Below are 115,073 nucleotides of genomic sequence, written 5' to 3' on the forward strand. Positions count from 1 at the left end.
TCGTCCTGAGCCAGAATCAAACTCTCCGTTGAAGACTCTCGAAACAACCCTCCCGAGGGAGAGCGAATCAAAATTATCTAACTAGAGTCCGAAAACCTAGCAAATCCGAACACCAGCAAAAAAGATTTCGCTGTTGTTCAATGTCCAACCTCCCACGACCGGGGGGTACATGAAAGATTGGAACCAATATAAATATTGGCACTGACATTCATCGACACACTATTGAGTTCTCAAAGAACACACGCACAAACGGAATAACCGGATCTTTCCGGATCTTCCGAAGGGCAACTGTTCCAGCCTAACCTCACGTCCAGGCTATGTCAATCGTAAGCCTGGTCACAAGATCTTCAGCCCCGTCAGGCGCTTCCCCGTACTACCGCGTTTTCCCTTGGCCCGCCAGCCTCTCGGGCTAGCGTCTCGGCTCCGGGTTGGTGTCCGTGTCGCTCTGACTTCCAATAAGTTACGCGCCGGATAACGCCGCGTCAAATCGCCTGGACAACACCGGATCTCCGCAGGTCACGGCAGTGCGCTCAGCCGATGCGCCGGCCTGAATCACACGCATGTGACTCAGGCCTCCGCAACGACGTCAGGCTATCCGATGCACGCCCGCCATGTTCTTCTTTCCGCGCCGCAGCACCAGCCACTCACCGTGCAGGTAGTCGGTATCGGACGGAGTCCATTCGACGTCGCCGACCCGCTGGTTGTTCACCGACGCGCCGCCTTCGTTGACCACCCGGCGGGCCGCGCCCTTGCTCTCGCACAGGCCCGACGCGACGAGCAGATCGACGATCGTGTTCGGTTCACCGGGCACGACCTCAGCAACCTTGCCGTCCACCGCGGTTTCGCGCAGCGCCGCACCGAGCGTGGACAGCGGAAGTTCACCCAGCTCACCGCGACCGAACAGCGCCCCGCTGGCCAGTTCCACCGCGCGGGTCTCGTCCGCGCCGTGCACCAACGTGGTCATCTCCGCGGCCAGACGCTTCTGTGCCTCGCGGGCGAACGGACGTTCCACCGTCGCCTGCTCGAGTTCGTCGAGTTCTTCGCGGCTCAGGAAGGTGAACCAGCGCAGGTAGCGCACGACGTCGGCGTCGGCGGTGTTCACGAAGTACTGGTACCAGGCGTAGGGGCTGGTCAGTTCTGGGTCGAGCCACAGGCTGCCGCCACCGGTGGACTTGCCGAACTTCTTGCCGTCGGCCGAGGTCACCAGCGGCACGGTGAGAGCGTGCACATGCGCGCCGTCGACTCGCCGGTTCAGCTCGACGCCGGCGATGATGTTGCCCCACTGATCGGAGCCACCGACCTGCAACGTGCAGCCGTGCTCGCGCCGCAACTGCAGGTAGTCGTTGGCCTGCAGCAGCATGTAGCTGAACTCGGTGTAGGAGATGCCGTCGCCTTCGAGCCGCCGCTTGACGGTGTCGCGGGCGAGCATGACGTTCACCGAGAAGTGTTTGCCGATGTCGCGCAGGAAGTCGACGGTCGACAGCGGGCCGGTCCAGTCCATGTTGTTGACGATGACCGCCCCGGTCGGCGATTCGTCGAGGTCGACGAATCGCTCGAGCTGGCCCCTGATCCGCTGTGCCCACTCGGCCACGGTGTCGGTCGAGTTCATGGTGCGTTCGCCCACGTCACGCGGGTCGCCGATCATTCCGGTCGCACCGCCGGCGAGCACGATCGGCCGATGCCCGGCCAGCTGGAAGCGCTTGAGCGCGAGCAGCGGGACGAGGTGGCCGGCGTGCAGGCTGGCGGCGGTCGGGTCGAAGCCGGCATAGAGCGTCAAGGGCGCGGTGGCCGCGGCAGCGCGCAGCTCGTCCAGGTCGGTGGACTGCGCGATCAGGCCGCGCCAGGTCAGTTCGTCGAAGATGTCGCCGGTCACGCTGACCCATCTTTCCGCATGCGGTTCGTCAGTCGCGTGCGCGGGTGATCCAGGCGAGCAGATCCGCTTCGACCTCGTCGCGGTTGGTTTCGTTGAGGACTTCGTGGCGGGCGTCCGGGTAGACCTGGTAGGTGAGGTCGTTCAGGCCCGCGTCGCGGTAACGCTGCACGAGCAGGTCGGACAGGCGCAGCTTGTTGTTGAGCGGGTCTTTCTCGCCCACCATCACATAGATCGGCAGGTCGGTGCGTACCGTGCTCGGGTTCGAGAGTCGAGTCTGGGCGTTGGCGGCGAGCAGACCCATATTGGTGTCGTCGATGGCGAAACCGCACCAGGGGTCGGCGTTGTAGGCGTCGACCTGGTCTTTGTCGCGACTGATCCAGTCGGCCTCGGTGCGGGTGGGCTGGAATTCGGCGTTGAAGAAGCCGATCAGGTCACCGCCGGCGGCCGCGATCTCGCCGAACAGCCCGTCGACGGCGGTCGTGCCGCTCAGGACGACCTCGTCGACGAGGTCGGAGTGGTCGAGGAGGTACTGCTGCACGGCGAACGAGCCGAGGCTGTGGCCGATCAGGGTGACAGGCAGGCCGGGGTGACGTTCGCGCAGGATCTCGGTGAGCGCGACTTCGTCGGCGACGAGTAGGTTCCAGCCGTCGGGGCCGAGGTCACCGGGGATCGGGCCCATGCTGAGACCGTGGCCGCGGTGATCGTCGGCGTAGACGGCGAATCCCAGGCCGGCGAGTCGTTCGGCGAGATGGCCGTAACGCTCGGAGTGCTCGCCCATGCCGTGCGCGATCTGCACGACACCGCGCGGCTCGACATCAGTGGGGAGCCAGCTCCGCACATGGATGGCGGTGCCGTCGCTGCTGGGGAAAGTGAACACGGGCGCTCCTGCTCGTACGGTCTTTCGACGTGGTCTTCGATCGTCGCATTCCGGTCCGATTCGCCCAATTGGATTCGCCGACGAGATCGGCGGCGTGATCTTGGCTCCGCGGCCGAACTGCCCGTCGGCCGAAACTCCTCGGCACGCCGATAATCGCCGGAACCCCCAGGGCTCCGGCGATCGTCAGCGCGTCGAGTCGCAGATCAGCGCACCAGCGCGGTGATGGTGGCGCGGCGTTCGTAGGCGATCCAGGCGAAGATCGCGGCAAGCACGAGCGGGAAGATTCCCATTGCGGGCTTGTCGGCGATGAAGGCCTGCGTCGCGGCGGCGAGCACGGTGAGCACGGACAGACCTGCGGCGGCCAGGCCGCTGACTCGCGGCACCATCAGGCCGATACCGCCCGCTACCTCGACGATTCCGATGAAGATCAGCAGCCCGAAGGGGATGGTCAGATTCTCGGGGGCGTTGTCCATCAAAGTGTTCGGAATGACGAGCTTCGGACCGCCCGAAGCGATGATGAAGAACAGGCCGAGCACTACCTGCAAGGTCCACAGGACGCGGTTGCGGATCTTGCCGGGGCGGTAGGCGGCGGCGTCGGAGAAGTTCGCGGAGGGGGTTGCGGTGGTCATTTCGTGTCCTTCGGGTCGGTCGCGCTCGGTGGGTAGCGCGTTCACCAGATAAGACGGACCATCGCCCGCGAACTCATCGCTGTCGGCAAAGGATTTTCAGAAGGCTGCTACGCCTTCGGTTCGGGAGCGCGTGGGCTGCGCCGATAGACCGAGACGGCGGGCGAGGCCGGAAGCCAGAATCGCCATGGCACCTCGGCCGCGACACTGACCCCGACGCGTGGGCCGGACGAGATATCTTCTTGTGGCACAGGTGGTTTCAGTTCGAGGCGCAAGGCGGAGAAGGGGTCGAACAGCTCGGTTCCATAGTCGGACATGCTGACGCCGAGTGCGCTACCGACATTGCCCGGCCCCCTGGCCAGATCGGTGTCCTTGCGGGCAGCGGGCCTGCGCTCGCGTGCGAGATCGATCCCGTCGACCACTTCCGCCGCTCGAACGAGCACCGCACCGGCCGCACCGTCGTAGCCACCGGTCACGTTCACACACAGGTGGATTCCGTACGAGCGATAGACGTAGAGCCGGCCGGCCGGGCCGAACATCACCGCGTTGCGCGCCGTGGGGCCCGGCCAGGAGTGCGCGGCCGGATCGGGCCACGGACCGTCGGGGTCGCTGCCGTAGGCCTCGACTTCCACGATGCGCAGCGCCACCGGACCCGACGTCAGGATGGCGCCGAGCAACCGGTGCGCGGCGGCGGGCGGATCGACGGCCAGTTCCTGGGCGGACACGATCTTTATTCTCGCTCGCACCTCGGTGCCCCCTGGCGGCCGGGTCAGGCAACGGCGAACCGGCGAAGGATTTGTCAGCCGAGCAGGTCGGTGCCGCGATACAGACCTGCCAGTTTGCCGGGATTGACCTGGAAACGCAGGTTCTGGATGTGGCCGTCGACCAGGTCGAAAGTGAAGGCGGCGCCGGGGTTTCCGGCGAATGACGCCAAGGCCCCGAGCTCGCCGTTGATCTCGGCCGCGGTGAGTTCGAAGCCCGTGGACGACGGTTTGGCGAGGACGCCGAGGATCCAGCGTGCGACATGGTCGGGACCGTGCAGCGGGCGGCGCGCGGCGGTGACCACGCCGCCGCCGTCGGACCAACAGGTGACATCGGGGGCGAGCAGGTCCATCAGGGCGTTGAGGTCACCACCGGCGCAGGCGGCCATGAATTGTGCGGTGACCTGGGCGCGAGCGGATTTGTCGGTATCGAATCGTGGGCGGCGCGACTGGACGTGGCTTTTCGCGCGATGCGCGATCTGGCGCACACTCGCCTCGGGACGGTCAAGGGCTTCGGCGATTTCGGCATGCGAGTAGCCGAACACTTCGCGCAGCAGGAACACCGCGCGTTCGACGGGGGTGAGAGTTTCCAGCACGACGAGCATGGCGGTGGAGACGGTATCGGCCAATTCGGTGTCCTCGGCGATATCGGGCGATGTCAGCACCGGCTCGGGCAGCCAAGGGCCGACATAGCTTTCGCGGGTCGCGCGGGCGGAGGTGAGCCGGTTGAGCGAGAGATTGGTGACCGTGCGGACCAGGTAGGCCCTGGGGTGGGCGACCGCGGCGTGGTCGGTGTCGTTCCACTTGAGCCAGGTGTCCTGCAGGACGTCCTCGGCGTCGGTGACGGTGCCGAGCATGCGATAGGCGGTCGCGAACAACAGGCGGCGGTGTTCGAGGAACGGATCCTGGTCGGGCACGGCGTCAACCTACTTCACGCGGCGGCGCGGGTTGCGCTACCGCCCTTGGATAATTGCACGTTCATGGTCATCTTCTTGCTGGCTTTGAATGTCGGGACGGGGCTGCTGCTGACCATCTCCTTATAGGTGCGCGCGGCCCAGCCGGTCAGGTAGAGGCGGCGCGGGCTGTCGTCGGCTTTGGTGAACTGGATGACCGCGTCGCGGCGGCCCAGGCTGACCGGCTGGTGGAAGTAGCCGAAACGGAACGGACGAATCTTCTTGCCACGCAGTTCGGCGGCGATCGCGTCGGCGGTATAAGCGGCGGTGGGCAGCCCGCTCTGGCAGGTGCCGTGTACCTGCCCCCACGCCTGACGGACGGCGGCGGCGTCGCCGATCGCGTGAACCATGGGGTGCGACACCGACTTCAGTGTGGGATCGACGACGATCAGTCCACGCGCGTCGGTCTCGATCCCCGCCTCGGTGGCCAGCGGCGAGACCCGCACGCCGGTGGTCCAGAGGGTGAGGTCGGCGCCGATCAGCGTGCCGTCGGCGAGCTCGACCGCGTCAGGCTGCACTTCGGCGACCCGCACGCCGATCTCGCGGATAACGCCGAGCCGATCCAGCGTCTTGTTCAGATGCGTGCGGGCCCTGTCGCCCATCATCGCGCCCGGCTCGCCCGAGCTGATCAGCGTGACGTGCAGGCCGGGGTGGCTTTCCGCGATCTCGGCGGCGGCTTCGATGCCGGTGAGACCGCCACCGCAGACGGCGACGGAACCGCCCTCGGCAGCGAGAGTGGCCAGCTCGCCTGCGAATTCGTGGGCGCGGCGCGGGTCGTCGAGGGTCATGGCGTGCTCGGCGACACCGGGTACGAGGGTCTTCTCGGCGGTGCTGCCGAGGGCGTAGACCAGTTCGTCGTAGGCGAGTCCGCCGGCGCCGTCGATCCGGACGCGCTGGGCGGCGGGGTCGATCGCGGTCACCCAGCCCTGGACGAATTCGATGCCGGTGCCGTCGAGAATTTCCGGGATGTCGTGGTGCGCGAGTTCCTGACCTGCGGCGATCTGGTGCATCCGCAGCCGCTCGGTGAAGCGGGCCGACGGGTTGACCAGCGTGATCGCCACATCCAGCTTCCTGGTGCGCCGCGCCAGGCGGATCGCGGCCAGCATGCCGGTGTAGCCGGCGCCGAGAACAACGATGCGGTGCGTGGTGGTGGTCATTGCGGTGCTCCTTGTCGGTGGGATGTTCATAGGACAAGTGAGCAGCGGCCGACGTGACCATCTTGGATGTGACCTGCGTCACGTCATACTGTTACGACAGCGCGAGCGCCCTTCGCACCAGAATCAGCCACCGTCGCTGCTCCGCCTCCGACATCGGCTCGACCGGTGCGGCGCTCAGCAGCAGTACGACATCGTCGGCGGTGACGTCGGGATACAACGCGCCATCACCATGCGCCGCGGCAACCAACCGCTCGACTGCCGCCCGGCCGCGCTGCTGGATCGCACGCAACGACTCCTCGGCGACTCCCGTGACGGCGAGCCGGAACAGCCGCTCCTGGCGCAGGTCGATCACTACGCGTCGAAATAGCGCGACGATTTCGTCGAGGGCCGAACTCGTGCCGTTCTCGACAGCTTCGAGCACGGCGTCCAGTGACTCGCCGACACCGTCGGCCAGATCTGCCGCGATCGCCTCGATCAGGTCTTTCTTGGCCGGGAAGTGCCGATACAGGGTGCCGACCGCGACATCCGCCGCCGCGGCGATCTGATCCATGCCGACCTCGGGCCCGCGCGCGGCGACGAGTTCGCGTGCTGCGGTGAGGATCGCCTGACGATTGCGCAGCGCGTCCGCACGAAGGGGTTGACCGTTCATCTCGCCGCCATCCTCGCAGATCCGGTCTTGCGAATAACATGAACCGCTGATTCACTTTAACCTGAACCAGTAATTCACCTTGAGGAGTGAGTCGATTGAACAGCTGGACCGAAGCAGACATCCCTGATCTGACCGGCCGAGTCGCCGTCGTCACCGGCGCCAATACCGGCCTCGGCTTCGAAACGGCTCGCGCCCTTGCCGAGCACGGCGCCCGCGTCGTCCTGGCGTGCCGCGACCGCGACCGGGCCGAGAACGCGGCCCGGCGAATTATCGAGCGGTCACCCGACGCCTCGATCGATATTGTCGAGCTCGACCTGGCCGCCCTGTCCTCGGTTCGCGTCGCGGCCGCGACGATCCGCAGCGAATTCGACCGCATCGATCTGCTGATCAACAACGCGGGCGTCACGGGGTTGACCGGTCGTACCGAGGACGGATTCGAGATCCAGTTCGGCATCAATCATCTGGGCCACTTCGCCCTCACCGGGCTGCTCATCGACCGCATCATGGCGGCTCCCTCGGCGCGAGTCGTCACTGTCAGCAGCATCGGTCACCGCTTCGGTCGGATCGACGCCGCCGACCCGACCGCGACAATCGGAAATTCCTATGCCAAGTCGAAACTGGCGAACCTGATGTTCACCTACGAACTCGACCGCAGGCTCGCGGGCACCCCGGCCGCCGCGCTCGCCGCCCATCCCGGTGGCGCCAGCACCGAGGTCTTCCGCTACTCGCCCGCCGCGTTCCGGCTACCGAATCTGGCGATCGCTCGCCTGTTCGGCCGTACGCCCGCCATGGGCGCGCTGCCGACGCTGCGCGCCGCCACCGATCCTGCCGCGTCGGGCGGCCACTACTACGGCCCGTCAGGGCTTTTCGAGATCGGCGGATTCCCAGGACGAGCCCGGGCCGCCGAGCGTGCGCACCAGCGCGACAGCCAGGCTCGGTTGTGGGCGGTGTCCGAAGAGTTGACCGGCGTCGCATTCGAAGCCTGAACCGGCGTCGGTCACTCGGGGGTGGTTCCAGGGTGAAGATGGGGGCGCTTCCCGATGCGCGGCGAGGGTCCGAATTCCTACCGTTGGAGCATGTCTTCTCGTGCTCGCCCGCGACGCATTCTGCTCGGTGTCGCCGTTGTCGCCCTCGCCCTGATCACCGCGATCGCGGGCGCGGTGAGCTGGACATGGGCCTCCGCCGATGTCTCCACCGTGGGGACGACAGAATTCACTCGGCAACTGGTCATTCCACCGCTGGCCGAGTCGGCCGTCGACGCCGACGGCACCCGGACGTTCTCGCTCGATATGCAGTCCGGGACAACCATCTTCGAGCCCGGCCGCGCCACCGAGACCTGGGGTTTCAACGGCAGCTATCTCGGCCCGACACTGCGCGCGGCCCGCGGCGAGCGCGTGCGGGTCCAGGTGCGCAACCAGTTGCCCGAGGCATCGACGGTGCACTGGCACGGCATGCACCTACCCGCGGTCATGGACGGCGGGCCACACCAGATGGTCGATCCCGGTGGGTCATGGACGCCGGAATGGACTGTCGCCCAACCTGCTTCGACCCTCTGGTATCACCCACATCCGCACGGTGCGACCGAGGACCACGTGCGCCGGGGCCTGGCGGGGATGTTCCTGATCGACGACGTGCCGAGCGCGGAACTCCCGCTGCCGAGCACCTACGGCGTCGACGATATCCCGGTGATCGTGCAGGACATGCGCCTGCACGGCCGCCGCCTCGACGGCGCGCACGCGATCTTCCGCGATACCGGGTTCCTCGGCGATCGCACCATGGTCAACGGCACCCTGTCTCCCTATCAGGAGGTCGGCGACGAATCAGTGCGACTGCGCCTGCTCAATGCCTCGACCGCGCGGATCTACACCTTCGCCTTCGACGAAGCCCGCCCATTCGGGATGATCGGTTCCGACGGCGGCCTGCTCGAACGGCCCGCCACGCTGGATCGCATCCGCCTCTCCCCCGGCGAACGCGCGGAGATCGTGGTGCGGATGCAGCCCGGCGAACGCACCGTGTTGCGTAGCGAGAAGCTCGAGGCGGGCCTCGGCTTCTGGTCGAACCGGTTCTCCGGTGGCGACGACACCTTCGATGTCCTCGAACTGCGTGCCGCCGCCACCTTGCGGCCCTCCCCCTTGCTGCCGGATGCCCTTGTGCCGCCGTCGATTCCCGACGGCGCGGACTCGGTCGTGCAACGTCGCTTCGACCTGACCCTTGGCGGCATCAACGGCGAGCGCATGGACATGAGCCGCATCGATACCACCGTCACCCGGGGCACCACCGAGACCTGGGTCGTGCACAACATCGACGGCATGGCACACAACTTTCACGTCCACGACGTGCAGTTCCGGGTGCTCAACTACGACGGCGCTCCGCCCCCGCCCGAGCTGACCGGCGCCAAGGACACGATCTTCCTGCCACCGAATACGGCCGCGACCCTGGCTTTGCGCTTCGACGGACCGGCCGATCCGACGACGCCGTACATGTACCACTGCCACCTCCTGTGGCACGAAGATGTCGGCATGATGGGCCAGTTCACCGTCGTCGAACCTGGTCAACAGGCCGAAACACCCCCGAGACACGCCCACTGACCTTGCCACATCGACACCATCGCGCTAAATTCATCGCGTAGTGAATTCAACACTCGATGAATTGAGGCGACCATGTCGCACACCGCACCGCCACCGATCGCCGTCCAGGTCGCGGGCCTGACCGTCAAGCGTGGAAAACGCCCCGTCCTACACGGGCTGACCCTGGACATTCCGCGCGGCTCGATCACCGGTCTGCTCGGCCCTTCCGGCTGTGGGAAGACCACCCTGCTGCGCAGCATCGTGGGAACCCAGCTGGTGGAGTCGGGCACTGTCACCGTGCTCGGAGAGCCCGCGGGGAGCGCCGGGTTACGCCGTCGGGTCGGCTATGTCACCCAGGCGCCGAGCATCTACGCCGACATCAGCGTCCGCGACAACGTGGCCTACTACGCCGCGCTCTACGGACGCGACCGGGCGGACACCGAATCCGCGCTCGGCGCAGTCGGTTTGGCCGATCACGCCGATCAGCTCGGCGATCAGCTCTCGGGTGGGCAGAAGACCAGGGCGTCGCTGGCGTGCGCGCTCGTCGGCAAGCCCGAGCTGCTCGTACTCGACGAACCGACGGTTGGCCTCGATCCGGTGTTGCGGGTGGAGTTGTGGAAGCAGTTCCGCGAATTGGCCGCGGCGGGAACGACTTTGCTGGTGTCGAGTCATGTGATGGACGAGGCCGAACACTGCGACAAGCTGCTGCTGATGCGCGACGGCGAACTGCTCGCCCAGCTCAGCCCCGACGAACTGCGCGAGCGCACCGACGAACAGAACCTCGAGGCCGCTTTCCTGACCTTGATCACGATGGGAGAGCACCGATGACCACCCTGCGCCCCTACACCGCGACCACCGGCCGGATTCTGCGACAACTGCGCAACGATCACCGCACCGTGGCGATGATCCTGGTCGTTCCCGCCCTGCTCATGACCCTGCTGTACTTCATCTATCAGGACGCACCGCGCGCGCCGCACTCCCCGCTCACGATGTTCGACCGGGTGGGCATCACAATGCTGGGGATCCTGCCGTTCATCGTGATGTTCCTGATCACCGCGATCGCGATGCAGCGCGAACGCACATCGGGCACCCTCGAACGGCTGCTCACCACTCCACTGAGCAAGCTCGATCTGCTCGCCGGGTACGGCAGCGCGTTCTCCCTGGCCGCGGGCGCACAGGCCGCGGTGGCCTGCGTGGTCGCGTTCTGGCTGCTCGGGCTCGATGCCGCGGGCAGCCCCGGTTGGGTCATGCTGATCGCGATGGTCGACGCGGTCTGCGGGGTCGGGCTCGGACTGCTGGCGAGCGCCTTCGCGCGCACCGAGTTCCAGGCCGTGCAGTTCATGCCGGTGATCGTCGCGCCGCAGATCTTCCTGTGCGGGCTGCTGGTTCCGCGCGACCGGCTACCCGAATGGCTGGAGGCGATCAGCAATCTGATGCCGTTGAGTTACGCGGTGGACGCGCTGCAGCAGGTGTCGGTGCATGCCGAGCCGACGGGCGCGATGTGGCGCGATATCGCCGTCGTCGCCGGGTTCGCGGTGGTGGCGCTCGGCCTCGCCGCGGCTACTCTGCGTCGACGCACCCCCTAGCGAACAAGGCCAGGCAACGACGAGAGGATCACCCATGAGTGACGGCGAATCCGATTCCGGCACAGTGAAATCCGGTCGCACGGGGCGCAGGCCGGGCAATGCCGACACCAGGCTGGCGATTCTCGACGCGGCGCGGGTACGGTTCGCGGGCACCGGGTTCGACAAGACATCGATCCGCGCGATCGCGGCCGATGCCGATGTCGACCCGGCGCTGGTGCATCACTATTTCGGCAACAAGCAGCAACTGTTCGCCGCCGCGGTGGACTTCCCGGTCGACCCGGACACGACGCTGCTCGCGGTCGACGCCGCACCGCTCGACGAGCTCGGGCAGACCATCGTGCGCGCGGTCGTCACGGTGTGGGATTCTCCCGCCGGACCCGGCATCGTGGCCATGGTGCGCAGTATTTTCGCGGGCGGGGATCAGAATCTCGCGCGATCTTTCCTGCTGCAAGTGGTGCTGGAACGGGTTCGCGCGCGTATCGCGACTCCGGATGACGACGGACGCGCCAGGGTCTCGCTGGCCGCGGCCCAGATGGTGGGGGTGTTGACCGCCCGCAAGATCATCGCGCTGGAACCGCTGGCCTCGATGCCGATCGATCTCGTGGTCGATGCTGTCGGCCCGGTTGTCCAGCGCTATCTGACGGGCGATATCGACACCGGCAGTTGGTGATTCGGCGCGAGCTCACCCGCACGACGGCCGGTGGCACGTCAGGTAGGAAAGCCAGGTTGGCGCCGGTCAGGATTCGGCGACGAAGAATTCGTGTTCGGCGGCGGTGACGTCGCGGGCCTCGTCGATCAGCAGCACCGGGATGCCGTTGTCGATCGGGTAGGCCCGACGCAGCCGGGGGTTGTAGAGCACACTCACATCGGCTTCGGTACGCACCAGCTGCAGCGGGCCCTTGTCCTGGGGGCAGGCCAGCAGGCCGAGCAGGGTTGCGTCGATGGTGGATTCGTGCGCCATAACCGACAACCTACCCCGCCGTCGCCGACGCCGGAGAATCCGTGCCACGGCGGAACGAGATGTGGCGGTGTCCGAAGTAGCTGCCGACCGCGACCAGGCCGAGCACGACGACCGCCGACGGCATCCGCGGCAGACCGAACACGGAGACCGCGAGCGAGAGCAGCGCCATATTCAGCACGAGTCCGCCCGAGTTCACGACAACGAACCCGAGGAAGTCGCGCAGCACATGACCGCGCACCCGGAACACCAGCGTCCGGTGCAGCACGAAGGCGCTGACGACGCCGATGCTGTAGGCCAGCGCCACCGCGACCGCGGGCGGCACGGAGTCTCCGAGGATGGCCATCCATGCCACGGTGAGCACGATGCCGAGGACAGTGTTGAAGCCGCCGATCAGCGCGAACGCGAGTTCCTGGCGACGCACGACACGCAACAGCAGGCCGGTCGGCGCATCGGCCACGTGTGGCGAGTCGGCTGTCACGAGCGCACATCCACCATTTCGGGTTCGGCGGGTTCGACGCTCGGTTCGGGGGTATCGGTCTCGACACCGCGACGACGTCCACGCACGTAAACCCACTGTGCGGCACCGAGTCCGGCCAGCCCGGCGAGCGCGGCCGCGATGCCGATCTTCCAGCCCGGCGGACGCCAGGTGACATCGAGTTCGGCCTTGTCGGTGCCCGCCGGAATGTCCACCGCGACGATCGACTTCGCGATCTGCGTCATCGGGATCGGGGCGCCGTTCAGGGTGGCCCGGTAGCCGGGCCACGCCAGGCGCGCGAGCACGATCCGACCGCCGGTCGGCGAACTGACCTGCATCCGGCTGCTGGTGTAGCTCTCCGACAGCGACGTCGCGGTGACGCCGGCGGCATCGGTGATCCGACCGTTCTTGCTCGAGATCGGCCCGTCGACCCGCTCGAGCACACCGATGTAGGTCTCATGGCCCGGGTAGTCGACCCACTTCCACCCGGCGGGCGGTTCCTGGTTGACCACGTCGGGGAACAATGCCTTCTGCACGACGACCCGGTCCAGGTTCATCAGATCGGCCAACGGCCGCCCGGTGGTCGCCTCCGGCGCGAACATCCGCCGGTAGGCGTCGGGGCAGACGCTGCTGTCCCAGCGCATGCAGAGCAGTTCACCGAAATAGAAGTGCCCGGTCGGGGTATAGCCGTTCACGTAGTTCAGGCCGAGACCTTTGGCCGAGTTGCCGAAGACGAGCGACCCGTACGCCCCGTCGACGCTCTTGTCTTTCGGCTGGAGCAGCCCACGGTCACCGAGCTGGATGGTGTTGCCGGTGAAATCCGGGAACTTCGCCGCGGCCTCGGACCGCGAGGCAGGCAGGTTCCACGACATCGGCGTCGGCTGCGCGTCCCGCACCTGCAAGTAGACGATCGGGAACATCGCGGTGATGGCGAGCAGACACGCGACGGCGACGCCACGGGTCTTGTCCAGCCAGATCAGGCCGGCGCCGAGCGCACCGATCGCGGCCGCCGACAGCAGGTGCCAGTACCAGTCATCGGGCGCGGCCGAGAACGACCGAACCCACAGCAACAGGATCAGCACACCGGCGGCGATACCACGATTCTTCAGGTCCTTGGTCGTGCCGTAGCGACCGAGCAGCACGCAGACCAGCACGAGCAGACCGATCGCGAGCATCGGCAGCACCCGCACCGGCCAACGCAGCGGCCCGACTGTGCCGGGCCCGGCCGTCCACATCAGCATCATGATCGCGAAGATCCCGACCGCGCTGAGTTCACGCCAGCAGTCCTTCGCCCTGCGCCAGTCGATGAAGGCGAGCGCCGGCACCAGGAACCAGGCGATATAGGTGACCGGCATCGGCTGGATGTAGCCCCACCACGACGTGAACGCGGGCAACGTGCTCGGCAGGCTCGCGTTCAGCGACTCCGACCACGGCACGGTGAGGAACTGGTCGTTGATGATCTGCGCGGTCCCACGCCAAGTCACTTTCGCCGAGAGCATGCTCGGCAGGTAGGTCAGCAGACCGGCGAGTCCGGCACACAGCGAAACAAGCGCCAACCGCAGCACCGGCCGCCACGCGCGCTGGTAGATGATCTCGCCGACGGCGACAGCGAACAGCATCAACGCCGCTTCGACGGCCGGGAAGATGTATTGCACCGAGATCGTCAGATACAAGAAGACGAAAACCGGGATCGGACCGCCGGTCCCCCGCGCGTAGCGCACCGACGACGCCCACGCGTGCACCATCCACGCGGTGCCGGTGAGCGCGGTCATCCAGCTCGCTGTATCGAAGAACAGGAAGAAGCCGGAGAGCGGGAACGCGACGCCCGCCACCGCCGACCATGCCGGTCGACCGCCATAGGCCAGGCAGATCCGGTACACACCGAGGCCCGCGATGATCGAGAAGATCAACTTCACCACGGTCGCGTAGAGCGCGATGTTGTCCACCGACGGCGCGATCAGGTCGATCAGCAGCTGCGGCGGGTTGAACAGCCCGGCATCGTCCATCGTGTTGTTGCCCGACATCCACTGCTCGGGAACCATCGTCGGGAACCGGCCGGCGCGCAGCTCGCGACCCAGCGTCACCCACAGCGAGGTGTACTGCGACTCTGTGTCGTCGGTGAAGAAATGGCGTGCGTTGGCCAACAGCACGGCGACGTACCCGAGGATCACCCCGATCGTCGTGACGAGCCCCCATCGCACGACATCGCGTCGCGAATCGGGGTCTCTACGCGCATCGAGTACAGCACTGTCGGTCACGAGTCCCAGACCCTACATCGACCGGCCGTTCACAGTGCAGTGGGTCGGGCGAGATTCCCTCGGCGCAGCGCCGAGAACGCCACGCTGTACCGTGTTAAAGTTCACCGGCTCGGACTCTGCTGTCACGCCAGGGAGTACCGGCACGCACCGTCTTCGAAAGTCGATCCAGCTGATGCCGATTCCCACCCCGCCGACCTACCGCTCCGCTCCTCCGACGCCGAACGGTCATAGCGACGCGTCCAACGGCCCTCGCCCGCATCGGGTTTCGGTCGTCGTGCCGATCTACCGCGGCGAGGACACCATCAGCGCCCTGGTCGGTGAACTGCACAAGCTGAACCAACCGACCGAAACGCCGGGTGGCGTCACGTTCGTCGTCGACGAGGTCGTCCTCGTCCACGATCACGGCCCCGACCACTCCGATGTGGTGCTCCAGGAACTGGAACACATCTTCGACGAGGTTCGCACCGTGTGGTTGAGCCGCAACTTCGGCCAGGACGCGGCGACCATCGCGGGCATGTCGGCGGCGAGCGGTGACTGGATCATCACCATGGATGAAGACGGTCAGCATGATCCCGCCTTCATCGGCCAGTTCCTCGACGCGGCGCTCACCGAGCGGGCCGACCTCGTGTACTCGAAGCCGGTGAACACCCGCCCGCACGGTTTCCTGCGCAACATCACCTCGCGCGGCGCGAAGATCGTCTTGGCGACGCTGTTCGCCTTCCCCGACTCCAGCCGATTCGAGAGCTACCGACTCATCCGCGGTGATATCGGTCGCCAGCTCGCCGGGGTCGCGTCCAACGGTGTGTACCTCGACGTCGCACTCACCTGGGTGGTCGGCACGGTCGCGCAGGTGCCGGTCGAGCTGCGGGCCGAGGGTCGAGACGAGTCCGGGTACAACTACCGTCGACTGTTCTCGCTGTTCTGGAAGATGGTGTTGTGCAGCGGCACCCGTGGGCTGCGGCTGGTCAGCATGCTCGGCGTGACGCTCGCGCTCGGTGGGCTCGTGTTCGCCGCGGTGATCGTCGGCCAGCATCTCACCGGGGACGGTGCGCCCGAAGGGTGGGCGTCGATCATCGTCGTGCTGCTGCTGTGCTCGGGTGCGACCTTGTTCTCGCTCGGGTTGATCGCCGAATACCTCGGCGTCGCGCTGCATGTCCTTGTGGGTAAACCGTTGTACCTCACCGTCGATTCACCGACTCCGCGTCCCGGTCAGCGGGAAGCGACCACCGCGAAGAGAGAGACCGACCGGGTTGAGCAGTGACCGCATCATCTTCAGTCGACCGTTTCGGGCGCGCCAGGAACTGGCCAACCTCGAGGCGGTGCTGAACTCTGATCACAGTCACGGCGACGGCGCGTTCACCGCGTCGGCCACTGCGAAGATCAAGGCCATCACCGAGGCCCCCCACGCGCTGCTGACCACCTCGTGCACCTCCGCGCTCGAAATGGCGGGCCTGCTGCTCGAATTGGGCCCCGACGACGAAGTGATCGTGCCGAGCTTCGCTTTCACCTCGACCGCCACGTCGATGGCATTGCGCGGAGTGACCTGCGTTTTCGCCGATATCGATCTCTCGACCGGCAATCTCGATCCGGCCTCGGTCGCCGCCGCGCTCACGCCGCGCACCAAAGCCGTCGTCGTCATCCACTACGGCGGTGTCGCCGCGGACATGGCCGAGTTGCTCGCGCTCGCGAACACGCACGGCTTCGCGATCATCGAGGACAATGCGCACGGCCTCGGCGGTCGCTGGCGTGGGCAGTCCCTGGGCACCATCGGCACGCTCGGCACGCTGAGCTTCCACGACACCAAGAACGTGCATTGCGGTGAAGGTGGCGCGCTGCTGCTCACCGACGAGATCTTGATGGCACGCGCCGAGATCATCCGGGAGAAGGGCACCGACCGGGCCCGTTTCCTGCGCGGCGCGGTCGATAAATATTCCTGGCAGGACATCGGTTCCAGCTATCTGCCGAGCGAACTCAACGCGGCCGTACTCGACGCGCAGCTCGCGGAGTTCGATGTCATCCAGGCCGGCCGCCATCGGGTGTGGAACGGCTACGCGAGCGCGCTGCCGGACTGGGCCGCGCGCAACGATATACGTCTGATGACGGTCCCCGACGACCGCGAGCACACCGCGCACCTGTACTACCTGCGCACCCCGACCGAGGCCCGACGCGACGACCTGATCAGTCACCTCGGCTCACTCGGGATCTCCGCGCCGTTCCACTACGTACCGCTCGATTCGAGCCCGGCCGGCTTCAAACTCGGCCGGACCCCGAATCCGTGCGTGCGCAGTGCCGAGTTCTCCGGCACGGTCGTTCGGCTCCCGCTGTGGCCCGATCTGAGCGACGCGCAGGTCGCTCGGGTCGTCGACGCGGTCACCGCGTTCACTGTCTGACTCAGACGTCGAGCACGTAGAGCTTCTCCCGACCGCCCGCGATCAACGCGCGGTAGGACACCCGTGACCCGTACCGGCGGAAGAAAGCATCCAGGCTCGGCTCGGTGAACCGGGCTTCCTGAGCGCCGTCGCCCGCGTTGGTGAACCGTCTACCGATCGTGGCGAGCACTCGATTGTCACTGGTCGCGAGGTTGCGCACCGGCTCGGTGATGATCACCTGGGTGCGGGCCGCCGCGAGCATGCGATCGATGACCGGTTCCGGGTCGGGCAGGAAGTGGTAGAGGCTGGCCTGCATGATCAGGTAGTCGGCGGGCGGCAGCGGGTCGTCGGCGTGCACGTTCCAGACATCGCCACGTCCGCCCGCTCTGGCCAGTTCGGCGACGAATCCCTCATTGAGATCGAGCCCGCGATAGTCGACGGATTTTTCCTGCAAATGTTTGGTGAACAGGGTCGCCGGACCGCAACAGACGTCGACGACGCTGGCCCCCACTGGAATCAGGGCGGAAATCGGTTGAAAACGCCCGTCGTAGTGACGTCCGTACAACCCCCGCATCAGGACTTCGTATACGGTTCCGCTGCGATAGATCAGGCTGGTGCTCACGAAAAGATCCTTTGGAACATCGGTGAAACGACTAGCCCACGCGATGTTACGGAAGATTCGGTGTCCCCGCCGACCGAGAGATGGTCGGCGGGGACTCGCTCAGCCCAGCAACCGCGCCGCGTCCGATGCGGTGAGCACCTCGTAGGTCTCGGTTTCCCGGTTGTAGATCCAGGTGCCCGGGCCCGCCTCGGGCAGACCCGCGGCCTGGACCGCCGACGCCGAGGGGCGGAAGCTGGCGCTACGCGGGATCTCGTCGACGACGTAGACCAGGTCGGGACGCTGGGAATCCTCCAGCCCGCGCATTGCCTCGGTGATATCACCCGGTTCGATCCGGAATCCGTGACGCACGCTCAGCGCGGCCGCGGCGATGACCCCGACCGCGGTCTTCAGTCCGAACGCGACCTCCATGTCGACCGGGGTGATGTCGTTGAGCATGTCGACGATCGGCTGGGTGAACACCGGGCCGCGCGCGGTGCGGATCACGGTGTCGCGGCGGTCGACCAGCCAGTAGTCACCGTCACTGTCGCGCCGGAACAGATTCTCCGTCGGCCACCAGGCGTCACCGGCCCGGAATACGCCGCGCAGCCCGCCGTCGGAGATGTCGCCACCGTCGACGGCCTTGCCGAGCAGCAGGCCGGGTTCGTTATCGGCGCAGCGGCGCGCGAATCCGTCGTCGCCGACGAGGATCTGTTCGCTGATCGGGTCGTAGGCGACCAGTTCCACGCGCGCGGTGCCGGGCACGGGCCTGCCTTTGGAGCCGATCTTGGCGCCGGTGACATTCGCCAGCACCACATCACCGTCGATCGAGGCGTAGAACTCGAGCACCCTGGCCGGGACGAACTGTTCGACCGTGCGCCGCCAGAGTCCAGCGGGCATACCGGAGCCGATGAACAAGCGGATCGGGTGGTTGTGGCCCGCGGGGAAGACCTTGGCGTCGAGCAGATCGCGCAGCATGGTCCAGGTGTAGGTGACGACCGTGACGCCGTAGCGATGCACCTCTTCGGCGAAGCGGTTCGGGTCCATGTCCACCGGCCTGGCCAGCGCGATCCGGCTGCCACCGGCGATCGCCCCACCGAGGCTCACCAACAGTCCCGACGAATGATGCAGTGGCGCAAGGCAGTACACGGTGTCGCGGCGGTCGAGATCGGCCGCGCTCGCGGTGCCGAACGCCGACAGCGCCCAGCGATGGTTGGTGATGTACTTCGCCTCGAGGCGGTCGCCGGAGCCGAGCACCAGTACGAACGCGAGTTCGCGCGCCAGACCCGGGTTCGGCCGGTACCACGCGGGCACCCTGACCTTCGCCGGGTCGATCTGCTCCAGGTCGACCACCCGGTCACTGGTGGCCACCGCGAGCGAACGACTGTCGCCGCCGCCGAGCACGAGCACCCTGGCAGCGGTCGCGGCGGCAGAGCGCAGGTTCTCCGGGTCGGTGATCAGCGTCTGCACGCCGGTCAGTTCGATGGCGCGGTCGAGTTCGGCGCCGGGTGCGAGCAGCACCGCGACAGCGCCGATCCGCGACAGCGCGGCCACCGAGGCCAGCGCACTCGGTCGCGTCTCCATCATCACGCCGACCCGCATCGCGGGCCGGATACCGACGGAGATCAGGCCGCGCACCACATTGTCGACGCGCTTCTCGACCGCGGCATTGGTGTGCACCCGGTCGTCGAAAAGCACCAGGTCCTTCTGCGGCGCGCGGGAGGCGTGCTCGCTGAGCAGTTTGCCGAGCGAGATACGGGTGTGCGGCTGGATCATCCCGAGCCGCGTCAGCCGAGGCAGCGCACGCGCGGCCTCGCCCGCCATCTCGATCGATCCTCGAATCGTGTTGCCCGCGATGCCTTCCAGCGCCTTACTGACGCCCGCGCCCGCCTCGGCCAACCCGGCGGCCGTGTGCACCATCCGGGTGGCGGCGGTGCGCGGTGCGTTGCTCGCGACGTGTTCCTGCATGGGCACGATCTGCTCGGGCAACGTGCCGTTGCCGTCCATCCACGTGATCCAGTCGCGCACCGTCGGCCACGTGTGATTGGTGGCCGTCGAACCGGCGACGAGCCCGAAATGGCCTGCCAACAAGCTGGCTTCGTACACCTCGGCATTGGGCGCGGCCCGCACGATGCCACGCACCGCGGCGGGCTGACCGATGTCGTCGACCTCGCCGACGAACGCGAGGATCGGGCACTTCAGCTCGGCGAGCGACACCGGATGGTCGCGAATCACGAAGCCGCCGAGCATCATCCGGTTATGGGCGACGAACTGCTTGAGCAGATCGGCCACCGCCGGGCCCGCATACCCCACCCAGCCGTCGCTGTTGAGGAAGCGGCGCTGACGTTCCTTGGGCAGCAACGCTTCCCGATCGTGCAGTTGCAGCAGGAAGTCGATGCGCGACTTGGCGGTCTTCACCGGGTCGAGCATCTGGAAGCCGATACGCACCATCGACTCGGTGATCGGCAGCCGGTGCATCACATGGTCGGCCAGGAAGTCGGCGACCTCGGAGACCACACCGTAGGGCAACCCGAACGGCATACCGGCGACGATGTCGACGGGACTACCGAAGGTGACGATGGAGGCCACGCCCTTGCCGTAGCGGTAAGCGGTGGTCTGATAGGCGAACATGCCGCCCTGGGAGTACCCCATCAAGTGCACCTGCGCGCCGGTGGCCTCACAGACGGAGTCGATGGCGGAGTTCACCGCGAGTACGTGGTCGGCCAGGTCGCGTTCCCAGCCGCCTTCCTCGGTCGCGGGTGAACCGAAATCGATGACCCAGCAGTCGATTCCGCTGGCGTGCAGGATGCCGACCGCGCCGCCTTCGGCGTTGACGTCCCAGATGTCGGCGTTCACCATCAACGGCGGCACCAGCAGCGCCACCGGACGGCCCGGCGTCGAATCGTCGGGGAAGTAGTGCCGCAGCCGATACATGCGGCGACGCTCGACGACCTCGAAGGGCGAGGACTCGACATCGTGTGACAATCCGCCGAAGCGGATCACCTCCAGCCCGTTCTGCGCGGTAGCCAGCAATCGCTGCACCGAACCGACCACACCTTTTGGACTGATATCCACCGTTCCCACCTGGCCTTACCTGCTTAAAGTGACACACCTCACACACCCCGATGTGCTCATATGAGCTAACCACACCGGACCTCCATTATGTGTCGGCTGTGACAGGCCGCATGTTCCGGCGATTCTGATCACATCCCCCGCTCAACGGCCGATCACGCTGCGGTCACAACTCTCGAACGGTTCGCCGTCACGCCCGAGATCGCCTCGGAACGGATGACCCAGGCACGACAAGGGCCGACTCGCCACGTCGATCAGCCGGCCACCACCGTGTCCGCAATCGCCTCCCACACAACGGATCTCCCGGTCATCACTATGTTTTACCGAATACCCGACGTGCGGCCACTTCGAGCACCTACCATCGTTGACGTCCGGAACGTACTGACACGCATCAGATTTCGTGTAACACCGTTTCAGCAGCCCGGTTATCCGCGCAGGACCATTCGCTTCGAACTGTTACCCACCCTTCAGCCTGTCGCGCATCCCTCGCGAACAGGTCGATCGGCCGTGCCGCTCCCCAGGTGAGGACCAATGCCATGACCGTTGAGCAGCCCTTTCTCACCGCGTACCGGGAGGGCAGCTTCCAGTACCTGATGATCGTCGCCGATAAGGTGGCCAGGTGACCGAACAGCTCGCCGACCCGTCGACCGACCGTGAAGCAATGCCTGTGGAGTTGGTCGACGACGCAGGTGTAGCGATCGGAGCGTGCTCGGTGGCCGATGCTCATCGGCCACCCGGCACGCTCCACCGCGCCTTCTCCGTCCTGCTGTTCGACCGGAACGGGCACGTCCTGCTCCAGCAGCGCGCGGCGGTGAAAACCAGGTTCCCGCTGCAGTGGGCCAACACCTGCTGTGGGCATCCGGCGCCGGGTCAGGTGGTGACGGAGGCGGCGGCGATCCGGTTGCGCGAGGAGTTCGGGATGGCGGCCGAGCTCACCGAGGTCGGTGCGTTCACCTACCGTGCCGGAGACGAGACGACCGGCCGCGTCGAATACGAATACGACCACGTCCTGATCGGTGTCGTCGACGATCCGGCGCCGCGGCCGGACCCGGCCGAGATCGCGCACTGGGCGTGGATCGCTCCGCAGGCCGTGCGTGCCGATCTGGCGGAGAACCCCGGCAAGTTCACGCCATGGCTGGCACAGGTGCTCGAGATCGCCGGACAGGCCCACCGCCCCTGACCGGGCCCGTCCGTGCGATCTCTTTTCGTTCTGCTCCCTATAGCGGCACACCGGTTAGATGCGCATATCTATATCAGTCTATGTTTCTGATTCCTTGGCTAACTCACAGGCTCACCACAGTCCGTGAACAGGCCGCCCGACCAAGCTGGACATCGAACGGTCCACACGACGGCGAGTGAGGTAACGATGGTCGAGGTCGAGATCAACGACGACACGGTGACGGTCAATGTGCTCGGTGGGCATCGCCTACTCGCCCTGCGCCAGCAGGTCGTGATCGACCGCGCCGCGATCACCGAGATCGTCAGCGCCGAGGTGGATCTGCGGCCCCCGTGGGTTCGGGCCCCCGGCACCTTCATTCCCGGCGTAATCGCCGCGGGCGTCTATCGCGGCAAGGGCCGCAAAGAGTTCTGGGACACCACCTTCGGCGGCAGCGCGGTTCGCATCGACCTGGACGGGCCCGATTTCACCCGCCTGGTGGTCGACGTCGACGATCTCGATGCGGTCCTGAACGCACTGGCCACCGAGACCGCCGGCGTCTGAAACGGCCTTCACGAACCGAAGGATTCCAGCACACCCACATAGGTCTTAGCGGGCGGTGTCGCGAACTCTCCCCTACCCGACTTGCGCAGCCCCATCGTCACCAGCGACTGCACGGTCAACGTCGCCGCCGCGACACCGTCGATCACCGGCACCCCGATCTCGTCGCGAATGTGCGCGCACAGATCGGCCATACCCGCGCACCCGAGCACCACAGCGTCGGACCCGTCCTGCGCGACGGCCACCCGACACGCCTCGGTGACTATCTTGCGCGCGTCCGGGTCGGTATCGAGTGCGAGTACCGGTATCTCACACGCGTGGATCCCCCGGCAGAACCTTTGCATCCCATAGTGTTCCGCCAGATCCGCCGCCCGCCCGATGGTGCGGCCCAGCGTCGTGACGACACTGAATCCGCGACCGAGGTGACTCGCGGTGTGCATAGCCGCCTCGGCGATCCCGATCACCGGCCCCGCGGCCAGTTCCCGTGCCGCGTCCAATCCCGGATCGCCGAAGCAGGCGATGACATACCCGTCCACGCCGTCGGCCTCGCCCTGCCGGATCGCGGCGAGCAGGCCGGGCACGCTCATCGCTTCGTCGTAGTGGCTCTCGATCGAGGTGGGCCCGATCTCGGAGGTGACCGCGTCGAGCAGTGTGCCCCGGCCCGCGACGGCCAGCGCACACTGCTCGATCGTGTCGGTCATCGCCCGCGTGGTGTTCGGGTTGACGACCCTGATGCGCATCAGACACCGACCTCCTCGGCAGCGGCCGCGCGCCTGGCGCCGGTCAGCAGGTAGTAGACGACGAAGCCGACGCCGCAGCCGATGAACCAGCTGTACTGGGCGGCGGTGTGCATGCCGGGCAGGCTGTTGGCCAGCACCGGGAACACCGCGACAGCGGCGGCGACGGCGGTGGCGATGACCGCGGCCGGGTGGTAACCCTTCGTGTAGTAGTAGGCCCCGGCCTCCGACATCGTGAACAGATCGTCGACGATCACCTTCTGCTTGCGCACCAGGTAGTAATCGCAGATCAGTACCCCGAACAGCGGTCCGATGAAGGCGCCGAGCACCTCGAGGGTGTAGTGGATGACGTCAGGGTTGTTGTACAGATTCCAGGGCGTGATCAGCACCGAACCGACCGCCGCGATCATGCCGCCCGCCCGCCAGCTGATCCGCTGCGGACTCACATTCGAGAAATCGAAAGCCGGTGAGATGAAATTGGCGACGATATTGATCCCGATAGTGGCGATGGTGAAGGTGAGTGCGCCGAGCACGATCGCGAAGGTGGAATCGATCTCGGCGACGGTGGCGACGGGATCGGTGATGAGTTCGCCGTACACCGGCAATGTCAGGGAGGCGGTGACCACGACCAGCACCGAGAAGACCAGGAAATTCACCGGAAGCCCGAGGAAGTTGCCTTTCTTCACCGCGGCGAAACTCTTGCCGTACCGGGAGAAGTCGCCGAAGTTGAGCATCGGACCCGAGAAATACGACACGACGAGAGCGATCGCGCCGAGCATCACCGGCACCGAGGCCCAGCCGGTGTATTTCACATCGCCGAGGTTCAGGTCGATGGCACTCCAGCCCGCCTTCGCGATGAGGTAGCCGCAGAGCAGGAACATCACGACATACACAGCGGGACCGCAGAAGTCGATGAACTTGCGGATCGATTCCATGCCGCGCCAGAACACGCACGCCTGCACCACCCACAGCAGCAGGAAGCTGCCCCAGCCCAGGGCCGACAGGCCGAGGAACCCGTAGTCGGCGGTGACGGCGTAGGGCGCCAATCCTGGAAACAGTTTCACCAGAACGACATCCAAGGCCGCCGACGCGAGGAACGTCTGAATGCCGTACCAGGCCACCGCGATCAACCCGCGGATGATCGCGGGGATGTTCGCGCCGAGCACGCCGAACGCGCTGCGGCAGATCACCGGATAGGGCACACCGGTCATCTGACTCGGTTTCGCCACCAGATTGCAGAAGAAGTACACGATGGTGATGCCGAGGAGCAGCGCGACGAGCACCTGCCAACTGGCCAGACCGAGCGCGAAAAGGCTTCCCGCCGTGACATATCCGCCGACGCTGTGCACGTCCGACATCCAGAACGCGAAGATGTTGTAAGTGCCCCAACTCTGCTTGCGCAGCGGCGCGAGATCATCGTTGGTCAGCCGCGGATCATAGGTGGGAGGTTCGCCGGCGGGAACCGCCGAGGACGTAAGAGTGTCGGTCATGGTCGTTCCCGTCCGAAAGGGTATATCTGCTGAACTGACGGTAAGTATCAGCAGTTGCCCTGCGGTTTCCCGGGAATTTCGCGCCTATTGCACCGAAGATATATCTTCGGGCGCGAGCAGTCCGGTATCGGTCGGCAGGGTCGCGACCACCGTTTCCAGCCTCCGGTGGTGCTCCTCGGCGGCCGCGAGCAGGCGGTCGATATCGCGCGCGAGGAACGCGTCGAGCATGGCGATATGGTCGATGTGCAGGCGCTCGCGGTCGAGCCGGTCGATATGGACCATCGACTGCACCGGCTCGGTGACATTCCACGCCGCTTCGAGCATGTGCAGCAGCCGGAACATCCGCGACGGCCGCGTCAGCGCCACGTGGAAGCTGCGGGACTGCCGCTGGTACGCCTCGGGATCGTCGTCGAGGATGGCGCGTTCGAGTAGGTCGTTCACCGCGAGCAGGTGCGCGCGTTCGGGCTCGTCGGCGTGCATCGCGGCCGCGGCGAGCGACGCCGTCTCCAACGTGTCACGCACGATGTACATTTCGCGCAGTTCACGGGCGGTGAGCTGGGCCACCTGGTAACCGCGCTGCGGGCGGTGGGTGACCAGCCCCTCCCCGATCAGCGTCTTGAGCGCCTCACGGACCGGGATATGACTCACCCCGAACAGCTCGGCGACTTCACGCAGCGGGATCACGGTGCACGGCGGTACGGCGCCGTCGAGGATCACCCGGCGCAGTTCGCCGAGGATCACCCGCGGTCGGCCTGGCTCATCGACCACAAGCCTTGCGAGCAGCGCCGATCGTCGTCTCGAGGACATGCGAACATGCTATGGCCGGTGTATTGCGCGCGGACTGCCCGATGTGACAGTTGGGAAACGATCACCGTACCGACCGGTCCCTAGTGCGAAATGGCATGCTCGGGTGATGGGAGTTACCACAACACAGTCGGTGGATCGCCGTTTCGTCCGCTTGGTCGCCGTCTTCGACCATCTGTTCCGCAAACCCTCACACGGTGGTGGCGCGCTGTGTGTCTATCTGCACGGCGAGCCGGTGGTGGATGTGTGGGCGGGCTATGCGAGCCCGGGTGTGCCGTGGACGGCGGAGTCGGTGGCGTTGGGTTTCTCCACCGGAAAAGGCGTGGCCTCCACGGTGATCCACCAGTTGGCCGATCGCGGACAGCTCGACTACGACAGTCCCGTCGCCGAGTACTGGCCGGAGTTCGCCGCCGCGGGCAAGGCCGACATCACCGTGCGTGATGTGCTCACCCACCGCGCCGGCCTGCACCGTCTGCGCGGACTGCTGCCCGGCCCGATCGAGAGTTTCCTCGATGACGAAGCCGTCACCGCCGCCCTGGCCGCGGCCGCTCCCGACCCTCGGCACCGGATCACCAGCGGCTATCACGGAATCAGCTACGGGCATTTGGCCGCCGAGATCGTCCAGCGGGTCACGGGCCGCGATTTCGTCGATGTGGTGCGCACCGAGCTCGCCGAACCCCTCGACGCCGAAGAACTCTGGTTTCGGGTGCCGCACGACCAGCGCCACCGGATCGCCACCACCTTCCCGCGCCTGCGCGCCGCTGGCATGGACTGGGACACCGGCTCCGACCTGCTCACCCGCACCCGCTTCAGCGCCGCCGCCGAAACCACCCCGCGCGGTTTCGCCGACCTGATCGTCGATGCGCGCGTGCATGATTCGGTGATGCCCGGGGTGAACGGCGTCTTCTCCGCACGCGCCCTTGCCCGCCTCTACGCCGCCCTCGCCAACGGCGGCGAGCTCGAGGGCACCCGCATCCTGTCCCCCGACTCGATTCCGCGCTTCGCCACCCGACAGGTCTTCACCCCCGACTACGTCCTGGCGTTTCGTATCCCGTGGGCCCTCGGCTTCCACGGCGTCCCCATGAAACCCTCCAAGGCCGACCCCATCTCCGCCTTCGGCCATTTCGGCCTCGGCGGCTCCGGCGCCTTCGCCGACCCCGAGACCGGTCTGTCTCTCGCCTTCGTCACCAACCGTCTCGGCGGCAGACTCACCCCGTTGGGCGATGCCCGCCTCACCCGCCTCGGCACCATCGCTCACAACATCGCCAAGACCGAACTACACACCTGACACTGCCCGGTTCCGAGCCGGGCCCGGAACCTACGCCTCGCACCGGCCGGGCCTGGCACTATGTGGCGGATGGAGACCGTTGGGCTGGAGCGGATCGAGGAAGCTGCGCGACTGTTGGAGCCGGTGATCCGGCGGACGCCGACCGTGGGATCGCGGGTGTTGTCGGAGCGGGCGGGCACGCAGGTGCTGCTCAAATGCGAGAACTTGCAGCGGACCGGGTCGTTCAAGCCGCGCGGGGCCTACAACCGGATCGCCAATCTTCCCGCGGCGGATCGGGCGCGGGGTGTGGTGGCGGCCAGCGCGGGCAACCACGCGCAAGGCGTGGCGTGGGCGGCGAGCGAGCTCGGGATCGCCTCGACGGTGTTCATGCCGGTCGGGGCCTCGCTGCCGAAGCTGGTCGCTACGCGCGCCTACGGCGCCGACGTGCATCTGGTGGGTGACACGATCGATGAATCCTTGGTCGCCGCACAGGAATTCGCCGATCGGACCGGCGCTACCCTGATCCATCCCTTCGACCATCCCGACATCGTCGCCGGTCAGGCGACGGTCGCGCTGGAAATTCTCGAACAGGTTCCCGAGGTGGGCACGGTCGTCGTGCCGACCGGTGGTGGTGGGCTGCTCGCGGGTGTCGCGGTGGCATTGCACGCGTTGGCGCCGGATGTCCGGGTGATCGGCGTGCAGGCGGCCGAGGCGGCGGCGTGGCCGGATTCGCTGGCGGCGGGCCGACCGGTTCGCGTGCCGCGGATGTCGACGATGGCCGACGGTATCGCGGTCGGGCTACCCGGCGCGGTGCCTTTCGTCCATGTCGCCGAGCTGGTGTCCGAGATCGTCACCGTCGACGAGGACGCCCTGTCGAGAGCCCTGCTGCTCTGCCTCGAACGGGCCAAACTCGTTGTCGAACCCGCGGGTGCGGCGGGCGTCGCCGCCTTGCTCACCTCCGCGCTCGAGGATCTGACCGGCCCGGTGGTGACCATCGTGTCGGGCGGAAACATCGACCCGCTGTTGCTCACTCGCGTGATCGGCCACGGTCTCAGCGCCGCGGGCCGCTACATGGCCATGCACGTCACGATCGACGACCGTCCGGGTGCCCTGTCGGCGTTGCTCGCCGTGGTCGGGCGCGCGGGCGCGAGCGTGGTCGACGTCGTGCACTCACGGACGGGTCCGTGGCTGGCCGTCGACGAGGTCGAAGTGTCACTCACCGTGGAAACCCGCGGTGCCACACACCGCGACGACGTCCTGGACGCGCTGCGTGCCGCAGGTTTCCGCGTCCACGCGGAGCTCTAGGAACCCGGCGCGCCCCACCGCGTTTCCGGCAACCACAAGCGCACGCTAGCCGCAGCCCTCGGGCGCCCGGTCCGGAGGCCAGCGGTCGGTGATCAATTCGGTCATCTGGTCCACCCAGGTGTCGTCGAGGGCGGCGTCGTGGCGGATGAGGATGCGGAAGATCGCGGTACCCGCTACGACTTCGGCGAGCATGGGGAGTTGATCATCGGCACGGCGTTCGTGGCCGAAGCGGGATTCGAAGGCGGCGAGGTCGCCGGCCAGTCGGTCGATCATCATTTTGTGCACTTCGGGGGCGGCGACGGTGTCCGCGATCAATCCCGGTAGCGCCGAGCGCACCTCGGGGCTGTCGAACATCGTGCGGACCGTCTCGACCAGTGCCCGGATGTCCGCGCGGATATCGCCGCCCGAAACATCCGGTGGTGCAATGACTTCGGCGGACAGCACGGCCTCGTGGACGAGCTGCGCCTTGTTCGACCATCGCCGGTAGATGGCGGCCGTGGTCGTCCCGGCGCGCGCGGCGATCGCCGACAGCGACAGCGCGGGGTAACCCGTGTCGAGAATCAGCTCTCTGGTGGCCGCGATGATCGCGGCATCGATCCGGCTGTCGCGCGGACGCCCCGGGGCGGATGGCGCAGACCTCTTGCCTTCGCTGACGCCTTCTGTTGTCATGATCACAGCATAATTCCAATACGGCATGCATCATATTTGAGGGAGACCTGTGAATCTGAGCCCGCTCGACGAGTACCCGCTGCATCAGGTGCCCGCGCCCCTCACCTGGCCGGCCGCCTCCGATCGGAACTTCTACGATCGGTCCTACTTCAACGTGCTCGACCGAGACGGACGCTTCATGGCGCTCACCGGGATCGGCTATTACCCGCGCCTCGGGGTCAAGGACGCCTACTTCGTCGTCCGCCGGGGTGACACCCAGACCGCGGTGCGGCTGAGCGACGCCATCGACGACGACCGCCTGCACCAACACGTCAACGGCTACCGGATCGATGTCGTCGAACCCTTGCAGGAGCTACACCTGACCTTGGCCGAGACCGAGGGCATCGCCGCGGATCTGACCTGGCGCGGGTTGTTCCCCGCCGCTCTGGAGCGGCCGCACGAGATGCTGACCGAGCGGCGAGTGACGTTGCAGGCGTGCCGCTTCGCCCAGGTCGGTACGTGGGAGGGCTGGATCGAGGTCGACGGCGAACGGTTGACGGTCGAGCACGACACCAGTGTGGCGAGCCGTGATCGCTCGTGGGGCATCCGCCCGATCGGCGCGCCCGAACCCGCCGGTCGCCCGGATGCCGCGTTCCGCGGCATGTGGTGGCTCTATCTGCCGCTCGCGTTCGACGACTACCAGCTGTTCCTGATCCTGCAAGAGGATCCCGATGGTCACCGCAGCCTCTACGACTGCACCCGCCGCTGGCGCGACGGTCGTGTCGAGCAGCTCGACGGTGTGCGCGCGACCATCCGCTACCAGCCCGGAACGCGGATCCCGACGGGCGCGCACGTCGAGTTCATGAACCGGGCGGGTGATCGGATCCAACTCGACGTCGAATCGAAGTTGTTCGCGCCCATCGCGTTCGGCTCGGGTTACGGCGGCGACTCCTCGTGGGCACACGGCACCTGGAAGGACGGACCGTTCGCGGAACGCGTCAGCTACGACATGACGGATCCGGAGGTCATGGCCAGAGCGCCGTTCAGTCTCATCGACCACGTGGGCCGGGCGGTGTGCACGGAAGCCGACGGGCAGACGCGCGAGGGCGCGGGCCTGTTCGAGCACGGCGTGATCGGACCGCACCATCCGTCGGGTTTCTCCGACTGGACCGACGTGGCGAAATAGGCACGGTGCCATGAAGATCATGACAGCGCTCTACGGGCCGACGGATGCGGTCGAACGCGCGACCGTGCTCCGGGAGGCAGGCGCATCCGGGGTATTCACCTTCGAAGGACCGTTCGACGTGTTCACGCCGCTGGTGCTCGCATCGGCGGTCAAGGGGCTCGACGTGATGTCCAACGTCGCGATCGCGCTGCCCCGCAATCCGATTCAGCTGGCACACCAGGCCAACGATCTGCAACTGCTCACCGAGGGGCGGTTCATCCTGGGCCTGGGCACGCAGGTGCGCGCGCAGATCGAGAAGCGCTACGGGGCCGAGTTCGACCGCCCGGTCGCGCGGATGAAGGAAATGGTGGGGGCGTTGCGCGCGATCTTCGCCACCTGGAACGACGGTGCGCGACTGGACTTTCGAGGTGAGTACTACCGACACACCCTGATGACGCCGACCTTCGTCCCGGGGCCGAACCCGTACGGTCCGCCACCGATCTACCTCGGTGCGCTCGGGCCGCGGTTGACCGCAGCCACCGCGGAGGTGGCCGACGGTCTGCTGGTGATGCCGTTCGGGACGAAACGGTTCCTGCACGAGACGACGTTGCCTGCCGTGCGGGCCGGTCTGTCGGCCGCCGGACGCTCCGAGGACGACTTCGAGGTCGTGCCGGAGATCATCGTCTCGGTCGGTGACGACCACGCCTCGACCCGGATGCTGTTGGCGTTCTACGGTTCCACCCCCGCCTACCGGCCGGTGCTCGACGCCCACGGCTGGGGTGATCTGCAGCCGGAACTCAACGCGATGTCCAAGCAGGGACGGTGGCGGGAGATGGCCGCCCTGATCGACGACGACATCCTCCACACCATCGCCGCGTGCGGCACTCCGGCCGAGGTGGCCGCGCATATTCGCGATCGGGTCGACGGTGTGTCGGACCGGCTCTGCCTCTATCAGCCGGGGCCCATCGCCGTCGACGCGCTCGCCGAGATCGTGGACGCGCTGAAAGGATCTACATGTCACTGACAACGATCGAATTCGACCAGGTCGTCGACGACAGCTACGGCGGCAAGGCGGCCGGGCTGGCCGAGCTGCGCCGTCTCGGACTCGCTGTGCCGGTCGGATTCGTCATCGCCGACGCTTCCGCACAGGGCGGCATCGACGCTGTGACGGAGCGGTTCTCGGAGCTGGCCGCCGGCGCGACTTCCGTGGCCGTCCGTTCCTCCGCGGTCGGGGAGGACGGGGACGACCAGTCCTTCGCCGGCCAGTACGACACTGTGCTCGGTGTCGACTCCGTCGATGCCTTCGCCGCAGCCGTGCGCGAGTGCGTCGCGTCCGTGCATTCCCGGCGAGTCGCGTCCTATAGCGAAAAAGCTCCCGCCACTATGCATCTGGTGGTGCAGCAGATGGTCGACGCGCGTGCCGCGGGCGTGGTGTTCACCGCGGATCCGGCAACCGGCCGACGCGACCTCATGGTGATCGACGCCGTCGCGGGGCTCGGCGAAGCGCTCGTCGACGGTACGGCATCGTCGGACCACCTCGTCCTCGATTCCCACGGCGACACCGCCGTGTGCGAGGTCGGCGCGGCTCCCGTCTTGTCGCCGACGGAGATCGCGGAGATTCGGTCCGATGCGCTGCGCGCCGCGCGGCACTGGGGCAGGCCGATGGACCTCGAGTGGGCGATCGACCGCTCCGGCACACTGTGGTGGCTGCAGGCCCGACCGATCACCACCCTGCCCGGCGACCTCAACGAGATGGATTCGCCGCTCGCGGGGGCCGACCACGTGTACACACGCTGCAACATCGGTGAAATGATGCCGGGGGCCTTCTGCCCGTTGACCGCCTCGGTGTCGGGCTATGCCATCGACTACGCGATGCAGATGACGCAGGTGGTGGCGCGGGCGCAGCCGAGGTACGAGCGGCCGTGGCTGCAGGTCGGCTACTTCTACGGGCACATGTTCCTGAACCTGACCGAGGGCACGGCGCTGAGCTCGGGCCTGCTCGGCAACTCGCTGGAGCAGTTCTCCACGTCGATCTGCGGGCGGGTGGTCGAGGAGCTGAAGGCCGCACCGCCGAAACCGTTCGCCCGCAGACTCGTCAATACGATCCGGCTGAGCACGTACGCGTTGTCCGCCGGGCCTGCGATCCGCCGCCTGGACGACAAGATCGCCGGATTTCGGATTCCGACCGGCGACGACCCGCGAGAAATACTGCGCCAGTTGGAGTTCGGTGTCGAAGAGTATTGCGACATCACGCTGACTCATGTGCGGTCCTCGTCCCGCGCGGCTGTTGCGGCCAACATCCTCGAGAGCGTGCTGACCAGACAGGCGGTCGAGAACGGACTCGACGCGGACGAGGGTCGTGCCGAGGCGACCCGGCTGATGGCCGGCGCGTCCGATGTCGAAAGCGCGCTCATGGTGGAGGAGCTCGACGCGGTGGTACGAACCATCGCCGCCGATCACGCGGCCGCCGAGAGGTTCCTCGCGGCGGAGCCGGCCGACGCGGTGATCGAGCTGCGGACGGCGAGCAACCCCGGCGGCGAGGCGTTGCGACAGTTCTCGGCTCGGCACGGTCACCGCGGGTACCGCGAGCTGTGCATGCGTGATCCGTCCTGGGCCGAAGACCCCGGCGGCCTGGGAGCGATGATGCAGGTCATGCTGCGCTCCGCACTGGATCCGGCCCACCGCGCACCGCTGCTCGCGCCCGAGGCGACGCCCGGATCGGCGACCATCAGGTTTCTCGCCCGGCTGGCGCAGGGCGGCGCCCGCGGACGCGAGAAGACGAAATCGAAGATGGCGCTGATGGCGCATGCGCTGAAGCTGGGCTACCGCCACCTGGGAGCGGTGCTGGCCGAGTCGGGGCGACTGCCCGATGCCGACCTCATCTTCTTCTTCGACCGTGCCGAGTTGGCTCGCGTCGCCGGCGCGGATGACATCGCCGACCTCGTGCAGCGCGCGCTGCAGCGCCGAGAAGCACTGACGTACCAGAACTCCCTCGAGTTCGACGACGTGTCGGTGGGCAGGCCGGCCCCACTACTCGCCCCGCCGCCGCACGCGATCACCGACGACCAGATCGTGGGCAGGCCTGCAAGCCGGGGCAGCGTCGAAGGTGTTGTGCGCGTGGCGAAGTCGATCGTCGACGCGCGAGAAGTGCGGCCCGGCGAGATCCTGGTCGCCCCGGTCACCGACGTGGGGTGGACGCCGTACTTCACCGTTATCGGCGCGCTGGTCACCGACATCGGCAGCTCGGTATCGCACGGCGCCGTGGTGGCGCGCGAATACGGTCTCCCGTGCGTGGTCAACACCTTGGTGGCCACGAAGGTGCTGCGCACCGGAGACCGGGTTCGGGTAGACGGGGACCGAGGTCTGGTCACCCGGCTCGGACCGCCCTGACGCCAGGCCTGCGACCTGCCGATCAGCTCAACCAGGCGCGGGCGTCGTCGGCGGTCTTGCGGACCTCGTCGAGCTGTTCGGCCACGCGCACACCGGCGGTGCCACCACGCGCGTTACGCGAAGCGATCGAGCCCTGAACCGTGAGTACCTCGCGCACACCGGCGGTGAGCGCGGGGTCGACGGCGGCGAACTCTTCGTCGGTCAGCTCGTCGAGACCGACACCGCGCGCCTCGGCGACGCGCACACACGCACCGGCTGCCTCGTGGGCGACACGGAACGGAACACCTTGGCGCACCATCCATTCCGCGATATCGGTGGCGAGGGTGAACCCGGCGGGTGCGAGTTCGGCCATGCGGTCGGTGTGGAAGGTCAGGGTGCCGACCAGACCCGCGATGGCGGGCAGGAGCAGTTCGAGCTGGGCGACCGAGTCGAAGACCGGCTCTTTGTCTTCCTGCAGGTCCCGGTTGTACGCCAGCGGTTGGGCTTTCAAGGTGGCGAGCAGGCCGGTCAGGTTGCCGATCAGGCGGCCCGCCTTGCCGCGGGTGAGCTCCGAGACATCCGGGTTCTTCTTCTGCGGCATGATCGATGAACCGGTGGACCAGGCGTCGGCCAGGGTCGCGTAACCGAATTCCGGTGTGCTCCAGATGATGACCTCTTCGGCCATCCGGCTCAGATCGACACCGATCATGGCCAGCACGAACGCCGCCTCGGCGGCGAAGTCACGCGAGGAGGTGGCGTCGATCGAATTGGCCGCGGAGGCAGTGAAATCCAGCTCTGCGGCGATCTGCTCGGGATCGAGGCCGAGCGAGGAACCGGCCAGCGCGCCCGAACCGTAGGGGGAGATGGCGGCGCGCTTGTCGAAATCACGCAGACGTTCCAGATCACGCAGCAGCGGATGCGCGTGGGCGAGCAGGTGATGCGCGAGGAGCACCGGCTGGGCAGCCTGCAGGTGGGTCTTGCCCGGCATCACGGCGTCGGGATGAGCGGCGGCCTGGGCGACGAGCGCGTCGACCACGTCGAGCACACCGGCCGCGACGCGACGCACACCGTCGCGCAGCCACATCCGGAACAGGGTCGCCACCTGGTCGTTGCGCGAACGACCGGCCCGCAGCCGACCACCGAGTTCGGTGCCGACCCGCTCGATCAACCCGCGCTCGAGCGCGCCGTGCACGTCCTCGTCGGAGTCGGCGGGGCCGTAGGCGCCCGAGGCGACGTCGGCGGCGAGCGCGTCCAGACCGGCCAGCATGGCGGGCAGGTCGTCGTCGGCGAGCAGCCCGGCCTTGTGCAGCACACGGGCATGCGCCTTGGAGGCGCGGATGTCATAGGGAGCCAGCACCCAGTCGAAGTGGGTCGACTTACTCAACGCCGCCATCGCCTCGGCCGGACCGGAAGCGAATCGCCCACCCCAGAGCGCACCTTCGTTGGTTCCAACGTGGGTCATCGTGCGCCTCCTGTGTGTCGACAGCAATCGGGCAACCACAATCGAGCCTAGGGTGCCAACTGATCTAGCAAGAACATGGGTAACTCACCGGGCACGCCCAAAACGGCACCACCGCTCGGGTAAGCCCGGCAACCGACTCAGCCCCCTCCCCACGACCGGCAAAAGTCGCGGGGAGGCGGGCGAGCTTACTTCTGGTTCAGATCGCGGCGGGCGGCGACCTTCGAGGACAGGCCGTGGATCTGGACGAAGCCCTTGGCCAGGGACTGGTCGAAGGTGTCGCCCTCGTCGTAGGTGGCCAGGTTGAAGTCGTAGAGCGACTGCTCGGAGCGACGGCCGTTGACCACCGCGGACCCACCGTGCAGCACCATCCGGATCTCGCCGGTGACGGTCTGCTGGGTGTCGGAGATGAAGGCGTCGAGCGCGCGCTTGAGCGGGGAGTACCACAGGCCGTCATAGGCCAGCTCGCCCCAGCGCTGCTCGACCTGCCGCTTGTAGCGGGCCAGCTCACGCTCGACGGTGACGGCTTCGAGGGCCTGGTGCGCGGTGATCAGCGCGATGGCGCCCGGCGCCTCGTAGATCTCGCGGCTCTTGATGCCGACGAGCCGGTCCTCGACCATGTCGAGACGGCCCACACCCTGACGGCCCGCACGGGTGTTCATCTCCTCGATGGCCTGCAGCACGGAGACCGGGCGGCCGTCGATGGCGACCGGCACACCCTTCTCGAAGGTGACGATGACCTCGTCGGGCGCCTCGAAGTTCACCGTCGGGTCGGCGGTGTAGTCGTAGACGTCCTTGGTCGGCGCGTTCCACAGGTCCTCGAGGAACCCGGTCTCGACCGCGCGGCCCCACACGTTCTGGTCGATGGAGAACGGCGACTTCTTGGTGACGTTGATCGGGAGCTTGTTCTCTTCGGCGAAGGCGATGGCCTTCTCGCGGGTCCAGGCGTAGTCGCGGACCGGGGCGATGACCTCGAGGTCGGGCGCGAGCGCGCCGATGCCCACCTCGAAGCGGACCTGGTCGTTGCCCTTGCCGGTGCAGCCGTGCGAGACGGTGGTGGCGTTGTGGAACTTCGCGGCCTCGACCAGGTGCTTGACGATCAGCGGGCGGCTGATGGCCGAGACGAGCGGGTACTCGCCCATGTACATGGCGTTGGCCTGGATGGTGGGCAGGCAGTACTCGTCGGCGAACTCGTCGCGCGCGTCGACCACGATGGCCTCCACGGCGCCGCAGTCCAGTGCGCGCTGTCGGATCGCGTTCATGTCCTCGCCGCCCTGGCCCAGGTCGATGGCCACGGCCACGACCTCGGAACCGGTCTCCTTCGCGATCCAGCTGATGGCGACGGAGGTGTCAAGCCCACCGGAGTAGGCGAGTACGACGCGATCGGACATGTCTGTTGTGCTCCTCGAAGTCTGGTATGTAAAGGGCTGCCCTGAGCAGTATGGATGCTCCGGCCGCCGGTCGGCTCACGCCGTTGCTACAAATGATTATGCATGATGATGCAATCTCATTCATAACCGGGGGGTACGGCCTCGGGCCGACGACGGCGAAATAGCCGATCACCTGCGACGACGCCATCGCAGCCCTTGGCGAGTACTCTCAGCTATGAGACGCTGGTCACAGCAGATAGCCATTGGGTCGGGACCGAAGGAGAGCCATCATGCAGTCGCTACGTGATTTCGCCGAGGCCAACTACGACCTGATCGGAACGGTGGTCATCGGACTCGGAAACCTCGGCCTGACGGTCGCCAAAGTCGTCATCGACCTCGGCACTCCCCTGCTCCAGGGATTCTTCGCCTGACCCACCGACATCGAATCCAGGGAGCACATCATGGATGAAGTCCTGCAGTTCCTCTCCGACAATTACGAGGCAGGCGCCGCCCTCGGCCTCTATGTCGGCCGCGCCGTCTTCGAGATCACCGCCCCACTGACCCTGCTGATCCTGAACTTCCTCAACTCCTGACACCTCACCTGTGGCACGCTGGCAGAGCACTATTCGGCTCGCCACACGTGAGGACGAACAAGATGCTCCAATACATCGCGCAGGAATTCTCGACCCTCGGCAACGGTGTTCTCGATGTCGGCAGAGCCGTCGTCGAGCTGGTCCAGGACATCATCGACATCGCTGTTCCGAACAATCGCGGTGGCGGTGGGCAGTACCCGTTCAACTGACGGCGCATCCCCGATTTCGGCGTGAGTTACCGCTGACGGCAGCGCCGCGCGGCTAGTGTGCGAATCATGACCGACGATGTTCGGCTCGACGCAGGCTCCGCAGGTCTCACGATCGCCCCTGGCGACGGCGGCGCGATCCACAGCCTCACCGTCGACGGCACCGAACTGCTCCGGCAGGACCCGGGCACCGGCTGTTTCGTCATGGCGCCGTGGGCCGGTCGGCTCGGCGACGGCGAACTGACCGTCGGCGACCACACGTATCAGATGCCGATCAACAACCCGCCGCACAGCATTCACGGCACCGCCCGCGACGGAGCGTGGGAGGTGGTCGCGGCCTCGCCGACCGAGGCGACGATCAGTCATCGTCTCGGTGATCCGTGGCCGTTCGCGGGCACGGTCACCCAGACGTTCACCCTCACCGACACCGGCCTCACCCTGGCGATGCGCATCGCCACCGACCACGACGCCTTCCCCGCCCAGGGCGGCTGGCATCCCTGGTTCCTGCGCGAAGTCCCGCCTGCGACCGGGCCGGTGCGGCTCGATTTCGACCCGGCATGGCAGTGCGAACGCGGCGAGGACTACCTGCCCACCGGCCGCAAGATCGCGCCGACGCCGCCACCGTGGGACGACTGCTTCGGCATGCCCAACGGCGTTCTGGCCCGCCTCACCTGGCCCGGATTCCTGGAGTTCACCATCACCAGCCCGGTCAACGACGTGGTCGTCTGGACGCTGCCGGAACAATCCCTGTCGGTAGAGGCCCAGTCCGGCCCACCCAACGGCCTGAACACCGAACCCCGGATGGTCACACCCGACTCACCACTCGACGTGTGCGTCGACTGGACATGGCAGCGCCTGTCGCAGGACCGAACGGCTTCGAAGCCCGAGTAGCCCGGCACCACAGCCGATTACGGTGAATCCGTGCCGATCACGTTCGCCCATCCTGTTGCGGTACTGCCCTTCGCTCGATATCTCCCCCTTACCGCACTCGTCGCGGGATCCATCGCCCCCGATGTCGTCTACTACCTGCCCGGTCCCCTCTCCGGCACCACAACCCACTCGGTTGTCGGCGTCCTGTGCTGGGACCTGCTGATCGGCCTCGTACTGCTTGTCGCCTTCCGGCTTTCCGCCGGCCCGGCCTCGGCGCTTCTCCGCCTGTCGCCCTCCTCTTCCCCTGATCCCAGATCAGCGGGGCTCGAGGTGGTTTCGACGGTCACCGGCATCGTGCTCGGTGCCGCGACACACGCGGCCTGGGATTCCTTCACTCAGACAACAGGTTTCGCGGTCCAGCACCTGGCGCTGTTACGGACGACGGTCATCGAGCCGCACAAGACCTACAACGTCCTCGGCTATCTCTCCTCTCTCGCCGGAACAGCGGCCCTCACCTACCTTGTGGTGCGCCGTACCCGGCGCACCGTTCGCACTCCGACGTGGACGCACCGAGCCGTCGTCGCCGTGCTGCTCGCGGCGCCCGTCATCGGTGCGGCGCTCGCCGTCGACGACCCGGTCACCCGGGTCAGTTCCTACGACCTGATCCGACACACGATCGTCGGTGCGGCGCAGGCGGCGGTTGTCGCCTGGGCCGTCTACGCCGTGCTCTGGCATCTCGGCAGAGGTCACATCCGCTCACTGCGGCGAGCGGATGCTGCGGAAGGTGAGCGCGACCAGGAAGGTCAGGGCGGCGATGACGGCGGCTGCCGTGAAGGCGGCGGTCATGCCGCCGACCAGGGCATGGGTCGGTGAACCGCCCGCGTCGCGCGCGGCGGTGCCGAAGATCGTCACCAGGATGGCCAAGCCCAGCGCGCCGCCGGTCTGCTGCATGGTCTGCAGGGCGCCGCCCGCCGCACCCGCCTCGTCGGGCGAGACCGTGGACATGATGATCACGTTCAGCGGCGAGAACGCCAGCCCGATACCGTAGCCCATCGCGACCATCGCCACGAACAGCAGTGGGAAATAGCCGGAGTTCTCCGAAAGCCGAGTCAGCAGCACGAGTCCGATGACCATGGCGACGGAGCCGGTGAGCGTCACCGGCTTCGGGCCGAGGCGCGCCAGTAGCCGCGGGATCAGCCGGATCATGGTGAACATCAGCACCGCCGTGGGTAGGAACGCGAAACCCGTTGCCAGCGAGCTCATTCCCAGCACATCCTGCAGATACTGCGTGAGGAAGAAGAACATCGACATGCCTGCCATCGGCCCGAGGAACATGTTCAGGTAGGCGGCGGCGCGGTTGCGATCGGCGAACAGGTGCAGTGGCAGAAGTGGTTGTGGCGCACGCAGTTCGATCGCGATGAAGGCCGCCAGCAAGGCCATCCCGACCGCGAGCCAGATGTCGGTGCCCGCCGCGCCCCAACCGTGCGAGGCGGCACTGATGAAACCGTAAACCAGGGCGGCCACGCCCGCGGTGGCCGTCACCGCGCCCGGCAGGTCGAGCCGAGCGGCACGACGCGGCAAGTCGGGCAGGTACCGCAGCGCGAGCACCGCGATGACCAGGCCGAACGGCACATTGATGAACAGCACCGAGCGCCAGCCGAACCATTCCGTGAGCAACCCGCCGACGATCAAGCCGATCGCGAATCCGGCACTGGACATCCCGGAGAACAAGGCGAGCACCCGGATTCGAGCCTTGGGCTCGGTGAACGTAGTGGTCAGTAGCGCAAGGGTATTCGGCCCGGCCATGGCGCCGCCGATGCCCTGGAGCACGCGCGCCGCGAGCAACCACCCGGCCGACGGCGCCAGGCCACCGGCCAGCGAGGCCACGGTGAACAGCACCACGCCCGCGATGAACAGGGTGCGCCTGCCGAACAGGTCGCCCGCGCGGCCACCGAGCAGCAACAGGCCGCCGAAGACGAGCGTGTAGGAGTTCATCACCCACGACAGGCCCGTCGCGCTGAACTCCAGATCGGTCCTGATGTGCGGCAGCGCCACATTCATCACGGTGATGTCGAGAATGATCATGAGCTGACAGGTGAGCAGGGTAACCAGAACGATCCGTGGCCGAACGCGTTCGACCCGGTCGATTTCGAAGAGTGTGGGGGTAGTCAAGAACGCTCCATCAACAAGGAACTCAAACGGAGAGAGTCTCCGTTTATGACAGAGTTAGCATAGGGAGAAAGTCTCCGGTTCCGCAATACTAAACGGAGACTTCATCCGTTTCCAGTGGAGGATCTCGTGGACGCACCGTCGCGGCCGATGCGCGCCGACGCACGCCGCAATTACGAGCGCATCGTCGACTGCGCCCGCGACGCGTTCGCCGAGCACGGCACCGACGCACCACTGGATGACATCGCGCGACGCGCGGGGGTCGGTCCCGGAACGCTGTATCGCCACTTCCCGAATCGCACCACCCTGATGGAAGCGGTCTATCGCGCCAATATCGAGACACTCGCCGCACGGGCCGACGAACTACGCCGAACGCACGCCACCCTCGACGCGTTCGACGCCTGGTTCGGCGAACTGGTCACCTATATCCTCGAAAAGCACGGCCTGGCAACCACTCTCAAAGCCGCCATCGACCGAACCTCGGACACTTTCACCGCCTGCTCCACCCTGCTGGCCGAGGCCGCGGGCACCGTTCTGATCCCGGCGCAGAAGGCAGGCGCGATCCGCCCCGAGGTGAGCCCGCGCGACATCCTGCGCCTCGGCCACGGCATCGGCGCTGGCTGCCAGGCCGCCCCGGAGTCCGCCCCGCTGCTCACCGACGTGGCGCTCACCGGACTCCGCGCCAAGCGCTAGCGACTCTCAGGCCAGGTCTTCGATTTTCGCCGCCAGTTCGGCGCCGGTGAGAGGCTCGCGGGCGATGACGGCGATGGTGTCGTCGCCGGCGATCGTGCCGACGATGTAGGGCAGGGCGGCGCGGTCGAGGGCGCTGGCCAGGAAGTGGGCGGCGCCGGGCGGGGTGCGCAGGACGGCGAGGTTGCCGCTGGCGTCGGTGGAGACGAGCAGGTCGCCGAGGAGTTTGGACAGGCGGCCGGTGCCGCCGGTGACCCCGCGCACGGGGCTGCCGTCCTCGGGGACGATGTAGACGCCCGCGCCGCCGTCGGCCGCGCGCAGTTTCACCGCACCCAGTTCGTCGAGGTCACGCGACAGGGTGGCCTGGGTGGTTTCGATGCCCTCGGCCGACAGCAGGGCGGCCAGCTCGGTTTGACTGCGGACCGAGTGGGAGGTCAGCAGTTCGATGATGCGGGACTGGCGGCCGGCACGGGTGCGGGCGATGGCGGGCGAGCCCTTCTCGGGTGCGCTCATCGCCCGGCCCCGGTTCGCGGTCTCACGCGGCGGCTTTCGCGAGCAGCCACACCAGCAGCGCCTTCTGGGCGTGCAGGCGGTTCTCGGCTTCGTCCCAGACCACGCTGTGTTCGCCGTCGAGCACCTCGTCGGTGATCTCCTCGCCGCGGTGCGCTGGAAGACAGTGCAGCACAATCGCTTCCGAAGCGGCATGGGTGAGCAGCTCGGTGTCGATCCGGAACGGACGGAACGGGCCGACGCGGTCGAGGCCGTCGTTCTCTTGACCCATGGAGGTCCAGGTGTCGGTGACGAGCACGTCCGCGCCGGTCGCGCCGACCACCGGGTCACCCGTGACCGACACGGTCGCACCGGTTTCCGCGGCACGCTTGGCGGCGGCGTCCAGGATCCACGGCAGCGGTTCGAAGCCCGCGGGCGCGGCCACGGTCACGTTCATGCCCGCCGTCACGCCACCGAGCAACAGCGAGTGCGCCATATTGTTGGCGCCGTCGCCGAAGTAGGTGAGGTTCAGCCCGGCGAGCGATCCCTTGCGCTCGCTGATCGTCTGCAGATCGGCGAGCACCTGGCAGGGGTGGAACTCGTTGGACAGCGCGTTCACCACGGGAACCGTTGCGGTGACCGCCATTTCGTCGAGGCGGGACTGTTCGAAGGTCCGCCAGACGATCGCGTCGACGTAGCGCGAGAGCACGCTGCCGGTGTCGCCGAGGGTTTCCTCACGACCCAGCTGGGTGTCGCGGCCGTCGACGACCACCGCGTGGCCGCCGAGCTGCGCGATGCCCAGTTCGAACGAGAAGCGGGTGCGGGTGGAGTTCTTCTCGAAGATCACGCCGACCCCGCGCGGGCCGTCCAGCGGCCGGTGCAGGAAGGGGTCCTTCTTCAACTCGGCGGCGATGGCGAGGATTTCGGCTTGTTCGGCCTGGTTCACATCGTCGTCGCGCAAGAAATGACGCAGGGTCACTTGGTCGCTCCCTTAGCATCGGCGGCGGCCTTGTCGAGGATCTCGGGCAGGTCGGCGACGAAATTATCGGCCTGGGTTTCGGTGAGCACCAGAGGCGGTGCCAACCGGATCACGTTGGGCTTGGCGGGGTTCAGCAGGTAGCCGGCCTCGCGCGCCCGTTCGTCGACATAGGCGGAGATGTCGTTCTTCAGCACGATGCCGATGAGCAGACCCGCACCACGCACGTGGTCGATCTCAGGATGCTCGAGCAACGCGATGCCGTCGCTGAGCTTCTTGCCCACCCACTCCACGTGGGTCAGCAGGTTATCGGAGTCGATCGTGCGCAGCACGGCCAGAGCCGCCGCGGCGCAGACGGGATTGCCGCCGAAGGTGGTGCCGTGCAGACCCGGCGTGAGCAGCTCGGCGGCCCGGCCCTGGGCCAGCACGGCGCCGATCGGCAGCCCACCACCGAGGCCCTTGGCCAGGGTGATCGCATCGGGCACGATGCCCGCCGCCTGGTGCGCGAAAAACGTTCCGGTGCGGCCGATTCCGGTCTGCACCTCGTCGAGGATCAGCAATGCCCCGGCCCGCGAGGTGATCTCACGCGCCTTGGCCAGGTAGTCGAACGGCGGGACGACCACACCGCTCTCCCCCATCATCGGCTCGAGGAATACCGCGGCGGTGTCGGAATCGACCACGGCTTCGAGTGCGGCCGCGTCGCCGTAGGGCACGTGCACGACGCCGGGCGGCATCGGCTCGAACGGCGTCCGCTTGGCCGGCTGACCGGTCAGGGCGAGCGCGCCCATCGTGCGTCCGTGGAACGCCTCCTCGGCGGCGACGATCTTGGAACGTCCGGTGAGCCGCGCGATCTTGAACGCGGCCTCGTTGGCCTCGGTGCCGGAGTTACAGAAGAACGCCTTGCCCTCACCGTCGCCGAAGTGGGCCAAGAGCTTCTCGGCCAGCTCGATCACGGGCTCGCTGGCGTACAGGTTCGACACGTGGCCGAGCGTGCCCAGTTGCTGGGTGACCGCTTCCAGGATGGCGGGGTGGGCGTGGCCGAGGCTGTTGACCGCGATGCCACCGAGGAAGTCGATGTAGCGCTTGCCATCGGCGTCGTAGAGCACCGCACCGGCGCCGCGCACCAGCGCGACCTTCGGGGTGCCGTAGTTGTCCATCATCGCGGCCGACCACCGCTGCTGCAGCATCTCTGTTTCGCTCATGATTGCGTTCCATCCGGCGACCCGGCGGGGGTCACCATGGTTCCGATTCCTTCTCCGGTGAACAGTTCCAGTAGTACCGAATGCGGCACGCGCCCGTCGATCACGTGGGCACTGGGGACCCCGCCGAGCACGGCGCGCAAGCACGCTTCCATCTTCGGCACCATGCCCGCATCCAGGCGCGGCAGCAACTTCGCCAACGCGTCGGCGTCGATCTGACTGGTCAGCGAGGAGCGGTCCGGCCAGTCGGTGTAGAGGCCCTCGACGTCGGTGAGGACAACGAGCTTCTCCGCGCCGATGCCCTCGGCCAGTGCGGCGGCGGCGGTGTCGGCGTTGATGTTGTGCACCACGCCGTCGGCGTCGGGGGCGATGGTGGAGACCACCGGGATGCGGCCCGCGTCGATCAGGTCGAGCACGGCGCCGGGGTTGACCTCGGTGACGTCGCCGACCAGGCCGATGTCGGTGGCGACGCCCTCGACGGCGACGGTGCGCCGGGTGGCGGTGAACAGGTGCGCGTCCTCGCCGGAGATACCGACCGCGTACGGGCCGTGCGCGTTGATCAGCCCGACGAGTTCACGGCCGACCTGACCGAACAGCACCATCCGCACCACGTCCATCACCTCGGGGGTGGTGACGCGGAAGCCGCCGCGGAATTCGCCCGCCATACCGAGCCTTTTCAGCATGGCGTTGATCTGCGGGCCACCGCCGTGCACGACCACGGGATGCACGCCGACGGTGCGCAGGAACGCCATGTCGGCGGCGAAGGCGGCCTTGAGTTCGTCGTCGACCATGGCGTTGCCGCCGTACTTCACGACCACGATCTTGTCGCGGAACTTCTGCAACCACGGCAGCGCGTCGGCCAGCACGTGCGCTTTGTCCAGCGCCGAAAAGGTGTGCACCACACTGCTACTCATGAGCTGTACGCCGAGTTCTCTTCGACGTAGGCGTGCGAGAGGTCGGTGGTGCGCACCATCGCGGTGCCCTCGCCCACATTGAGCTCGATCAGCACGTCGACGTCTTCGCCGGACAGGTCGACCTCGCGGGCACCCGGCGCGCCGACACTGTCGACGCAGACCGGATTGCCGTTGAACGACACCGCGATCCGGTTCGGGTCGAGGGTCACCGGCGCGATGCCGACGGCGGCGAGCACGCGACCCCAGTTCGGGTCGGAACCGAACAGCGCGGTCTTGACCAGACTGTCGCGGGCGACGGCGCGGGCGACGGTGAGCGCCTCGTCCTCGGAGGCCGCGCCGGTGACGGTGACCCGGACCCGCTTGGTGACGCCCTCGGCGTCGGCCATCAGCTGCGCGGCCAGGTCGTCACACACGGTGAACACCGCGGCGTCGAGATCTTCCTGCGACGGCGCCACGCCGCTGGCACCGTTGGCCATGATCAGCACGGTGTCGTTGGTGGAGCACGAGCCGTCGACATCGAGCCGGTCGAAGGTGTACTTCGTGGCCTTGCGCAGCGCGGAATCGAGCTGGTCGGGCGTGGCGACGGCGTCGGTGGTGAGCACGACGAGCATGGTGGCCAGCGACGGCGCGAGCATGCCCGCGCCCTTGGCCATGCCGCCGACATTCCACTTGTCCTCGCTGTGGAACGCCGACTCCTTCGGCACGGTGTCGGTGGTCATGATCGCGTGGGCGGCATCGGCGCCACCCGACATGCCGCCGCCCATCTCGTGCACGATCTCGGTGATGCCGGGGACGAGCTTGTCCATCGGCAGGCGGTCACCGATGAGCCCCGTCGAGCAGACCGCGATCTCGCCCGCGCCGGTCTCGGTGCCCCAATTGCTCAGTGCCGCGGCGAGTTCCTCGGCGGTCTTGTGGGTGTCTTGGAAGCCGCCGTGGCCGGTGCAGGCGTTCGCGCCACCGGAGTTCAGGATCACCGCGCGCACGTGACCGGTCTTGAGTACCTGCTGCGACCACAGCACCGGCGCGGCCTTGACCTGGTTGCTGGTGAACACACCGGCGGCCGAGTACTCGGGGCCCTCGTTGAGCACCAGTGCGAGGTCCGGCTTGCCGCTGGCCTTGATACCGGCCGCGATACCCGCCGCGCGGAAGCCGAGCGGCGCGGTGACGCCCTGGGTGTGGATCAGTTTGCCGTGGTCCGGGGTCTGCGGATCAGGGGTCGTCACGGTGCCACTCCTACGGTGGAAAGTCCTGCGGTCTCGTCGAATCCGACGGCCAGATTCATCGATTGCACCGCGGCGCCCGCGGTGCCCTTGGTCAAGTTGTCGATCGCGCCGATCACCACGAGCAGACCCGCGTCGGCATCGACGGTCACCTGCAGGGTGATGGCGTTGGAGCCGAGTACCGAACCGGTCTGCGGCAGTACACCTTCGGGCAGCAGGTGCACGAAAGGTTCTTCGGCGTAAGCCTTTTCGTAGACGGCGCGCGCGTGTGCGGCATCGACCTTCGTCGCGGCGGTGCAGGTGGCGAGGATGCCGCGCGGCATCGGGGCGAGCACCGGTGTGAACGACACCGAGACATCGACGCCACCGGCGGCTTTCAGGTTCTGCGCGATCTCGGGGGTGTGCCGGTGCGCGCCCGCGACGCTGTAGGCCCGGACACTGCCCATCACCTCGGAACCGAGTAGGCCGACATCGAGCTTGCGTCCCGCGCCGGAAGTACCGCTCACCGCAACCACATTCACCGCGGGCTCGATGATCCCGGCCGCTATCGCGGGGGCCAGCGCCACACTCGACACGGTCGGATAGCAGCCGGGCACCGCGATCCGCCGGGCGCCGGTGAGCTTCGCCCGCCCACCGGGCAGTTCGGGCAGACCGTAGGGCCAGCTGCCCGCATGGGGGCTGCCGTAGTACTTCTCCCAGGCGGCGGCGTCGGTGAGCCGGTAGTCGGCGCCGCAGTCGATGATGACCGTCTCCTCGGACAGCGCTTGGGCGATCGCGCCCGACTGACCGTGCGGGAGGCCGAGGAACACGATGTCGTGACCGGCCAGGATTTCGGGGGTGGTCTCGTCGAGGATTCGGTCGGCCAGCGGCAGCAGGTGCGGCTGTAGCGCGCCCAGTGCGGTGCCCGCGTTGGAACCGGCGGTCAGCGCCCCGATCTCGAGGCGCCCGGCTCGGTATTCGGGATGCCCGAGCAGTAGACGCAACACTTCGCCACCGGCGTATCCACTCGCACCGGCAACCGCCACCCGCAACACGGGTCCTCCCGACGAATCAACCATGTGATGATTATGCACGACTATGCAAGCTCATTCATGAGCGGGTGTGACCGACTTCGCCTCCGAGGTCCCGATCAGGCGCGCTACCAGCGGGAACATCAGAACGGTCGCCGCTCCCGCCGCGACCAGGATCGAGGCGACATCGGCTTTCAACAGGCCGGTTTGGGTGGCGACCTGGGTCACCGCGACGATGATCGGCAGGCCCGTCGCGGCGTAGAGGGCCAATTCGACCCGCTCGCGTCCGGTCGGCAGGTTGTCCCCGCGCGGCATGAATCGCTCGCTCAGCCAGACGGGCACGCCGCGGGCGATCGCGATGGTGACCACGAACCCCAACCACAGTCCCGGATCGCGACCGACCGCCTCGACATCGATGCCCATTCCCGACACCACGAAGAACACCGGGATCAGCAACCCGTACCCGATGGCCTCCAGCGACGAGTCCACATCCGGGTGTCCCGCCGCGATGAGCCGCCGCAGAATCATGCCCGCGGCGAACGCGCCGAGCACCACGTCCAGATCGAAGACCTCGGCCATCACCATCAGCACCAACAGCAGCAGCACCACCCCGCGCACCGGCAGTTGCGAGGTGCCGCCACCCAGTCTGCCCAGCGCGGCGCCGAGATCTGGCATGCGGTCGAGCATTCGCAACGGCACGAATCCGACGACAAGGGCCGCCACCGCGAACATCAAGAGGATCACCACCGCACTGCCCGCATCTCTACTGGTGAGCAGCACCGACATCGCCACGATCGGCCCCAGCTCACCCACGGCGCCGTGCGTCATCACCGCCCGGCCCAGTGCAGAGTCGACGATTCCGGACTGCTTCAGAATCGGTATCAGGGTGCCGAGAGCGGTGGAGGTCAACGCGATGGCGACCGCGACGCGCGTGCCGGTCGACCTGTCCGCCGCCACCGCCACGATCGCGAACGCGAACACCAGGCACACCATCCACACGATCCACGCTGTGTGCCCCGATCGGCCACGCAACAATTGCGGATCGAGCTCGTAGCCCGCCAGCAGGAACAGCATCCCCAACCCCAACTCGCTGACCAGGTCGACGCCGCCCGCGCTACTCGCCCACCCGAGCACATGCGGTCCGACCACCGCCCCGGCCACCAGCAGGATCACCACATCCGGCAGATACCCGCGCACCAGCCGCGACAGCAGCGGCGCGACCACCGCGATGAGCGCGATCCAGAACAGCGAGACGATCGGCGAGGAATCGCCGACACCAGCGGAAGCGAGCAGCTCCATGCGGGTCATCGTGGCACAGCGGCACCTCCGATCCGCGAAACCGCGCGCGGCCGACCGTTACCCCGCCGGACGAGGCATCGTCGGCAGATCGTTGTCGACGGTCCCGGGTTCCGGCAGGAGATGGGCGAGGAGGAGTTTGATCAGCAGGACGGGCCCGAACCAGAGCAGGAACGTGGGAACGGCGAGCACGGCGGTGGTGATCGCGGTACCGAAGACGGTGCCGGCGAAGGCGACCGGAGTACGGAGTCGGTGCGGCGTCGAGGTCACCGCGACGGCGGCCGCGACGACGAGCCCATAGATCGCGGCCGCCGTCCACCAGCCGAACCCGGGCACCACCAGTGCCAGCAGGAACGGCTGGCCGTGGATCGCCACGAAGGCGAGGTGGTGGCGGGCATGGCGCCCCGGCCGATGGAACCAGCGCTTGGCCGAGGCCGTCGCGTTCACGACCGCGCCGCCGAACAGGTCGAAGCCGACCAGCGTGACCACGGCGATCACCAGCGCGGATCCGCCCGCGTGCCCGGCGAGCAGACCGGCTGTCGCCGCGCCCGCGATCGCGGCCGAATAGCACAGGGCAGCTTCACTTCTCGTCGTGTTCGGGGCGATCAGCCGGTCGGTGATCGTCATCGCCGGATACCTTCCACACACACCGCCACGATGGGTTCGGCCAGATCGACGAGCCGGACACGATCGTCGGCGAGCCACTGCACCAGGCAGCCCTCGATCGCGCCCACGATCACCGCCGCGTGCTCCGGCCCGATCCCCGACCGCAACTGCCCCTCGGCGCCCGCCTCACGTAGCAGGTCGGCGATCGCCGCGCGGTAGTCCGCGTACACAGCGGCCATATCTATCGGAGTGCGAGCGGCCCACACATCCAGCAGCACGCGCGCGTGGTCCGGATGGGCCGCCAGCATCGCGACCGTCGCCCGGATCAGCTCGGCCAGTCGATCCAGCGCCGACCCGGTTCCCGGAACCGCGAGCTGCTCCTGCGCGCGAGCACGGTACTGGTCGAACGCCGCGATCAGCAGCTCCTCCCTACTGCTGACCGCGAGGTAGACACTGCCTTTCGCGACACCGGCCTCGGCCGCCACATCCTCGATCCGGGACGCGGCGAACCCTTTTCTCGCGAACACCCGAACGGCCGCCGCCAGGATCTCGGCGCGTCGGGCATCCACATCGACTCTCTTCGGCATGGACTAATTATGACTGACCGGTCAGCCATAATCAATGAACACATCCCGGCGGGCGGCTCATTTTTGGACGATCGTTTCGCCCGCACCGGGTTTCCAGACGGTGATGTCGAGGCGGTCGTCGCGGACTTCGACCGTCGAGGCGCCGGTGAGGTCGGCGATGTAGAAGTGGTCGAACTTCTCGCCGCGGATGTCGAAACCGCTGTCGTCGAACAGCTTGTGGGCGAAGCGGGCGTGGACGGCTTCGTCGTGCAGATCGGTGACGGTGCCGAAGAGTTTCGCGTCACCGTCGGAGACCATGGTGTCGACGGTGGCGGTGTGCAGGCAGAAGCGCGGGTCGCGGGCGAGGTCGTCGAATTTTCGGGTGTTCGGCATGCCTGCCAGGACGAGCATGCCTTCGAAGATCACCGGTTCGATCGGGCTGATTCGTGGCGATCCGTCGGCACGCAGGGTGGCGAGCATACACAGCTTGCCGGTGGCCTGGTGCCGACGCAGGAACAGTGCGGCGACGCTCGGTGCTTCTTCGGTGAACTGGCTCCACGTGGTCATATCTCGTACCGTACGACCAAACCTTGACATCTCGTGTCAGGTTTTGCGGCTAGTCTCAGGAATATGCGGGCGAGCAGGTTGGTGCAGTTACTGCTGCTGTTGCAAGCGGGCGGCGGGGCGACCGCGAGCGAGTTGGCACGCAAGCTCGAGGTCTCGGTGCGCACCGTGTATCGGGACGTGGAGGCCCTCTCGGAGGCGGGCGTTCCGGTGTACAGCGAACCGGGGCGCGGTGGTGGCGTGCGGTTGATCGACGGCTACCGGACCCGACTCACCGGCCTCACCTCCGACGAAGCCGACGCCGTCCTGCTCGCCGGCCTCCCCGGCGCCGCCGCCGACCTCGGCCTCGGCACCGTGCTGGCCACCGCCCAACTGAAAATGCTCGCCGCCCTCCCGCGGGAACTACGTGGCCGGGCCACCCGCATCGCCGAACGCGTCCATATCGACATGCCCGGTTGGTTCGCGCGTCCCGACGAAACCCCTACGCTCGCAACGGTTGCCGACGCCCTCTGGCACGACCGCCGCCTCGCGATCACCTACCATCGCCGCGACCGGACCGTGGAACGAACCCTCGACCCGCTCGGCCTGGTCATGAAGGCAGGCACCTGGTACCTGATCGCCCGCGAGCACTCCGACATCCGCTCGTACCGGGCGAGCCGGATCGTCACAGCCGAACCGACAGGCGAATCCTTCACCCGCCCCACTGATTTCGACCTCGCCACGCACTGGCAGGACTCGGCCGAGCAGTTCGCGCGATCGATGTTGCGCGTCAGCGCCCACTGCCGGATTGCCACCGCCCACCTGAGCCTGCTGCGTCTGATGAACGACCCGGCCGCGGTGCGCGAGGCCCTCGCCTCCGCGGGCCCACCCGACGCCGAAGGCTGGGCCGACATCACGATTTCCGCCGAGTCCTACGAGGTCCTCGCCCACGCCCTACTCCCCTTGGGCCAGCACGTCGAAGTCCTCGACCCACCCGAACTCCGCGCGACCATGACCGCCACTGCCGCCGCCATGCTCGCGCGCTACCACCGGTCGTCGCCGAGTCACCTCTGAGCCGCCCGGCTGAACTCGACGCAGTCCGGGCACTCGTCCACGATCGGGTGGGTGCAGCGCAGGACATGGGCGAGAAAGTCGATGGTTCGGTTGAGGTCGTCGACGCGAGTCCGCAATTCGGCTTGCTTGTCCGCGAAGACTGCCACGCGGCGGGTGCGAGATCTGGCGGCGAACAGATCTTTGATCTCGGCCAGCGACATCCCGGCCCGTTGACAGAGCTGGACCAGACGGGCTCGGACGATCAGGTCGCCGCTATAGATCCGTTGTCCACCGGGCGCCCGGGGTGGAACGAGTACGCCCACGTCTTCCCAGTGACGCAGGACGTGGGTGGCGACACCTAACTCGGCGGCGACATCGCCGATGCGGCGCGACTCGGCGGTATTCGGCACATTCGCCCCTTTACTTCAGGTCGACCTGAAGTTTTAGCGTAGTTCGCATGGGACACAACGACAATCGGACGCAGTCGATCGACCCGGTCGCGTCACCCGACCTGTGGCGGTGTTGCCGGTCGGTGGGGTCGGCGGCGACGGGCGCCTTGCGACCACGCCGACCCGACCGCAGGTTCCTGACCTCGCTGCCCGACAACGGCCTCCCCCACGGCACGACGACGGTCGAGCTGACGGTTCTGGCGCAGAATGCCAAGCGTGTGCCGACGGCGGCCGTCGTCGAAGGCGTGTTCGCCCCGCGCCGGATCGAATCCGCGATGACGGCCTTCGTCGTCCGGCATCCGAAGGCGACCTTTCTCGTCGACCCCGGCATCTGCGTCGATGTTCTGGACCAGGCCGTGGCCGAACTCCCCCGCGTTCTGCGAGTCGCGGTGACACCACCGAGCGACATCATCGATATCCGAGACTCTTTACACCGCAGTGGAATTACCACCGACGACATCGACTTCGCCCTACCGACGCATCTGCATTGGGACCATATCGCCGGCCTCCTCGATCTCCCCGAGTTGCCACTGCGTCTCCACCGGCCCGAGCACGACTGGGCGATGGAGGGTCCGGTGGCACCGGTCGGCGGCGTGCGGCGAGCTGTTCGCCACAGACCTCTCGACGTCTACGACCTCGACGGTCCCCCTGTTCTCACCTTCTCCCGCAGCCACGACCTGTTCGGAGACGGTGCGGTGGTGCTCGTCGACCTGTCCGGCCACACCCCGGGCAGCGTCGGCTTGCTCTTGCGCACCGAACGCGGCCCGGTTCTGCTCGCGGGCGACGCGATCTGGCACAACCTCCAGGTCGAGGAGCTGCGACAGAAGTCGGGCTATCCGGGCATGCTGGCCGACAACGACCGCACCGAGACCTGGCGAACTGTCCACCGCCTGCATGCGATCCGCGGCGCCGTCCGCATCATTCCCAGTCACGATCATCAGGCGGCATGCGCGTGGACGCAGGATCCGCACACTTCCCGATCGAGCCAGATCTGACGCAATCGGGGTTCGCCGGAGCGGTCGCTGAGCACGGACCGCGGCTCAACAGGTCCAGTCGAGAATCTCTGCCATGGCATGGAGCTGGGCCGATGTGGGAGTGAGGCGCAGTGCGGTGTTGCGGAGGGCGACCAGGGGCCGGGCGGACAGTTGGCCGACGACGCCGATCCGGGCGGAGCGTTCGGTGATCATCTCGGTCCGAGGGCGGCGTTCCCGGTCGTAGCGAGCGAGGCCGTCGGGCTCGCCTGCCAGCCGGGCCAGGACTACGGCGTCTTCGAGGGCTTGGCAGCCGCCCTGGCCGAGGTTCGGCGTCATCGCGTGGGCGGCGTCGCCGAGCAGGGCGATGCGGCCCGCGGTGAAGGTCGGCAGGGCGGGTAGGTCGTAGATATCGTTGTGCAGCACCGTGTCCGGGCTCGCGGCGGCGAGCAGGGCCGGGATCGGGTGGTGCCAGTTCTCGAAGAGATCGCGGACTTCGGCAAGGCTGCCGGTGGCGTTCTCGGCGGCGTTGTAGACGGCGAAGCAGTAGACGCGGCCGTCCGCGAGCGGAGCCATGCCGAAACGCGCACCCCGACCCCAGGTTTCACCGAATTCGGTGAGCGCCTCGTCGATGTCGACCACCGCACGCCAGGCGGTGTAGCCGGCATAGCGCGGTACGACTTCACCGCAGACGGCACGCCGGACAACACTGCGGATCCCGTCGGCGCCGACGACCAGATCAGCGGAGGAGGTGCCCGCGGAGTGGACCACCGTCCCGCCGGTGGTCACTTCGCGAACCGTGACGCCGGTGCGCACAATGCCTTCACCGAGCCCCGCGCGCAGAATGTCCAGCAGCCGGGCACGGTGGATCACGACCGGCGCTCCGAAACGCTCGCGTAGCGTCGCCACGTCGGTGCGCGAGAGCCATCGCCCACGGTCGTCTCGAATTCCGGCCGACACCTCCGCCATTCCCTGCGCACGGACCGTGTCGCCGACGCCCAGAGCATCCAGCGCGCGTAAGGCGTTGGACCACAGAGAGATTCCGGATCCCACCTCCGCGACCTCCGGCGCTCGCTCCAATACCTCGACAGACCAGCCCCTCCGGGCAAGCGCGAGCGCCGCGGCCATTCCGCCGATTCCGCCACCGACGACGATTGCTGTGGACATCGCGCACTCCCTCGTTTCAGGTATCTCCGTGACCGTACTACGGCTGTAGTGGCGATTACTACGAATGTAGCGCGACTCACTACGGGCGTAGTATCGGCACGTGCCGACCAAACGCGAACAGGTGCTCGACGCCGCTATCGAGGTACTGGGCACCGGCGGGTCGCGTGCGCTGACCCACCGCGCGGTCGACCGGGTCGCCGACCTGCCGTCGGGTTCGACATCGAACTATTTCCGTACTCGCGAGGCGCTGCTCTGCGGTGTCGCCGAACGCCTCGAACAACGCGATCACGCCGACTGGGAGACGCTGAACCGCGCACTCGGCCCCGCTACCGTCGAGCACCTCATCGACGGTCTCGCCCTGTTCGTCACTCATGCGACAACCACCGACCGCATCCGCACCCAGGCACGCCTGGCCCTGTTCGGCGAGTCACAGACGATGCCCGCGCTCTCCGAATCACTGCATCGCGGGCACCAGCGCCTGCGGGCCTGGGCGGTCGAGATGGCCGCTGCTGTCGGTGTGGCCGCGACCGATACCGGCATCCTCGTCGACTATCTCGACGGCGCGGTCGTCCACCGGCTGACCGGTGCGGAGGACGGCAAGGACCCCCGCGAAGCGCTCGCCCGGCTGACGCGCGCGCTACTCGACTGATCGACGCCGACTGGTCGATCTCGCCCGGAGATTCCCGACTTTCGTCTAGGTAGATGGTCGCCGTTCGTCGGATTCGATCCCTGCGCACCGTTTCTAACGTTTCGGCTATGCATCGTGTACTGGTCACGGCCGTCCTCCTTGTCGGCCTCGCCGTTCCGTCGAGCGCGGCGGCCGCGCCCGCACCGCCCGAGTTCTCTCCCGCTGCGATCGACGCCTATCTGGCGGAGGCAATGGATTCGACCGGGCTGCCGGGAGTCTCGGTGGTGGTCACCCATGGCGACACCGTCGTACACGCCACCGGCGCGGGTCGGGATTCGCGTGGGGAGCCGATCACCGCGGACTCGCCGATGCGGATCGCTTCGCTGAGCAAGTCGATCACCGCGACCGCGGTGATGATGCTGGTCGACGACGGGCGGCTCGCGCTGGACGCGCCGGTGGTCGAGCAGCTACCCGAGTTTCGGATGGCCGATGCCCGGGCGGAGCGGATCACCGTGCGGCACTTGCTGAATCAGACCTCGGGACTGTCGGATCGGACGGTGGACATCGGCGCCACCGACACGGCGCGGTCACTGACCGATTACGTCGCCACCTTGCGCACCGGCGAGCTGGGAGCCGAGCCGGGCAGCCGGTGGGCCTACTGCAATGTCAACTACGACATCGCGGCACGACTGGTGGAAGTGGCAGGCGGCCGCAGCTTCGGCGACTTTCTGCGGGAGCGGGTCTTCGGCCCGCTGGGGATGACCGCCAGCGGCACCGACGCCGACCTACCCGCACCGCCTGACGGCTTCAATTCACTGTTCGGGCAGTGGATTGCGCGACCCGATCTCATCGGATTCGAAGGCGGCGGAGCGGGTTCGGTCATCACGACGGCAGCGGATATGGGCCGGTGGCTGATCAGCAACACCGGCAACGGCCCACAACTCGTCACCGCGCAGAGCCTGACGACGATGCACACGCCGGTTCTGCACCGGTACGGAATGGGTTGGGGTACAGAGGAAGAGGGCGAGCTGCTCGTCCATTCCGGAAACCTGTTCACCTACAACGCCGCGCAGGCGATCGACCCGGACAGCGGATACGGCTTCGCGGTGCTGACCAACAGCGCCGCACTCGCCGAAGACACCTACCCGATCATGCTCGGCCTGGCCGCGATGAGCCGTGGCGAGACACCGGAAGTGCCAGGGCACAACCGACTCTGGACCGAGCTCGCGTTCGCGGCGACCTCGGTGGCCGCACTCGGACTCGGTGTACTGGGCGCGGTCCGGGCGCGACGCTGGGCGCGCGCCAGGCGCGGGACATCGATCTGGTGGGTCGGCGCACGGCTGTTGCCCGCACTGACTCCGGTCGTGCTGTTCGCCGGGTTTCCCGCGGTCATCTCGATCATCATGAACGGGCGAACGGTCACCTGGGCGCAACTGAGCTACTTCGCGCCGCTGCCCATCGCGGCGGGCGTTGCCGCCGTAGCCGGGCTGGTCACCGTGGTGGCTCGGCTGTCTCGGCTGCGATCGGTAGGGTCGGGCGCATGAGGAACGGGGCCACGCTGGTGCTGCTCGCCGGAGCAGCCCAGGTCAACGGGTTGTTCCTCGACGATCTTCCGCTCTGGCGGCAGGCGCTGTATCTCGTGCTCGGCGTGCTCGCCTATCTCCAGGGACGACGACTGCCGTTCCCGCACGAGTGGACGGTACTCGGCGCGCTCGCGGCGCCGGGGGCGGTGCTCACGCTGGTCGACCTCTCCCTCGGCAGCGGTGTGTTCGGATCGTTCGTCCTCGCTTGCGCGCTGCCGTGGTCGGCGGGCCGGTTCCGGCGTCAGCAGGCCGAACTGCTGGCGGCCAGCGCCGAGCGCGTGACCCGTCTCGAACAGGAGCAGCGGCTGATCGGCGAGCGCGCCGAGCTGCGCGAACGCACCCGGATCGCCGCCGATATCCACGACAGCCTCGGCCACGATCTGGCGCTGATCGCCTTGCGCGCCGGTGCGCTGGAACTGGCAGGCGACCTGTCCGAGCAGAACCAGCACGCGGCGGCCGAGCTGCGGGCCTCCGCGGCGACGGCCACCGATCGGCTCCGCGAGACGATCGGGGTGCTGCGGCGGGCGGGCCCGATCGAGCCGCGGATCGACCACGTCACCACGGTCGTCGACAGTGCCCGCAGCGCCGGAATGGTCGTCACGACACAGGGTTTCGACGGAGCACCGCTGCCGCCACTCGTCGAGCGGACGGTGGCCTACATTGTGCGCGAGTCGCTGACGAACGCCGCGCGCCACGCACCCGGCGCCGAGGTGGTGATTCGCGTGGAGCGCACGGCGACACTGGTTGAGGTGACGATCGGCAACCAGCTGTCGCACGCGACGGTGGACAGTCCGCGGAGTGCGCAGACCGGAGTCGGCCTCGCAGGTCTGCGTGAGCGAGCGCACTCGCTGGACGGAACATTGCACGCCGACGCCGAGAACGACCGTTTCGTTGTCCGCGCGCGGATACCGCACGACCGGAACAGGGGAAGTCGATGACGATCCGAGTGCTGCTCGCCGACGACGAACCGTTGATCCGCGCCGGAGTCAAGGCCGTCCTGGCGACGGACCCGGACGTCGAGGTGATCGCCGAGGCAGCGGACGGCCGCGAAGCGGTCGAGTTGGCCCGCCACCACCGGCCCGACATCGCGCTGCTCGATATCCGGATGCCGCGCCTGGACGGACTCGCTGCCGCCGCCGAACTGCGCGCCACCCTGCCGTCGGTGGCGGTGGTCCTGCTGACGACCTTCGACGAGGACGGCTATGTCGACGCGGCGATGACGCACGGCGTCGACGGATTCCTGCTCAAAGCATCGGACCCGCGTGAGCTGATCCTCGGTGTCCGCGCTGTGGCCGACGGCGCGGCCTACCTGTCTCCGCGCATCGCCCAGAAGGTCATCGCCCGATTCGACGGCGCCGCACCCACCGACACCGTGGCCCGAGGGCGCGTCGACGCGCTGACCGACCGCGAACGCGAGGTCCTCGCGCTTCTCGGCCGCGGGCTGTCCAATGCCGACATCGGCCGCGCGCTGTTCGTCGCGGAGGCGACCGTGAAGTTCCATGTGAGCGCGATTCTGCGCCGCCTCGCCCTGGACAATCGCGTGCAGGCCGCGATCCTGGCATACGAAGCCGGGCTGACCCGTGGGGACAGCCCGGCTCGGTGAGCAGTGGTCAGACGATCGAGAACAGCAAGGCCGCGACCGCGAAACTCACCACGGACAGGATGGTTTCCAGGACCGTCCAGGTCTGCAGCGTCTGTTTGACGGTCATGTTGAAGTACTTCGCGATGATCCAGAAGCCACCGTCGTTCACGTGGCTGAGGATGATCGAGCCGGCCGCGATCGCCATGGCGATCAACGCGATCGACATCTGCGAGTAGCCCTGCTCGGCGACCAGCGGGGCGACGATGCCGCCCGTGGTGACGATGGCGACCGTCGCCGAACCCTGCGCGATCCGCAGCCCGCAGCTGATCAGGTAGGCGAGCACGATGATCGGCAGACCGGCCGCCGACATCGTGTCGGCCAGCGCCGTGCCGATGCCGGTGGCCGAGATGACCTTGCCGAAGAAGGCGCCCGCACCGACCACCAGCAGCACCATGCCGACCGGTTTGAGCGACTCGGCGGTGATGGTGCTCAGTTCCTGCACCGTCGAACCACGCCGGATCCCGAGGAGATAGAACGCGACGAGCACGGTGATGAGCAGCGCGACCGCGGGGGTTCCGAAGAAGGTGAGCACCTGCAACAGCGCCGAATCCTTGTCGAGGAGTTGGTAACCGAAGGTGGCGCCCAGGATCAAGACCAACGGGATCGCGATGATGGCACCGATCAACCCGACCGAGGGCGGCGCCTTCGTGATCACCGCGGTCCCGCCCGAACCTTCAGCCGGCTCAGGCTCCGGCTCCAACCGCACGAACTCCTCCGGCACCGAAACCTGCACGCGCTGACCGATATAGGAGCCCCAGACGATGCCCGCGGCGAGGAAACCCGGGATGCCACAGACGAAGCCCATGAGGATCAGCCAGCCCAGGCTCACCCCGAGCAGCCCACCGAGCGCGACGGGACCGGGGTGCGGCGGCAGGAACGCGTGCGTCATCGACAGACCCGCGAGCATCGGCATGGCGTAGAGGACCAGCGATCGCCCGCCGCGCTTGGCCGCGACGTAGACCAGGGGCGCGAGCACGAAGATGCCGATATCGAAGAACACCGGGATACCGAAGATGAGGCCGAGCAGGCCCATCGCGATGGGAGCGCCTTTCTCGCCGAACATCTTCAGCAGCTTGTCGGTGAGAACGTCGGCGCCACCGGATCTTTCGAGGATCGCGCCGAGCACGGTGCCGAGACCGATGATCACCGCGATGTGGCCGAGGATGCCACCGAAACCTGTTTCCAGCAGTGACTCACCGGCTTTCAGCGGTGTACCGACGATCTGGGAGATCGGCAGTCCGGCGGCCAGCGCCAGCAGAAGTCCGGTCAACAGCAGCGCGATGAACGGCTCCAGTTTGACCTTGATGATGGCGATGAGTAGCACAGCGATCGCGAGACCGCACAGCACCAGCAACCCGGGGGTGGTGGTGCGCAACCAGTCGATGGTGGCGCCCATGGAAGAACCTCTCAATCAAGCGAATGAACGAAATGCGCGGCTTTGGAGCCGATGTGGGACCAGCGCGCGGCCTCGACGTCGGACGGGGCCACCACTTCGGTGCCCGCGGTGACGGCGATCGCGCCCGCGCGGAGAAAGTCGCGGGCATTGTGGGAATTGACCCCGCCGGAGGGGATCAGGACCATGTGTGGGAACGGGCCGAGCAGATCTTTGACGTACTGCGGGCCGAGCGCGCGTGCCGGGAAGATCTTCACCGCCGCCGCCCCCATCTCCGCCGCGGCGAGGACCTCCGAGGGTGTGTACGCGCCCATGATCACCGGAACCGCGTGCGCTACAGCCACTTGCGCGACCTCCGGACGCAGTGCGGGTGTCACCAGGAACCGGGCACCCACCTCGATGGCCGCTTCGGCCTGCTCGCGGGTGGTCACGGTGCCGACCCCGATCACGGCGTCGGTGACCGCGGTAGCCCTGCTGATCGCGTCGAGCACACCGAGGGTGGTGAAGGTCAGTTCGACCGCCCGCAGCCCGGCGCCCGCGAGCGCCGCGGCGAGCGCGGCCGGGTCGGGGATATCAGGGGCGCGGACCACCGTGAGGGCCCGGTCCGCGCGGATCACGTCCATGGCCTCCGACGACGAGCTGAGCATCGGGTTCATCGAGTTTCCTCCTTCGTGGTGTCCAGACGCAGGGCGCGTCCGGCGCGCACGCCGGTCGCGGTGCCGTTCTCCAGCGCGAATTCGCCGTTTACCAGCACGTGCTCGATACCGCGTGCCTGCTGTTGGGGATGGTCGAATGTTGCCGTGTCGTGGATCGTCGCCGGATCGAAGACGACGAGGTCGGCGGCGTAACCGGCCCGGATCAGGCCACGCTCGGCCAGGCGAAGTCGCGCGGCCGGTCGACCGGTGAGGTGGTGCACGCAGTCCTCGAGGCCGAGAACACCCAGCTCTCGGACGTAGCGCGACAGGTAGCGCGGAAAGGTGCCCCAGGCGCGCGGGTGTGGTCGGGCGCCGACGAGCAGACCGTCGCTGCCGCCCATGTGGCCGGGGTCGACCATGATGGCGCGCACGTTCTCCTCGTGGCCGACGTGCTGCAGGATCGTGGTGGCGAGCTGGTCGCGGCGCAGCAGGTCGAAGAACACCTCCACCGGGGCGATGCCGCGCGCGGCCGCGATCTCGGCGACCGTGCGGCCGACCACGTCCGACAGCGCGTCGTCGCCGACGCCGCTGATCTGGATGGTCTCCCATTCGACAGTGACACCGTGGCAGCCGTCCGAGCCGTTGACGTCGACATCGGCGGTGATCCTGGCACGCTCGGCCGGATCGTCGAGTCGAGCCAATGCGGCGTCGGGGCCACCCGACATCGCCCAGCTGGGCAGCAACGCCGACAGGGTGGTCGAGCCGGGTAGATAGGGATAGGTGTCGAGGGTGATGTCGCAGCCGTGGGCGCGGGCCGCGGCCAGCATCGCGAGGAATTCCGGTGCGCGGCCACGGTTCACGCCGAAGTTCATGGTGGCGTGGGTCAGGTGCAGCGCGCAACCGGTGGCCTTCGCCAGGCCGATCATCTCCGCGTAGGCCTCGAGCGCGCCCGCGCCGTAGGAGCGGGTGTGCGGTGCGTAGAAGCCGCCGTAGGAGGCCACCACCGCGCACAGCGCGGCGAGTTCGCCTGTGTCGGCATACATTCCGGGTGTGTAGGTGAGTCCGCTGGACATGCCGACCGCGCCCTGGTCGAAGCCCTCGGCCAGCAGCGCGCACATCCGGTCGATCTCGGCGGTGGTGGCGACCCGCTGTTCGCTGCCGACCACGAGCATGCGCAGCGTGCCCTGCGGGACGAGGTAGGCGGCGTTGGGCGTGATGCCCCGGTCGAGGCGGTCCAGGTATTGCGCGACGGTGCGCCAGCTGAAATCGAAGTCCGCCGGGTTGCCGTTCCAGCCCGCGATCTGCTTGCGCACCATCGCGAGTGTGGCCTCGTCGATAGGCGCGTAGGACAGCCCGTCCTGGCCGATCACCTCGGTGGTGACCCCCTGGGTGATCTTCGGGAAGTGGTCGGGATGGGTGAGCAGATACAGGTCGGAATGCGCGTGCATGTCGATGAAACCAGGCGCGAGAACCGAACCCGGTGACACCCCGACGACTCTCGCGTCGGCTTCGATGGTGCCCGGTGGTGCGATCTCGGCAATGCGGCCCTCGCGGACCAGAACGTCGCCGCGGGTGCGTGGGGCGCCGGTGCCGTCGACGATGTCGATGTCACGGAAGAGCAAGTGCGTCATGGTCATCCGTCAGAAGTAGGTGCGGATCAGGTCGACCACGCGCGGGGCGGGCGCGTCGACGCTGTCGATCACCGGGATGCGGCGCCACTTGTCGAACGCGGTGCAGGGGTGCGAGAGGCCGAGCCGCACGACGGAGCCGACCGGCAGATCGGCCGGATCCGCGCCGGGCATGCGCAGGAAGGTGTGCTGATCGTTCAGCGCGGTGACCACCGCGTTCGGCGGGAGCGTGCCGCCGATGACCTGCTGGGGCACCGGTAGGCCTTCGTCGAAGGGGAAATCGCGTTTGCCGCCGTCGAGCAGGGCCAGTTCCGGTTCGGGTCGCGAGACCACCCGAGCCCAGCCGTGCATGGCCGAACGAAGGCCGGGTTGCTTCGCGGGCGCGGCGAGCGGGGAGATCCCCGCGTAGAAGCCGTCGTCGTGGACGAGGTAGGCGCCGCTGCGCAGGACCACGGTGGTCGCCACGCCGCGCGTACCCTCGGGATCGGCCAGTCCGGCGAGTTCGTCGACCACGAGTTCGGGGTAGGCACTGCCGCCGGCGGTGACGACCGCCGGACCCGAATAGGCGCCCGCCGCGGCGAGTTCGGTGTGCAGGGCGGCCAGCTCGCCGAGATAGCCGCGCACCGCCGCGACGCCCTCGGTGCTGCGATCGTGAGCCAGCGCGCCCTCGTAGCCCGCGACGCCGGCCAGGCTCAACCGCGCACTCGCGCCGACGGCGGCGGCGACCGCACGCGCTTGCGCACGGGTGCGGGCGCCGGTGCGGCCGTGCGGTCCGCCCAGTTCGACCAGCACCCGCACGCGCGGACCAGGGGCGGTATCGCGCAGGATCTTGTCCATCAGTTCGACGGTGGCGACGCCGTCTACCCAGCAGTACAACTCGAAGTCGGGATTGCGCCCCGATTCCGCTGCGGCCCAATCCAATCCGACCGGGTCGATCAGCGTATTGGCGAGCATGATCCGGTCGACGCCGAACGAGTGCGCGAGCTGCGCCTGCCACGCGGTGGCCAGGGTGATTCCCCACGACCCGGCCACGAGCTGCTCGCGCCACAGCTGCGGCGCCATCGTCGTCTTGCCGTGCGGGGCCAGCGCGACGCCCGCGCCGGTGGTCCACTCGGCCATCAGGTCGCGGTTCGCATCGAGCCTGCCGCGGTCGAGGGTGAGCAACGGCGTCTGCCACTGATCCAGACGCGGTGCGCCGTCGAGGTATTCGCGCACGGTGCTCCCCCACGCCGCGGGCGGCGCGCTCTTGTCCTGGGGTCCGAGCAACTCGTCGGCGAGGGCGTCGACGACGTCGTTGTCGATGATCACAGCATCCCTTTCTCCTCGACCGAACCCGGGGTGGCGGCTCGATCGATCATGTCGGATCAGCATTGCGTAATATGCAACGGTGGTTGCGCTGAATGTTTCTGCTCGATATTGTGCATCCCGAGGGCAGTGACCGCAAGCACGAAAGGGCGAACAAGGTGACCCAGGCAACAACCACTCGGCCCAGGGCGGTCACCGTCGGCGAGGGGCTGGCCGTGCTGATCGCGGGCGCGGGGCCGCTGGAACAGTCCGCGCGGTTCGAGCGTGGAGCGGGCGGCGCGGAGGCCAATGTGGCCGTGGTGCTGGCCCAGCTCGACGTGTCGGCGGCGTGGCTCTCGCGGGTCGGCGACGATGGATTCGGGCGATACCTCGTTGCCGAACTCGGCGCGCAGGGGGTGGACGTCGAGTCGGTCGCCGTCGATCCGATGCGGCCGACCGGTCTCTACGTCAAGGAACGCGGTGCCGGCTCCGGTGCGGCCAACGACTTGGGCGCCGACGCCAGCCGGATGCACTACTACCGCACGGGTTCGGCCGCCAGCGCGCTGTCCCCCGCCGACCTCGCGGCCCAGGCGTTGCTGCTCGACGGCGCCGATCTCGTGCACTTCACCGGTATCACCCCCGCGCTGTCGGAGTCGGCGACCGAACTCACCCGCGCCCTGCTCGCCCGCCCACGGCGCGGACTGGTCAGCTTCGACCTGAATTACCGTCCGGCGGTGTGGGGTTCGCGCGTCGACGAGGCCGCCGACCAACTCGACGCTCACATTCGCGGCGCCGACGTGGCGTTCCTCGGCGCCGACGAGGCCGAGGAGATCTTCGGCACCGGCGACCCGGCCGCCTTGCGCGCGTTGTTCCCCGAACCCGCCCAGCTGATCGTCAAGAACGACAAGCACACTGTCACCGGCTTCGACGGCGAGTCCTCGATCGAGACGCCGGCGCTGACCCTGGCGATCACCGAACGCATCGGCGCCGGTGACGCCTTCGCCGGCGGCTACCTCGCCGCCCTGCTGCACGGCGCGGACCTACGCACGCGCCTGCGGTACGGCCATCTGTGCGCGGCGGCGGCGCTGACCGCGACCGGCGATTCGGCGAAACTGCCACCGCCCGAAGATATTCAGCGCCTCGCGCTGCTCCCGGACGATATCTGGGCCACGCTGCGCTATCCGGCGGCTCTGGATGAAACGATCAGCGCATGAGTCAAAGCGTGTCGCGGGCCCTGTCCATTCTCATCGCCCTCGGCGAGAGCTCGCAGTCCCTCGACGAGCTGGCCGTCCGGCTCGGCGTCCACAAGTCGACAGTGCTGCGGCTACTGCAGACCATGCAGGCCGATCGGTTCGTCGTGCGCGACAACGCGCACCGCTACTCGCTCGGCACCCGGATGTTCGAATTGGCCAGTCGCGCATTGGAGAACCGTGATGTGCGCACCGTCGCCCGCCCGCACCTGAGCGCGCTGGGCGCGGCCACCGGGCAGACCGTGCACCTGGCCGCCTACGAATCCGGCGACGCTGTCTACATCGACAAGGTCGACGCCGAGCAGGCGGTGCGGATGTACTCGCGCATCGGCAGGCCCGCGCCGCTACACTGCACCGCTGTCGGCAAGGTGCTCGTCGCCGCGCTGCCCCGCAACGAATGGCCCGCGGTGGCAGCACGATTGGACTTCCACCCGTTCACCACCCGCACCCTGCGGACCCCCGAGCAGTATCTGGCCGAACTGAATCTCGTTGCCGTGCAGGGGTTCGCCGAAGATCACGAGGAACACGAGAGCTTCGTCAACTGCATCGGCGTCGGCGTGCGCGACGGGATCGGTTCCGTTGTCGCTGCCGTGTCGGTCTCGGTTCCCGATGTGCTGCTCGACCACGATCAGGTGCTGGCACTGTTGCCGCAGGTCAGGGCGACGGCCGACGCCATCTCCACCGAACTCGGCTGGGCCCCCGGCCGAGACGTCACCGCGAGGAAAGGCTGAACCCCATGTCCGACAAGACCGCCGTGCGCACCTCCGACGCCCCGGCGCCCGCCCACACCTTCTCCCAGGGCGTGCGCAAGGGCCCGTTCGTCCAGGTGTCCGGTCAGGGCCCGGTGGATCCGGAGACCAACGAGTACCTGCATCAAGGCGATGTCGCGGCCCAGACCACCCGCACTCTGATGAACGTCAAGGCGATCATCGACGCCTCCGGCGCCACCTTCGACGATGTGATGATGCTGCGGGTCTACCTCACCAAACGTGAGGACTTCGCGATCATGAACGAGGCGTACGGCGAGTTCGTCACGAAGCACACCAGCAACGGCGTACTGCCCTCGCGCACCACCGTTTTCACCGGCCTGCCCCGCGCGGAGATGCTGGTCGAGATCGACGCGATCGCCGTCGTAACCGACTGAGCCACGGTGATTCCCACCATGTCATGGACGCCGTCGGTGCATGCGTGTTGAGATGGGGCGCCCCCACACGGGGGTGTTCACCCCGTTCTACCCGAGGATCAGCCTATGTTCACCACGTTCGCCCGCCCGCTCGCCGTTGCCGCCCTCGCCCTGTCCGTGACCGCGATCGGTGCCGGAACCGCCTCGGCCGCCCCCGCGCAGCCGGTCGTCGGCTCGGTGTCGATCTGCACCGGCATCCCGGTCGGACCGTTCACCATCAGCGTCTGCCTCTGAGTGTTATCCCGAGTTGCGCAGGGCGGTGGCCAGGCCGTTCATGGTGAGCAGGATGCCCCGCTTCACCAGTTCGGAATCGTCACCGCCGCGCAGCCGGGCCAGCAGGTCGACCTGGAGCTGGTTCAGCGGCTCCAGGTAGGGGAAGCGGTTGTGGATCGATTCGGCCAGTGACGGGTTGTCGCTGAGCAGTTCGGTATGGCCGGTGACCGCCAGGTACATGCGGATGGTGCGCGCGTGTTCGTCGGCGATCATGGCGAAGATGTCGGCGCGCAGGGTTTTGTCGGAGACGAGCTCGGCGTAGCGCGCGGCGATGTCGAGGTCGCTCTTGGCCATCACCTGGGCCAGGTTCGACAGCACGGTGTTGAAGAACGGCCAGCGCTGATAGAGGTCGGTGAGTCGCGCGAGGCGGGCCGGGTCGTCGCCGACCCAGTCTTCGAGGGCGGTGCCGGTGCCGTACCAGCCGGGCAGCATGACCCTGGCCTGACTCCAGGCCATCACCCACGGAATGGCGCGCAGGTCCGAAACCGAGTTGGTGGGTTTGCGGGAGGCGGGGCGACTGCCGATATTGAGGTCGCCGACCTCGGCGACCGGAGTGGATTCGCGGAAGTACTCGACGAAGCCCGGGGTGTCGTGCACCAGGTTCGCGTAGGCGGCACGAGCGCGGGCGGCGAGGTCGTCGAGCAGTTCGTAGGCCGGTTCCGCGTCGTCGCCGAGGCCCTCCACATCCAGGAGCGTCGATTCGAGCGTGCCCGCGATCAGTGATTCCAGATTGCGATGTGCCGCACCGGATTCGGAATACTTCGCGGCGATCACCTCGCCCTGCTCGGTCAGTCGCAGCGATCCTCGCACCGCGCCCGCGGGCTGCGCCAGGATCGCGTCGTAGCTGCGGCCGCCACCGCGACCGACGGTGCCGCCACGACCGTGGAACAGCCGCAACCGGATTCCCGCTTGCCTTGCCACCTCCACCAGGTCGAGTTCCGCGCGGTAGAGGGCCCAGTTCGCGGCGAGGTATCCGCCGTCCTTGTTGGAATCGGAGTAGCCGAGCATCACTTCCTGGCGCATGCCCGCCGCCTCGACCAACTCGCGATAGACCGGAACCTCCAGCACCGCGGCCAGAGTCGTCGCACCGGCGCTCAGGTCCTCGATGGTTTCGAAGAGCGGGACGATACCGACGGGACAGCTGGGCGCGGTGTCGGCGCTGCCCGGATCGAGAATGCCCGCCTCCTTCAGCAGCAACGCCGCTTCGAGCATGTCGCTGACCGAGGTGCACATGCTGATGATGTAGTTCGGGATGGCGGCGGCGCCGAAGGTATCGATGACCTCCTTGGCGGCGCCCAAGACCCCCAGCTCTTTGGTGGCGAGCTCGCTCAGCTGCGCGTTCGGCCCGAGAAGTGGTCGGCGCGTGCGCAATTCGGCGGCCAGCAACTCCACGCGCTCGGCCTCGGCCAGGCTCGGATAGTCGGGGTGCACACCCGACCACGCCAGCAGTTCGGTGACGACCTGTTCGTGCACCTCGGAGTTCTGGCGCATGTCGAGGCCCTGCAGGTGGAAACCGAAGGTTTCGATGGCGTGGCGCAGGGCGGCGAGGCGGTCGTCGGCGAGCAGTCCGTCGCCGCTGGCGCGCATGGACTGATCGATCGCGTCGAGGTCGTCGAGGACGGCTTGGGGTGTCGGATACGGGGCCGCGCCGGCATCGAGGCCCTGCTCGGGCAGTTCGCCCAGTGCCAGCTCGGCGGTAGCGCTGAGGCGGCCCCGAATCGCGTGCAGCGCGCGGCGATACGGTTCGTCGGCGAACAGGCCTGGGTCGGGATATCCCGCGGCCGAGAGCTCTGCGACCAGGGGCGACACCTGTACCAGCCGCGCCGATTGCGACAGGGTCTTCTCGAGTTCGACCAGCTCGTCCAGGTACCGGCCGAAAACGTAGGCGGCGGCTTGTTCGGCCGCCGTGTGCACGACGTCCGCTGTGACGAACGGGTTTCCGTCGCGGTCGCCGCCGATCCACGATCCGGGCCGCAGCATCGGGCGTGGCAGGAGCTCCTTCCCGGGCCAGCGCGCCCGCAGCGCGGCCCGTACCTGCGCGTTGATCGCGGGGATCACGTCGTAGAGGGTCAGGTCGTAGTAGCGCAGCCCGACCGAGATCTCGTCCTGGATCCGCAAGCGCGCCAACCGGATCAGCGCCGTCCGCCACAGGGTGAGCACTTCGCGCCGGATCCGCAGTTCGGATTCCTCGAGACCGGACTCACCGGGTTCGAGGCGGCGACGAAGGCGCATGAGCTCGGTGATCTTGGACTGCACGTCGAAGACGGTGCGCCTGCGGGTTTCGGTCGGATGCGCAGTGATCACCGGGGAGACGAGCGCGTCGGTGAGCAAGTCTGCCACCACCGAACCGTCCAGGCCGGCCGCGTCGAGCTTGTCGTAGGTGGCGGCCAGCGAGGAATCCTGCGGTGGCTCACCCGCCGCCATGTGCGCGGCGCGGCGTCGATCACGTTGGATGTCCTCGGCCAGATTGGCCAACAGAACGAAGTAGCTGAACGCCCGGATCAGTGGGATCGCGACCTCGGTGGGAGTGCCGTCGAGCATATCGGCGACGGCGCTGCGCTCGACCTCTTCGCGGCGCACCCGGAACGCCTCGATCCGGACGCGTTCGATCAGGTCGAACACCTCGGGACCTTCGTGGTCGCGGATGGTGTCGCCCAGGATGCCGCCGAGGAAGCGGATGTCCTCGCGCAGCGGCCGGGTTGCTTCGGGTTCCATCTCGATTCGCGATTCGCCCATGGTCAGACAGTATTGCCGCGGGCCCGCGGGCGCGACCCGACGCCGCACCCGCCCCGCATGTCGCGCTCAGCCGCGGTGGCGGGCGGTGAAGCGGATCTGGTTGCCCCACGGGTCACGGAACGCGCAGTCGCGGCCGTATTGCTGGGTCACGATCTCCTGCGCGACCTCTGCCCCGGCGTCGCGAATCCGGGCGAAGGTGCCGTCGAGGTCGTCGGTGGCGAAGATGACGGTGGATTGGGCGCCGCCGTCGATCCGCGCCCGCGCGGCCGCCCGGTAAGCGGCGTCGGGGGCCATCTCCGGGACCTCGAGCACGAATTCCAGATTCTGCTGGTCGACCGGACCGACCGTCAGCCAGCGCGTGTTGTCGCCGAACGGCATGTCGGTGCGGACCTGAAGGCCGATCAGGTCGCGATAGAAGGTGAGAGCCTCGTCCTGATTGCCCACGAGCAGCATGACGTGGGTGAGGGAGAGATCTTCGCCGTGGCGCATACGGTCTCCTCTGGTCGGGCACGGATGGGCGCGCCGACGTCGTCGGCGCCTGCCGTCCAGAGTAGACAGCAAACCTAGAGTTGCCGGATCACCCGCGCCGGATTGCCCGCCGCGAACACCCGGTCCGGCAGGTCACGGGTCACCACGCTGCCCGCGCCGACCACCACATCGTCCCCGATCGTCACACCGGGGCACACGATCACCCCGCCGCCGAACCACGCGTTGTTGCCGATCCGGATCGGCGCTGCCGATTCCCAACGCTGCCTGCGCTTTTCGTGATCTTCCATCGGATGCAGCGCGGTGAGCAACTGGCAGCGCGGCCCGATCGAACAGTCGTCCCCGATGGTGATCGGCGCGCAATCGAGCAGGATCGCGTCGTAGTTGAGAAAGCTGTTCGCCCCGATCTCGATCAGGTAGCCGTAGTCGCACTGGAACCGCGGCATGATCCAGGACCCCTCCCCCAGCTTGCCGAGGAGATCACCCAGCAACTCGGTCCGCCGCCAGGTCTCGTCGGGCCCGGTGCGGTTGAACTCGTCGCACAATCGCTGCGCCCGTTGCCGTTCGGCCACGAGTTCTGGATCGTTGTCCCGATACAGCTCCCCGGCCAGCATCCGCTGCTTCTGTTCGCCCACCCCGCCGAGTGTAGGGGCGGGCGAACAGGGCACGGGTGTGCCGCTTCCGGCGATTTACTTCGCCGGGTCGACCCCGAAGGTCTTGGCGATGTCGTCGAGCACCGCGTGCGCGCCGGTGAGGCCGACCGAGGTCAGCCACACCAGGTCGTCGACCGGAGTGACCTTGCCCCGCAGCTGATTCCACAGCGGGTTGGCCGCGGCAGCCGCCTTGCGCTGGGTGGCGGCGTCCTCGCCGTTGCTGGTGAGGAAGATGTAGTCGGCGTCGGCGTCGAGGAGACGCTCCGGGCTCAGGGTGATCGAGAAGTCGTTCTTCGGATCGTCGGACTTGTCGAGCTGGTTCAGGCCGGTGTCGGCGAAGATGTCGCCGACGAAGCTGACCCGCTGCATCAGCCGGTCCTCCTTGGGCAGGAAGCGCAGCAACGACACGGTGGGCGCGTTGCCGCCGTTCTTCTCCTTGATCGCCGCGCCGATCTTGGTGGCGCGGTCCTGGTAGGCCGCGAGCTTGACCTCGGCGAGGTTCTCCTTGTCGACCGCCTTGGCGAGCAGCAGGAGATTTTCCTTCCAGGTGGCGCCGGTGGTCTGACTGAACACGACCGGGACCGTGCCCGACCCGAGCTTGATGCCCTTGAACTGCTCGTACTGCTTCTCGTGCCGCACCTTCGCCGACACGATCAGATCCGGTCGGGCGCCTGCCAGCTTCTCGATATCGGGGGTCTGCAGGTTGCCGATGTTCACCGCTCGCCCGCCGCAGGTCTGGGCGGCCGCGCCGAGGAACGCGGGCAACTTCTCGCCCATGGCCTGGTACGTCGTGTACGCGACCACTTCGGTGTTCAGCACCAGGGCGGCGTCGACGAATGTCTGGTCGAGGGCGGCGATCCGGACCGGCCTGGTGGTAATGGTGGCCGGGTCGACCACCGTGCCGACATTGGTGCCTGCCTTGTCCTTGACCGCCCCTGCCTCGATGGTGCGCGGGTAGGCGCCGCCGTCGAGGTTGCTCGCGGCATCGCAATCGCTGCCTGCGGCGCCGGTGCCCGACCGATCCTGGCCACACGCGGACAGGCTCAGTACGGCGGCGGCAACTGCCGCCGCGGCGGCGAGCCGACGGCTCAGTGGGGTCTTCATCGAGGTCTCCCGGGTGGTTCAGAGTTCTTTAGGGTTGCTAACCTAGCGAAGCCTTACCTAATTACCAACTATGAAGAGGAATAGTGCCCGCATCGCCGCCCGGAGTCGTGTTCGCCAACACGCGGTCTCGCCGGTTGCTACTCGTCGCCGGACTCTTGGCCGCGGTATTCGCGGCCGTTCTGCTGAGTTTGGCCATCGGTTCCAAACTCATTGCTCCCCTTGATGTTCTGCACGCGCTCGGCGGCACGACCGACACCGAGACCGGGGCCATCGTCAACGGCCTTCGCCTGCCGCGCACTCTGCTCGGCGTGCTCGCCGGTCTCGCGCTCGGCATCGCGGGCGCGGTGATCCAGGGGCACACCAGAAATCCCCTGGCCGATCCGGCGCTGCTCGGCATCACCCAGGGCGCGGCTCTCGGCATCGTCCTCGCGGTGATGATCGGCGGCATCTCGAGCCTGTTCGGTTATGTGTGGTTCGGCTTCGCCGGTGCGCTGATCGCGACCATCACCGTGTTCGTCATCGGCGCGACGGGCCGCGGCGGACCAACGCCGGTGACCCTCGCCTTGGCCGGCGCCGCCGTCAGCTACCTGCTGCAGGGCCTGATCTCGGCGGTGGTGCTGTTCGACACCGATGTCACCGACATCTACCGCTTCTGGAAGGCCGGGTCGCTGGTCGGGTCCAACCTCGACGTGCTCGGCAAGGCGACACCGTTCGTCCTCGTCGGGATCGTCCTCGCCCTGGCCAACACCTCCGCGCTCAACGCCCTCGGCCTCGGCGAGGACACCGCCCGCGCCCTCGGCCACCGTGTCTTGTTGGCGCGCACCGTCGGTATCGGCTCGATCGTGCTGTTGACCGGTGCGGTCGTGGCGATCGCCGGGCCGTTGGGCTTCGTCGGGCTCGTCGTTCCGCACCTGGCGCGTGGCATCACCGGGCCCGACTACCGCTGGCTGGTGCCCGTCGCCGGGCTGCTCGGCGTGGTCATGGTGCTGGTCGCCGACATCGCGGGACGGCTGGTCCTGGACAAGGGCGAACTGCCCGCGGGCATCATGCTCGCCTTCGTCGGCGTCCCGTTCTTCATCGTGCTGGTCCGCCGCCGAAAGCTGGTGAGCATATGAGCACCGTCCGGGCGGTCCGGCTGGGACCGGTGTCATGGCAACTGCGACTACGCACGACGGCGGTCCTGTTGCTCGGACTCGCGATACTCTGCGCCGCGGCCTGCGTCGCGCTCGCGCTGGGCACCTACACGATGCCCGACGGAGGTCCGGTCACGCCGTGGGACGTGCTCGCGGTCCTTACCGGTGGTGGCGACGACGGCCTCGCCTATGTGGTGTGGGATCTGCGACTGCCCCGGATTCTCACCGGCGCGCTGGTCGGCGCGGCACTCGCGTTGTCCGGTGCGATCACTCAGGGCATCGCCCGAAACCCGTTGTCCAGTCCCGATATTCTCGGCGTCACCGCGGGCTCGAGCGTGGCCGCGGTCGCGGTGATCGCCCTGTCCGGCAGCCGCGGCCAGATCAGCGGTGCCGCCGCCGAGATCGGGGTGCCCGTGGCGTCCATGCTGGGCGGATTGCTCGCCGCGCTGTGCGTTTTCGTGCTGGCCTGGCGAGGCGGGATCGAAGGCTATCGGCTCGTGCTCGTCGGTCTCGGCGCCGGTTCGCTGCTCTCGAGCGTGACCTTCTGGCTGCTCAGCGTCGGCGACGTCGATGTCGCGGCACGAGCGGTGACCTGGCTGACCGGCAGCCTCAACGGCAGCAGCTGGATCCAGGTGACACCGGTGGCGATCGCCCTGGCCCTCCTGGTGCCGGTGGTGCTCGCGGGCACCCACCTGCTCGGCGCGCTGCACTTCGGCGACGACACCGCCCGCTCGCTCGGGGTGCGGCTCGACGCCGCCCGTCTGACGCTGCTGGTCCTGGCCGTGCTGCTCGCCGGAGTCGCCACCGCCTCGGCGGGCGCCATCATCTTCGTCGCGCTCGCGGTGCCGCAGGTGGCGCTGCGCCTGACCGGTTCGGCGCAGCCACCGCTGCTCACCTCGGTCGTGCTGGGCGCGGGCTTCACCGTCGCCGCCGATCTCGTCGCCCGCACCCTGTTGCCCGCAGGCGAACTTCCCGTCGGGGTGATCACCGCCGTCCTCGGCGCGCCCTATCTGATCTATCTGTTGATGCGGCGCAACCGTGCCGGGAAAGCGGGCGTGTGATGACCGTTCGGCTACAGGCCAGCGATCTGACCCTCGGCTACGGACCGACCACCGTCGTCGACGGTCTCGACCTGGACATCACCGGTGGCACCGTCACCGCGGTGATCGGACCCAACGGTTGCGGCAAATCCACGCTCCTGCGCGCGATGGCCCGGCTGATGCGCCCCACCGGCGGCCACGTCCATTTGGACGGCAAGCGGATCGACCGCATGTCGACCAAGGAGGTGGCGCGCGTGCTGGGCATCCTGCCCCAATCACCGCTCGCCCCCGAAGGTCTCACCGTCGCCGACCTGGTCGCCCGCGGCAGACATCCGCACCAGCGCTGGTACCGCCAGTGGTCCGACGACGACGAATCCGCCATCAACGAAGCCCTGAACTGGACCGACATGGTCGAGTTCGCCGATCGATCACTCGACGAGCTGTCCGGCGGGCAACGCCAGCGCGCCTGGATCTCGATGGCGCTGGCCCAGAACACCGACCTGCTGCTGCTCGACGAACCCACGACCTTCCTCGACCTCGCCCACCAGATCGAGGTGCTCGACCTGGTCCGGCGCCTGCACGCCGAAGCGGGCCGGACGGTGGTGATGGTGCTGCACGACTTGAATCTCGCCGCGCGCTACGCCCATCGACTGGTCGCGATGCGCGCGGGCCGGGTGGTTGCCGCGGGAACGCCGGCCGAAGTTCTCACCGAGGACGTGGTGGCGGAGGTCTTCGGGCTGCGCGCGAAGGTGATCGACGACCCGGTCACCGGAACCCCGCTGGTGGTCCCGATCGGACCCGTCGACACCGATATCTCGCCCGAACCCTGAACAGTAGGGTCATGGGGTGACATCTGGGCGGACGCGACACAACTACACCGGCACCTCGGTCGCCGAACGGCAGGTCGAGCGCCGGGCGCTGTTCATCGACGCGGGACTGACCGTGTTCGCGGAGAAGTCGTACGCCAACAGTTCGCTGACCGATGTGTGCGCGGTCGCGGGGTTGTCGCGTCGGCAGTTCTACGAGCAGTTCGCCGGGCGCGAGGAACTACTCGTCGCGGTGTACGACGCCGTGCAGGACAAGGCCGGGGCAGCGGTGGCAGAAGCGCTGGCGGCGGCGGAATCCGACGATCTGCGCGCGCTCATCGAGGCGGCGGTGCGGGCGTACGCGGAGGCGATTACCGACGACATCCGGTGCGCCAAAGTCGCTTTCGTCGACATCGTCGGGGTGAGCCCGGATATCGAGGCGTACCGAGCGCAGGTCAGGGATCGGTGGGGTGCGGTGGTCACCGCGATCGCCGCAGGTCGCGACGGGGTGCGGATACCGCCCGGCGGGTGGCGGGTGCCGATGGCGGCGTTCATCGGGGCGGTGAACGGCGCCGTGCACCAGTGGAGCCTGGACGACCCGCGACCGCCCGTCGACGAGCTGGTCGATGTCTTCTCCACCATCCTGAACAGTCTGATTTCGGCGACATCGCCCGGCGACTGATTGCGATCTACGCCACACACGTGTCATAGTCTCCGTCATTGAGACGCTGGTGTCTCAAAATATGTGAGGACTGCGCACGATGAGATCTCCTACCGCTTCCCGGTGGTTCACCCTGGCCGCGGCGGTTATCGCGGCGACATCGGTCATGGCGGCCTGCCCCGCGGCCGCCGACCCGGCGCCCGCCGCTCCCGCCCCGGTGATTCCGCTGCCGCCGGAGCTGGATCCCGGCTTCTACCTCCCGGCCGCCGAGACAGTCGCGGCAACCGCGCCCGGCGAGATCATCGCCGTCCGGCAGGTCAACGTCGCTGATTTCGGCCTCCTGCCGATCGATGTCGACGCCTGGCAGGTGTCCTACCGCTCGAACAACAGTCGCGACGAGGCGATCCCGGCGGTGGCGACGCTGATCAAGCCGCGTGGGCAGGCCGTGGAACCACGCAAACTACTCTCGGTCCAGTTGGCCGAGGATTCGACCGCAGGCTATTGCGCGCCTTCCTATGCGCTACAACATCTTTCGGTGGCGCCGCTGGCCGGGCAGATCGTGGTGCCCGCCGAGTTCCTCTTCGCGCAAGCAGCATTGGCTCAGGGTTGGGCGGTAGTGGTGCCCGATCATCAGGGTCCGAACTCCGCGTACGCTGCCGGACCGCTGGCAGGCCGGATCACCCTCGACGGTATCCGCGCGGCTACCAGTTTCGCACCGCTCGAGGCGGGACCGACCGCACCGGTGGGGCTCTACGGCTACTCCGGCGGTTCGATCGCGACCGGCCACGCCGCCGAATTGCACGCCTCCTACGCGCCGGAGCTCAACATCGTCGGCGCCGCCGAAGGCGGAGTCGGCGCGGATCTCTTCGCGGCACTGCGGATGTCGAACAACCAGCTGACCTCGGGTCTGGTCTACGCCGCCGTCATCGGGCTCACCCGTGAATACCCGGACTTCGCCGCCTACCTCGACCGGCGACTCGACCCACTCGGCAGGGGCCTGACCGCGGTCAAATCGTCACTGTGCGTGCAGTACCAGTCGATGCTGCTGCCGTTCCTGAACCTGGACGCCATGATCGCGTCCGACAGCGGCCCACTCGACCCGCCGGTCGCCGCGATGCTCGCCGACACCAAGATGGGCAAGTCCGTCCCCGACATGCCGCTGTTCCTCTGGCATTCCGCCTGGGACGAGATCCTGCCCCTCGCCGCCACCGACACCCTGGTCGACACCTACTGCCGTGATCCGAACACGTCGCTGACCTACACCCGCGACCATGCCAGCGAACACATCGTCGCGGAAGTCGTCGGCGGTCCGGCCGCGCTGATCTGGCTCCGTGACCGCCTCGACGGCGTCCCGGCCCCCACCGGCTGCACCATCTCCGACGCGGGCACCATGGCCGCCACCCCCGGCGCCTTGGACTTCCTCGGCGACACGCTCGCCGCGAAATTCGCCTCCCTGCTCGGCATGCCGCTCGGTAGCCGCTGACTCGTCAACTCGGCGATACACATTGACGTTTGATGTTGATTTGTATCATACTCGCCGGGTTCGTCGATCATGAGCAGGAGGTGCCCCGTTGACCGACAACGCCCGGGCCGCGCTGGAGATACTTCGCGATGCGAGCCAGTTCAAGTGGTATGTCATTCCGCTATTGCTGGTGGTCGTGTACATCTACGCGGTCGAGGTCGAGCGGCGTAATTGGAATGTGCTGTTCGCCGGACTCGCACTGTGGGGCATGGACTGGTTCAACGAGATCTGGAACGCGCTGGTCTTCCACTTCACCGAACGGGCGCCGGTCTGGGCGGCGAGCGGACCGACGGCCTATCAGATCCTGATCGGGCTGAATATCGAGATCTGCTTCATGTTCGCGATCATGGGAATCGCGGCGGCGAAGATGTTGCCGCCCAAGGAAACTCGGATCTTCGGGTTGCCGAACCGACCGGTGCTGATCGCGCTCAACTCGGTCGCGGCGGTGGGTGTCGAGGTCCTGTTGAACAAGGCGGGAGTCCTCACCTGGGATTGGTCGTGGTGGCAGCCGAGCTTCCCGTTCCTGATCTGGATCATCGGGTACGTGCCGTTCTTCGCGGCCTGCTTCTTCGTGCACGATCTGCCGAGCGTGCGAAGCAAGGCGCTCGTGGTCGGCACGATCTTCGGGATCGACGCGATCGCTCTCATCGGTTTCGGCGCGGCGGGGTGGCTGTGAGGCGCGGGCACGCCGTCCGGCGTTCGGCGCTGGTCGCGGCGGCCGGACTGGTATTCGCCGGGTTGACAACACAATCGGCGGCTGTCGCCGATCCGGGGTGTCTGCCGGTGGGTACCGTCGGCACGCCGGAAGTGACAGTCGACGAATCCACCACCGGACTGGCGGCGTTCACCCCGGCGACGGTCGCGCTCCCCGAGCAGGTGCACTTGCGCACCACCACCGAGTCGTTCAACCGGCGCTGGACCTTCGCCACGCGCGACGGTCAGGTGTACGTGAAAGAGGCTGCCGCCCTGGGCGGTTGGCGCACTGTCGCTCTGCCGGGGTGCCTGGCGGGCACGATCGCCGGTGTCTCGGCCGACGACGACGAAGTGATGATGATCGCCCGCGACGGCCGGTTCATCACGATGGATCACGCGCTCAGCGCCCCCGCGGACTGGAACTGGAGCAGCCGCTACGGCACTCCGCTGTGGACCGGCCCCGGCAACACCTTGCCGCCCGGCACGTCGACCTGGTCGTGGTCGGTGCTCTCGCCCAACGAAGATCACCGATGGACCGATATTGCGGGCAACGAGCATCCGGTCGGCGGTGCGAAGGTGTCGCATGTGTTCGCGCTGACCCATGGTGGTCAGCGGATCCAGTACGTCGACCCGTGGTTGCCGGTGGATCACAGCTACGAGATGGGGACTCCGCTCGGTGGGCGGTTCCAGGCCGTCGCGTTGTCCACCAGCGCATCGACCTCGATGGTGGTCAACCGGTACGGCGACTTCTACACGCGCCTCTACGATTTCGACATCTCCGGCGCGGACAAGGTCTTCTTCCGCTACTCCTACGAAGACCAGCGCGGCCTGCCCGAAGCGCCGGACATGCTCTCCGAGCGCATCGACCCCCGCTTCGCGGCCATCCAGTTGCCCGCACCGGACTGGGTCGCGCAGCCGAAGGTGCCCGGACAGATCACCGACCGCATCTCCGTCCACCGGACCGGGCCCGGCTCGGCGGCGCGGGAGTTGCGCATCGAAGGTCGCGACGGTGCCAGGACCGGGTTCTGGCGCAAGATGCTCACCGACGAGTCGTGGACCTTCGTCGCCACCGATCAACCGCTTTCCGGTGCGGCGCTGGAGAACTCGCCGGTGAACCGCGCGCAGGAGACGCTCGGTCCCGTGTCGCCCTACGACTACCAGGGCGTCTCGTCCCAGGGATGGACCGCGCGGATCCAGTCCTTCGATCCGGCCGTCTCCCCCACACCGCTGCGGATCGAATTCGGTGACGGCAGTGTGCTCGACGTCGTGCTGCACACCGTCGACGGCTTGCGGCAGACGCCGCAGCAGCCCGGGATCACCGGTCAGCCGCGGTTCTTCGACGGGACCATCGAAGTGCCGCAGGAACTGCTGGCCGCGTTGGATACGCAGCCGCCCGCCGTCCGCGATTTCGTGCGGAACACGCTGGGCGGGCACAGGTTCACCGATACCTCGGTCGACGTCACCGACGCGCGGTTCCATCTGGCCCTGTCGGATCTCACCCTGAATCGGCGCTGATCACCGCCGGGGGTGGGCTCAGCTCACCTCCCGGTGGCGTGGTTGGACGCGGTGCAGCAGAACCTGCTCGAGGAGCGCGACAAGCACATCGCGCACGGAGTCGCGGTCGCGGGCGTCGCAGTCCAGCACCGGGATCCAGTCGTCGAGGCCGAGCGCTTCACGGACCTCGCCGAGGTCGAAACGGGTGGCGTCGGCGAAGCGGTTGACCACCACGACGAAGGGCGTCTGGTGTTCTTCGAAGTAGTCCAGGACCGGATAGCAGTCCTCTACCCGGCCGGTGTCGACGACGATGACCGCACCGAGGGCGCCGTCGACCAGGTCGTCCCACAGGAAGACGAACCGGTCCTGGCCGGGCGTCCCGAACAGGTAGAGGATCAGGGATTGCTCGAGGGTGATGCGGCCGAAGTCCAAAGCCACTGTGGTCGCTGTCTTTTCGGCACGGTGACCGCGATCGTCGATGCCGAGGGAGACCTCGGTCATCGAGGCCTCGGTGACCAGTGGCTCGATCTCGGAGATGGCGCCGATGAAGGTGGTCTTACCGACGCCGAAGCCGCCGCTGACCACGATCTTCACCGAGGACGGCATTGCTGGTGCCTTAAAGTGCGCGGACAAGGTCGCGGATCCTCTCGATGGCGGCGGTCGACAGTTCGGGCGCGTCACGGACGGTGACATGTCCCGCCGCTGCCAGATCGCTGACGATCACCTTGGCGATGCCGATCGGAACCCGCAGGGCGGCACCGATTTCGGCGATGGAGTGCGGCGTCAGGCACAGCTGCACAACGGTGCGCTCCTCGAACCGCAGCGGCGCCGACAGCGCGGACGGCGGTGCCTGGACGAGGGTTTCGATGCGCAGGCCGTCGAGCACCGGGACGGTGCGGCCCGCGGTGAGCACGAACGGGCGAACGAAGCGATCGTCGACATCGTCGTGGGCGGTGGGGGTCACCGGCACCGACGGCAGGGGGCCACGCCAGCCCGTGGGCTGGTTCATCGGGATCATGCGCGGGTCGGGCAACCGCGGGAGATCGGGATCTCTCATCTGCGCAACGACTCTCGCAATTCGCTGATCAGCAGCGGGTCGAGCAGTGATCCGGCGCGTTCGGCGAGCACGGCCATCTCGTAGCCGACCAGGCCGACATCACAGCCGCCGTCGGCGATCACGCCGAGGCAGCTGCCGTCGCCCAGTGCCGACACCAGCAGGAAGCCGCGCTTCATCTCGATCATGATCAGCTTCAGACCGTCGAAATCATAACTGCGCGAGGCACTGCGGGCGAGGCTGGACAGACCCGACACCATCGCGGCGAGCCGGTCGGCGCCGGTGCGGTCGAGGCCGTCCGACATCGCGATCAGTAGGCCGTCGGAGGAGACGGCGACGGTGTCGCGCACGCCGTCGGTATTGCGGACGAAGTTGCCGAGCAGCCAGTTGAAGGTGTGCGGATCAGTGGTCGGTAGGTGGGTGGTCACCGGGTCTCCTTGGGTCTGGTCCGATCGTCAGCGGGTGGGATCGATTGGGGTGGTGGCAGATTCGGTCTCGCCGCCGCGTTCGTGGCCGGTGCGGAACGAGGAGAGCATGCTGCGGGTCTGGTCGGGGGTCCGTTCGACGACCGGGGGCCGGGTCTCCGGATCGCGGCGAGGTCGCTCCGGTGCGCCGGTGATCTTGCTGCGCTTACCACGTTTGACCAGTCCGTTGCGAGTGCGTTCGACGGCGGGGGCACCGGCGGGTAGCTCACGCGGCTGCTCTACGGTCGAGCCGTTATGGCCTCGGGCGGCTCCCTCGGAACGCTCCGGTGAGTGCGCGGAATCGGTTGCGCTGCTCAGGAATTGCGCGTACGCGGACGAATGGTTCGCCGAAGCCTGACCGCTGCCGTTGGCACTGCTCGGACCGGATTCCACGTTGCGGCTGTGCCGAGATCGGCCGTTGGTGTCCGGCCACGTGGTGCCGCCGCCGGAGAGGGTGTGGGAGGAGCCGCCGGAGACCCCACCTGATCGACTGTCCGACCGCTCCGAACCTGCCAGACCGGACGGGATCTCGGGGTGTCGCGGCATCGCCGAGCTGACCGTGACGCCATTGCGAGCCGGCCCTACCGAGTGGCCCGCGGCGATCGCCACCGCGCTCTTACCGGTGGCGACCGCACCGTTGCGTGTCGGTGTTGCCACGAGGTCCGCCGAGCCTGTGCCCGCTCCGGAGCCTCGGGTGGCGCCGTTTCTCGAGTCGGCTGCCTGCCCGGCCTTTTCGTCGGCGAGCAGCGACGGCGGGAGGAGCAGGCGGGCGACGATGCCGCTGACCGGCGACGTGTTCAGTTCCACGTCGATGCCGAGTCGACCCGCCAGCCGGCCGACCACGTAGTGGCCCAGGTAGCGGGTGGAGGCGACGATGAAGTCCTGCTCGCCGCGCAGCCGGGCGTTGGCTTCGGCGAGTTGTTCGGCGGGCATGCCGACGCCGTGGTCGACGACGGCGAGCAGGTAGCCGCCCGCGACCTTGCGGCCGTACACCTCGACCTCGAGATCGGGCGGGGAGAAGGCCAGCCCGTTCTCGATGAGTTCGGCCAGGATATGGGCCAGTTCGCTGACGACGGCACCGGTCACCGCGATGTCGTCGATCCGGCGCAGCACCACCCGCCGGTAGTCGTCGACCTCGGACAGTCCGGCCCGGATCACATCGGTGAGCGCGATCGGTTCGGCCCACCGGCGCGGGCTGGCCTCGCCGACCAACACCAGCAGGCTTTCGGCGTTGCGCCGCATGCGGGTGGCCAGGTGGTCGAGTTCGAACAGGTTCGACAGTGCCTTCGGGTCGAGTTCCTCGCGCTCGAACTCGCTGATCAATCCCAGCTGACGCCGCACCAGGTTCTGATTGCGGCGGGCCAGGTTCGCCATCGATTCGGTGGTGTTGCGCCGCACCAGTGCCTGCTCGGAGGCGAGGTCGAACGCGGTGGTCTGCACCCGATCCAAAGCGCTGGCGACAGCGGCGATCTCGACGCTCGCACCGCGCGGCGTTCGCACCGGCTCGGGCGGATCGGGATGGGCGTCGGCGGCGCTGTGCCAGGCCTCGATCACCTCGGGTAGTCGCGTGGAGGCGACATCGTCGGCCTCGGCGGCCAACCGGGCCAAGGGCCGGACGATGGCCCTGATGCTGGCGAGGACGAGCGCGAATTCGACCGCGATCGCCAACAGCGCGGCCGAGGCGAAGGCGGCCAGCATCAGCGCGGCGTCCAGACGGAGTTTCTCCGCCCGCGCGCCGACGTCGTCGCCGATGACCTGCTGCACGGTCCGCTGTTCGTCGATGACCGCGGTCATCTGTGCCCACCACACGGCCGGGTCGACCGGCGCGACCAGCGGTCCCAGCGTCGAGGCGATCGCGATGTTCTCCGATTCGGCTGCCCGCGTGGCGTTCTCACTCGCGAGCACCGCGTCGAGACGAGCCTGCTGGGCGGGCGTCGCGTCGTGGGCGAAGGCGGTGAGCGCGGCATTGCGGGCAGCCCGGATGTCGAGGAACTGCACGTACTCCCCCGACGCGAATTCCCCGGCGGCGAAGACGCCGTTGAGGAACCCGCGTTCACGGGCCGCGAACTCCTTCGCATCACCGAGGGCGTAGAGCGCTTGCAGGCCGTGCCGGACGGCCGGGTCACGCGCCTGGTCCAGACCGAGCGAGAGACGGTTCAGCGCGTCGATGCCGTCGGTGTAGAACTGGAACGCCGCCTGCCGGGTGACATTGCGATTGTCGACCTGGGAGCGGATCGAGGGCAGCCCCGCCAGATGGCCCAGCGCCGAGCGCACCTCCCCCGCACCGGGCGGGTCGCCCACGACGGCGTTCACCAGGGCGCGCAGGGCGGCATCGGTGCCCGCGCGCTGGTCGGTGACGGGTTGACGCAGGCGTTGATCACCGCCGAGCAAACCGTTGCTCAGCCCTCGCTCGCGCTGCACCTGCTGCACGAGGTCCTGCGCGGCCAGTGCGACCGCCACGGCATCCACGGTTTCCCCGCTGCGGCGGTAGGCGCTGACCTGGGTCGACATGGTCAGCCCGAGCAGCGCGAGCACCAACACCAGCGACACCACCAGGATCCGGGCGAGCTGACCGGAGATGGTGCGCGGCCGGATCAGCCCGGCGCCGGGCCGCTGCCCTCGAGCGCTGCCGTCCGATCGGGTTCCGGTCGGGTTCGGCCGGGAACGTGCACGCACACCTACTCCTTTGCAATGCCACCGCAACGTCGGTCACGGTGGCTCATGGAAAGTCAGGTGCAAACTTGCACTCCGCGCGGTGCGCGGTCAATGCGGAACGGTGTAAAGCAGCAATTCGTGCGCTGATCTAAACATGCCGGAAATTCAGCGGGCTTCGTGTAGCCGAATGCTCACAGTCGTATCGGCAGCGAGTTGGCCAACCGGTTCGCTGCCGGATACATACAGCTCACCAGAAAGCGTGACGCGCAACACATTTGGCGCCGCCGATCAGAAGGCGCGATTCGAATGCTCGACTCGATATACCGGTTGTGACGGTGCCGCGCAAATCAAGAAGCGAAGTCGTGTCGATCAATTCGCATTACCGATCGGTATTCGCGAAAACTACTCGCCGCCGAGAATTCCCAGCACCTGATCCGAGTAGAAGAACGGCTCCAGGCGTTCCCTGATCAGCCCGGCCAGCACACCGTTGCGCTTGGCGGCCTCGATGACGGCCGGACCGTAGCGCAGGATCTCGGCACTGATGTCGTCGGCGTCGAGGCCGAGTTCGGGCAGCATCGCCGAGAGGGTGTGGTTGCCGTACCTGGCGTAGAACACCTCGACGCACTCGCGCACGAGCAGGCCGAAGTACTCCTTCTCCCTGGTCGTCACCGCGATCTCGTAGCAGATCTGGACCAGCTCGTTGAGGTCCTTCTGGGTGAGGTATTCACGCAGGCCCGCGACCGGCTCGTCGGCGTGCAGGTCCCAGAATTCCATCGCCGCCGAGTGCACCGGGGCGTCACGCAGCATGTCGCGGATCGCGTTGTTGGTGCGCTTGAGCGCGAACAGCGCGCCCTTGCCCGCGAGGTCACCGACGAAGGTGCTGTCGGCCGCGACCTTTTTGGCCCGATTGGCCGCGGTCTGACCCAGCGACATCAGCGAGGAGACGCCCGGAATCTTCTCGGCGCGTTCACGATTGGCCTGCATGAAGTCGCCGATCAGCTTGTCGACGAAACGCGAGGCCACGGTGGCGACGAGCGGGCTCTCGGTGAGCCGGTCCAGGATCCGCTCCTGAGCCTGGTGCATGCCGAAGATCTTCTCCAGCAACGCTTCCACCGGTTCGCGGTCGACGACGTCGCCGAGGGTGTATTCGGTGTTCGACGCGATGTGGTCGTAGATCGCGTCGGAGAAGATGCCGACGGTGTCGGCGATCACGGGGCTGCCGCCGATGCGGTCGAACACCGTGGCCACCGTCTGCTCGCCCTGCTCGAGGGAGACCACATCGCCGAACCGAATCGTCTCACCGACGGCCAGCACGGCGGCCACGTCGCGGGCGATCACCTCGGCGAACCGGTCACCGGTCACCTCGGCGAGCAGGAATTCCACCTGCGCGTCGAGCAGTCGGTCGGCGATCTGGCGTGCCTGCGTCATTTGTGTGTCCACCCATCACGGTCGTTGCTGGAGGGGAGGACGCGTGGCTACTTGTCGCCGGAATCGTTGCCCTGCACCGATTTCCGGATCTGATCCAGCCGCTCACGCGCGGCTTTTTCCCGCGCCTCCCACTGTTCGTCGACGCTACGACCCGCGGGAGTCTGCCGGTCGAGCTCGTCCATTCCCTGCGCGGTGCCGAAACGCTGCTCGACCTTATCCCGAACCGAGTCGAATGTCGGCACTCCGGAAGTGGAATATCCGCCGGTGGCGGTAGGTGCGCCGGTCACCGGCAGCCCGGACGGTACCGGCGGTACCGGGATCGCGCCTCCTACCTGCCCGGATGCGACGTGCACCACATCCGCGTCGACGATGTCGGTGTCCAGAGTCACAGGCGATCCGGTATCGGCATGACCGACTTCGGCCTGGGCCAGTGCGGCGGCCACCGCGACGAGCCCGGGACGTCCGGCGACCGCGGCACGCAGCACCGAAACCAGCTCGTGGTCGGGTAGCGCGGCCATGCGGCCGAGGAGTTCGCTCGTTTCGCTCATACCGCCAGGCTACGCAGCATCAGCGACCGCCGACCAGCGTTATCGCGCTGCCCAGTCGGCGATGATCTTCGCCCACTCGGCGCCGAGGGTGTCGATCACATCGTTGTGGCCCGCGCCGGGGACCACGATCAGCTGTTTCGGGTCCCGCGCCGCCGCGTACAGGCGTTCGGCGTGGCGCAGTGGCAGGAGTTCGTCGCGGTCGCCGTGCATCATCAGCACCGGGACGCGTAGGTTCGCGATGTGTCGCAGGCTCGGGTACGCGTTCGGGATCAGCGGGGCGGGCAGGAACGGGTAGACCGAGCGCGCGGCGGCGCGCATGCCGCTGAACGTCGACACGAGGATCATGCCCGCGGGTGGATACTCGCCCGCCAGTTCGAGCAGTACCCCGCCGCCGAGGGACTTGCCCAGGTAGTAGACCCGATCGGGATCGACTTCCGGTTGGTCGAGCAAGGCTCGACGGGCGGCTCTGGCGTCGAGGTAGGTGCCCTGTTCGCTCGGGGTGCCCGCGCTGCGGCCGAAGCCGCGATAGTCGAACGCCAGGACGTCGAAACCGGCTTCGACCAGCAGCGCGATGATCGAGACACGGTCGCCGATGGTGCCCGCGTTGCCGTGCGCGTAGAGAATGTGGCCGCGTGGGCGCTCGGCGCGCACGAACCAGCCGTGCACCTCGATGCCGTCGGCGGTGCGCATGGTCAGATCGCGGTAGTCCAGACCCAGTGCCGCCGGGGTCTGGGCGAGGTGTTTTTCGGGGTGGTAGACCAGCGCGTTGAGGACGCGTGTCGCGGGGTGGCGGATCACTTGCCGCGACCAGCCTGGAAGCCGAAGTCCCAGTTGTAGAGGCGGGCGATCTCCACGACGCCACCACCCGGTTGACCGGCGGGCGGTCGGACAAAGGCACCTTCGCGACGAACCACGAACTCGCCGTTGACGTTCTCCAGCACGAACAGCACCGCGTCGCGGGAGTTGTCGGTACAGCCGTCGAGCGTCATCTCGATGGGCGCGGAATTCACCGTGTTCAGAGTGACGGTGGCGTGCACATTGCGGAAATCGCTGGCACCGTCGTAGATCGAGGCGAACACGAGGATGCGGCGGATGAACTGGGTGGAGTCGAGGTTCACCGACAGGTTCTCACCGGTGATGCTGGCGCCGGTGCGGTCGTCCTGGTCGAGGTGGATGAACGGCGGTTCGTAGAGGGCGCCGAATCGTCGGTCGAGCGCTCGCACGGAACCGATGGCGCCGTTGACCAGTTCGAAGAAGCAGCACAGGTCGAGGTCGATGTTCTTGCCGCGGAGTTTGCCGAAGAGACGGCCGGTGGCGGCCATCGAGGTCCAGTTGAGGTTCACGCGCATGACGCCGCCGGTGGCACCGTGTTTGGTCAGGGAGACGCTGGGAGCTTCCTTGGTGAGGGAAACTTTCGCCAGGTTCACCGGAGGTGTCGCGGGCTGGGCGAATGGGGGGTTCTGTTGGGCGGCGGGGTTGAACGGCTGCGGCGGTTGGGGTGTGGGCTGCTGCGGACGATTCGGCGGGGGCGCGGGAATGAACGGCGGAGTCGGCGGGGTCGGGACCGCTTGCTGCTGGTGCGGCTGGGCGACCGGCAGGCCAGGGGGCGGCGGCGGTGCCGGCTGCTGCGGGGCCGCGTCGTCGACGGAGATGCCGAAATCGGTAGCGAGCCCGGCCAATCCGCTGTCATACCCCTGACCGACCGCACGGAATTTCCACGCACCCTGGCGTCGGTACAGCTCACCGAGCACAAAGGCGGTTTCGGTGGTCGCCCCGGTGCTGTCGAAGCGCGCGACCTCGGCACCGTTCGCGGCATCGATCACCCGGATGTAGAGCCCGCGGAACTGCCCGAACGTTCCCCCGTCGGCGGAGGCGGCGAGCACGATCGTCTCGATCTGCGGCTCGACCTGCGCGAGGTTCACCGACAGGGCGTCGACAACGGTTTGCCCCTGCTGTTTTCCTTCGTACCGAACGGCCCCCGAAGGATGCACGGCCTGGTTGTAGAACACGAAGTCGTCATCGGAGCGCACCTTCGCCCCGGCAAGCAACAACGCGGAGGCATCGGCATCGGGCACGCCCTGCCCCGACTGCCAACCCAATTCGACGCGGACCGCGGAGGCAGGCACCGCAACATTGGCGCCTTTCATCATCGACACACCGCCCAACCTATCCCGCGCCCGACCCGTCGCCCCTACTCCCCCGCATTCCGGGCGCGAGGGACTAGCACCCACGACGAAGGCCGCCCGGTGGAACCGGACGGCCTTCGGGTGGTGTCGAGCGCGGATCAGCCGCGCAGTTCGGCGCCGACCGCGGTGGTGGCCGAGGCGACGGCGGCGTCGCGAGCGGCGCTCGCCTCGTCTTCGGTGAGGGTGCGGTCGGGGGCACGGAAGCGCAGGGCGTAGGTGAGGGATTTGCGGCCCTCGCCTGCCTGGGCGCCTTCGTAGACGTCGAACAGGGTGATGCTTTCCAGGAGGTCGCCACCGCCGGTGCGGAGCGCGGTTTCCACCTGCGCGGCGGGCACGGTCTTCTCGACGCTGATCGACACGTCCTGCAGGACGGCGGGGAAGGCCGAGATCGTCGGAGCGGGCAGGGACTCGTTCAGCGGCAGGGCGTCGAGATCGACTTCCAGCGCGCAGGTGCGCGGCGGCAGACCGGCGCGCTCCAGGACGGCCGGATGCAGTTCGCCCGCGTGACCGACGACTACACCGTCGACGAGCAGTTCGGCGCAGCGGCCGGGATGCCACGGCAGGTAGTTGGCGGATCGGCGTTCGATGACGATTCCGGCCGCGTCGGCGATGTCATCGACCAGGGCGAAGGTGTCGGCGGCCTCGGCCGCACGGCCCGGCCCCCACGGCCCACGCGGGTCGTGCTTGCCGCTGAGTACCGCGGCCACATGCACCGGCTGGGCGGGCAGCGAAGCCTTGAGCTCGGCGATCTGTTCGTCGGTGGGACGACGATCCACCGGCAGCGCTTCGACCGAGTGGGTCTGCGCGCCGGGTCGCACCACCTGGGCGATGCCGTAGATGGTCAGGTCGCGCGCACCGCGGGAGATATTGCGGATGGCCACTTCCAGCAGCCCCGGCAGCAACGTGGTCGCCAGCTCGGGGCGGTCGCTGTCGAGGGGGTTCAGCACGCGGGTGGTGTTGCGACGCGGGTCGTCGGCGTCCAGACCCCACACCTCGAACACCCCACCAGGCAGGAAGGCGGGCGGCGGCACCTCGACGGCGCCGGCGAACGCCAGCGCCCGGCTCACCGCGCGGCGACGCTGCTGCTGCGCGGTCAGACCGCGGCCGCCGGGTGCGGTCGGCAGGATGGACGGGATCTGCTCGAGCCCTTCCAGCCGCAGGACCTCTTCGACCAGGTCGGCGGGCTGAGCGAGGTCGGGGCGCCAGCTCGGCGGGGTCACCAGCAGTTGGGTCTTGCCCGCGTCGTTGACCTCGATCTCGACGCCCGCGCCGATCTGGGCGAGCCTGCGCACGGAGGTGCCCGCCGGGTAGGTGACGCCGGCGACGCGGTCGGGCAGGTCGATGTCCATCGCGATCGGCGCGACCGGCTCCAGGGGCACCCGGATGTCGGTGAGCGCGGATTCGATGGTGCCGCCGGTGATGTCGGCGAGCAGGGTCGCGGCGCGGTCGAGCGCGGCGATATTGATCTCGGGATCGACGACCCGTTCGTAGCGCTTGCCCGCCTCCGAGGAGAGCTTGTGACGGCGCGAGGTCCGGTACACCCGCAGCGGGTTCCAGACGGCGGCTTCCAGGACCACATCGGTGGTCTCGGACCCGACCTCGGTGCTCGCACCACCCATGACACCGGCGAGGGAGATGACGCCGGAATCATCGGCGATCACCACGTCCTCGGCGTCGAGGGTGCGCTCGGTGTCGTCGAGAGTGCGCAGGGTCTCGCCCTTGTGTGCCGAGCGAACGACCAAGCCGCCGTGCAGCTTCGCCGCGTCGAAGGCGTGCAGCGGCTGACCGAGCTCGAGCATCACATAGTTGGTGACGTCGACCGCCGGGGAGATCGGGCGCATGCCCGACAGCATCAGCCTGCGCTGCAACCACAGCGGGCTCACCGCGTTCGGGTCGATCCCGGTGACGCGGCGCGCGCCGAAGCGGGTGCAGTCCGAATCGTCGTCCAGGCGCACCGCCCAGGCGAGCGCTTCGGCCTCGGGCAGCGTGCGCACGGCGGGGTCGGCGTATTCGAGGTCGAAGCCGCAGGCCAGTTCGCGGGCCAGGCCGCGCACCGAGAAGCAGTAGCCGCGATCGGGAGTGATGTTGAGTTCGATGATGGTGTCATCGGTGCCGAGCAGCACGTTCGCGTCGTCACCCGGCTGCGCGGAACCTGGCTCGAGCACCAGGATGCCGTCGTGATCCTTGCCGATGCCGAGTTCGGCGACCGAGCAGATCATGCCGTTGGAGGTGTGGCCGTAGGTCTTGCGCGAGGAGATCTTGAACCCGCCGGGCAGCTCACCACCGGGCAGCACGACCACGACGAGGTCGCCGACCGCGAAATTGCGTGCGCCACAGACGATTTCCTGCAACTCGGGGTTGCCGACATCGACCTTGCAGAAGCGGATCGGCTTCTTGAACTCGGTGAGCTCGGTGATCTCGGCGACGCGACCGACGACCAGCGGCTTGTCGATGTCACCGCCGATCGGCTCGAGCTTGTCGACCTCTTCGACTTCCAAACCCACCCGGACGAAGCCCGCGTCGAGCTCTTCCGCCGACACCGACCACTCGGGGGTGGTGCGCTGCAGGATCTCGGTCAGCCAGGACTGTGCTACTCGCACTTGACGTTTCGCTCTCTCTCTAAGACCGGATACCGAAGGGCAGGGTGAACCGCACGTCACCCTCGACGATGTCGCGCATGTCGGCGATGGTCGTCTGGAACTGCAGAGTTCGCTCCATGCCCATGCCGAACGCGAACCCGGAATACACCTCGGGATCGATGCCGCTGGCGATGAGGACCTTCGGGTTGACCATGCCGCAGCCGCCCCACTCGATCCAGCCCGCGCCGCCCTTCTTGTTCGGGAACCACACGTCGACCTCGGCCGACGGCTCGGTGAAGGGGAAGTAGTTGGGACGCATGCGAGTGCGCGTCTCGGGACCGAACATGGCGCGCGCGAACGCGTCGAGCACACCGCGCAGGTGAGCCATGGTCAGGCCCTTGTCGATCGCCAGACCCTCCACCTGGGAGAACACCGGGGTGTGGGTGGCGTCGAGCTCGTCGGTGCGGAAGGTGCGACCGGGGCACGCGACATAGATCGGCACCTCACGCTCGAGCATGGACCGCACCTGTACCGGGGAGGTGTGCGTGCGCAGCACCTGGCGCGAACCCTCCGGGGCGATATGGAAGGTGTCCTGCATGGTGCGCGCCGGGTGATCGGGCAGGAAGTTCAGCGCGTCGAAGTTGAAGTGCTCGGTCTCCACCTCGGGACCCTCGGCGACCTCCCAGCCCATCCCGACGAAGAAGTCGGCGATCTGCTCGGAGATGACGGTGATCGGGTGCCGGGCGCCGACGGGCTGACGACGGGCGGGCAGCGTGACGTCGATCCTCTCGGAGATGAGCACCGCCTGATCGCGCTCTGCCAAGAGCGCGGTACGGCGCGCCTCGAACGCGTCCGACACCCGCTTACGCGCGACGTTGACCCGCTTACCGGCCTCGGCCTTCTCCTCCTTGGGCACACTGCCCAGCCCACGCTGCGCGAGCGCGATCGGCGACTTGCCGCCGATGAAGTCGGTCTTGGCGACCGCCAGCGCATCCAGGTCAGCCGCCGCGGCAAACGCCTTCTCGGCCTCCGCCGCCGCTGCCGCGAGTGCCTCCTCGGTCAAAGAGGCGTTTTGCTCGACTCCACTGTTGTCGTCGGCCACGATCTTCTCGACTCTCCCCTGGGGATCGGTTCGCGGGCGCGTCATTGCCATCCCGCATCGGTGCTGCGTAAATCCTATGGGATGGGGTTCGCGCGATTCATCCGGATTACTCGCGAGCCGATCGCCGCTGGTCCACGGGTCCGAGTGAGGACCGACCAGTCCAGGTCAGGACGATGATCGACCGACTGGAGCTCTGAGACCCGACCGCCCCGCCGCCGAACCGACGCACGGAGCCCCTCGACCACAGTATGTCGCCGGCCGGCTCCGACCTGTTTCTCAGGGCAATCGGAAAGCGATCGGAATTCGAGGGAACCGAATGGGGTCGGGGCGCGTCCAAATGATCAAACACACCAGCGTGTTCGACTCGAGAACAGGACGACTCGATGGCTGAACAGACCTGCGATCCAACGCCTCCGCGGGGGCGGCGCGCCCGGCTCACCACTCCTGGGAGCGGTCTCGCGTTGTGTGGCTTCGGGATACGACCCGCGGTGCGACATTCGTCTCCGCGCGCGGACAATTTGTGTGCGCGTCGTCCCGAACGGCGCGAGGCCGCCCCGGAGCAGGGGCAGCACCCGGACGGTGTCGGGTGACGGGGATCGGCGACCGTCGGGGCGGATCGCCTGCCGGTTTGTCCTATGTTCGGTTCCAAGCTGCTCAGCCCGATCGGCACGGTCGCTATCCGGGTGTGTTCGGGCTGGTGAACGGGTTGTGGATGGAAGGGCAGTTGAGCGTCGAGGAGGTGCGGTTTCGGCGCTCGGGCAATGATTGGTTCAGTGAGAATCTGACGAATCCGAGCGATGTGGATCCGCGCGTGTACGACCGCGACCTGCATCCGGGGGCGGCCTCGTGGTTCAAGTCGAGCGCGGTGTCGATGATCGAGCGCGTCGGCGGCTATCTCGCGATTCTCGACGCCCACGGAATCGAGTGGGAGCGGCGGGAGTCCGAAGCGCCGGGAACCGTCATCTATGACGATGCCCAACAGGTGGTCGTTCAGCCGAACCGCAGCCGGCCGGGGCAGCCGACTGCGGTCGGTGGCTATTCCGCAGGCTTGCTGTGACGCGGAAGGAAAACTGCTACCACCGCGGCAAAGGCGACTAGAGCGGCGCCGACCCACACCGCGGGAACCAAGCCGTCGACGTAGGACTGGGGATCGGTGTAGGAGCCGAAGGAGGCGAACACCGAGGCCAGGACGGCGATGCCCATGGCCACGCCCACTTCGCGGACGGTGCTGCTGATGCCCGATGCCATGCCCTGGTCGGCAGGGGAAGCGCTGGCCATGACGATGGTGGACGAGGGGGCGAAGGTGAGACCCATGCCGATGCCGCCGAGGACGAAGGGGGCGACGAAGGCGAGGTAGGGAACATCGGCGGTGGTGATCATCGCCATCCAGGCGAGGGACACCGCCAGGCAGAGTTGGCCGATCGCGATGAGCGTGCGGGCGCCGACGCGGTCGACGATCAGGCCGGCCAGTGGCGCGACGACCATCGGGACCATCGTCCACGGCATCGTGCGGATGCCCGATTCCAGCGGCGAGTAGCCCTGCACCACCTGGAAGAACTGAGCGAGCAGGAAGATCGAACCGAAGACGCCGGACGAGAAGCCGAAGGACACGATGAAGCTCAGGCTCAGGCCGCGGGATCTGAATATACGCAGCGGGAGCATCGGGTCGGTGACGTAGGTTTCCCAGACGACGAACGCGACCAGCAGCGCGGCGCCGCCGATCAGGGCGGTGAGGACCTGGGGTGCGGTCCAGCCGTCTTCGGCACCGTGGATGACACCCCACACGAGCGCGAGCACGCCACCGGCCGAGAGCAGCACGCCCAGGTAGTCGAGTTTCCTTGCGGCGCCCCGTGATTCGGAGAGCATACGCGCGGCGAACGGCAGCGCCAGCAGGCCGATCGGGACATTGAGCCAGAAGATCCACTGCCAGTTCAGGCCGTCGACCACCGCACCACCGACGACCGGCCCGACCGCGACACCCAGACCGGCGATGCCGCCCCAGATGCCGATCGCGGCGCTGCGCATCGTCGCGGGCACCGCGGCGGCGAGCAAGGTGAGCGACAACGGCATCACGGCCGCACCACCGACGCCCTGCACCGCACGGGCCGCGATCAGCATCCACGGTTCGGTGGCCAGCGCACAGGCCGCCGAGGCAACGACGAAGATGGCGATGCCCGCCAGGAACACACGGCGACGGCCGATCCGGTCACCCAGCGCAGAGGCCGAGAGCAGCAGCGCGGCAAACGACAGTGTGTAGGCGTTGATGAACCATTGCAGGTCCGAAAGCGAGGCTCCGAGTTCCGCTTTGATCACCGGCAGGGCGTTCGTCACGACGAGGTTGTCCAGCGTGACCATGAACATCGGAATGCCCACAGCGGCGATGACCGCGCCGAGCGGTTTGGTCTTCGCCCCGGAATTCCCAGGCGCTTCGGCCGCTCGCGCGTCGCCGGATTCGAGTGTTTGCGTCATGCCGCACCCTTAGTTGTTATTGACTGATAACTATGCCCCTCATGGTTATGCATCGGCTGATAACATGTCAAGAGGCAGACGATCGAGGAGGCAGTGACGTCATGACGCGAACCCGGATGACCGCGTCCGAACGCAGCGCGCAAGTCCTCGAAGCCGCGATCCAAGCCTTTGCCGAATCCGGTTATGCCGCAACGAAGACCGATGAGATCGCCCGGCTCGCTGGAGTTTCGCAGCCCTACGTGATCCGACTGTTCGGCACCAAGCAGCAGCTGTTCCTCGCCTGCCTACTCGAGGTCTGCGCCCGCATCGAACAGGTCTTCCGCGACGCCGAGATCGCCCCCGGCGCCGACACCCCGGAGGCACTGCGCGCCCTCGGCCACGGCTTCGACGTGTTCCTGGCCGAACGCGAACTCCCCCTTGTCCTGCTCCACGGCGCCGCCGCCAGCGCGGACCCGGCGATCGGCGACCACATGCGCGAGCGGTTCGGGCGTATGTACCGCCTGATCGGCGAACTCACCGGCGCCGACGCGGCGGAATCGCGGCGCTTCGTCGCCACCGGCATGCTGCTGACCATCATGACCGCGATGCAGGTCGCGGGCAGCAATGCGATTGCACTGCCCTGGGCTACCGAGATCCTCACCGACTTACGCAGCGCCACCACACCCGAGTGCTGAAGTCCGCGACCGGTCAGTGCGCGAGGAGGGCGGGCCAGTTCTGCGCGCCCGCCCAGTCGGCAAACGAGTGCCAGGCGACGTCGGGGTAATCCCGGCGCAGGCCGGTGACGTCGACATCGAGTCCGACAGTGGCGAAGTATTCGAACATGGCGGCCAGATCTTCGGAGTGGCGGCGAACGACAAAGAGTGGGACTTCGTGGTGCGCGATGGGGCGATCGATGGCAACGGCCAGCGCGGCAGCCAGGCGGGCCGGGGTGAGTTCGTCGGCGGCGAGGTCGATGCGGCGGTCCGCGAATTCCGCGCGACGGTCGAGCGTGAGTGCGGCGAAGGCGCCGATGTCCTCGGCGCAGATGAGGGTGAGCGGCTGGTCGGCGGGCATCGGCCAGGCGAAGGTGCCGTCACGGAGTCCGTCGAGGGTCCAGCCGGTGGCGTAGTTGTCCATGAAGGCGGCGGGCGCGATGACGGTCCACGGGACGCCGCTTGCCCGTAGATGCTCTTCGATCGCGAATTTGCTGTCGTAGTGCGGGATTCCGGTGGCACGGTCGGCATGAGCGGCGGAGGTGAAGACGATGTGGCCGACACGCGCGGCGACGGCGGCGTCGACCAGGGTGATGCCGTGGCGGGTTTCGACCGTGGTGTCGGTACCGAACGGCGTGGTCACGGCGAACAGGGAATCGACGCCCGCCAGCGCGACGTCGAGAGAGTCGCGGTGGTCGAAATCCGCGTAGTTGACCTCGGCGCCGAGGTCGCCGAGCGCTACGGCGGCAGGGCCTTCGGGAAATCGGGTGAGCGCGCGGACGCGATGACCCATGGCGAGCAGGGCGCGAGCGGTCGCTCCGCCTTGCGCGCCGGTGGCGCCGGTGACGGCGATGGTGAGCACGATGTTTCCTCCGGTATAATTTGCTGTGTGACGCATTAACTGCGTCATGCGGCAATCTAACCGGTTTAACTGCGTCGCGCAGCTAATTAAGAGGGTGATCCGGATTACAGAGCAGAGTCGACGTGCCCGCTACGCGGAGCTGTCGCGTGTTTCGCGGCAGTACATGGCCTCGTATGTCCTGTTCAACCAGGCTGTCGCCGACCATCTGGGCCTACACCCCACCGATCTGCAATGCCTGAGTCTGCTCACCGCGGAGCCGCAGCCACTCACCGTCAAACAGATCGCCGACATGACCGGACTCACCACCGGCTCCGCCACCCGCTTGGTCGATCGACTCGAACGCGACGGCTATGTGCTGCGCGAACCCGACGCCGAGGACCGCCGCCGAGTCCTTGTCTCCCCCGTGCCCGAGCGCGTCGCCCGCGTCACCGCCGTGTGGGACGACCTCGGGGAAGGCTGGCAAGCGCTACTCGATACCCACACCGAGGACGAGCTCTCGGTGATCACCGAGCACATGCGCAAGGCCGAACAGCTCAGCCACACCCAGATCGAACGACTCCGGGGCCGGAGCGCACCGTCGTGAGTACTACTTCGCGTGCTGGACGCGGGCGCTCGCGTAGAGGCAGATAGCCGCTGCCGCAGCCAGATTCAGGCTCTCGGCGCGGCCGTGGATGGGAATGCGGATGCGGTGATCGGCGCGGGCGGCGACGGCGGGGTCGAGGCCGTGGGCCTCGTTGCCGAAGAGCCAGGCAACCGGTCCGCTGAGGATGTCGTCGGCGGCGTCGAGGTCGACCTCGCCGGTGGCGGCGGTCGCGAGGATCGTCACGCCCGCGGCGGAGATCGCGTCGAGCGTCGCGGTGATATCGCGGCTGCGGGACACGGGGACGTGGAACAGGCTGCCCGCGCTGGCGCGCACGCATTTGCCGTTGTGCGGGTCGACGGTCTCGCCCGCCAGCACCACGCCGTCGGCGCCGACGGCATCGGCGACCCGGATCAGGGTGCCGGCGTTGCCGGGTTCGGCGATCTCGACAGGGACGGCGAGCATGCGCGGGCCACGGTCGAGGATCTCGCCGAGCGGCACGTCGATGAGTTCGCACACCGCGACAAGGCCGGGCGCGGTGACGGTTTCGCCGAGATGTTCGGCGGCACGATCGCTGACCAGGGTGGTGCGAACGCCGTCGGCGGCGGCACCGGCGATCAGCGCGTTCTCACGACCGGCGGCCGCGAGTGAATAGAAGATCTCCCGGACGCGACCGGTCTCCAGGGCGGCGAACACGGCGTTGGCGCCCTCGGCGAGGAACAGGCCGGACTTGCGGCGCTGGGCCGCGCGCTGGAGCTTGACAGCGGAAACGACCCGCGGGTTGCGCTCGGAGAGCGCGTCCACGGGTCGTTCCGACGGATCGCTATGTGTTGTCAAGCTCAGGCAGCGGTGGCCGGAGCGTTGACGTCGGCCGGCAGTGCGGCCTTGGCGACAGCCACCAGGCCGGCGAAGGCCTCGGCGTCGGAGACCGCGAGCTCGGCGAGGATCTTGCGGTCCACCTCGACACCAGCGGCCTTGAGGCCCTGGATGAAGCGGTTGTAGGTGATGTCGTTCAGACGCGCGGCGGCGTTGATACGAGCAATCCACAGCTTGCGGAAGTCACCCTTGCGCGCCTTGCGGTCACGGTAGGCGTAGGTCAGCGAGTGGAGCTGCTGTTCCTTGGCCTTGCGGTACAGGCGCGAACGCTGGCCCCGGTAGCCCTTGGAGGCCTCGAGGATGGAACGGCGCTTCTTCTGAGCGTTGACGGCCCTTTTGACGCGTGCCACTTTGGTAGTCCTTGATCATCTGGGGGCGCGGCGGCGCCCGAATTCGGTAGTTGTCGGCGTCCGGTTGTCCCGGCCGCGGAATCGTCGGGTTGCGACGGTCCAGCTGACCCGAAGGTCAGGCGAGACCGAGCAGCCGCTTCACGCGGGGGACGTCGACGGAAGCGACGGACTCCGTGCCTTCCAGACGACGAGTCCGGCGAGAGGACTTGTGCTCCAGGAGGTGGCGACGGTTCGCCTGCTCGCGAAGCAGCTTGCCCCGGCCGGTCACCTTGAATCGCTTCTTGGCGCCGCTGTGGGTCTTGTTCTTCGGCATGGATTCCTCTATCTAGTCGTTGAAATCGTTTACTGCGGGTCGGCCGGCGCAGCCTGCTCGGCAGGCGCGGCCTGCTCGACCGGTGCGGCCGTCTCGACCAGCGCGGCCGGTTCGGCACTGGCGGGACCGGTCGGCAGCGGCTGACGTGTCGCCGCCGGCGCCGAGGAGTCCTGCTGGGCCTTCACCCGCGTCTTCGCGCCCTTGTGGGGAGCGAGGACCATGGTCATGTTGCGGCCGTCCTGCTTGGCCGAGGTCTCGACGAACCCGAGTTCGGCCACGTCGGAGCCCAGACGCTGGAGCAACCGGAAGCCGAGTTCGGGACGCGACTGCTCACGACCGCGGAACATGATCGTGACCTTGACCTTGGACCCGGCTTCGAGGAAGCGAACAACGTTGCGCTTCTTGGTCTCGTAGTCGTGGTCGTCGATCTTCGGACGGAGCTTCTGCTCCTTGATCACGGTCTGGACCTGGTTCTTACGGGACTCGCGCGCCTTCTGCGCGGTCTCGTACTTGAACTTGCCGTAGTCCATGATCTTGCAGACCGGCGGACGGGCATCGGGTGCTACCTCGACGAGGTCGAGGTCGGCTTCGAGCGCGACGCGTAGTGCATCTTCAACACGCACGATCCCAACCTGTTCGCCGCCGGGTCCGATGAGACGAACCTCGGGAACACGGATGCGATCGTTGATGCGGGTCTCAGTGCTGATGGGGCCTCCTAGGTCAAGCGGTGTCGTCTTAACGACCGCACGCAATAACTGCAACCCCTGTTTCAACACGAAAGCCCCGCTGCGGTATTTCTCCGCGACGGGGCCCGATGTCGACCGATCGCCTACAGCCGAAGCCCTCACAGGCTCGGTTGTCGACCCCCGCGTGCCAGGCACACGGGAAACCCACCACAATGAGCGGGTGACCGGGACCGTTTATCCGAACGATTGCTCGCCGGTAACGGTGGGAGTCGGGCTCCACTTATCTGCCCCACGGATGCATGACACATCCAGGGGCGGTCGTCAGCGAAGAGCCTAGCATGGCGTTGGGCTATGACCGAATCGCACCTGGCGCGAGTATCCGGAATCAGGCTCGCTATAGCCTGATCAGCATGACTGACGAGCTCGATCCTCCTGTGCGCGACCTGGCCGACATCCCCGCCGTCGAGGTGATCAGCCGGGCCGCCGTGATGCTGATGAGCTCGGCCGCGGAGAAGCTGGGCCTGGCCGAGGAGACCCCGGATTCGGGTGCGGGCGTCGACCTCGACGAGGCGCGCCGGGTGATCACCGCGCTGGCCGGACTGGTCACCGCGTCGGTGGAGTACCTCGGCCCGCACGCGGGTCCGATCCGCGAGGGCTTGCAGGCGCTGCAGCGCGCGTTCCGCGAGGCGTCGTCGGTGCCGGACGCGCCGGGGACGGGTCCGGGCGAGAAGTACACCGGCCCGGTGCACTGAAGTTCTGTCAACGAAAAGATCCGCCGACGCAGTGCGTCGGCGGATCTTTTCTGTGTTGCGAACGAACGTCGCGTCTCAGACCACGGGGGTCGGAGTGGGGCCACCGGGGGTGACCGACACGGCCGATCCGGAGGAGATCATGTTCGCGAGTGCGGCGAGCAGGGCCGCGCTTCCGGTATCCATTACAGGCGTTCCTTTCGAATCCAGGTCAGACGGTCGGCTTGGTGGGCTCGTAAGCCAACGATGACCCGCCGGCGAGGAAACCGAGAATCTGGGCGATGAGCGCCGTGGTGGCTTCATCCATGAGGACGTTCCTTTCGAACTACACGACGATCGAGCCGTCGACAAACCGCTACGACCCGGCATTCCGGGGACGGTGAGGCGAATGTTACCTACGACTGTTTCACTTCGTGGTGCTTTCGGAAAGTCCCTTCCGGGATGTCTCGAAAGGAAGGTAGCCGGGTTCAGCGCAGCGCGGCCGCCTTTCGGGCCAACCGCTTGGCCGCAGCCGTCTCCGCCGGTGCCTTCTTCGCCGCGGGGGCGGCTTTCTCGGCAGCCTTCTTCGGTGCGGCCTTCTTCGCGGCGGGCTTCTTCGGTGCGGGCGCGGCCAGTACCTCCTTGAGGAACTGTCCGGTGTAGCTGTCCGACACTGCGGCGATGTCCTCGGGTGTGCCGGTGGCGACCACGGTGCCGCCGCCGGAGCCACCCTCGGGGCCCATGTCGACGACCCAGTCGGCGGTCTTGATGACATCGAGGTTGTGCTCGATGACGATCACCGTGTTGCCCTTGTCGACCAGTCCGTTGATCACCTTGAGCAGCTTGCGGATGTCCTCGAAGTGCAGCCCCGTGGTCGGCTCGTCGAGGATGTAGACAGTGCGCCCCATGGACCGCTTCTGCAGTTCGGCGGCCAGTTTCACGCGCTGGGCCTCACCGCCGGACAGGGTCGGCGCGCTCTGGCCGAGGCGCACATAACCCAGGCCGACCTCGACGAGGGTCTTGAGGTAGCGATGGATCGAGGTGATCGCCTCGAAGAAATCGGCGGCCTCGTCGATCGGCATGTCGAGAACCTCGGCGATGGTCTTGCCCTTGTAGTGCACCTCGAGGGTTTCCCGGTTGTAGCGGGCGCCGTGGCAGACCTCACAGGGGACGTAGACGTCCGGGAGGAAGTTCATCTCGATCTTGAGCGTGCCGTCGCCCGAGCAGGCCTCGCAGCGGCCGCCCTTGACGTTGAACGAGAACCGGCCGGGTTGATAGCCGCGCACCTTCGCCTCGGTGGTGGAGGCGAACAGGGTGCGGATCTTGTCGAAGACGCCGGTGTAGGTGGCCGGATTCGAGCGAGGGGTACGACCGATCGGCGACTGGTCGACCTGCACCAACTTGTCGAGGTTGTCGAGACCGTTGATCCTGGTGTGCCTGCCCGGCACCTGGCGGGCGCCGTTGAGTTTGTTGGCCAGGACGGTGGCCAGGATGTCGTTGACCAGGGTCGACTTGCCCGAACCCGAGACGCCGGTGACCGCGGTGAGCACACCCAGCGGGAACGCCACGTCGACATTCTGCAGATTGTGTTCGGTGGCGCCCACGACGGTGAGCCTGCGCTTCTTGTCGATCGCTCGGCGCACCAGCGGCAGCTCGATCTGCTCGCGGCCCGAAAGGTAAGCGCCGGTGAGGGATTCGGGCACGTCGAGCAGCTCGGCGTACGTGCCGCTGTGCACCACCCGGCCACCGTGTTCGCCGGCGAGCGGACCGATGTCGACCACCCAGTCCGACGCGCGGATGGTGTCCTCGTCGTGCTCGACGACGATCAGGGTGTTGCCCAGCTTCTTCAAGCGCAGCAGCGTCTCGATGAGCCTGCGGTTGTCGCGCTGGTGCAGGCCGATGGAGGGCTCGTCGAGGACATAGAGGACACCGACCAGGCCCGAACCGATCTGGGTGGCCAGCCGGATGCGCTGGGCCTCACCACCGGACAGGGTCGCGGCGGCGCGCGAGAGCGTCAGATATTCCAGGCCGACGTCGAGCAGGAAGCCGAGCCTGGCCTGGATCTCCTTGAGCACCTGACCGGCGATCGCGGTCTCGCGCTCCCCCAGCGTGAGCGAGTTCAGGAAGTGCGCGCAGTCGCCGATGGACAGCTCGCTGACCTCGGCGATCGACTTGTCGGTGCCGTCGGCCGCCAGGGTGACGGCCAGGATCTCCGGGCGCAGCCGTGAACCGTTGCAGACCGGGCACGCCACATCGCGCATGTAGCCGTCGTAGTGCTCTTTCATCTGCTCGGACTCGGTGTTCTCCATGCGCCGCTGCAGGAACGGCATCACGCCTTCGAAATCGGCGTAGTAGGAGCGCTTGCGGCCGTAGCGGTTGGTGTAAGCCACGTGCACCTGGTCGGAGCTGCCTTCCAGCACGGCCTTGCGTGCCTTCGCGGGCAGGTCGCTCCATGGGGTGTCCATGGAGAAGCCGACAGCTTCGGCCAGGCCGGAGAGCAATCGGTTGAAGTACTCGGCGGTCTGCCCGCGCGACCACGGGGCGATCGCGCCGTCGGCCAGGCTCAGGTCCGGATCGGGCACCACGAGTTCCGGGTCGACTTCCTTGCGGATGCCGAGGCCGGTGCAGTCGGGGCAGGCGCCGTAGGGCGAGTTGAAGGAGAACGAGCGCGGCTCGAGGTCTTCGATGTCGAGGGGGTGGCCGTTGGGGCAGGCCAGTCGCTCGGAGAAGCGGCGCTCGCGGTCGTGCGCGTGCTCGTCGCGGTCGACGAAATCGAGCACGACGATGCCGTCGGCCAGCCGTAGCGCGGTTTCGATCGAGTCGGTGAGGCGCTGCTTGGAGGCGGCCTTGACCGAGAGACGGTCGATGACCACCTCGACGTCGTGCTTCTCCTGCTTCTTCAGCTTCGGCGGATCGGTGAGCGGATACACCACACCGTCGACCCGCACGCGCGAGTAACCCTGGGTCTTGAGCTGGTCGAACAGGTCGACGAACTCACCCTTGCGGGTGCGCACCACCGGCGCGAGCACCTGGAACTTGAGGCCGTCGTCCATGGCGAGCACCTGGTCGACGATCTGCTGTGGGCTCTGCTTTTCGATCAGTTCGTGACACACCGGGCAGTGCGGCGTGCCCGCGCGGGCATAGAGCAGGCGCAGGTAGTCGTAGACCTCGGTGATGGTGCCGACCGTGGACCGCGGGTTGCGGTTGGTCGACTTCTGGTCGATCGACACCGCGGGCGAGAGGCCCTCGATGAAGTCGACATCCGGCTTGTCCATCTGACCGAGGAACTGTCGCGCGTAGGCCGACAGCGATTCGACGTAGCGGCGCTGCCCCTCGGCGAAGATCGTGTCGAACGCCAGGCTCGACTTCCCGGAACCGGACAGACCGGTGAACACGATCAGGCTGTCGCGCGGCAAATCCAGGTCTACACCTTTCAGGTTGTGTTCCCGAGCTCCGCGCACAGTGAGGCGTTCCGCCACCTGGTGAATCCCTTCTCCATCGTCATCCGCCGATCGGACATAATCCCCCGCCGACAATGCTAGGCGGGGGGTCCGACAGATTTGGCTGGAGCGCTGGTGCGCTCGGGTTCGCGGCCCCGCCGGTCCCGTCGATCAGGCACGGTTGCTTACTCCTTCGTCGCCTACGCAACGGCACCTGTTCGACGGGTCGGCCGCGAACCGCCGCTGCGCGACGGACCCCTCGGGGTCGGGTCGATGTCGTCGAGTTTCGGCTCTACGCCCACGATTTCAGCGATGCGGATTATGTTTGACGACAGGGGGGCATCGTTCGACATGATGAAGGAGCCGGCGTGCTCGAGGTGTTTCTGGTCGACGACCACGAGATCGTGCGGCGAGGGTTGATCGACCTGCTCGAGGGTGATCCAGAACTCACTGTGATCGGTCAGGCAGGCGGCGTCGCCGAGGCGATGGTGCGTATCCGCGAGGCCCGCCCCGACGTCGCGGTCCTCGACGTGCGGTTACCCGACGGCAACGGCATCGAACTGTGCCGCAACCTGCTCGCGGAGTTCGACGACCTGCACTGCCTGATCCTGACCTCGTTCTCCGACGAGCACGCCATGCTCGACGCCATCCTGGCCGGCGCCAGCGGCTATGTGGTGAAGAACATCGACGGGATGAAACTGGCCGACGCCATCAAACAGGTGGGCGCGGGCCACTCGCTGCTCGATACCAGGGCCGCCGACGCGCTGCGCGCCCGGCTGCGCCGCAGCGCCGAACCATCGGGGCCACTGGCCGGGCTCACCGACCAGGAACGCCGACTACTCGAACTGCTCGGCGAGGGCCTGACCAACCGGCAGATCGCCGCGCGCATGTTCCTCGCGGAGAAAACGGTCAAGAACTACGTGTCGCGGCTGCTGGCGAAACTGGGTGTGGAGCGCCGCACCCAGGCCGCCGTCCTGGCGACGAAACTGCGCGAGCCGTGACGGCTCAGGACGGGACGACGATGGTCAGGTCCCCGTCGTAGCGGCGGTAGAGCAGGTTCCCGCGGCCGGAGTGGCTGTCGGTGAAGAACAGGTAGGGCAGCCCGGCGGCGCACAACGCGTCGGAGGCCTCGTCCTCGGCGAAGATGGGAGCCGCGTCCTGAACCACCCGCACCGGCATCGCGCTCGCGGTCAGTGGCAGCTCGGCCGACGAGTCCGCCGCAGCGGTGAGCCGCTGCCTCGCCAGCGCGACACCGTGCGGGTCCGCCCAGGTGACGATGGCGTCCTCGCCGGTGTCGGCGTCGGTGAACAGGTAGGCGTCGTAGTCCATCGCGTCCAGAACGGTGCTGGCTTCCAGCGGCGTGCCGGTCATCAGGGCACAGTCCTTGCGGCGGATGATCGGCCGCGTCTCGGTGATCTGGGCCAGCGGGCGACGGGCCGGATCGGGCCACGCGCCGCGCGCTTCCTTGCCCGCGCGCCGGGCGAGCTGGCGGTCGAGCCGTTCGGCGGCGAAGGTGACCGCGAAACCGCCGGGCCCGGTGACCTGGACGCGGGTGAAGGTGTCGTTGGTACGGATATTGGCCTGCACCAGAGTCGGCTCGTCGTAGCCCTGCGGCGCGGTGACGCGCACCCTGGCCGGACTGTCGAGGTGATGCCTGCGCATCACGCGGGTGATGGCGCGAACAGCACGGGTGACGTCCTGGGCCGGCACTTCGCCGCGCGTGGTCACGGCCAGCTCCGGGTCCGCGGCGGTCGTCCAGTGCTGGGTGCTCGACAACGAATTCATCATGTGCCCCACTTCTCGATCCCAATTCCCGGTGCCCTATGCCACCACTACCGCCGGTGCGAGTGAAGGGCCGAAAGTCCCCTCATTGCGGACTAGACTTCGAATGGACTCACTCGAGGAGCTGCGAAGACGGGGTACTGCGATGGCGAACGACGGTCGGGGCGGCCGCTATTCGGCTGACCAGACGGTGTCGCGGCAGATGTTGCGCAGCCTGCTCGGCGAGGTCGCCGATCGGGTCGAAGTGATGATCGGCTCCCGCGATCGGATGGACGGTCTCGTCGAGGCCATGCTCACGGTCACCGCGGGTCTCGACCTGGACGAAACCCTGCGCACCATCGTGCGGACCGCGATGAACCTGGTCGACGCCCGCTACGGCGCGCTGGCGGTGCGCGGCCACGATCAGCAGGTCGCGCAGTTCATCGACGAGGGCATGCCGGATCAGATCCGCGACCGGATCGCCCGATTACCCGCGGGCCACGGCGTACTCGGCGCGGTGTTCGCACACAAGGCGCCGCTGCGGCTGGCCGATCTCGCCCAGCACGAATCCTCGATCGGTTTTCCGGCGGGACATCCGCCGATGCACACGTTTCTCGGTGTGCCCGTACGCATTCGGGACGAAGTGTTCGGCAGCCTCTATCTGACCGAGAAATCCGATGGACAGCCGTTCACCGAGGAAGACGAAGTCCTGGTCCTGGCGCTGGCGGCCGCGGCGGGGATCGCGGTCGACAACGCGCGACTCTACGAGCAGGCACGCACCAGGCAGGCGTGGATCGAGGCCACCCGCGATATCGCGACGGAATTCCTGGCCGGTACCGAATCCGACCGGGTGCTGGGCCATGTGGTCGATCACGCACGCGGGCTGACCGGATCGCATCAGGCCTTCCTCGCCTCGGTGCCGGTGCCCGACGAATTGCCCGGCGAAATCAGCGAATTGGTGGTCACGCAGTGGACGGGCCCCGATGCGGGCCAGGACTGGCAGACCATTCCGATCGCGGGGACAGTGGTGGGCGACGCGTTCAGCAGGCGGACGCCACTGCGCTTCGACGATGTGTCGAAGGTGACGCTCGGCGTCGAGTTCCCCGTGGCCGAATTGCCCGGCGCCGGACCGGCTCTCGTGCTGCCGCTGTGCACACCCGATGCCACCCTCGGCGTCCTGGTGACGTTCCGGCCGCCGGGTTTCGCACCGTATTCCGACGAGATGCTCGAGCTGACCGCGGCGTTCTGCGATCAGGCCGCGCTCGCGGTGCGGCTGGCCGACGCGCAGCAGCGAATGCGCGAACTCGACCTCGTCGCCGACCGCGATCGGATCGCGCGCGACCTGCACGATCATGTGATCCAGCGACTGTTCGCGATCGGCCTCACCGTGCAGGCGACCATGCCCAAAGCGGTGGTTCCCGAAGTGCGGCAACGACTTTCGACGGTGATCATGGATCTGCAAGAAGTGGTCCAGGAGATCCGCACCTCCATCTTCGATCTACACGCGGGCAGCTCCGGCCACAGTGAGGGCCTGCAGCAGCGCCTCGAGGTCGCGATCCGGCGCCAGACCGCCGACATCGCCCTGCGCGCGACGATCCAGGTATCGGGCCCGCTGTCGGTGCTCGATCCGCAGCTGGCCGACCACGCCGAGGCGGTGGTGCGCGAGGCGGTGAGCAACGCGGTGCGCCATTCCGGCGCCGACACCGTCGCCATCGTGATCGAGGTGGCCGACGATCTGGTGATCACGGTGTCCGACAACGGCTGGGGCATCCCCGCCCACGTCATCCGCAGCGGGCTGCGCAATCTCGAACAACGCGCGCAGGAGGCGGGCGGGAACTTCGAGATCGGTCCGGCCGAGCGCCCCGACGCCGACGGCAATCACCCCGAGATGCCGGGCACGCAGCTGCGCTGGGCGGTGCCGCTGCCCCAGGACGCGCCGACGACCGGCGGGTTCGCGCTCGCGGCCGGACCCGAGACGGGCGAGGACTGAGTCAGACGGGGGCCAGGACCACGGCGGCGTTGTTGCCGCCCATTCCCATCGACAGTTTCACCGTCGGTCCGTCGATCAGCGGGGTCGGGCCGTTGAGCAGTCGCGGGTGCGCGGGCGCCACAATCGGCGCCGACGCGACGATGCCACGCTCATAGGACAGTGCGATCGTGGCGACTTCGATCGCCGCGCACGCGCCCTGACTGTGCCCGGTGAGTGGTTTGAGCGCGGCGATGACGGGCCGGTCGTCGAAGACGGTGGTCATCACGTCGCGTTCGGCGGCGTCGCATTGCCTGGTCCCGGTGCCGTGCGCGTTGTAGTACGCCACGTCGGCCGCATCGATCCCGGCGTCGGCCAGTGCGCGCCGAACGCAGGCGATGATCTGGGCGTGGCCGGGATCGACCGAGACGACATGGAAGGCGTCGTTGGTCATCGCGCCGCCGAGCAGTCGTGCGTAGGGCAGCTCGACCGCGTCGGTGAGCAGCAGCGCCACCGACGCCTCGGCCATGATGAAACCGAGCGAGCCCTCCTGGAAGGGCCTGCAGGCGGTGAACGGTTCGGCATCGGCGATCGCGGCGCCGAGTCCGACGAAATGTTCGAGCATGTCCGGGGTGGCCGACAGGTCGGTGGTGACGCACAACACATCATCGACCAGACCCGCATCACGCCACATCTTCGCCGTCAGCAGGGCGACGTTGCCCGAACTGCACGCCGCCGACACATTCATCGCGGGCCCGTGGAAACCGAATTCCTGCATCACCACCGAAATGGGTGTCGACGGCAGCATCCGCAGGTAGTCGCGCGAGCGCCGATGGCCGTCGTCACGACGGTAGAAATCGCGCCAGTCGGCGACATCACCCAGGGTGAACGCGTGGATGAGGCCCACGGTGCGGCCTTCGCGGCGCCATCCACGGGCCTGCGCGTCGTCGATCGCCTCGGTGGCCGCGGCGTAGACGGCTCGCCCGAACAGGCCGGTTCCGTGCGCCGCGTCACCACCGTCGGGTATCCGCCCGACCCAGGCATGCTGATCGCGTCCGGGCCCGTAACCGGGGTACAAACGGGCGGCCGGTTTTCCCCCCATCAATCCCTGCCACAGCAGTTCGCGACCCCACCCGTAACTCGAGACGACACCGATGCCCGCGAGCGACATAGAATCGGTGCGGTGGGTCATGCCGCCCGTGAGCACGTCCGGTGTCACATCGCTCCTCGCGGATTTTCATGAAGGATCACCAGACTAGTCCGGTATGCCGTTCGCAGACCAGGCCGAGATCGGGGGTTTCGCAGTGGGAGAAGGAAGGACCGACGCGGCGAGCGCCGAGCAGCTCGCGCAGCGCTACCGGTCGCTGGTCGAACACACTCCCGATGCCATCTGTGTGCACGAGTCCGGGACGATCGTCTATGTCAATCCGGCCATGGTGCGCCTGCTCGGCGCCCGCTCGGCCGAAGACGTGCTCGGCTTGTCGATCACCGTGTTCGTCCACCCCGATTCCGTCGCGGCCATGCTCGAACGGATCGACCAGCTCACCGCCGAGGGTTCGGCATCGCCGCCCGCCGATATGGACCTGGTCCGGGTGGACGGGCGGACGGTCCCGGTCCAGACGGTGTCGGTCCTGACCGTGTGGCAGGGCGAACCGGCCTACCAGGTGGTGGTGCACGACCTCACCGCACAGCGGGCGGCCGAGGCGTCGGCGCGGCAGGCGGAAGCGTATTTCACGACCGTGGTGTCCCAGCTCGAGGAAGGCGTGCTCGTCGTCGATCGGCGGGGTCGCCTGGAGTCGATCAATCCCGCGGGCAAACGCATATTCGGCATCGCCGACTCCGAGGAGGTCATCGGGCGGCTCTTCGGTGATCTGCCGATGAAGATGCTCGACAGCGCCGGGCAGCCGTTGCCGCCGGGCAAGCATCCGATGGCGCACACCCTCGCGACCGGCGAGGTGGTTACCCAGTTCGTCTTCGGTGTCGAGCGCGCCGACGGACACCAGGTGTGGGTGTCGTGCAACTGTCGCTTGCTCAACCCGGAAAGTCCGGATTCCTCCGGGGTGTCCTCGTTCTCCGACATCACCGCGTATCGGGCCAGCAGGCGCCAGCTCGAGTTCCAGGCCACCCACGACGCACTGACCGGGCTCGCCAATCGTTCCCTGATCCTGTCGCAGCTGGCCTCGGCGCTGGCACACGAGGGCGGCAGCATGGTCACCACGGTGCTGTTCATCGACCTCGACGGGTTCAAGGCGATAAACGACACTCTGGGCCACGCCATCGGCGACACGGTGCTGCAGATCGTTGCCCAACGACTGCAGCAGGCCCTGCGCAGCGAGGACCTGGTCGGGCGCCTCGGCGGCGACGAATTCCTGGTGCTGCTGGCAGGCCATCCGCAGCGCGCCGACCTACCCGCGCTGGTGGAGCGGCTGCGCGTCACGATGTCGGAACCGATCATCGCCAGCGGTCACCGCCTCGAGGTGAGCGCCTCGGTCGGCATCACCGAACTCGGCCCGCACGAGAACCGCACGCCCGAAGCCGTGTTGCACGACGCCGACCTGGCGATGTACCGCGACAAGCCGTCGGCACATCGTGAGCTCGGTCTCGGTCAGAATCGACGCTCGAACAACACCCACGCCTCCTGACAGACTGGTCGGCGTGATCGTCGAACACGTGCTGCTACCCGTGCGCCCCGGTGCCGCCGCCGATTTCGAGGCGGCCTTCGCGCAGGCATATCCGATCATCGCGGGAATGCCCGGTTTCGGTGGGTTGTCGTTGTCGCGCTGTGTCGAGCGGCCCGACGCCTATTTGCTGCTGGTGCGGTGGGAGCAGTTGACCGACCACACCGTGGGATTCCGTGAGTCGCCGGAATATCAGCGCTGGCGTGCGCTGTTGCACCACTTCTACGAGCCTTTCCCGGTGGTCGAACACTTCACACCGGTCCTCGGTGACGAAGTCTTCCCGGTCGCGGCGGCCACGCCGGCGGACACGTAGACTCGACAACTCTGTTCTCAACGCGGTGACAAAGGAGTCCTGTTTTGCCCGACCGCCTCGCTGACGTCTCCCCCGCCGCGCACAACCGCGAGATCGAACAGGAGCAGCAGTACCTCTCGGTGCTCTACGACCGGCTCGACGCCATGCGCGAGTACGCGCAGAACCGGCTCAAGACCGTGCTTCTGGAATCCGGTGGCACCCCACAGGCGCGCAGTGAGCGCGAGTCGTTCACCCAGCTCTACAACGAGGATCTGTCCAAATACGACGCCGCCGAGCACGGTCTGTGCTTCGGCCGGATCGATCTCGAAGGCACCGAGGACGAGGCGCGCTACATCGGCAGGCTCGGCATCCTCGACGAGGACAACGACTACGAGCCGCTGCTGCTCGACTGGCGCGCTCCGCTGGCCCGCCCGTTCTACCTGGCCACCACCGCCAACCCCGAGGACGTCACCCGCCGCAGGCACATCCGCTCGCGCAATCGCGCGGTGACCGCGATCAACGACGAATACCTCGACCTCGATGCCGCCCGACGCGACGGTGTGGTCGGCACCGACGACGGTGTCGGCGGCGAGAGTGCGCTGTTGGCGGCGCTCAACGCCGCGCGCACCGGGCACATGAACGACATCGTCGAGACGATCCAGAGCGAGCAGGACGCGATCATCCGCTCCGAGCACAAGAGCGTGCTCGTGGTGCAGGGCGGGCCTGGCACCGGCAAGACCGCGGTCGCGCTGCATCGCGCGGCGTTCCTGCTCTACACCTACCGTCAGCAGTTGGCCAAGAGCGGCGTGCTGATCATCGGCCCGAACGCCACCTTCCTCGACTACATCGGCCAGGTGCTGCCCTCGCTCGGCGAGACCGGTGTGCTGCTGTCGACCATCGGTGACCTGTATCCGGGTGTGAAGGCGGTGCGCGAGGATTCGCTGCGCGCCGGGGAGATCAAGGGCTCCCTCGACATGCTCGAGGTGCTCAAGCAGGCGGTGCGCGATCGTCAGGAAGTGCCGTCGGAGCCGGTTCGCCTCGCTTTCGACGGCTATCCGGTGATGCTGGATCGCAAGATCGCGACCAGGGCGCGCGGGCGGGCCCGTTCCTCGCGGCGCCCGCACAACCTCGCCAGGCCGATCTTCGCGTCGTCGGTGATCGACGCGCTCACCGATCAGCTCGCCGCGACGATGGGCGCCGATCTGTCCGGCGGCACGAGCCTGCTCAGCTCCGCCGATCTCAGCGAGATCGGCGACGAGATGCGCGCCGACCCGCATGTACAGGCCGCGATCAGCGCGCTGTGGCCGGTGCTGTCGCCCCAGGACGTGCTCGCGGATCTACTCGCCGACCCGGCCCGGCTCGACCGCGCGGCCAAGACGCTGAGCCCGCAGGATCGCGCCGAGTTGGTGCGTTCCGACGACGGCATGTTCGGCGCGGCCGACGCCCCGTTGCTCGACGAGCTGGCCGAACTGCTCGGCGTCGACGACACCGAGGAACGCGAACGCTCGCGTCGCCGATGGCGGGCCCAGATCGAGGAGGCCCAGGACGCCCTCGACATCCTCACCGGTTCCGCACCACAGGACATCGAAGACGAACTCGATCCCGAGATCCTGATGGCCTACGACCTCATCGACGCCTCCCAGCTGGCTCAGCGCCAGGAATTCGGCAACCGGCAGACCACCGCCGAACGCGCCGCGGGCGACCGGACCTGGACCTACGGTCACGTAATCGTCGACGAGGCACAGGAACTCTCGGAGATGGCGTGGCGAATGGTGATGCGCCGCATCCCGAATCGCTGGATCACCGTCGTCGGCGATGTCGCCCAGACCGGCGATCCGGCGGGTGCGTCATCGTGGCAGCGGGTACTGGAACCCTATGTGGCACAACGCTGGAAGCTCACCGAGCTCACGGTGAACTACCGCACCCCCGCCGAGATCATGGCGGTCGCGGCCGACGTGCTCGCCGCGATCGATCCGGGCACCAAGGTGCCGCGTTCGGTTCGCGAGACCGGCAATCCCCCACGTGCCTACCGGGTGCTGCCCGCCGACGTCGTGGGCGAGGTCGCACGGTTACTCGAAGCCGAGCACGGTCCTGGCACCTCCGCGGTCCTCGCACCCGCGGCCTTGGTGCCCGAATTGTCTTCGCTGGCAGGCGAATCCGTTCAGGTGCTCACCGTGCACGATGCGAAGGGCCTCGAGTTCGACCGCGTGTACCTGGTGGAGCCGCGGGCGATCCTGGACGAGTCCCCGCGCGGACTCAACGACCTGTATGTCGCACTGACCCGCGCGACCCAGCGGCTGGCCGTGGTGCACACCGGGCAGCTTCCCGAGGTGCTGTCCTCGTTGGGCTAGGCCTCGCGGCCGACGACCGGAGCGCCGTCACGCGAGCAAACCGGTGACCAGCGCCTCCAACCCGGCGGCGTAGGTGCTCTCGACGTCGAATTCGGTCCAGCGGGAACCGATCTGGGCCAACCGGGGCAGCTGCTCGGGGTCGATGTTCGCGAAGACCTCCGCGCGGTAGGTCGGCCCTTCCTCGGCGCGCCGCACCGCTCGGCCGGTGACGATCAGCTCGCCCGCCGTGTAATGCCAGATGGTGCGATACACGGCCACCGCGCGCTCGAGGGGAAGGCCCGCGGTGATCGCCGCGTCGATGATGGTCTCGGGGAACCACAGCGCCGAGCGGCCGAGCAGGTCGCCGTCGGCGAGCACGTCGACGATCCAGGAGTGGGCCGCGAGGGCGTCGCGCATCGCGGTGGCGGCCACCAGGATTCGCACTCGCCACGCTTACGACGACCTATTCCGAAGGGCCCGCCCGTATCCGAGCGCTCGGCGTCTGGGGTGGGGTCAACGCCGCGGGTGGCGCGCTCGGCGTGCTCGTCGGCGGACTACTCACCGAGTACGCGAATTGGCGCTGGGTGATGCTGGTCAATATCCCGATCGTCGCGATCGCGCTGTTCGCCTTGGTCAGGGGCGTACCCGCCGACGCACCGACAGGTGCGCGGGCTCGGCTCGATATCGCCGGTGCGGTGCTGGCGACGGGCGGTATCGGACTACTCGTCACCGGCGTGATCCGCACCGACCACTACGGCTGGGCTTCTGCCGAGACAGGCGTGACCCTCGCCGTAGCGGCAGCGCTCCTCGCGGGCTTCCTCGTGGTCGAGACACGCTCGGCGAACCCACTGTTGCGGCTAAGTCTTTTCACCAACCGCTGGGTGCGCGGCGCCGATCTCTTCGTCTTCTGCGCCGCCGCGGGCCAGTTCTCCGCCTTCTATCTGGTGTCGCTGTATATGCAGCAGGTACTGCACATGAGCGCGGGCGCCACCGGGGCCGCCTTCATCCCGTTCTCGCTGTGCGTCATCGTCGGCACCCTCGCCGCGACCCGAATGGGCGTCCACTTCTCCCCCAAGCCATTGCTGGTCGGCGGCGGTCTACTCGCCGCCGTCGGCATCGGCTGGTTCGCGCTGATCAGCCCCGACGGCGATGTCCTCACCGATGTTCTCGGGCCGTCGATCGTCGGCGGCTTCGGGCTCGGGCTCTGCCTCGCCCCGGTCGCGGTGGCAGCCGTCAGCGGCGTGGCACCCGGTGAAGCCGGCATGGCCTCCGGCGCCTTCAACAGCGCCCGCCAACTCGGCGGCAGCGTCGGCGTCGCCGTACTGGCCACCCTCGCGGCGGGTCGTACCGGCGCGAGCGCCGATCCGGTCGCGCTCAACAACGGCTACGCCTTCGCGTTGGCGATCGCCGCTGTGCTGTTCGCCGCTGCCGCAGCAGTCGCGGCCACCGTCCTACCCACCCGGCTCGACCGCACCGAAAACTCGGTCCGCGAGGACATTCCCGCGGTGACCCCGTGAAAGGAACTCCGATGACACCCATCGATCTGTTCGCCCGCGCCCTGCACTTCCAGCCGGAGGGCACGGTGCGATCGGGCGCGCGCCGGATGGCCGCCGCGTCGGGCGGCTGGCAACTGGCCACCTTCCATGTCGACACCGACGCCGACGTCCACGCCGACCAGCGGGAGATGCATCCTTCCAGCGAGGAAGCGGTGTGCTGCCTCGCCGGTTCGCTGCGGCTCTACCTGCGGCCGGAGAGTCCGGGCGAGGCGGAAACCGCGGTGCGACTCACGGCGGGAACCGCGTTCCTCGTGCCGCGCAACCGCTGGCACAGAATCGAACTCGACGAGCCGTCCGACATCATGTCGATCGGGCTGCGCGGCGGTACCCGGCAGGAGCCCGTCGCAGGTTGAGTGGTGACCACTGCCGAAAAAGGTCGAGGGCGCCGGTTTCCCGGCGCCCTCGACCTTTTCAGTACCGACAGTGAACTAGCGGACGGTGTGCACGATCAGCACGTCCGAACGGGACTTGCGGGCTACGTCCGAGGGGACGGAGCCGAGCAGGCGCCCGGTGAGGGTGTTGAGGCCTCGGTTGCCGACGACGAGCAGGTCCGCGTCCACCTCGTTGACGAGGTCGAGCAGCGAATCCACCGGCTCACCGACGATCGCGCGATCGACGATGTTCTTCGCACCGGCGGCCGCGGCCTTCTCCCGGGCGACGAGCAGGATCTCGTTGGTCGGCGCCGAGCCACGGACCTGGTAGGCCTCGTCCTTGAGCACATCGGCGGCGGCGGCGACGTCGCGATCGTCGGTCGGGAAGAAGGCGCAGGCCAGCACGAGAGTTGCCCCCGCGTCCCCGGCGAGCGCCGCGGCCTTCTCCACCGCCACGTACGACGAATCCGAGCCATCAGTACCGACGACAATGGTCCGGTAGGCGGTCATCTCTCCTCCAACTTGGTCGGTGCCAGCACCGACCAACTCGGGAATCGAGCGTCAGCGCGGCAATTGGCTCGACCCTAACGCCAAATCAGGCCGATTTATCAGAAATCGCAACAGATCACACCGGGAGTGTTGACGCCACTACCCGTTGTCACGGTGGCCTTCGCGACAGTGGAGAAGATCGACCTGCGGCAATAAGACCGCAGATCGAAGAAATTGTGGCCTATCACAACACAATCAACACCGCAGTGCGCCTGGGACTTTGATCACATCAGCCGGAGAAACTCGGGAGCCCGCAGGCGGCGCTTCCGGTACCGGTATTCGGGGCGACGGTCACCGCGGCGGGAGTGATCCACCAGGTCCTGAGATGATTGTCGACCTTCGCCGTCAACTCGTGCGCGCCGGCGGCGGTGGGACGCCACGAGGTCTTGGTCTCGCCGATCGTCGGGACCTCGACCGTACCGATCACCGCGCCGTTGTCGTAGAAGGTCACCGGCGCGCCGGTATTGCCGGAGCTGTAGCCGACGACGTTGACCGCGACCAGGGTGTAGGAACAGCCGACCTGCGGATCGGAGCTCGATACGCTGACCCATTGGCCGTCCGAGATATCCGCGTGCGCGCCCGGTGCGAGCAAGGCCGTGGCGGCCAATGCGGACGCGAGAGCGGCGCCCAAACGCGAGGTCCATTCGAAAGATGTTGTCACTGTTGATGTCCTGACTTCTCCACGCAGCAGCGGCCGCTGCGAATGCGCAGACACTATCGACGGACGCCGCCGCCACAAGTTGGAATGTAAATATTTCAGACCCCCTACTTCTAGGGTCTGTACGCACGATCACCGCGCGGTGGGGACCGCGCTCACCGTCTGTGCGCTGCGGGCGTATTCCATCGGTGACATCCCGATCTCGGCGGTGAATTCGCGACTGAAATGCGCCTGGTCGAAATAGCCGAGCTCGGCGGCCAGTACCGCGAGATCAGGGCGCCCGTGCGCGAGCAAATCTGCGGCATCTTGCAATCGGAACCGGCACAGCACCCATTTCGGGCCTGCCCCGACGTAGCGGCGGAACAGGCGTTGCAGGGTGCGGATCGGGATAGCGAAACGATCGGTGACCTGGTCGACCCTGGTCAGTTCCGGATCCTCGGCCATGGCCGTGACGATGCGCGTCACCTGCGCGTAGTGCGGATCGTCGGTGCGACCGCGGCCCGCGAAGAATTCCTCGACGATTACCCGTCTGCGCTCGTCGGACTGTTCGGCCAGCACCCGCTCGGCCAGCCCCGCGGCCTCGGGGATCACCGCGCCCAGCGGCGCCGAATCATCGCGTAGGGCTCCCACATCCATGCCGGTGAAGGCACCGAAGCCGCCGGGGGCGAACCGGATACCGAAGGTCTCGCCTTCCCTGGCGAGTTCGCGCACGTATTTCGTCGTGCACACACCATTGACGAAACCGCCGGTGCGGGTGGTGCTGCGCTCGAAGGTGACATTCACACATGGAAAAGACAGCACCTCGGCCGAATAACTGGGCTGCCCGCGCAGATCCCAGCGCACCACCCAATACCGGTCCGCGAACTCGGCCAGCGCGGGCCCGACCCCGAGCCGGTTCAGCGATCGGTGTCTGGCCTGCTCCTCTGGGTGCAGAATTCCTTTCACATCACCGGGATCCGGCGCCGCCGTCATCACCGGCCGATCTGTCGCGTTCTTACAAGACGGGCCGTCAGCGCCGGAGCAGGATCGTAGTCATGACCAATCCCGTTGCGCCCATTCCGGAGGGCTACCACTCCATCACCTGTTTTCTGGCCGTACCGGACGGAAACGCGGCCATCGACTTCTACACCGCGGTCTTCGAGGCGAAGGTGCTCAGCCGCGCCGATCAGCCCGACGGCCAGCCCGCGCACGCCGAACTGCTCATCGGTGATTCCACCCTGCAGCTCGGAATGCCCATCCCCGACAGCAATGTTCGCGCGCCGCAGGACTGGGTGCACACCTCGGTGGTGCACTACTGCCCCGATGTGGACGCGGTGATCGCCCGTGCGCTCGAACACGGTGCCCGCAGCGCCGAGGAGCCGCAGACCTTCGTCACCGGCGACCGCTTCGGCGTGGTGATCGACCCCTTCGGCCACCGCTGGGCGGTGATCACCCGCGTCGAGGACGTCTCCAAGGAGGAAGCCGACCGCCGCGTCGCCGCCTGGATGGCAGAGCAGGGTTGACGGTGCGCGCCACGGGGCTCGGCTCGGCATCGCTCAGCTGAGCCCCGCGGCGTCCATGCCGCGCAGCTCCTTCTTCAGGTCGGCGATCTCGTCACGCAACCGGCCCGCCAGCTCGAACTGCAGTTCGCGGGCCGCGTTCATCATCTGTGCGGTGAGTTCGGTGACCAGGTTGGCCAATTCGGCGCGTGGCATCGACTTCACGTCGCGTTCGGCGTAGATGCCCGAGCTGACCGCCCGACCCGGCTCGCCCTGGGCCCGCCTGCCGCGGCTGGCGTTGCGACCCGAGCCGCCGACGGCCACCTCATCGTCGGCCTCGAGATACACCTGGTCGAGGATGTCGGCGATCTTCTTGCGCAGCGGCTGCGGGTCGAGGCCGTGTTCGGTGTTGTAGGCGACCTGTTTGGCCCGGCGACGGTCGGTCTCCTCGATGGCGTGCTGCATCGAGTCGGTGATCTTGTCCGCGTACATGTGCACTTCGCCGGACACATTGCGCGCCGCGCGGCCGATGGTCTGGATGAGGCTCGTGCTCGACCGCAGGAAGCCTTCCTTGTCGGCGTCGAGGATCGCCACCAGCGACACCTCGGGCAGGTCGAGGCCCTCACGCAGCAGGTTGATGCCGACCAGCACGTCGTATTCGCCCAGGCGCAGCTGCCGGAGCAGTTCGACGCGGCGCAGCGTGTCGATCTCGGAGTGCAGGTAGCGGACCTTCACGCCGAGGCCGAGCAGGTAATCGGTCAGGTCTTCGGACATCTTCTTGGTGAGCGTGGTGACCAGGACCCGCTCGTTGCGCTCCGCGCGCTCACGGATCTCGTGCACCAGGTCGTCGATCTGTCCCTTGGTGGGCTTGACCACGACCTTCGGATCGACCAGGCCGGTCGGGCGGATGACCTGCTCGACCACCTCACCACCGACCTGACCCAGCTCGTAGTTGCCGGGAGTCGCCGACAGATACACCGCCTGACCGATTCGCCCGGCGAACTCCTCCCAGGTCAGTGGGCGGTTGTCGACTGCCGAGGGCAACCGGAAACCGAAATCGACCAGGTTGCGCTTGCGCGACATGTCACCTTCGAACATGCCGCCGATCTGCGGCACCGTGACGTGCGATTCGTCGATCACCAACAGGAAATCGTCGGGGAAGTAGTCGAGCAGGGTGGCCGGTGCCGAACCTGCCGGGCGCCCATCGATGTGGCGCGAATAGTTCTCGATACCCGAGCAGAAGCCGACCTGACGGATCATCTCCAGGTCGTATTCGGTGCGCATGCGCAACCGTTGCGCCTCGAGCAGCTTGCCCTGACGCTCGAATTCCTCGAGCCGCGCGGCCAGTTCGGACTCGATATCGCCGACCGCCCGCTCCATCCGCTCCGGCCCGGCCACGTAGTGGGTAGCCGGAAAGATGCGCGCCGAATCGACTTGGCGCACAACATCACCGGTGAGCGGATGCAGGTAGTAGAGCGCCTCGATCTCGTCACCG

The 115,073-nt window shown here is 67.6% G+C and carries 112 protein-coding genes (1 of these 112 running past the window's edge); 49 read left to right on the forward strand and 63 right to left on the reverse strand.

Annotated features, from left to right (window positions below):
• Positions 1–586: 586 nt before the first annotated feature.
• From tyrS to IBJ82_RS26950, 7 genes are all read right to left on the reverse strand, one after another.
• Entirely contained in the window at positions 587–1,873 is a 1,287-nt protein-coding gene (gene tyrS, locus IBJ82_RS26920) for a tyrosine--tRNA ligase (RefSeq protein WP_194828797.1), read from the reverse strand.
• Between the two features lie 28 nt (positions 1,874–1,901).
• Positions 1,902–2,750, reverse strand: a complete 849-nt coding sequence (locus IBJ82_RS26925) for an alpha/beta hydrolase (protein WP_194828798.1) — start codon at positions 2,748–2,750, stop codon at positions 1,902–1,904.
• Between the two features lie 203 nt (positions 2,751–2,953).
• Entirely contained in the window at positions 2,954–3,379 is a 426-nt protein-coding gene (locus tag IBJ82_RS26930; protein ID WP_194828799.1) for a DoxX family protein, read from the reverse strand.
• Between the two features lie 107 nt (positions 3,380–3,486).
• Positions 3,487–4,101 (reverse strand): DNA-3-methyladenine glycosylase, encoded by a 615-nt coding sequence (locus IBJ82_RS26935; RefSeq protein WP_194828800.1) that lies wholly within the window; start codon positions 4,099–4,101, stop codon positions 3,487–3,489.
• Positions 4,102–4,175: 74 nt separating this feature from the next.
• On the reverse strand, positions 4,176–5,054 hold the full coding sequence (locus IBJ82_RS26940; protein WP_194828801.1) for an RNA polymerase sigma-70 factor: 879 nt from the start codon (positions 5,052–5,054) through the stop codon (positions 4,176–4,178).
• 14 nt (positions 5,055–5,068) lie between these two features.
• Entirely contained in the window at positions 5,069–6,247 is a 1,179-nt protein-coding gene (locus IBJ82_RS26945; protein WP_194828802.1) for an NAD(P)/FAD-dependent oxidoreductase, read from the reverse strand.
• Positions 6,248–6,338: 91 nt separating this feature from the next.
• On the reverse strand, positions 6,339–6,896 hold the full coding sequence (locus IBJ82_RS26950; RefSeq protein WP_194828803.1) for a TetR/AcrR family transcriptional regulator: 558 nt from the start codon (positions 6,894–6,896) through the stop codon (positions 6,339–6,341).
• A 95-nt stretch (positions 6,897–6,991) separates the two neighbouring features.
• Between IBJ82_RS26950 and IBJ82_RS26955 the strand changes: the two genes are divergently transcribed.
• The 5 genes from IBJ82_RS26955 (at position 6,992) to IBJ82_RS26975 (ending at position 11,719) form a co-directional block, all read left to right on the forward strand.
• Entirely contained in the window at positions 6,992–7,882 is an 891-nt protein-coding gene (locus IBJ82_RS26955; RefSeq protein WP_194828804.1) for an oxidoreductase, read from the forward strand.
• 90 nt (positions 7,883–7,972) lie between these two features.
• Positions 7,973–9,484 carry a multicopper oxidase family protein gene (locus IBJ82_RS26960; RefSeq protein ID WP_194828805.1) on the forward strand — a complete coding sequence of 504 codons (1,512 nt, stop codon included), beginning with the start codon at positions 7,973–7,975 and terminating at the stop codon, positions 9,482–9,484.
• 72 nt (positions 9,485–9,556) lie between these two features.
• Positions 9,557–10,291, forward strand: a complete 735-nt coding sequence (locus IBJ82_RS26965; RefSeq protein ID WP_194828806.1) for an ABC transporter ATP-binding protein — start codon at positions 9,557–9,559, stop codon at positions 10,289–10,291.
• A complete protein-coding gene (locus IBJ82_RS26970) occupies positions 10,288–11,049 on the forward strand; it encodes an ABC transporter permease (RefSeq protein WP_194828807.1) in 762 nt (253 codons plus the stop codon). The genes IBJ82_RS26965 and IBJ82_RS26970 overlap by 4 nt, the downstream gene beginning before the upstream one ends.
• Positions 11,050–11,083: 34 nt before the next feature.
• Complete coding sequence (locus IBJ82_RS26975; protein WP_194828808.1) at positions 11,084–11,719, forward strand: TetR family transcriptional regulator; 636 nt, start codon at positions 11,084–11,086, stop codon at positions 11,717–11,719.
• A 66-nt stretch (positions 11,720–11,785) separates the two neighbouring features.
• Here the strand turns inward: IBJ82_RS26975 and IBJ82_RS26980 are convergent, their stop codons facing one another.
• Genes IBJ82_RS26980 through IBJ82_RS26990 form a run of 3 tightly spaced genes read right to left on the reverse strand, consistent with a single transcriptional unit; the run spans position 11,786 to position 14,656 of the window.
• Positions 11,786–12,010, reverse strand: a complete 225-nt coding sequence (locus IBJ82_RS26980) for a Trm112 family protein (RefSeq protein WP_056824282.1) — start codon at positions 12,008–12,010, stop codon at positions 11,786–11,788.
• 10 nt (positions 12,011–12,020) lie between these two features.
• Positions 12,021–12,488: a GtrA family protein gene (locus tag IBJ82_RS26985; RefSeq protein WP_194828809.1), complete on the reverse strand. Its 468-nt coding sequence runs from the start codon at positions 12,486–12,488 to the stop codon at positions 12,021–12,023.
• Entirely contained in the window at positions 12,485–14,656 is a 2,172-nt protein-coding gene (locus IBJ82_RS26990) for a hypothetical protein (RefSeq protein WP_370585518.1), read from the reverse strand. The genes IBJ82_RS26985 and IBJ82_RS26990 overlap by 4 nt, the downstream gene beginning before the upstream one ends.
• Positions 14,657–14,915: 259 nt before the next feature.
• On the opposite strand from IBJ82_RS26990, the gene IBJ82_RS26995 reads away from it, so the two are divergent.
• Together IBJ82_RS26995 and rffA are read left to right on the forward strand one after the other, a co-directional pair.
• A complete protein-coding gene (locus IBJ82_RS26995; protein ID WP_194828810.1) occupies positions 14,916–16,004 on the forward strand; it encodes a glycosyltransferase in 1,089 nt (362 codons plus the stop codon).
• Positions 15,994–17,133, forward strand: a complete 1,140-nt coding sequence (rffA, locus tag IBJ82_RS27000) for a dTDP-4-amino-4,6-dideoxygalactose transaminase (RefSeq protein ID WP_194828811.1) — start codon at positions 15,994–15,996, stop codon at positions 17,131–17,133. The genes IBJ82_RS26995 and rffA overlap by 11 nt, the downstream gene beginning before the upstream one ends.
• Before the next feature lies 1 nt (position 17,134).
• On the opposite strand, the gene IBJ82_RS27005 is transcribed toward rffA, so the two are convergent.
• Positions 17,135–17,734 (reverse strand): methionine biosynthesis protein MetW, encoded by a 600-nt coding sequence (locus IBJ82_RS27005; protein ID WP_194828812.1) that lies wholly within the window; start codon positions 17,732–17,734, stop codon positions 17,135–17,137.
• A gap of 99 nt (positions 17,735–17,833) precedes the next feature.
• Positions 17,834–20,785 (reverse strand): AMP-binding protein, encoded by a 2,952-nt coding sequence (locus IBJ82_RS27010; RefSeq protein ID WP_194828813.1) that lies wholly within the window; start codon positions 20,783–20,785, stop codon positions 17,834–17,836.
• A gap of 616 nt (positions 20,786–21,401) precedes the next feature.
• Between IBJ82_RS27010 and idi the strand changes: the two genes are divergently transcribed.
• Both idi and IBJ82_RS27025 read left to right on the forward strand, forming a co-directional pair.
• Positions 21,402–21,962: an isopentenyl-diphosphate Delta-isomerase gene (idi, locus tag IBJ82_RS27020; protein WP_370585497.1), complete on the forward strand. Its 561-nt coding sequence runs from the start codon at positions 21,402–21,404 to the stop codon at positions 21,960–21,962.
• Positions 21,963–22,148: 186 nt separating this feature from the next.
• Positions 22,149–22,502 (forward strand): hypothetical protein, encoded by a 354-nt coding sequence (locus IBJ82_RS27025; RefSeq protein WP_056824299.1) that lies wholly within the window; start codon positions 22,149–22,151, stop codon positions 22,500–22,502.
• A gap of 8 nt (positions 22,503–22,510) precedes the next feature.
• On the opposite strand, the gene IBJ82_RS27030 is transcribed toward IBJ82_RS27025, so the two are convergent.
• The 3 genes from IBJ82_RS27030 to IBJ82_RS27040 all read right to left on the reverse strand — a co-directional run bounded on the left by IBJ82_RS27030 (position 22,511) and on the right by IBJ82_RS27040 (position 25,533).
• Positions 22,511–23,239 carry an aspartate/glutamate racemase family protein gene (locus IBJ82_RS27030; protein ID WP_194828814.1) on the reverse strand — a complete coding sequence of 243 codons (729 nt, stop codon included), beginning with the start codon at positions 23,237–23,239 and terminating at the stop codon, positions 22,511–22,513.
• Positions 23,239–24,726: an NCS1 family nucleobase:cation symporter-1 gene (locus tag IBJ82_RS27035; protein ID WP_194828815.1), complete on the reverse strand. Its 1,488-nt coding sequence runs from the start codon at positions 24,724–24,726 to the stop codon at positions 23,239–23,241. Before IBJ82_RS27035 ends, IBJ82_RS27030 begins: the two co-directional genes overlap by 1 nt.
• Before the next feature lie 84 nt (positions 24,727–24,810).
• Entirely contained in the window at positions 24,811–25,533 is a 723-nt protein-coding gene (locus tag IBJ82_RS27040) for a GntR family transcriptional regulator (RefSeq protein WP_194828816.1), read from the reverse strand.
• A 106-nt stretch (positions 25,534–25,639) separates the two neighbouring features.
• Here IBJ82_RS27040 and IBJ82_RS27045 point away from each other — a divergent pair, with 106 nt between their 5' ends.
• A complete protein-coding gene (locus IBJ82_RS27045) occupies positions 25,640–26,818 on the forward strand; it encodes a serine hydrolase domain-containing protein (protein ID WP_194828817.1) in 1,179 nt (392 codons plus the stop codon).
• Positions 26,819–26,878: 60 nt separating this feature from the next.
• On the forward strand, positions 26,879–28,102 hold the full coding sequence (gene ilvA / locus IBJ82_RS27050; RefSeq protein WP_194828818.1) for a threonine ammonia-lyase: 1,224 nt from the start codon (positions 26,879–26,881) through the stop codon (positions 28,100–28,102).
• Between the two features lie 45 nt (positions 28,103–28,147).
• Here the strand turns inward: ilvA and IBJ82_RS27055 are convergent, their stop codons facing one another.
• On the reverse strand, positions 28,148–28,771 hold the full coding sequence (locus tag IBJ82_RS27055) for a TetR-like C-terminal domain-containing protein (protein WP_194828819.1): 624 nt from the start codon (positions 28,769–28,771) through the stop codon (positions 28,148–28,150).
• Positions 28,772–28,820: 49 nt separating this feature from the next.
• Here IBJ82_RS27055 and IBJ82_RS27060 point away from each other — a divergent pair, with 49 nt between their 5' ends.
• Genes IBJ82_RS27060 through IBJ82_RS27070 form a run of 3 tightly spaced genes read left to right on the forward strand, consistent with a single transcriptional unit; the run spans position 28,821 to position 33,305 of the window.
• Entirely contained in the window at positions 28,821–29,936 is a 1,116-nt protein-coding gene (locus IBJ82_RS27060) for a hypothetical protein (RefSeq protein ID WP_194828820.1), read from the forward strand.
• A 10-nt stretch (positions 29,937–29,946) separates the two neighbouring features.
• Positions 29,947–30,939: a TIGR03617 family F420-dependent LLM class oxidoreductase gene (locus IBJ82_RS27065; protein ID WP_194828821.1), complete on the forward strand. Its 993-nt coding sequence runs from the start codon at positions 29,947–29,949 to the stop codon at positions 30,937–30,939.
• Positions 30,930–33,305, forward strand: coding sequence for a PEP/pyruvate-binding domain-containing protein (locus IBJ82_RS27070; RefSeq protein ID WP_194828822.1), 2,376 nt, complete (start codon positions 30,930–30,932; stop codon positions 33,303–33,305). Before IBJ82_RS27065 ends, IBJ82_RS27070 begins: the two co-directional genes overlap by 10 nt.
• A gap of 22 nt (positions 33,306–33,327) precedes the next feature.
• On the opposite strand, the gene argH is transcribed toward IBJ82_RS27070, so the two are convergent.
• Both argH and IBJ82_RS27080 read right to left on the reverse strand, forming a co-directional pair.
• On the reverse strand, positions 33,328–34,746 hold the full coding sequence (argH, locus tag IBJ82_RS27075; RefSeq protein ID WP_194828823.1) for an argininosuccinate lyase: 1,419 nt from the start codon (positions 34,744–34,746) through the stop codon (positions 33,328–33,330).
• 185 nt (positions 34,747–34,931) lie between these two features.
• Positions 34,932–36,134 carry an argininosuccinate synthase gene (locus IBJ82_RS27080; protein ID WP_194828824.1) on the reverse strand — a complete coding sequence of 401 codons (1,203 nt, stop codon included), beginning with the start codon at positions 36,132–36,134 and terminating at the stop codon, positions 34,932–34,934.
• A 269-nt stretch (positions 36,135–36,403) separates the two neighbouring features.
• On the opposite strand from IBJ82_RS27080, the gene IBJ82_RS27085 reads away from it, so the two are divergent.
• The 5 genes from IBJ82_RS27085 (at position 36,404) to IBJ82_RS27100 (ending at position 38,655) form a co-directional block, all read left to right on the forward strand.
• The gene (locus tag IBJ82_RS27085; RefSeq protein ID WP_194828825.1) at positions 36,404–36,544 is read left to right on the forward strand and encodes a hypothetical protein; all 141 of its coding nucleotides are present in this window, start codon (positions 36,404–36,406) and stop codon (positions 36,542–36,544) included.
• Positions 36,545–36,574: 30 nt separating this feature from the next.
• Positions 36,575–36,706, forward strand: a complete 132-nt coding sequence (locus tag IBJ82_RS35120; RefSeq protein WP_255284563.1) for a hypothetical protein — start codon at positions 36,575–36,577, stop codon at positions 36,704–36,706.
• 62 nt (positions 36,707–36,768) lie between these two features.
• Positions 36,769–36,915, forward strand: a complete 147-nt coding sequence (locus IBJ82_RS27090; RefSeq protein WP_194828826.1) for a hypothetical protein — start codon at positions 36,769–36,771, stop codon at positions 36,913–36,915.
• A 66-nt stretch (positions 36,916–36,981) separates the two neighbouring features.
• Complete coding sequence (locus tag IBJ82_RS27095; RefSeq protein WP_228537748.1) at positions 36,982–37,803, forward strand: aldose 1-epimerase; 822 nt, start codon at positions 36,982–36,984, stop codon at positions 37,801–37,803.
• 30 nt (positions 37,804–37,833) lie between these two features.
• Positions 37,834–38,655, forward strand: a complete 822-nt coding sequence (locus IBJ82_RS27100) for a DUF4184 family protein (protein ID WP_194828827.1) — start codon at positions 37,834–37,836, stop codon at positions 38,653–38,655.
• Here IBJ82_RS27100 and IBJ82_RS27105 read toward each other — a convergent pair.
• Positions 38,539–39,954: an MFS transporter gene (locus IBJ82_RS27105; protein ID WP_228537749.1), complete on the reverse strand. Its 1,416-nt coding sequence runs from the start codon at positions 39,952–39,954 to the stop codon at positions 38,539–38,541. The genes IBJ82_RS27100 and IBJ82_RS27105 overlap by 117 nt on opposite strands.
• Before the next feature lie 126 nt (positions 39,955–40,080).
• Here IBJ82_RS27105 and IBJ82_RS27110 point away from each other — a divergent pair, with 126 nt between their 5' ends.
• Positions 40,081–40,644, forward strand: coding sequence for a TetR/AcrR family transcriptional regulator (locus IBJ82_RS27110; RefSeq protein WP_370585498.1), 564 nt, complete (start codon positions 40,081–40,083; stop codon positions 40,642–40,644).
• 6 nt (positions 40,645–40,650) lie between these two features.
• Here IBJ82_RS27110 and IBJ82_RS27115 read toward each other — a convergent pair whose 3' ends face one another.
• The 10 genes from IBJ82_RS27115 to IBJ82_RS27160 are packed head-to-tail and all read right to left on the reverse strand — an operon-like array spanning position 40,651 to position 49,484.
• Complete coding sequence (locus tag IBJ82_RS27115; protein WP_056824335.1) at positions 40,651–41,154, reverse strand: arginine repressor; 504 nt, start codon at positions 41,152–41,154, stop codon at positions 40,651–40,653.
• A 22-nt stretch (positions 41,155–41,176) separates the two neighbouring features.
• The gene (argF, locus tag IBJ82_RS27120; protein ID WP_194828828.1) at positions 41,177–42,109 is read right to left on the reverse strand and encodes an ornithine carbamoyltransferase; all 933 of its coding nucleotides are present in this window, start codon (positions 42,107–42,109) and stop codon (positions 41,177–41,179) included.
• The gene (locus IBJ82_RS27125; RefSeq protein WP_194828829.1) at positions 42,106–43,308 is read right to left on the reverse strand and encodes an acetylornithine transaminase; all 1,203 of its coding nucleotides are present in this window, start codon (positions 43,306–43,308) and stop codon (positions 42,106–42,108) included. Before IBJ82_RS27125 ends, argF begins: the two co-directional genes overlap by 4 nt.
• Entirely contained in the window at positions 43,305–44,219 is a 915-nt protein-coding gene (gene argB, locus IBJ82_RS27130) for an acetylglutamate kinase (protein WP_194828830.1), read from the reverse strand. The genes IBJ82_RS27125 and argB overlap by 4 nt, the downstream gene beginning before the upstream one ends.
• The gene (argJ, locus tag IBJ82_RS27135; protein WP_194828831.1) at positions 44,216–45,442 is read right to left on the reverse strand and encodes a bifunctional glutamate N-acetyltransferase/amino-acid acetyltransferase ArgJ; all 1,227 of its coding nucleotides are present in this window, start codon (positions 45,440–45,442) and stop codon (positions 44,216–44,218) included. The genes argB and argJ overlap by 4 nt, the downstream gene beginning before the upstream one ends.
• Entirely contained in the window at positions 45,439–46,497 is a 1,059-nt protein-coding gene (argC, locus tag IBJ82_RS27140; RefSeq protein ID WP_194828832.1) for an N-acetyl-gamma-glutamyl-phosphate reductase, read from the reverse strand. The genes argJ and argC overlap by 4 nt, the downstream gene beginning before the upstream one ends.
• Positions 46,498–46,524: 27 nt before the next feature.
• Positions 46,525–47,748: a cation:proton antiporter gene (locus tag IBJ82_RS27145; protein WP_194828980.1), complete on the reverse strand. Its 1,224-nt coding sequence runs from the start codon at positions 47,746–47,748 to the stop codon at positions 46,525–46,527.
• Positions 47,749–47,805: 57 nt separating this feature from the next.
• A complete protein-coding gene (locus IBJ82_RS27150) occupies positions 47,806–48,372 on the reverse strand; it encodes a hypothetical protein (RefSeq protein WP_194828833.1) in 567 nt (188 codons plus the stop codon).
• Positions 48,369–48,938 carry a TetR/AcrR family transcriptional regulator gene (locus tag IBJ82_RS27155; protein WP_194828834.1) on the reverse strand — a complete coding sequence of 190 codons (570 nt, stop codon included), beginning with the start codon at positions 48,936–48,938 and terminating at the stop codon, positions 48,369–48,371. The genes IBJ82_RS27150 and IBJ82_RS27155 overlap by 4 nt, the downstream gene beginning before the upstream one ends.
• Positions 48,939–48,995: 57 nt before the next feature.
• Positions 48,996–49,484 (reverse strand): pyridoxamine 5'-phosphate oxidase family protein, encoded by a 489-nt coding sequence (locus tag IBJ82_RS27160; RefSeq protein WP_194828835.1) that lies wholly within the window; start codon positions 49,482–49,484, stop codon positions 48,996–48,998.
• Between the two features lie 63 nt (positions 49,485–49,547).
• Here IBJ82_RS27160 and IBJ82_RS27165 point away from each other — a divergent pair, with 63 nt between their 5' ends.
• Entirely contained in the window at positions 49,548–50,534 is a 987-nt protein-coding gene (locus IBJ82_RS27165) for a YafY family protein (RefSeq protein ID WP_194828836.1), read from the forward strand.
• Here the strand turns inward: IBJ82_RS27165 and IBJ82_RS27170 are convergent.
• Positions 50,525–50,923 (reverse strand): MerR family transcriptional regulator, encoded by a 399-nt coding sequence (locus tag IBJ82_RS27170; RefSeq protein ID WP_194828837.1) that lies wholly within the window; start codon positions 50,921–50,923, stop codon positions 50,525–50,527. The two genes, IBJ82_RS27165 and IBJ82_RS27170, sit on opposite strands and share 10 nt — an antisense overlap.
• 47 nt (positions 50,924–50,970) lie before the next feature.
• Here IBJ82_RS27170 and IBJ82_RS27175 point away from each other — a divergent pair, with 47 nt between their 5' ends.
• Positions 50,971–51,957, forward strand: coding sequence for an MBL fold metallo-hydrolase (locus tag IBJ82_RS27175; protein ID WP_194828838.1), 987 nt, complete (start codon positions 50,971–50,973; stop codon positions 51,955–51,957).
• Between the two features lie 45 nt (positions 51,958–52,002).
• On the opposite strand, the gene IBJ82_RS27180 is transcribed toward IBJ82_RS27175, so the two are convergent.
• Positions 52,003–53,100, reverse strand: coding sequence for an FAD-dependent oxidoreductase (locus tag IBJ82_RS27180; protein ID WP_194828839.1), 1,098 nt, complete (start codon positions 53,098–53,100; stop codon positions 52,003–52,005).
• Positions 53,101–53,200: 100 nt separating this feature from the next.
• On the opposite strand from IBJ82_RS27180, the gene IBJ82_RS27185 reads away from it, so the two are divergent.
• From IBJ82_RS27185 to IBJ82_RS27200, 4 genes are all read left to right on the forward strand, one after another.
• Complete coding sequence (locus IBJ82_RS27185; protein ID WP_194828840.1) at positions 53,201–53,749, forward strand: TetR/AcrR family transcriptional regulator; 549 nt, start codon at positions 53,201–53,203, stop codon at positions 53,747–53,749.
• Between the two features lie 107 nt (positions 53,750–53,856).
• Positions 53,857–55,272: a serine hydrolase gene (locus IBJ82_RS27190; RefSeq protein WP_194828841.1), complete on the forward strand. Its 1,416-nt coding sequence runs from the start codon at positions 53,857–53,859 to the stop codon at positions 55,270–55,272.
• Positions 55,269–56,249, forward strand: a complete 981-nt coding sequence (locus IBJ82_RS27195) for a sensor histidine kinase (RefSeq protein ID WP_194828842.1) — start codon at positions 55,269–55,271, stop codon at positions 56,247–56,249. Before IBJ82_RS27190 ends, IBJ82_RS27195 begins: the two co-directional genes overlap by 4 nt.
• Entirely contained in the window at positions 56,246–56,914 is a 669-nt protein-coding gene (locus IBJ82_RS27200; protein ID WP_194828843.1) for a response regulator transcription factor, read from the forward strand. The genes IBJ82_RS27195 and IBJ82_RS27200 overlap by 4 nt, the downstream gene beginning before the upstream one ends.
• Positions 56,915–56,921: 7 nt before the next feature.
• Here the strand turns inward: IBJ82_RS27200 and IBJ82_RS27205 are convergent, their stop codons facing one another.
• The 4 genes from IBJ82_RS27205 to IBJ82_RS27220 are packed head-to-tail and all read right to left on the reverse strand — an operon-like array spanning position 56,922 to position 61,917.
• Positions 56,922–58,349, reverse strand: a complete 1,428-nt coding sequence (locus IBJ82_RS27205) for a GntP family permease (protein ID WP_194828844.1) — start codon at positions 58,347–58,349, stop codon at positions 56,922–56,924.
• Positions 58,350–58,360: 11 nt separating this feature from the next.
• The gene (locus IBJ82_RS27210; RefSeq protein ID WP_194828845.1) at positions 58,361–59,002 is read right to left on the reverse strand and encodes a bifunctional 4-hydroxy-2-oxoglutarate aldolase/2-dehydro-3-deoxy-phosphogluconate aldolase; all 642 of its coding nucleotides are present in this window, start codon (positions 59,000–59,002) and stop codon (positions 58,361–58,363) included.
• Positions 58,999–60,612 (reverse strand): amidohydrolase family protein, encoded by a 1,614-nt coding sequence (locus IBJ82_RS27215; RefSeq protein WP_194828846.1) that lies wholly within the window; start codon positions 60,610–60,612, stop codon positions 58,999–59,001. Before IBJ82_RS27215 ends, IBJ82_RS27210 begins: the two co-directional genes overlap by 4 nt.
• Positions 60,613–60,621: 9 nt before the next feature.
• Entirely contained in the window at positions 60,622–61,917 is a 1,296-nt protein-coding gene (locus IBJ82_RS27220; RefSeq protein WP_370585499.1) for an amino acid deaminase, read from the reverse strand.
• 92 nt (positions 61,918–62,009) lie between these two features.
• On the opposite strand from IBJ82_RS27220, the gene IBJ82_RS27225 reads away from it, so the two are divergent.
• The 4 genes from IBJ82_RS27225 to IBJ82_RS27240 all read left to right on the forward strand — a co-directional run bounded on the left by IBJ82_RS27225 (position 62,010) and on the right by IBJ82_RS27240 (position 64,560).
• Entirely contained in the window at positions 62,010–63,107 is a 1,098-nt protein-coding gene (locus IBJ82_RS27225) for a sugar kinase (protein WP_194828848.1), read from the forward strand.
• Positions 63,104–63,874, forward strand: coding sequence for an IclR family transcriptional regulator (locus IBJ82_RS27230; protein ID WP_194828849.1), 771 nt, complete (start codon positions 63,104–63,106; stop codon positions 63,872–63,874). Before IBJ82_RS27225 ends, IBJ82_RS27230 begins: the two co-directional genes overlap by 4 nt.
• Before the next feature lie 5 nt (positions 63,875–63,879).
• A complete protein-coding gene (locus IBJ82_RS27235; RefSeq protein WP_063005051.1) occupies positions 63,880–64,287 on the forward strand; it encodes a RidA family protein in 408 nt (135 codons plus the stop codon).
• Between the two features lie 105 nt (positions 64,288–64,392).
• A complete protein-coding gene (locus tag IBJ82_RS27240) occupies positions 64,393–64,560 on the forward strand; it encodes a hypothetical protein (RefSeq protein ID WP_194828850.1) in 168 nt (55 codons plus the stop codon).
• A 3-nt stretch (positions 64,561–64,563) separates the two neighbouring features.
• On the opposite strand, the gene ppc is transcribed toward IBJ82_RS27240, so the two are convergent.
• The 4 genes from ppc to IBJ82_RS27260 form a co-directional block, all read right to left on the reverse strand.
• Positions 64,564–67,335 carry a phosphoenolpyruvate carboxylase gene (gene ppc, locus IBJ82_RS27245; protein WP_194828851.1) on the reverse strand — a complete coding sequence of 924 codons (2,772 nt, stop codon included), beginning with the start codon at positions 67,333–67,335 and terminating at the stop codon, positions 64,564–64,566.
• A gap of 66 nt (positions 67,336–67,401) precedes the next feature.
• Entirely contained in the window at positions 67,402–67,824 is a 423-nt protein-coding gene (locus tag IBJ82_RS27250; protein WP_194828852.1) for a VOC family protein, read from the reverse strand.
• A gap of 74 nt (positions 67,825–67,898) precedes the next feature.
• Positions 67,899–68,456 carry a sugar O-acetyltransferase gene (locus IBJ82_RS27255; RefSeq protein WP_194828853.1) on the reverse strand — a complete coding sequence of 186 codons (558 nt, stop codon included), beginning with the start codon at positions 68,454–68,456 and terminating at the stop codon, positions 67,899–67,901.
• 54 nt (positions 68,457–68,510) lie between these two features.
• Entirely contained in the window at positions 68,511–69,578 is a 1,068-nt protein-coding gene (locus IBJ82_RS27260; protein WP_194828854.1) for an ABC transporter substrate-binding protein, read from the reverse strand.
• A 107-nt stretch (positions 69,579–69,685) separates the two neighbouring features.
• Here IBJ82_RS27260 and IBJ82_RS27265 point away from each other — a divergent pair, with 107 nt between their 5' ends.
• From IBJ82_RS27265 to IBJ82_RS27295, 7 genes are all read left to right on the forward strand, one after another.
• The gene (locus IBJ82_RS27265) at positions 69,686–70,693 is read left to right on the forward strand and encodes a FecCD family ABC transporter permease (protein ID WP_370585500.1); all 1,008 of its coding nucleotides are present in this window, start codon (positions 69,686–69,688) and stop codon (positions 70,691–70,693) included.
• Positions 70,690–71,772 carry an iron chelate uptake ABC transporter family permease subunit gene (locus tag IBJ82_RS27270; protein WP_194828856.1) on the forward strand — a complete coding sequence of 361 codons (1,083 nt, stop codon included), beginning with the start codon at positions 70,690–70,692 and terminating at the stop codon, positions 71,770–71,772. Before IBJ82_RS27265 ends, IBJ82_RS27270 begins: the two co-directional genes overlap by 4 nt.
• Positions 71,772–72,581: an ABC transporter ATP-binding protein gene (locus tag IBJ82_RS27275; RefSeq protein ID WP_194828857.1), complete on the forward strand. Its 810-nt coding sequence runs from the start codon at positions 71,772–71,774 to the stop codon at positions 72,579–72,581. The genes IBJ82_RS27270 and IBJ82_RS27275 overlap by 1 nt, the downstream gene beginning before the upstream one ends.
• A 16-nt stretch (positions 72,582–72,597) precedes the next feature.
• Positions 72,598–73,239, forward strand: a complete 642-nt coding sequence (locus tag IBJ82_RS27280) for a TetR/AcrR family transcriptional regulator (RefSeq protein WP_194828858.1) — start codon at positions 72,598–72,600, stop codon at positions 73,237–73,239.
• A 79-nt stretch (positions 73,240–73,318) separates the two neighbouring features.
• A complete protein-coding gene (locus tag IBJ82_RS27285) occupies positions 73,319–74,701 on the forward strand; it encodes a lipase family protein (RefSeq protein ID WP_194828859.1) in 1,383 nt (460 codons plus the stop codon).
• An 88-nt stretch (positions 74,702–74,789) separates the two neighbouring features.
• Positions 74,790–75,416: a hypothetical protein gene (locus IBJ82_RS27290; RefSeq protein WP_194828860.1), complete on the forward strand. Its 627-nt coding sequence runs from the start codon at positions 74,790–74,792 to the stop codon at positions 75,414–75,416.
• A complete protein-coding gene (locus IBJ82_RS27295) occupies positions 75,413–76,948 on the forward strand; it encodes a hypothetical protein (RefSeq protein WP_194828861.1) in 1,536 nt (511 codons plus the stop codon). Before IBJ82_RS27290 ends, IBJ82_RS27295 begins: the two co-directional genes overlap by 4 nt.
• A gap of 18 nt (positions 76,949–76,966) precedes the next feature.
• On the opposite strand, the gene IBJ82_RS27300 is transcribed toward IBJ82_RS27295, so the two are convergent.
• The 10 genes from IBJ82_RS27300 to pheS all read right to left on the reverse strand — a co-directional run bounded on the left by IBJ82_RS27300 (position 76,967) and on the right by pheS (position 88,943).
• Entirely contained in the window at positions 76,967–77,533 is a 567-nt protein-coding gene (locus tag IBJ82_RS27300) for an ATP/GTP-binding protein (RefSeq protein WP_194828862.1), read from the reverse strand.
• A 10-nt stretch (positions 77,534–77,543) separates the two neighbouring features.
• Positions 77,544–77,984, reverse strand: coding sequence for a DUF742 domain-containing protein (locus tag IBJ82_RS27305; RefSeq protein ID WP_194828863.1), 441 nt, complete (start codon positions 77,982–77,984; stop codon positions 77,544–77,546).
• Positions 77,981–78,409: a roadblock/LC7 domain-containing protein gene (locus tag IBJ82_RS27310; RefSeq protein ID WP_056824424.1), complete on the reverse strand. Its 429-nt coding sequence runs from the start codon at positions 78,407–78,409 to the stop codon at positions 77,981–77,983. Before IBJ82_RS27310 ends, IBJ82_RS27305 begins: the two co-directional genes overlap by 4 nt.
• 27 nt (positions 78,410–78,436) lie before the next feature.
• Positions 78,437–81,121: a nitrate- and nitrite sensing domain-containing protein gene (locus IBJ82_RS27315; protein WP_370585501.1), complete on the reverse strand. Its 2,685-nt coding sequence runs from the start codon at positions 81,119–81,121 to the stop codon at positions 78,437–78,439.
• Positions 81,122–81,502: 381 nt separating this feature from the next.
• The gene (locus tag IBJ82_RS27320) at positions 81,503–82,528 is read right to left on the reverse strand and encodes a hypothetical protein (protein ID WP_194828864.1); all 1,026 of its coding nucleotides are present in this window, start codon (positions 82,526–82,528) and stop codon (positions 81,503–81,505) included.
• A gap of 47 nt (positions 82,529–82,575) precedes the next feature.
• Positions 82,576–83,076: a PspA/IM30 family protein gene (locus IBJ82_RS27325; RefSeq protein WP_194828865.1), complete on the reverse strand. Its 501-nt coding sequence runs from the start codon at positions 83,074–83,076 to the stop codon at positions 82,576–82,578.
• A gap of 39 nt (positions 83,077–83,115) precedes the next feature.
• Entirely contained in the window at positions 83,116–83,874 is a 759-nt protein-coding gene (locus IBJ82_RS27330; protein WP_370585502.1) for an alpha/beta hydrolase, read from the reverse strand.
• Entirely contained in the window at positions 83,871–85,226 is a 1,356-nt protein-coding gene (locus IBJ82_RS27335) for a TerD family protein (protein WP_194828983.1), read from the reverse strand. Before IBJ82_RS27335 ends, IBJ82_RS27330 begins: the two co-directional genes overlap by 4 nt.
• A 134-nt stretch (positions 85,227–85,360) precedes the next feature.
• A complete protein-coding gene (pheT, locus tag IBJ82_RS27340) occupies positions 85,361–87,862 on the reverse strand; it encodes a phenylalanine--tRNA ligase subunit beta (RefSeq protein WP_194828866.1) in 2,502 nt (833 codons plus the stop codon).
• Positions 87,863–87,881: 19 nt separating this feature from the next.
• Positions 87,882–88,943: a phenylalanine--tRNA ligase subunit alpha gene (pheS, locus tag IBJ82_RS27345; RefSeq protein WP_194828984.1), complete on the reverse strand. Its 1,062-nt coding sequence runs from the start codon at positions 88,941–88,943 to the stop codon at positions 87,882–87,884.
• Between the two features lie 628 nt (positions 88,944–89,571).
• Here pheS and IBJ82_RS27350 point away from each other — a divergent pair.
• Positions 89,572–90,000 carry a hypothetical protein gene (locus IBJ82_RS27350; protein ID WP_228537751.1) on the forward strand — a complete coding sequence of 143 codons (429 nt, stop codon included), beginning with the start codon at positions 89,572–89,574 and terminating at the stop codon, positions 89,998–90,000.
• On the opposite strand, the gene IBJ82_RS27355 is transcribed toward IBJ82_RS27350, so the two are convergent.
• A complete protein-coding gene (locus tag IBJ82_RS27355) occupies positions 89,979–91,412 on the reverse strand; it encodes a DHA2 family efflux MFS transporter permease subunit (RefSeq protein ID WP_228537752.1) in 1,434 nt (477 codons plus the stop codon). The genes IBJ82_RS27350 and IBJ82_RS27355 overlap by 22 nt on opposite strands.
• Before the next feature lie 101 nt (positions 91,413–91,513).
• Here IBJ82_RS27355 and IBJ82_RS27360 point away from each other — a divergent pair, with 101 nt between their 5' ends.
• The gene (locus tag IBJ82_RS27360) at positions 91,514–92,086 is read left to right on the forward strand and encodes a TetR/AcrR family transcriptional regulator (RefSeq protein WP_194828867.1); all 573 of its coding nucleotides are present in this window, start codon (positions 91,514–91,516) and stop codon (positions 92,084–92,086) included.
• 13 nt (positions 92,087–92,099) lie between these two features.
• Here the strand turns inward: IBJ82_RS27360 and IBJ82_RS27365 are convergent, their stop codons facing one another.
• Positions 92,100–92,966 carry an NmrA/HSCARG family protein gene (locus IBJ82_RS27365; protein WP_194828868.1) on the reverse strand — a complete coding sequence of 289 codons (867 nt, stop codon included), beginning with the start codon at positions 92,964–92,966 and terminating at the stop codon, positions 92,100–92,102.
• A 94-nt stretch (positions 92,967–93,060) separates the two neighbouring features.
• Here IBJ82_RS27365 and IBJ82_RS27370 point away from each other — a divergent pair, with 94 nt between their 5' ends.
• Positions 93,061–93,549 (forward strand): MarR family winged helix-turn-helix transcriptional regulator, encoded by a 489-nt coding sequence (locus IBJ82_RS27370; protein WP_370585503.1) that lies wholly within the window; start codon positions 93,061–93,063, stop codon positions 93,547–93,549.
• A gap of 3 nt (positions 93,550–93,552) precedes the next feature.
• On the opposite strand, the gene IBJ82_RS27375 is transcribed toward IBJ82_RS27370, so the two are convergent.
• From IBJ82_RS27375 to infC, 4 genes are all read right to left on the reverse strand, one after another.
• Positions 93,553–94,350: an RNA methyltransferase gene (locus IBJ82_RS27375; protein WP_194828870.1), complete on the reverse strand. Its 798-nt coding sequence runs from the start codon at positions 94,348–94,350 to the stop codon at positions 93,553–93,555.
• Positions 94,351–94,385: 35 nt separating this feature from the next.
• Positions 94,386–94,772 carry a 50S ribosomal protein L20 gene (gene rplT, locus IBJ82_RS27380; protein ID WP_019046423.1) on the reverse strand — a complete coding sequence of 129 codons (387 nt, stop codon included), beginning with the start codon at positions 94,770–94,772 and terminating at the stop codon, positions 94,386–94,388.
• Positions 94,773–94,887: 115 nt separating this feature from the next.
• A complete protein-coding gene (gene rpmI / locus IBJ82_RS27385) occupies positions 94,888–95,085 on the reverse strand; it encodes a 50S ribosomal protein L35 (protein WP_056824456.1) in 198 nt (65 codons plus the stop codon).
• 29 nt (positions 95,086–95,114) lie between these two features.
• Positions 95,115–95,846: a translation initiation factor IF-3 gene (gene infC / locus IBJ82_RS27390; protein ID WP_194828987.1), complete on the reverse strand. Its 732-nt coding sequence runs from the start codon at positions 95,844–95,846 to the stop codon at positions 95,115–95,117.
• Between the two features lie 335 nt (positions 95,847–96,181).
• Between infC and IBJ82_RS27395 the strand changes: the two genes are divergently transcribed.
• Positions 96,182–96,523 carry a DUF1844 domain-containing protein gene (locus IBJ82_RS27395; RefSeq protein ID WP_194828871.1) on the forward strand — a complete coding sequence of 114 codons (342 nt, stop codon included), beginning with the start codon at positions 96,182–96,184 and terminating at the stop codon, positions 96,521–96,523.
• Between the two features lie 464 nt (positions 96,524–96,987).
• On the opposite strand, the gene uvrA is transcribed toward IBJ82_RS27395, so the two are convergent.
• Positions 96,988–99,978 (reverse strand): excinuclease ABC subunit UvrA, encoded by a 2,991-nt coding sequence (gene uvrA / locus IBJ82_RS27400; RefSeq protein WP_194828872.1) that lies wholly within the window; start codon positions 99,976–99,978, stop codon positions 96,988–96,990.
• 329 nt (positions 99,979–100,307) lie between these two features.
• Here uvrA and IBJ82_RS27405 point away from each other — a divergent pair, with 329 nt between their 5' ends.
• Positions 100,308–100,940, forward strand: coding sequence for a response regulator transcription factor (locus IBJ82_RS27405; RefSeq protein WP_056824462.1), 633 nt, complete (start codon positions 100,308–100,310; stop codon positions 100,938–100,940).
• A gap of 4 nt (positions 100,941–100,944) precedes the next feature.
• On the opposite strand, the gene IBJ82_RS27410 is transcribed toward IBJ82_RS27405, so the two are convergent.
• Positions 100,945–101,727, reverse strand: coding sequence for a sigma 54 modulation/S30EA ribosomal C-terminal domain-containing protein (locus IBJ82_RS27410; RefSeq protein ID WP_228537755.1), 783 nt, complete (start codon positions 101,725–101,727; stop codon positions 100,945–100,947).
• A gap of 139 nt (positions 101,728–101,866) precedes the next feature.
• Here IBJ82_RS27410 and IBJ82_RS27415 point away from each other — a divergent pair, with 139 nt between their 5' ends.
• Positions 101,867–103,690 carry a GAF domain-containing protein gene (locus IBJ82_RS27415; RefSeq protein WP_194828873.1) on the forward strand — a complete coding sequence of 608 codons (1,824 nt, stop codon included), beginning with the start codon at positions 101,867–101,869 and terminating at the stop codon, positions 103,688–103,690.
• Position 103,691: 1 nt separating this feature from the next.
• On the opposite strand, the gene IBJ82_RS27420 is transcribed toward IBJ82_RS27415, so the two are convergent.
• Positions 103,692–104,885: a beta-ketoacyl synthase N-terminal-like domain-containing protein gene (locus IBJ82_RS27420; protein WP_370585504.1), complete on the reverse strand. Its 1,194-nt coding sequence runs from the start codon at positions 104,883–104,885 to the stop codon at positions 103,692–103,694.
• Positions 104,886–104,931: 46 nt separating this feature from the next.
• Between IBJ82_RS27420 and IBJ82_RS27425 the strand changes: the two genes are divergently transcribed.
• From IBJ82_RS27425 to IBJ82_RS27435, 3 genes are read left to right on the forward strand one after another with little or no spacing between them, the layout of a single operon-like run.
• Entirely contained in the window at positions 104,932–106,308 is a 1,377-nt protein-coding gene (locus tag IBJ82_RS27425; RefSeq protein ID WP_228537756.1) for a diguanylate cyclase domain-containing protein, read from the forward strand.
• A gap of 13 nt (positions 106,309–106,321) precedes the next feature.
• Entirely contained in the window at positions 106,322–106,657 is a 336-nt protein-coding gene (locus tag IBJ82_RS27430) for an antibiotic biosynthesis monooxygenase (protein WP_194828874.1), read from the forward strand.
• Positions 106,658–106,701: 44 nt separating this feature from the next.
• The gene (locus tag IBJ82_RS27435; protein WP_194828875.1) at positions 106,702–108,987 is read left to right on the forward strand and encodes a 3'-5' exonuclease; all 2,286 of its coding nucleotides are present in this window, start codon (positions 106,702–106,704) and stop codon (positions 108,985–108,987) included.
• 27 nt (positions 108,988–109,014) lie between these two features.
• Here IBJ82_RS27435 and IBJ82_RS27440 read toward each other — a convergent pair whose 3' ends face one another.
• On the reverse strand, positions 109,015–109,410 hold the full coding sequence (locus tag IBJ82_RS27440) for a TetR/AcrR family transcriptional regulator C-terminal domain-containing protein (RefSeq protein ID WP_370585505.1): 396 nt from the start codon (positions 109,408–109,410) through the stop codon (positions 109,015–109,017).
• 41 nt (positions 109,411–109,451) lie between these two features.
• Here IBJ82_RS27440 and IBJ82_RS27445 point away from each other — a divergent pair, with 41 nt between their 5' ends.
• Positions 109,452–110,483: an MFS transporter gene (locus tag IBJ82_RS27445; RefSeq protein ID WP_194828991.1), complete on the forward strand. Its 1,032-nt coding sequence runs from the start codon at positions 109,452–109,454 to the stop codon at positions 110,481–110,483.
• An 11-nt stretch (positions 110,484–110,494) separates the two neighbouring features.
• Positions 110,495–110,875 carry a cupin domain-containing protein gene (locus tag IBJ82_RS27450; protein WP_194828876.1) on the forward strand — a complete coding sequence of 127 codons (381 nt, stop codon included), beginning with the start codon at positions 110,495–110,497 and terminating at the stop codon, positions 110,873–110,875.
• 75 nt (positions 110,876–110,950) lie between these two features.
• On the opposite strand, the gene IBJ82_RS27455 is transcribed toward IBJ82_RS27450, so the two are convergent.
• The 3 genes from IBJ82_RS27455 to IBJ82_RS27465 form a co-directional block, all read right to left on the reverse strand.
• The gene (locus IBJ82_RS27455) at positions 110,951–111,403 is read right to left on the reverse strand and encodes a universal stress protein (protein ID WP_056824493.1); all 453 of its coding nucleotides are present in this window, start codon (positions 111,401–111,403) and stop codon (positions 110,951–110,953) included.
• Between the two features lie 268 nt (positions 111,404–111,671).
• Positions 111,672–112,103, reverse strand: a complete 432-nt coding sequence (locus IBJ82_RS27460) for a hypothetical protein (protein ID WP_194828877.1) — start codon at positions 112,101–112,103, stop codon at positions 111,672–111,674.
• A 129-nt stretch (positions 112,104–112,232) separates the two neighbouring features.
• Positions 112,233–113,072, reverse strand: a complete 840-nt coding sequence (locus IBJ82_RS27465) for an AraC family transcriptional regulator (protein WP_194828878.1) — start codon at positions 113,070–113,072, stop codon at positions 112,233–112,235.
• A 62-nt stretch (positions 113,073–113,134) separates the two neighbouring features.
• On the opposite strand from IBJ82_RS27465, the gene IBJ82_RS27470 reads away from it, so the two are divergent.
• On the forward strand, positions 113,135–113,602 hold the full coding sequence (locus tag IBJ82_RS27470) for a VOC family protein (protein ID WP_056824502.1): 468 nt from the start codon (positions 113,135–113,137) through the stop codon (positions 113,600–113,602).
• Positions 113,603–113,635: 33 nt separating this feature from the next.
• Here the strand turns inward: IBJ82_RS27470 and uvrB are convergent, their stop codons facing one another.
• Positions 113,636–115,073 carry the 3' portion of an excinuclease ABC subunit UvrB gene (uvrB, locus tag IBJ82_RS27475; RefSeq protein ID WP_194828879.1) on the reverse strand. The gene runs 743 nt beyond the window's last position, so only the last 1,438 of its 2,181 coding nucleotides appear in the window; its start codon lies off the right edge, out of view; it ends in the stop codon at positions 113,636–113,638.

The organism is Nocardia sp. XZ_19_231 (assembly GCF_015355705.1).
GTDB lineage: Bacteria > Actinomycetota > Actinomycetes > Mycobacteriales > Mycobacteriaceae > Nocardia > Nocardia salmonicida.

Coding starts and splice junctions, on each gene's coding strand:
- IBJ82_RS26930 (WP_194828799.1), bottom strand. CDS start 3,379: ATGACCACCGCAACCCCCTCCGCGAACTTCTCCGACGCCGCCGCCTAC.
- IBJ82_RS26945 (WP_194828802.1), bottom strand. CDS start 6,247: ATGACCACCACCACGCACCGCATCGTTGTTCTCGGCGCCGGCTACACC.
- IBJ82_RS26950 (WP_194828803.1), bottom strand. CDS start 6,896: ATGAACGGTCAACCCCTTCGTGCGGACGCGCTGCGCAATCGTCAGGCG.
- IBJ82_RS26960 (WP_194828805.1), top strand. CDS start 7,973: ATGTCTTCTCGTGCTCGCCCGCGACGCATTCTGCTCGGTGTCGCCGTT.
- IBJ82_RS26965 (WP_194828806.1), top strand. CDS start 9,557: ATGTCGCACACCGCACCGCCACCGATCGCCGTCCAGGTCGCGGGCCTG.
- IBJ82_RS26970 (WP_194828807.1), top strand. CDS start 10,288: ATGACCACCCTGCGCCCCTACACCGCGACCACCGGCCGGATTCTGCGA.
- IBJ82_RS26975 (WP_194828808.1), top strand. CDS start 11,084: ATGAGTGACGGCGAATCCGATTCCGGCACAGTGAAATCCGGTCGCACG.
- IBJ82_RS26980 (WP_056824282.1), bottom strand. CDS start 12,010: ATGGCGCACGAATCCACCATCGACGCAACCCTGCTCGGCCTGCTGGCC.
- IBJ82_RS26995 (WP_194828810.1), top strand. CDS start 14,916: ATGCCGATTCCCACCCCGCCGACCTACCGCTCCGCTCCTCCGACGCCG.
- IBJ82_RS27025 (WP_056824299.1), top strand. CDS start 22,149: ATGGTCGAGGTCGAGATCAACGACGACACGGTGACGGTCAATGTGCTC.
- IBJ82_RS27030 (WP_194828814.1), bottom strand. CDS start 23,239: ATGCGCATCAGGGTCGTCAACCCGAACACCACGCGGGCGATGACCGAC.
- IBJ82_RS27035 (WP_194828815.1), bottom strand. CDS start 24,726: ATGACCGACACTCTTACGTCCTCGGCGGTTCCCGCCGGCGAACCTCCC.
- IBJ82_RS27040 (WP_194828816.1), bottom strand. CDS start 25,533: ATGTCCTCGAGACGACGATCGGCGCTGCTCGCAAGGCTTGTGGTCGAT.
- IBJ82_RS27045 (WP_194828817.1), top strand. CDS start 25,640: ATGGGAGTTACCACAACACAGTCGGTGGATCGCCGTTTCGTCCGCTTG.
- ilvA (WP_194828818.1), top strand. CDS start 26,879: ATGTGGCGGATGGAGACCGTTGGGCTGGAGCGGATCGAGGAAGCTGCG.
- IBJ82_RS27055 (WP_194828819.1), bottom strand. CDS start 28,771: ATGACAACAGAAGGCGTCAGCGAAGGCAAGAGGTCTGCGCCATCCGCC.
- IBJ82_RS27065 (WP_194828821.1), top strand. CDS start 29,947: ATGAAGATCATGACAGCGCTCTACGGGCCGACGGATGCGGTCGAACGC.
- IBJ82_RS27070 (WP_194828822.1), top strand. CDS start 30,930: ATGTCACTGACAACGATCGAATTCGACCAGGTCGTCGACGACAGCTAC.
- argH (WP_194828823.1), bottom strand. CDS start 34,746: ATGACCCACGTTGGAACCAACGAAGGTGCGCTCTGGGGTGGGCGATTC.
- IBJ82_RS27080 (WP_194828824.1), bottom strand. CDS start 36,134: ATGTCCGATCGCGTCGTACTCGCCTACTCCGGTGGGCTTGACACCTCC.
- IBJ82_RS27085 (WP_194828825.1), top strand. CDS start 36,404: ATGCAGTCGCTACGTGATTTCGCCGAGGCCAACTACGACCTGATCGGA.
- IBJ82_RS35120 (WP_255284563.1), top strand. CDS start 36,575: ATGGATGAAGTCCTGCAGTTCCTCTCCGACAATTACGAGGCAGGCGCC.
- IBJ82_RS27090 (WP_194828826.1), top strand. CDS start 36,769: ATGCTCCAATACATCGCGCAGGAATTCTCGACCCTCGGCAACGGTGTT.
- IBJ82_RS27095 (WP_228537748.1), top strand. CDS start 36,982: ATGACCGACGATGTTCGGCTCGACGCAGGCTCCGCAGGTCTCACGATC.
- IBJ82_RS27115 (WP_056824335.1), bottom strand. CDS start 41,154: ATGAGCGCACCCGAGAAGGGCTCGCCCGCCATCGCCCGCACCCGTGCC.
- IBJ82_RS27125 (WP_194828829.1), bottom strand. CDS start 43,308: ATGAGCGAAACAGAGATGCTGCAGCAGCGGTGGTCGGCCGCGATGATG.
- argB (WP_194828830.1), bottom strand. CDS start 44,219: ATGAGTAGCAGTGTGGTGCACACCTTTTCGGCGCTGGACAAAGCGCAC.
- argC (WP_194828832.1), bottom strand. CDS start 46,497: ATGGTTGATTCGTCGGGAGGACCCGTGTTGCGGGTGGCGGTTGCCGGT.
- IBJ82_RS27145 (WP_194828980.1), bottom strand. CDS start 47,748: ATGGAGCTGCTCGCTTCCGCTGGTGTCGGCGATTCCTCGCCGATCGTC.
- IBJ82_RS27150 (WP_194828833.1), bottom strand. CDS start 48,372: ATGACGATCACCGACCGGCTGATCGCCCCGAACACGACGAGAAGTGAA.
- IBJ82_RS27155 (WP_194828834.1), bottom strand. CDS start 48,938: ATGCCGAAGAGAGTCGATGTGGATGCCCGACGCGCCGAGATCCTGGCG.
- IBJ82_RS27160 (WP_194828835.1), bottom strand. CDS start 49,484: ATGACCACGTGGAGCCAGTTCACCGAAGAAGCACCGAGCGTCGCCGCA.
- IBJ82_RS27165 (WP_194828836.1), top strand. CDS start 49,548: ATGCGGGCGAGCAGGTTGGTGCAGTTACTGCTGCTGTTGCAAGCGGGC.
- IBJ82_RS27175 (WP_194828838.1), top strand. CDS start 50,971: ATGGGACACAACGACAATCGGACGCAGTCGATCGACCCGGTCGCGTCA.
- IBJ82_RS27180 (WP_194828839.1), bottom strand. CDS start 53,100: ATGTCCACAGCAATCGTCGTCGGTGGCGGAATCGGCGGAATGGCCGCG.
- IBJ82_RS27190 (WP_194828841.1), top strand. CDS start 53,857: ATGCATCGTGTACTGGTCACGGCCGTCCTCCTTGTCGGCCTCGCCGTT.
- IBJ82_RS27195 (WP_194828842.1), top strand. CDS start 55,269: ATGAGGAACGGGGCCACGCTGGTGCTGCTCGCCGGAGCAGCCCAGGTC.
- IBJ82_RS27200 (WP_194828843.1), top strand. CDS start 56,246: ATGACGATCCGAGTGCTGCTCGCCGACGACGAACCGTTGATCCGCGCC.
- IBJ82_RS27205 (WP_194828844.1), bottom strand. CDS start 58,349: ATGGGCGCCACCATCGACTGGTTGCGCACCACCACCCCCGGGTTGCTG.
- IBJ82_RS27210 (WP_194828845.1), bottom strand. CDS start 59,002: ATGAACCCGATGCTCAGCTCGTCGTCGGAGGCCATGGACGTGATCCGC.
- IBJ82_RS27215 (WP_194828846.1), bottom strand. CDS start 60,612: ATGACGCACTTGCTCTTCCGTGACATCGACATCGTCGACGGCACCGGC.
- IBJ82_RS27225 (WP_194828848.1), top strand. CDS start 62,010: ATGTTTCTGCTCGATATTGTGCATCCCGAGGGCAGTGACCGCAAGCAC.
- IBJ82_RS27230 (WP_194828849.1), top strand. CDS start 63,104: ATGAGTCAAAGCGTGTCGCGGGCCCTGTCCATTCTCATCGCCCTCGGC.
- IBJ82_RS27235 (WP_063005051.1), top strand. CDS start 63,880: ATGTCCGACAAGACCGCCGTGCGCACCTCCGACGCCCCGGCGCCCGCC.
- IBJ82_RS27240 (WP_194828850.1), top strand. CDS start 64,393: ATGTTCACCACGTTCGCCCGCCCGCTCGCCGTTGCCGCCCTCGCCCTG.
- ppc (WP_194828851.1), bottom strand. CDS start 67,335: ATGGGCGAATCGCGAATCGAGATGGAACCCGAAGCAACCCGGCCGCTG.
- IBJ82_RS27250 (WP_194828852.1), bottom strand. CDS start 67,824: ATGCGCCACGGCGAAGATCTCTCCCTCACCCACGTCATGCTGCTCGTG.
- IBJ82_RS27260 (WP_194828854.1), bottom strand. CDS start 69,578: ATGAAGACCCCACTGAGCCGTCGGCTCGCCGCCGCGGCGGCAGTTGCC.
- IBJ82_RS27270 (WP_194828856.1), top strand. CDS start 70,690: ATGAGCACCGTCCGGGCGGTCCGGCTGGGACCGGTGTCATGGCAACTG.
- IBJ82_RS27275 (WP_194828857.1), top strand. CDS start 71,772: ATGACCGTTCGGCTACAGGCCAGCGATCTGACCCTCGGCTACGGACCG.
- IBJ82_RS27285 (WP_194828859.1), top strand. CDS start 73,319: ATGAGATCTCCTACCGCTTCCCGGTGGTTCACCCTGGCCGCGGCGGTT.
- IBJ82_RS27300 (WP_194828862.1), bottom strand. CDS start 77,533: ATGCCGTCCTCGGTGAAGATCGTGGTCAGCGGCGGCTTCGGCGTCGGT.
- IBJ82_RS27305 (WP_194828863.1), bottom strand. CDS start 77,984: ATGAGAGATCCCGATCTCCCGCGGTTGCCCGACCCGCGCATGATCCCG.
- IBJ82_RS27320 (WP_194828864.1), bottom strand. CDS start 82,528: ATGACGCAGGCACGCCAGATCGCCGACCGACTGCTCGACGCGCAGGTG.
- IBJ82_RS27325 (WP_194828865.1), bottom strand. CDS start 83,076: ATGAGCGAAACGAGCGAACTCCTCGGCCGCATGGCCGCGCTACCCGAC.
- IBJ82_RS27335 (WP_194828983.1), bottom strand. CDS start 85,226: ATGATGAAAGGCGCCAATGTTGCGGTGCCTGCCTCCGCGGTCCGCGTC.
- IBJ82_RS27355 (WP_228537752.1), bottom strand. CDS start 91,412: ATGACGCAAACACTCGAATCCGGCGACGCGCGAGCGGCCGAAGCGCCT.
- IBJ82_RS27360 (WP_194828867.1), top strand. CDS start 91,514: ATGACGCGAACCCGGATGACCGCGTCCGAACGCAGCGCGCAAGTCCTC.
- rpmI (WP_056824456.1), bottom strand. CDS start 95,085: ATGCCGAAGAACAAGACCCACAGCGGCGCCAAGAAGCGATTCAAGGTG.
- IBJ82_RS27395 (WP_194828871.1), top strand. CDS start 96,182: ATGACTGACGAGCTCGATCCTCCTGTGCGCGACCTGGCCGACATCCCC.
- IBJ82_RS27410 (WP_228537755.1), bottom strand. CDS start 101,727: ATGATGAATTCGTTGTCGAGCACCCAGCACTGGACGACCGCCGCGGAC.
- IBJ82_RS27415 (WP_194828873.1), top strand. CDS start 101,867: ATGGCGAACGACGGTCGGGGCGGCCGCTATTCGGCTGACCAGACGGTG.
- IBJ82_RS27425 (WP_228537756.1), top strand. CDS start 104,932: ATGCCGTTCGCAGACCAGGCCGAGATCGGGGGTTTCGCAGTGGGAGAA.
- IBJ82_RS27450 (WP_194828876.1), top strand. CDS start 110,495: ATGACACCCATCGATCTGTTCGCCCGCGCCCTGCACTTCCAGCCGGAG.
- IBJ82_RS27455 (WP_056824493.1), bottom strand. CDS start 111,403: ATGACCGCCTACCGGACCATTGTCGTCGGTACTGATGGCTCGGATTCG.
- IBJ82_RS27465 (WP_194828878.1), bottom strand. CDS start 113,072: ATGACGGCGGCGCCGGATCCCGGTGATGTGAAAGGAATTCTGCACCCA.
- IBJ82_RS27470 (WP_056824502.1), top strand. CDS start 113,135: ATGACCAATCCCGTTGCGCCCATTCCGGAGGGCTACCACTCCATCACC.